Source organism: Rhizobium sp. BK251 (assembly GCF_004345245.1).
GTDB lineage: Bacteria > Pseudomonadota > Alphaproteobacteria > Rhizobiales > Rhizobiaceae > Rhizobium.
In genome coordinates this window covers 1-115,343 of the sequence record NZ_SLUQ01000016.1, presented here as the reverse complement: position 1 = coordinate 115,343, position 115,343 = coordinate 1, and the positions used below count along the sequence as shown (strand labels likewise).

106 protein-coding genes and 3 pseudogenes (1 of these 109 running past the window's edge) are annotated in these 115,343 nt (G+C 59.2%); 49 read left to right on the top strand and 60 right to left on the bottom strand.

Annotation, left to right across the window (positions count from 1 at the left end):
• From EV286_RS30230 to EV286_RS30215, 4 genes are all read left to right on the top strand, one after another.
• Positions 1–133 carry the end of a hypothetical protein gene (locus EV286_RS30230; RefSeq protein WP_132960951.1) on the top strand. The gene continues 305 nt to the left of window position 1, outside the view, so the window shows 133 of its 438 coding nt (coding positions 306–438); the start codon falls outside the window, past its left edge; it ends in the stop codon at positions 131–133.
• Between the two features lie 334 nt (positions 134–467).
• Entirely contained in the window at positions 468–860 is a 393-nt protein-coding gene (locus EV286_RS30225) for a helix-turn-helix transcriptional regulator (RefSeq protein WP_132960950.1), read from the top strand.
• A 210-nt stretch (positions 861–1,070) separates the two neighbouring features.
• Positions 1,071–1,280: a cold-shock protein gene (locus EV286_RS30220; protein WP_132960949.1), complete on the top strand. Its 210-nt coding sequence runs from the start codon at positions 1,071–1,073 to the stop codon at positions 1,278–1,280.
• Between the two features lie 541 nt (positions 1,281–1,821).
• A complete protein-coding gene (locus tag EV286_RS30215) occupies positions 1,822–2,784 on the top strand; it encodes a DUF808 domain-containing protein (protein ID WP_132960948.1) in 963 nt (320 codons plus the stop codon).
• Between the two features lie 1,188 nt (positions 2,785–3,972).
• On the opposite strand, the gene EV286_RS30210 is transcribed toward EV286_RS30215, so the two are convergent.
• Positions 3,973–4,878 (bottom strand): LysR family transcriptional regulator, encoded by a 906-nt coding sequence (locus EV286_RS30210; RefSeq protein WP_132960947.1) that lies wholly within the window; start codon positions 4,876–4,878, stop codon positions 3,973–3,975.
• 183 nt (positions 4,879–5,061) lie between these two features.
• Here EV286_RS30210 and EV286_RS30205 point away from each other — a divergent pair, with 183 nt between their 5' ends.
• On the top strand, positions 5,062–5,796 hold the full coding sequence (locus tag EV286_RS30205) for an SDR family oxidoreductase (protein ID WP_132960946.1): 735 nt from the start codon (positions 5,062–5,064) through the stop codon (positions 5,794–5,796).
• A 6-nt stretch (positions 5,797–5,802) separates the two neighbouring features.
• Here the strand turns inward: EV286_RS30205 and EV286_RS30200 are convergent, their stop codons facing one another.
• Positions 5,803–6,705: a LysR family transcriptional regulator gene (locus EV286_RS30200; RefSeq protein ID WP_132960945.1), complete on the bottom strand. Its 903-nt coding sequence runs from the start codon at positions 6,703–6,705 to the stop codon at positions 5,803–5,805.
• 135 nt (positions 6,706–6,840) lie between these two features.
• On the opposite strand from EV286_RS30200, the gene EV286_RS30195 reads away from it, so the two are divergent.
• Positions 6,841–7,893, top strand: a complete 1,053-nt coding sequence (locus EV286_RS30195) for an aldo/keto reductase (RefSeq protein WP_132960966.1) — start codon at positions 6,841–6,843, stop codon at positions 7,891–7,893.
• Positions 7,894–8,383: 490 nt separating this feature from the next.
• Entirely contained in the window at positions 8,384–8,521 is a 138-nt protein-coding gene (locus EV286_RS30190; RefSeq protein WP_207909946.1) for a hypothetical protein, read from the top strand.
• A 31-nt stretch (positions 8,522–8,552) separates the two neighbouring features.
• Here EV286_RS30190 and EV286_RS30185 read toward each other — a convergent pair whose 3' ends face one another.
• Together EV286_RS30185 and EV286_RS30180 are read right to left on the bottom strand one after the other, a co-directional pair.
• Positions 8,553–9,152: an NAD(P)-binding domain-containing protein gene (locus tag EV286_RS30185; RefSeq protein ID WP_132960944.1), complete on the bottom strand. Its 600-nt coding sequence runs from the start codon at positions 9,150–9,152 to the stop codon at positions 8,553–8,555.
• Between the two features lie 60 nt (positions 9,153–9,212).
• Positions 9,213–9,947, bottom strand: a complete 735-nt coding sequence (locus EV286_RS30180) for an SDR family oxidoreductase (protein WP_132960943.1) — start codon at positions 9,945–9,947, stop codon at positions 9,213–9,215.
• 230 nt (positions 9,948–10,177) lie between these two features.
• Here EV286_RS30180 and EV286_RS30175 point away from each other — a divergent pair, with 230 nt between their 5' ends.
• The gene (locus EV286_RS30175; RefSeq protein ID WP_132960942.1) at positions 10,178–11,068 is read left to right on the top strand and encodes a LysR family transcriptional regulator; all 891 of its coding nucleotides are present in this window, start codon (positions 10,178–10,180) and stop codon (positions 11,066–11,068) included.
• 159 nt (positions 11,069–11,227) lie between these two features.
• Here the strand turns inward: EV286_RS30175 and EV286_RS30170 are convergent, their stop codons facing one another.
• A complete protein-coding gene (locus tag EV286_RS30170; RefSeq protein ID WP_132960941.1) occupies positions 11,228–12,319 on the bottom strand; it encodes a LacI family DNA-binding transcriptional regulator in 1,092 nt (363 codons plus the stop codon).
• 191 nt (positions 12,320–12,510) lie between these two features.
• Between EV286_RS30170 and EV286_RS30165 the strand changes: the two genes are divergently transcribed.
• Positions 12,511–14,700: a Tat pathway signal protein gene (locus EV286_RS30165; protein ID WP_132960940.1), complete on the top strand. Its 2,190-nt coding sequence runs from the start codon at positions 12,511–12,513 to the stop codon at positions 14,698–14,700.
• Positions 14,701–14,808: 108 nt separating this feature from the next.
• On the opposite strand, the gene EV286_RS30160 is transcribed toward EV286_RS30165, so the two are convergent.
• From EV286_RS30160 to EV286_RS30120, 10 genes are all read right to left on the bottom strand, one after another.
• Positions 14,809–15,606 (bottom strand): IclR family transcriptional regulator, encoded by a 798-nt coding sequence (locus EV286_RS30160; RefSeq protein WP_245500881.1) that lies wholly within the window; start codon positions 15,604–15,606, stop codon positions 14,809–14,811.
• A 101-nt stretch (positions 15,607–15,707) separates the two neighbouring features.
• Positions 15,708–16,706: a dipeptide ABC transporter ATP-binding protein gene (locus EV286_RS30155; RefSeq protein WP_132960939.1), complete on the bottom strand. Its 999-nt coding sequence runs from the start codon at positions 16,704–16,706 to the stop codon at positions 15,708–15,710.
• A complete protein-coding gene (locus EV286_RS30150) occupies positions 16,703–17,710 on the bottom strand; it encodes an ABC transporter ATP-binding protein (RefSeq protein ID WP_132960938.1) in 1,008 nt (335 codons plus the stop codon). Before EV286_RS30150 ends, EV286_RS30155 begins: the two co-directional genes overlap by 4 nt.
• Positions 17,707–18,591 (bottom strand): ABC transporter permease, encoded by an 885-nt coding sequence (locus EV286_RS30145; protein WP_132960937.1) that lies wholly within the window; start codon positions 18,589–18,591, stop codon positions 17,707–17,709. Before EV286_RS30145 ends, EV286_RS30150 begins: the two co-directional genes overlap by 4 nt.
• On the bottom strand, positions 18,591–19,526 hold the full coding sequence (locus EV286_RS30140) for an ABC transporter permease (RefSeq protein WP_132960936.1): 936 nt from the start codon (positions 19,524–19,526) through the stop codon (positions 18,591–18,593). Before EV286_RS30140 ends, EV286_RS30145 begins: the two co-directional genes overlap by 1 nt.
• 111 nt (positions 19,527–19,637) lie before the next feature.
• A complete protein-coding gene (locus tag EV286_RS30135; RefSeq protein ID WP_132960935.1) occupies positions 19,638–22,205 on the bottom strand; it encodes a hypothetical protein in 2,568 nt (855 codons plus the stop codon).
• A 192-nt stretch (positions 22,206–22,397) separates the two neighbouring features.
• Entirely contained in the window at positions 22,398–24,014 is a 1,617-nt protein-coding gene (locus tag EV286_RS30130) for an ABC transporter substrate-binding protein (RefSeq protein ID WP_165932993.1), read from the bottom strand.
• A 106-nt stretch (positions 24,015–24,120) separates the two neighbouring features.
• Positions 24,121–24,264: a hypothetical protein gene (locus tag EV286_RS32180; protein ID WP_165932988.1), complete on the bottom strand. Its 144-nt coding sequence runs from the start codon at positions 24,262–24,264 to the stop codon at positions 24,121–24,123.
• Positions 24,261–25,859 (bottom strand): ABC transporter substrate-binding protein, encoded by a 1,599-nt coding sequence (locus tag EV286_RS30125; RefSeq protein ID WP_132960933.1) that lies wholly within the window; start codon positions 25,857–25,859, stop codon positions 24,261–24,263. Before EV286_RS30125 ends, EV286_RS32180 begins: the two co-directional genes overlap by 4 nt.
• A gap of 25 nt (positions 25,860–25,884) precedes the next feature.
• Positions 25,885–27,003: a mandelate racemase/muconate lactonizing enzyme family protein gene (locus EV286_RS30120; protein ID WP_132960932.1), complete on the bottom strand. Its 1,119-nt coding sequence runs from the start codon at positions 27,001–27,003 to the stop codon at positions 25,885–25,887.
• Between the two features lie 467 nt (positions 27,004–27,470).
• Here EV286_RS30120 and EV286_RS30115 point away from each other — a divergent pair, with 467 nt between their 5' ends.
• The gene (locus EV286_RS30115) at positions 27,471–28,520 is read left to right on the top strand and encodes a LacI family DNA-binding transcriptional regulator (RefSeq protein ID WP_132960931.1); all 1,050 of its coding nucleotides are present in this window, start codon (positions 27,471–27,473) and stop codon (positions 28,518–28,520) included.
• A 1,005-nt stretch (positions 28,521–29,525) separates the two neighbouring features.
• Here EV286_RS30115 and EV286_RS30110 read toward each other — a convergent pair.
• Together EV286_RS30110 and EV286_RS30105 are read right to left on the bottom strand one after the other, a co-directional pair.
• Positions 29,526–32,411, bottom strand: a complete 2,886-nt coding sequence (locus EV286_RS30110) for a DUF4157 domain-containing protein (protein WP_132960930.1) — start codon at positions 32,409–32,411, stop codon at positions 29,526–29,528.
• A 234-nt stretch (positions 32,412–32,645) separates the two neighbouring features.
• Positions 32,646–33,536 carry a LysR family transcriptional regulator gene (locus tag EV286_RS30105; protein ID WP_132960929.1) on the bottom strand — a complete coding sequence of 297 codons (891 nt, stop codon included), beginning with the start codon at positions 33,534–33,536 and terminating at the stop codon, positions 32,646–32,648.
• Positions 33,537–33,663: 127 nt separating this feature from the next.
• On the opposite strand from EV286_RS30105, the gene EV286_RS30100 reads away from it, so the two are divergent.
• The 4 genes from EV286_RS30100 to dinB all read left to right on the top strand — a co-directional run bounded on the left by EV286_RS30100 (position 33,664) and on the right by dinB (position 37,542).
• On the top strand, positions 33,664–33,927 hold the full coding sequence (locus EV286_RS30100) for a helix-turn-helix transcriptional regulator (RefSeq protein ID WP_132960928.1): 264 nt from the start codon (positions 33,664–33,666) through the stop codon (positions 33,925–33,927).
• A gap of 674 nt (positions 33,928–34,601) precedes the next feature.
• A complete protein-coding gene (locus EV286_RS30095; RefSeq protein WP_132526599.1) occupies positions 34,602–35,429 on the top strand; it encodes a type IV toxin-antitoxin system AbiEi family antitoxin in 828 nt (275 codons plus the stop codon).
• A complete protein-coding gene (locus tag EV286_RS30090; RefSeq protein WP_132960927.1) occupies positions 35,426–36,286 on the top strand; it encodes a nucleotidyl transferase AbiEii/AbiGii toxin family protein in 861 nt (286 codons plus the stop codon). Before EV286_RS30095 ends, EV286_RS30090 begins: the two co-directional genes overlap by 4 nt.
• A 149-nt stretch (positions 36,287–36,435) precedes the next feature.
• Positions 36,436–37,542, top strand: coding sequence for a DNA polymerase IV (dinB, locus tag EV286_RS30085; protein ID WP_165932992.1), 1,107 nt, complete (start codon positions 36,436–36,438; stop codon positions 37,540–37,542).
• Positions 37,543–37,822: 280 nt separating this feature from the next.
• Here dinB and EV286_RS30080 read toward each other — a convergent pair whose 3' ends face one another.
• Both EV286_RS30080 and EV286_RS30075 read right to left on the bottom strand, forming a co-directional pair.
• On the bottom strand, positions 37,823–39,802 hold the full coding sequence (locus EV286_RS30080; RefSeq protein WP_132960926.1) for a DEAD/DEAH box helicase: 1,980 nt from the start codon (positions 39,800–39,802) through the stop codon (positions 37,823–37,825).
• A 455-nt stretch (positions 39,803–40,257) separates the two neighbouring features.
• Positions 40,258–41,410, bottom strand: a pseudogene (locus tag EV286_RS30075) (RHE_PE00001 family protein).
• 458 nt (positions 41,411–41,868) lie between these two features.
• Here EV286_RS30075 and EV286_RS30070 point away from each other — a divergent pair.
• Positions 41,869–44,226 (top strand): hypothetical protein, encoded by a 2,358-nt coding sequence (locus EV286_RS30070; protein ID WP_132960925.1) that lies wholly within the window; start codon positions 41,869–41,871, stop codon positions 44,224–44,226.
• A gap of 130 nt (positions 44,227–44,356) precedes the next feature.
• Here the strand turns inward: EV286_RS30070 and EV286_RS30065 are convergent, their stop codons facing one another.
• Positions 44,357–44,794, bottom strand: coding sequence for a VOC family protein (locus EV286_RS30065; RefSeq protein ID WP_132960924.1), 438 nt, complete (start codon positions 44,792–44,794; stop codon positions 44,357–44,359).
• 757 nt (positions 44,795–45,551) lie between these two features.
• Here EV286_RS30065 and EV286_RS32175 point away from each other — a divergent pair.
• A complete protein-coding gene (locus EV286_RS32175) occupies positions 45,552–45,719 on the top strand; it encodes a hypothetical protein (RefSeq protein ID WP_165932987.1) in 168 nt (55 codons plus the stop codon).
• Between the two features lie 142 nt (positions 45,720–45,861).
• Here the strand turns inward: EV286_RS32175 and EV286_RS32635 are convergent, their stop codons facing one another.
• The 5 genes from EV286_RS32635 to EV286_RS30035 form a co-directional block, all read right to left on the bottom strand.
• Positions 45,862–46,095, bottom strand: a complete 234-nt coding sequence (locus EV286_RS32635) for a hypothetical protein (protein ID WP_132960922.1) — start codon at positions 46,093–46,095, stop codon at positions 45,862–45,864.
• Between the two features lie 51 nt (positions 46,096–46,146).
• Positions 46,147–46,446 (bottom strand): DUF982 domain-containing protein, encoded by a 300-nt coding sequence (locus EV286_RS30050; protein ID WP_132960921.1) that lies wholly within the window; start codon positions 46,444–46,446, stop codon positions 46,147–46,149.
• 77 nt (positions 46,447–46,523) lie between these two features.
• The gene (locus EV286_RS30045) at positions 46,524–46,997 is read right to left on the bottom strand and encodes an Hsp20 family protein (protein WP_132960920.1); all 474 of its coding nucleotides are present in this window, start codon (positions 46,995–46,997) and stop codon (positions 46,524–46,526) included.
• A 166-nt stretch (positions 46,998–47,163) separates the two neighbouring features.
• Positions 47,164–47,454 (bottom strand): hypothetical protein, encoded by a 291-nt coding sequence (locus tag EV286_RS30040; RefSeq protein ID WP_132960919.1) that lies wholly within the window; start codon positions 47,452–47,454, stop codon positions 47,164–47,166.
• 93 nt (positions 47,455–47,547) lie between these two features.
• Positions 47,548–47,820 (bottom strand): usg protein, encoded by a 273-nt coding sequence (locus EV286_RS30035; protein ID WP_132960918.1) that lies wholly within the window; start codon positions 47,818–47,820, stop codon positions 47,548–47,550.
• 278 nt (positions 47,821–48,098) lie between these two features.
• Between EV286_RS30035 and groES the strand changes: the two genes are divergently transcribed.
• Genes groES through EV286_RS30020 form a run of 3 tightly spaced genes read left to right on the top strand, consistent with a single transcriptional unit; the run spans position 48,099 to position 50,349 of the window.
• A complete protein-coding gene (gene groES, locus EV286_RS30030; RefSeq protein WP_132960917.1) occupies positions 48,099–48,413 on the top strand; it encodes a co-chaperone GroES in 315 nt (104 codons plus the stop codon).
• A gap of 51 nt (positions 48,414–48,464) precedes the next feature.
• On the top strand, positions 48,465–50,093 hold the full coding sequence (gene groL, locus EV286_RS30025) for a chaperonin GroEL (RefSeq protein WP_132960916.1): 1,629 nt from the start codon (positions 48,465–48,467) through the stop codon (positions 50,091–50,093).
• 58 nt (positions 50,094–50,151) lie between these two features.
• Positions 50,152–50,349 (top strand): hypothetical protein, encoded by a 198-nt coding sequence (locus tag EV286_RS30020; RefSeq protein ID WP_132960915.1) that lies wholly within the window; start codon positions 50,152–50,154, stop codon positions 50,347–50,349.
• Positions 50,350–50,727: 378 nt separating this feature from the next.
• Here EV286_RS30020 and EV286_RS30015 read toward each other — a convergent pair whose 3' ends face one another.
• From EV286_RS30015 to EV286_RS30005, 3 genes are all read right to left on the bottom strand, one after another.
• Positions 50,728–51,258, bottom strand: a complete 531-nt coding sequence (locus tag EV286_RS30015; RefSeq protein ID WP_132960914.1) for a VOC family protein — start codon at positions 51,256–51,258, stop codon at positions 50,728–50,730.
• Between the two features lie 66 nt (positions 51,259–51,324).
• The gene (locus tag EV286_RS30010) at positions 51,325–52,173 is read right to left on the bottom strand and encodes an alpha/beta hydrolase (RefSeq protein ID WP_132960913.1); all 849 of its coding nucleotides are present in this window, start codon (positions 52,171–52,173) and stop codon (positions 51,325–51,327) included.
• Positions 52,174–52,222: 49 nt separating this feature from the next.
• Complete coding sequence (locus tag EV286_RS30005) at positions 52,223–53,047, bottom strand: oxidoreductase (protein ID WP_132960912.1); 825 nt, start codon at positions 53,045–53,047, stop codon at positions 52,223–52,225.
• 178 nt (positions 53,048–53,225) lie between these two features.
• On the opposite strand from EV286_RS30005, the gene EV286_RS30000 reads away from it, so the two are divergent.
• From EV286_RS30000 to EV286_RS29970, 6 genes are all read left to right on the top strand, one after another.
• Positions 53,226–54,086: a LysR family transcriptional regulator gene (locus EV286_RS30000; protein ID WP_132960911.1), complete on the top strand. Its 861-nt coding sequence runs from the start codon at positions 53,226–53,228 to the stop codon at positions 54,084–54,086.
• A 546-nt stretch (positions 54,087–54,632) separates the two neighbouring features.
• Positions 54,633–54,821 carry a type II toxin-antitoxin system HicA family toxin gene (locus tag EV286_RS29995; RefSeq protein WP_132960910.1) on the top strand — a complete coding sequence of 63 codons (189 nt, stop codon included), beginning with the start codon at positions 54,633–54,635 and terminating at the stop codon, positions 54,819–54,821.
• Positions 54,822–54,826: 5 nt separating this feature from the next.
• Positions 54,827–55,267 carry a type II toxin-antitoxin system HicB family antitoxin gene (locus EV286_RS29990; RefSeq protein WP_132960909.1) on the top strand — a complete coding sequence of 147 codons (441 nt, stop codon included), beginning with the start codon at positions 54,827–54,829 and terminating at the stop codon, positions 55,265–55,267.
• A gap of 408 nt (positions 55,268–55,675) precedes the next feature.
• On the top strand, positions 55,676–55,957 hold the full coding sequence (locus EV286_RS29980) for a DUF982 domain-containing protein (protein WP_132960907.1): 282 nt from the start codon (positions 55,676–55,678) through the stop codon (positions 55,955–55,957).
• A 291-nt stretch (positions 55,958–56,248) separates the two neighbouring features.
• Positions 56,249–56,695 (top strand): MarR family transcriptional regulator, encoded by a 447-nt coding sequence (locus EV286_RS29975; protein ID WP_132960906.1) that lies wholly within the window; start codon positions 56,249–56,251, stop codon positions 56,693–56,695.
• Between the two features lie 99 nt (positions 56,696–56,794).
• Positions 56,795–57,208 (top strand): hypothetical protein, encoded by a 414-nt coding sequence (locus EV286_RS29970; RefSeq protein WP_132960905.1) that lies wholly within the window; start codon positions 56,795–56,797, stop codon positions 57,206–57,208.
• A gap of 101 nt (positions 57,209–57,309) precedes the next feature.
• On the opposite strand, the gene EV286_RS29965 is transcribed toward EV286_RS29970, so the two are convergent.
• Positions 57,310–57,600: a hypothetical protein gene (locus tag EV286_RS29965; RefSeq protein ID WP_132960904.1), complete on the bottom strand. Its 291-nt coding sequence runs from the start codon at positions 57,598–57,600 to the stop codon at positions 57,310–57,312.
• Positions 57,601–58,127: 527 nt separating this feature from the next.
• On the opposite strand from EV286_RS29965, the gene EV286_RS29960 reads away from it, so the two are divergent.
• From EV286_RS29960 to EV286_RS29950, 3 genes are all read left to right on the top strand, one after another.
• The gene (locus EV286_RS29960) at positions 58,128–59,426 is read left to right on the top strand and encodes a chloride channel protein (RefSeq protein WP_132960903.1); all 1,299 of its coding nucleotides are present in this window, start codon (positions 58,128–58,130) and stop codon (positions 59,424–59,426) included.
• Between the two features lie 483 nt (positions 59,427–59,909).
• Positions 59,910–61,112, top strand: a complete 1,203-nt coding sequence (nhaA, locus tag EV286_RS29955) for a Na+/H+ antiporter NhaA (protein WP_132960902.1) — start codon at positions 59,910–59,912, stop codon at positions 61,110–61,112.
• 533 nt (positions 61,113–61,645) lie between these two features.
• Complete coding sequence (locus EV286_RS29950; protein WP_132960901.1) at positions 61,646–62,071, top strand: pyridoxamine 5'-phosphate oxidase family protein; 426 nt, start codon at positions 61,646–61,648, stop codon at positions 62,069–62,071.
• Positions 62,072–62,193: 122 nt separating this feature from the next.
• On the opposite strand, the pseudogene EV286_RS29945 reads toward EV286_RS29950, so the two are convergent.
• Positions 62,194–62,721 (bottom strand): annotated as a pseudogene (locus tag EV286_RS29945) (LysR substrate-binding domain-containing protein); the annotation flags it as partial.
• Positions 62,722–63,098: 377 nt separating this feature from the next.
• Between EV286_RS29945 and EV286_RS29940 the strand changes: the two are divergent.
• Both EV286_RS29940 and EV286_RS32630 read left to right on the top strand, forming a co-directional pair.
• Complete coding sequence (locus EV286_RS29940; RefSeq protein WP_132960900.1) at positions 63,099–63,302, top strand: type II toxin-antitoxin system prevent-host-death family antitoxin; 204 nt, start codon at positions 63,099–63,101, stop codon at positions 63,300–63,302.
• A pseudogene (locus EV286_RS32630) lies at positions 63,302–63,475 on the top strand (type II toxin-antitoxin system VapC family toxin); the annotation flags it as partial. The gene EV286_RS29940 and the pseudogene EV286_RS32630, both read left to right, overlap by 1 nt.
• A 173-nt stretch (positions 63,476–63,648) precedes the next feature.
• Here EV286_RS32630 and EV286_RS29935 read toward each other — a convergent pair.
• The gene (locus tag EV286_RS29935) at positions 63,649–65,307 is read right to left on the bottom strand and encodes a hypothetical protein (protein ID WP_132960899.1); all 1,659 of its coding nucleotides are present in this window, start codon (positions 65,305–65,307) and stop codon (positions 63,649–63,651) included.
• Between the two features lie 203 nt (positions 65,308–65,510).
• Positions 65,511–65,900, bottom strand: coding sequence for an MbcA/ParS/Xre antitoxin family protein (locus tag EV286_RS29930; RefSeq protein WP_132960898.1), 390 nt, complete (start codon positions 65,898–65,900; stop codon positions 65,511–65,513).
• A 210-nt stretch (positions 65,901–66,110) separates the two neighbouring features.
• Here EV286_RS29930 and EV286_RS29925 point away from each other — a divergent pair, with 210 nt between their 5' ends.
• Complete coding sequence (locus EV286_RS29925) at positions 66,111–66,320, top strand: hypothetical protein (protein WP_132960897.1); 210 nt, start codon at positions 66,111–66,113, stop codon at positions 66,318–66,320.
• Positions 66,321–66,393: 73 nt separating this feature from the next.
• Here the strand turns inward: EV286_RS29925 and repC are convergent, their stop codons facing one another.
• The 3 genes from repC to repA all read right to left on the bottom strand — a co-directional run bounded on the left by repC (position 66,394) and on the right by repA (position 70,026).
• Positions 66,394–67,608 (bottom strand): plasmid replication protein RepC, encoded by a 1,215-nt coding sequence (gene repC / locus EV286_RS29920; RefSeq protein WP_132960896.1) that lies wholly within the window; start codon positions 67,606–67,608, stop codon positions 66,394–66,396.
• A 160-nt stretch (positions 67,609–67,768) separates the two neighbouring features.
• Positions 67,769–68,746, bottom strand: a complete 978-nt coding sequence (gene repB, locus EV286_RS29915; RefSeq protein ID WP_132960895.1) for a plasmid partitioning protein RepB — start codon at positions 68,744–68,746, stop codon at positions 67,769–67,771.
• 71 nt (positions 68,747–68,817) lie between these two features.
• Positions 68,818–70,026: a plasmid partitioning protein RepA gene (repA, locus tag EV286_RS29910; protein WP_132960894.1), complete on the bottom strand. Its 1,209-nt coding sequence runs from the start codon at positions 70,024–70,026 to the stop codon at positions 68,818–68,820.
• A gap of 368 nt (positions 70,027–70,394) precedes the next feature.
• Here repA and traI point away from each other — a divergent pair, with 368 nt between their 5' ends.
• A complete protein-coding gene (gene traI, locus EV286_RS29905; protein ID WP_132960893.1) occupies positions 70,395–71,021 on the top strand; it encodes an acyl-homoserine-lactone synthase TraI in 627 nt (208 codons plus the stop codon).
• Between the two features lie 87 nt (positions 71,022–71,108).
• Here traI and EV286_RS29900 read toward each other — a convergent pair whose 3' ends face one another.
• Together EV286_RS29900 and EV286_RS29895 are read right to left on the bottom strand one after the other, a co-directional pair.
• The gene (locus tag EV286_RS29900) at positions 71,109–71,975 is read right to left on the bottom strand and encodes an autoinducer binding domain-containing protein (protein WP_245500879.1); all 867 of its coding nucleotides are present in this window, start codon (positions 71,973–71,975) and stop codon (positions 71,109–71,111) included.
• Between the two features lie 159 nt (positions 71,976–72,134).
• Complete coding sequence (locus EV286_RS29895) at positions 72,135–72,881, bottom strand: response regulator transcription factor (protein ID WP_165932986.1); 747 nt, start codon at positions 72,879–72,881, stop codon at positions 72,135–72,137.
• Between the two features lie 401 nt (positions 72,882–73,282).
• Between EV286_RS29895 and EV286_RS29890 the strand changes: the two genes are divergently transcribed.
• Positions 73,283–74,023 (top strand): response regulator transcription factor, encoded by a 741-nt coding sequence (locus tag EV286_RS29890; RefSeq protein WP_165932985.1) that lies wholly within the window; start codon positions 73,283–73,285, stop codon positions 74,021–74,023.
• Positions 74,020–75,471: an amidohydrolase family protein gene (locus EV286_RS29885; protein ID WP_132960890.1), complete on the top strand. Its 1,452-nt coding sequence runs from the start codon at positions 74,020–74,022 to the stop codon at positions 75,469–75,471. Before EV286_RS29890 ends, EV286_RS29885 begins: the two co-directional genes overlap by 4 nt.
• Here EV286_RS29885 and EV286_RS29880 read toward each other — a convergent pair.
• The 3 genes from EV286_RS29880 to EV286_RS29870 all read right to left on the bottom strand — a co-directional run bounded on the left by EV286_RS29880 (position 75,468) and on the right by EV286_RS29870 (position 78,573).
• The gene (locus tag EV286_RS29880; protein ID WP_281041147.1) at positions 75,468–76,820 is read right to left on the bottom strand and encodes an MmgE/PrpD family protein; all 1,353 of its coding nucleotides are present in this window, start codon (positions 76,818–76,820) and stop codon (positions 75,468–75,470) included. The two genes, EV286_RS29885 and EV286_RS29880, sit on opposite strands and share 4 nt — an antisense overlap.
• A complete protein-coding gene (locus tag EV286_RS29875; protein WP_348633595.1) occupies positions 76,817–77,932 on the bottom strand; it encodes an ornithine cyclodeaminase in 1,116 nt (371 codons plus the stop codon). Before EV286_RS29875 ends, EV286_RS29880 begins: the two co-directional genes overlap by 4 nt.
• A gap of 158 nt (positions 77,933–78,090) precedes the next feature.
• Positions 78,091–78,573 (bottom strand): helix-turn-helix domain-containing protein, encoded by a 483-nt coding sequence (locus EV286_RS29870; RefSeq protein ID WP_132960888.1) that lies wholly within the window; start codon positions 78,571–78,573, stop codon positions 78,091–78,093.
• 73 nt (positions 78,574–78,646) lie between these two features.
• Between EV286_RS29870 and EV286_RS29865 the strand changes: the two genes are divergently transcribed.
• Positions 78,647–78,886 (top strand): helix-turn-helix transcriptional regulator, encoded by a 240-nt coding sequence (locus EV286_RS29865; protein WP_132960887.1) that lies wholly within the window; start codon positions 78,647–78,649, stop codon positions 78,884–78,886.
• A 26-nt stretch (positions 78,887–78,912) separates the two neighbouring features.
• Here EV286_RS29865 and EV286_RS29860 read toward each other — a convergent pair whose 3' ends face one another.
• From EV286_RS29860 to EV286_RS29825, 8 genes are all read right to left on the bottom strand, one after another.
• Positions 78,913–79,770, bottom strand: a complete 858-nt coding sequence (locus tag EV286_RS29860) for a carbon-nitrogen hydrolase family protein (protein ID WP_132960886.1) — start codon at positions 79,768–79,770, stop codon at positions 78,913–78,915.
• Positions 79,770–80,420 carry an RraA family protein gene (locus EV286_RS29855; protein WP_132960885.1) on the bottom strand — a complete coding sequence of 217 codons (651 nt, stop codon included), beginning with the start codon at positions 80,418–80,420 and terminating at the stop codon, positions 79,770–79,772. The genes EV286_RS29860 and EV286_RS29855 overlap by 1 nt, the downstream gene beginning before the upstream one ends.
• Positions 80,421–80,463: 43 nt before the next feature.
• Entirely contained in the window at positions 80,464–81,330 is an 867-nt protein-coding gene (locus EV286_RS29850; protein WP_132960884.1) for a TauD/TfdA family dioxygenase, read from the bottom strand.
• Between the two features lie 118 nt (positions 81,331–81,448).
• The gene (locus EV286_RS29845; RefSeq protein ID WP_132960883.1) at positions 81,449–82,531 is read right to left on the bottom strand and encodes an ABC transporter ATP-binding protein; all 1,083 of its coding nucleotides are present in this window, start codon (positions 82,529–82,531) and stop codon (positions 81,449–81,451) included.
• Positions 82,528–83,331, bottom strand: a complete 804-nt coding sequence (locus tag EV286_RS29840; protein ID WP_132960882.1) for an ABC transporter permease — start codon at positions 83,329–83,331, stop codon at positions 82,528–82,530. Before EV286_RS29840 ends, EV286_RS29845 begins: the two co-directional genes overlap by 4 nt.
• Complete coding sequence (locus tag EV286_RS29835; protein ID WP_132960881.1) at positions 83,328–84,227, bottom strand: ABC transporter permease; 900 nt, start codon at positions 84,225–84,227, stop codon at positions 83,328–83,330. The genes EV286_RS29840 and EV286_RS29835 overlap by 4 nt, the downstream gene beginning before the upstream one ends.
• 7 nt (positions 84,228–84,234) lie before the next feature.
• Positions 84,235–85,278, bottom strand: coding sequence for an ABC transporter substrate-binding protein (locus EV286_RS29830; RefSeq protein ID WP_132960880.1), 1,044 nt, complete (start codon positions 85,276–85,278; stop codon positions 84,235–84,237).
• 165 nt (positions 85,279–85,443) lie between these two features.
• Complete coding sequence (locus tag EV286_RS29825) at positions 85,444–85,830, bottom strand: helix-turn-helix transcriptional regulator (protein ID WP_165932984.1); 387 nt, start codon at positions 85,828–85,830, stop codon at positions 85,444–85,446.
• A 423-nt stretch (positions 85,831–86,253) separates the two neighbouring features.
• Between EV286_RS29825 and EV286_RS29820 the strand changes: the two genes are divergently transcribed.
• The 3 genes from EV286_RS29820 (at position 86,254) to EV286_RS29810 (ending at position 89,645) form a co-directional block, all read left to right on the top strand.
• Positions 86,254–87,624 (top strand): hypothetical protein, encoded by a 1,371-nt coding sequence (locus EV286_RS29820; protein ID WP_132960878.1) that lies wholly within the window; start codon positions 86,254–86,256, stop codon positions 87,622–87,624.
• 62 nt (positions 87,625–87,686) lie between these two features.
• Positions 87,687–89,288, top strand: a complete 1,602-nt coding sequence (locus EV286_RS29815) for a hypothetical protein (RefSeq protein ID WP_132960877.1) — start codon at positions 87,687–87,689, stop codon at positions 89,286–89,288.
• Positions 89,289–89,456: 168 nt separating this feature from the next.
• Entirely contained in the window at positions 89,457–89,645 is a 189-nt protein-coding gene (locus tag EV286_RS29810; RefSeq protein ID WP_132960876.1) for a hypothetical protein, read from the top strand.
• 192 nt (positions 89,646–89,837) lie between these two features.
• Here EV286_RS29810 and EV286_RS29805 read toward each other — a convergent pair whose 3' ends face one another.
• Positions 89,838–90,242 carry a hypothetical protein gene (locus EV286_RS29805; protein WP_132960875.1) on the bottom strand — a complete coding sequence of 135 codons (405 nt, stop codon included), beginning with the start codon at positions 90,240–90,242 and terminating at the stop codon, positions 89,838–89,840.
• A gap of 656 nt (positions 90,243–90,898) precedes the next feature.
• On the opposite strand from EV286_RS29805, the gene EV286_RS29800 reads away from it, so the two are divergent.
• The 9 genes from EV286_RS29800 (at position 90,899) to EV286_RS29755 (ending at position 106,299) form a co-directional block, all read left to right on the top strand.
• A complete protein-coding gene (locus EV286_RS29800) occupies positions 90,899–92,131 on the top strand; it encodes a DUF763 domain-containing protein (RefSeq protein WP_132960874.1) in 1,233 nt (410 codons plus the stop codon).
• A gap of 294 nt (positions 92,132–92,425) precedes the next feature.
• Positions 92,426–98,728 carry a HAMP domain-containing protein gene (locus EV286_RS29795; RefSeq protein ID WP_245500878.1) on the top strand — a complete coding sequence of 2,101 codons (6,303 nt, stop codon included), beginning with the start codon at positions 92,426–92,428 and terminating at the stop codon, positions 98,726–98,728.
• Between the two features lie 9 nt (positions 98,729–98,737).
• Entirely contained in the window at positions 98,738–100,414 is a 1,677-nt protein-coding gene (locus EV286_RS29790) for a response regulator (RefSeq protein ID WP_132960873.1), read from the top strand.
• Positions 100,415–100,999: 585 nt separating this feature from the next.
• Positions 101,000–101,389 carry a hypothetical protein gene (locus tag EV286_RS29780; protein WP_132960871.1) on the top strand — a complete coding sequence of 130 codons (390 nt, stop codon included), beginning with the start codon at positions 101,000–101,002 and terminating at the stop codon, positions 101,387–101,389.
• 288 nt (positions 101,390–101,677) lie between these two features.
• Positions 101,678–102,274 (top strand): cysteine hydrolase, encoded by a 597-nt coding sequence (locus EV286_RS29775; RefSeq protein ID WP_132960870.1) that lies wholly within the window; start codon positions 101,678–101,680, stop codon positions 102,272–102,274.
• A gap of 603 nt (positions 102,275–102,877) precedes the next feature.
• Positions 102,878–103,003, top strand: a complete 126-nt coding sequence (locus EV286_RS32830; protein WP_281041146.1) for a hypothetical protein — start codon at positions 102,878–102,880, stop codon at positions 103,001–103,003.
• A gap of 310 nt (positions 103,004–103,313) precedes the next feature.
• The gene (gene istA, locus EV286_RS29765; protein WP_132960960.1) at positions 103,314–104,573 is read left to right on the top strand and encodes an IS21 family transposase; all 1,260 of its coding nucleotides are present in this window, start codon (positions 103,314–103,316) and stop codon (positions 104,571–104,573) included.
• Positions 104,570–105,451 carry an IS21-like element ISRel3 family helper ATPase IstB gene (istB, locus tag EV286_RS29760; protein ID WP_132960869.1) on the top strand — a complete coding sequence of 294 codons (882 nt, stop codon included), beginning with the start codon at positions 104,570–104,572 and terminating at the stop codon, positions 105,449–105,451. Before istA ends, istB begins: the two co-directional genes overlap by 4 nt.
• A gap of 494 nt (positions 105,452–105,945) precedes the next feature.
• The gene (locus EV286_RS29755; protein ID WP_207909945.1) at positions 105,946–106,299 is read left to right on the top strand and encodes a hypothetical protein; all 354 of its coding nucleotides are present in this window, start codon (positions 105,946–105,948) and stop codon (positions 106,297–106,299) included.
• A gap of 208 nt (positions 106,300–106,507) precedes the next feature.
• On the opposite strand, the gene EV286_RS29750 is transcribed toward EV286_RS29755, so the two are convergent.
• From EV286_RS29750 to EV286_RS29720, 7 genes are all read right to left on the bottom strand, one after another.
• Positions 106,508–106,960, bottom strand: coding sequence for a hypothetical protein (locus EV286_RS29750; RefSeq protein ID WP_132960868.1), 453 nt, complete (start codon positions 106,958–106,960; stop codon positions 106,508–106,510).
• A 185-nt stretch (positions 106,961–107,145) separates the two neighbouring features.
• Positions 107,146–107,592, bottom strand: coding sequence for a pyridoxamine 5'-phosphate oxidase family protein (locus EV286_RS29745; RefSeq protein ID WP_132960958.1), 447 nt, complete (start codon positions 107,590–107,592; stop codon positions 107,146–107,148).
• Between the two features lie 78 nt (positions 107,593–107,670).
• The gene (locus EV286_RS29740; RefSeq protein WP_132960867.1) at positions 107,671–107,952 is read right to left on the bottom strand and encodes a hypothetical protein; all 282 of its coding nucleotides are present in this window, start codon (positions 107,950–107,952) and stop codon (positions 107,671–107,673) included.
• A 113-nt stretch (positions 107,953–108,065) separates the two neighbouring features.
• Complete coding sequence (locus tag EV286_RS32625) at positions 108,066–108,251, bottom strand: hypothetical protein (protein WP_132960957.1); 186 nt, start codon at positions 108,249–108,251, stop codon at positions 108,066–108,068.
• Between the two features lie 168 nt (positions 108,252–108,419).
• A complete protein-coding gene (locus tag EV286_RS29730) occupies positions 108,420–109,415 on the bottom strand; it encodes a DUF3618 domain-containing protein (protein WP_132960866.1) in 996 nt (331 codons plus the stop codon).
• Positions 109,415–109,831 carry a phage holin family protein gene (locus tag EV286_RS29725; protein WP_132960956.1) on the bottom strand — a complete coding sequence of 139 codons (417 nt, stop codon included), beginning with the start codon at positions 109,829–109,831 and terminating at the stop codon, positions 109,415–109,417. Before EV286_RS29725 ends, EV286_RS29730 begins: the two co-directional genes overlap by 1 nt.
• Positions 109,824–110,378, bottom strand: a complete 555-nt coding sequence (locus EV286_RS29720) for a nutrient deprivation-induced protein (protein WP_132960865.1) — start codon at positions 110,376–110,378, stop codon at positions 109,824–109,826. The genes EV286_RS29725 and EV286_RS29720 overlap by 8 nt, the downstream gene beginning before the upstream one ends.
• A 343-nt stretch (positions 110,379–110,721) precedes the next feature.
• Between EV286_RS29720 and EV286_RS29715 the strand changes: the two genes are divergently transcribed.
• A complete protein-coding gene (locus tag EV286_RS29715; RefSeq protein ID WP_132960864.1) occupies positions 110,722–112,005 on the top strand; it encodes a cystathionine gamma-synthase family protein in 1,284 nt (427 codons plus the stop codon).
• 660 nt (positions 112,006–112,665) lie between these two features.
• On the opposite strand, the gene EV286_RS29710 is transcribed toward EV286_RS29715, so the two are convergent.
• The 4 genes from EV286_RS29710 to EV286_RS29695 all read right to left on the bottom strand — a co-directional run bounded on the left by EV286_RS29710 (position 112,666) and on the right by EV286_RS29695 (position 114,812).
• Positions 112,666–113,109, bottom strand: a complete 444-nt coding sequence (locus EV286_RS29710; RefSeq protein ID WP_132960863.1) for a YetF domain-containing protein — start codon at positions 113,107–113,109, stop codon at positions 112,666–112,668.
• Positions 113,110–113,116: 7 nt separating this feature from the next.
• The gene (locus EV286_RS29705; protein ID WP_132960862.1) at positions 113,117–113,641 is read right to left on the bottom strand and encodes a hypothetical protein; all 525 of its coding nucleotides are present in this window, start codon (positions 113,639–113,641) and stop codon (positions 113,117–113,119) included.
• A 214-nt stretch (positions 113,642–113,855) separates the two neighbouring features.
• A complete protein-coding gene (locus EV286_RS29700; RefSeq protein ID WP_132960861.1) occupies positions 113,856–114,068 on the bottom strand; it encodes a hypothetical protein in 213 nt (70 codons plus the stop codon).
• A gap of 555 nt (positions 114,069–114,623) precedes the next feature.
• A complete protein-coding gene (locus tag EV286_RS29695) occupies positions 114,624–114,812 on the bottom strand; it encodes a hypothetical protein (protein ID WP_132960860.1) in 189 nt (62 codons plus the stop codon).
• 124 nt (positions 114,813–114,936) lie between these two features.
• Between EV286_RS29695 and EV286_RS29690 the strand changes: the two genes are divergently transcribed.
• Positions 114,937–115,343, top strand: a 407-nt coding sequence (locus EV286_RS29690) for an SDR family NAD(P)-dependent oxidoreductase (protein WP_132960859.1), incomplete at its 3' end; no start/stop codon positions are given.

Sequence of the window (115,343 nt, the reverse complement as noted above, 5' to 3'; positions counted from 1 at the left end):
CGATCTTGATGATTTCGGGTATAGAGTGCTGTCAGGCAGCACCGAGTATCAATGCGTGGCGGTCGGGGAAAATACCTCCTTGTCCGTTATTCGCCGATACGGGCAAAGTCATTTGGTCTTCAAAGATATGTGAGGTGCGCTGCGGTGGACGAGGCTTTTGCCGCATAACAGCTATGCGCTGTTCCCGCATGTACAGAGAAATTCACATTGTTGCTCGAAAGGCCAGGTTCCCCACCTGGTCCCAACTACTCAACACTTCCACCTGTCTCCCCTCGCCTCGTCGAGGTCGGCGAGGACCGCGTGTTTCCAACCGCAATACGACGATCAGCTCCTGAGTTTCGCCCTAAAGTCCGTATCAACTGATCCTAGTGCGTTTGCACCACATTCTTCAATCATATAATCGAACGCCGTGAGGTTGTGGTCGAGCAACGTGCGTATTATTGCTGTATATCTATGGAGGAAGCACAATGCCAATAAGAACACCGGATACCATTGATGTCGCTGTTGGACAAAACGTTAGGCTGCTGCGCATTCAGCGTGGAGTAAGTCAAGAAAAACTCGGTGACGCACTTGGAGTAACCTTTCAGCAAATCCAAAAGTACGAAAAAGGAACGAACAGAATATCGTCAAGCAGGCTCTCTGCCGTCGCTAATTACTTCAACGTGGATGTCTCCACGCTTTTCTCGGGAACGTCCAGCGACAATATGACAGCTGCAATCGTTCCATTCAGCTCTGCGGCGGTGTCCGTCGCTCGCGCATTTGACGGTATCCAGTCTCCCAAGATACGGATTGCTGTCAGAAGTCTCATTCAAGCCTTGAGCGAAGTCGAAACCGAATCCCAAGCCATTTCGAATGAGTGACGACATTAACCGAGTAAGCCATCAGCGCCGTCGCCACATGCTTCAAGGGCAATTTGCAGCATGGCCAGTTGGAGGCGGTGTTGACGCTCCGTTTGGCATTCCCGCTTCTCGGAGACCGTCTCCTCTGCAAGTGAACTTGCGAGAACGAATTGCAAATCGCGAAGCATCTATTAAAAGTGCTGGCGGCTTGGTCTGTGAAGAGGGAATAAATTGCCAACAGGTACCGTGAAATTTTTTAATCAGGACAAGGGCTTCGGCTTCATCCAGCCCGACGACGGTTCGCAAGACACTTTCGTGCACATCTCAGCCCTTCAGCGGTCGGGCCTCGACGGTTTGCGCGAAGGCCAGAAGGTCAGTTACGATATCGTGCAAGACCGCCGATCCGGCAAAGCAGCGGCAGAAAACATCCAGGCTCTGTGACTATCAGGGCATCGGAAGTTCGGCGGGTGCCCAGTTTTCCTGTCACATTCATTCGATGCAATGATGTGTCTTGAATGGCATCATCCGAAGGCTGTCGCGCGTATGTCGACCGAGGCTTGCTGGATTGGACGAGGGAATCGGCAAAGAGCTGTCGTCGCTTGATGGCCATTCCCCACACATTCCTCGACTGTCTGCGAAAGACTAGCAGAATTGAGCGAGCGCAACTGCGGCGCCTGGCCTTCTGGCGTTTGAGCGAACATCCGACGTCAACGGACTCCTGGAACTTTCCCTCTTCGTCCCGCCGCACATAACGCTTATCGCCTTGGGTATCGGCGAGTTCACACTTCGTCCTGACAGCCTCCGTCGTTTGTTCGATCGGAGCCGCCCGAAAGCCAGAAGGTTACAGTTCGTTGCTCGCGTCCGAGCCTGAGCGGAGGCCTCACCGAACAGAACGGTTGCGACAAAGTCACTGTGTCACGCTATCCTAGTGGAAAATGCTCCGGGAGAATTCCCCTGCATCTGGACGAAACGGAAAACCTAAATGGCAACTGGACTTCTCGCGCTCCTAGACGACGTCGCCGCAATTGCGAAACTTGCGGCCACGTCTCTGGATGATGTCGCAGCCCAGACAGCGAAAGCCGGCGCGAAGGCCGCCGGTGTGGTGATCGACGATGCGGCTGTGACACCGAGATACGTGGTCGGCCTGTCACCAGCGCGGGAACTACCGATCATAGCCAAGATCGCGCTCGGCTCGTTGAAGAACAAGCTTCTCTTTCTTCTGCCGGCATGTATTTTTCTCGGCTATTTCGCACCATGGGCGATCACGCCTCTCCTGATGGTCGGAGGGGTCTACCTTTGTTATGAGGGTGCCGAGAAGTTGTACGAAGCCATCGCGCCTCACGAGGCCCACAGACACGAGGCCGCGGTGCTGGGAACACCCGACCCTGTCGCGTTGGAAAATCAGAAAGTTGCCGGCGCGATCAGAACGGACTTCATACTGTCAGCCGAAATCATGGCGTTGACCCTCGCCAACGTCGCCACTTCCAATATTTACACGCAGGCAGCAGTTCTGGCGTCAGTCGGCATCCTGATCACCTTGGCTGTCTACGGCGTCGTTGCCCTCATCGTGAAGGCGGACGATATAGGACTAGCGCTCGCCAGCTCATCCGTCGGCCCGGTGAGAGCGTTCGGGCGTGGCCTTGTTATCGGCGTCCCCGTGTTCCTCACTATCCTCGCAATGATCGGGACAGCCGCCATGCTCTGGGTGGGTGGTAGCATTCTCATCCACGGAATGGCCCAACTGGGCTTCCATGGCCCTGAGCATTTTATCGACGACATTGCGGTAGGCGTCAGTACCGTGTCCGCCTATCTCGCGGGGGTTCTTCACTGGACTACGACGTCCACGATTCAGGCTGTTCTGGCCATTCTGATTGGCGGCTTCACCATCATCTTGGTGCATACTTCGGCCCCATTGATCAGGTGGCTCCGACCGCAACATCCGTGACCTAAGTAACGAATCGCCGCTGGGCCAGCCGGCTTCGACGAGCGTTCCTCAACGCCTTGGCGCTGAGGCATTGTAAAGGCACTGTGCACTCTGCCCCGGCGCACAGGCCGGTGTGGCGCCACGCGAAGTTCATGCAGTGTGCTATTGAAGATTGAGACTTACACCGCTCCTTCGACGGATCCGGTCGGCCGCACCGTCTTCAGCATCGGGCCGCCTTGGACACGCGTCGCCAGCGAACTAGGCCGGGATCCATATACGTCCCACGTATATACCAACGCCCCTCAACAACAAAGAATGGCATCGGCGTTCAAGTCTTTTCGCTTACCGCAGCCGCCACACCCCGATCCGGTGCGTCAAGCTTGGCCATCCAAGCACGATTCTCGGCTGAGATCACCTTTTCGCAAGCGTTGACGAAAGCCACCCATGTCGAGGAATCTGCGGTCTTTTCCTTCCCCGCTACTCACTTTCGAGATCCTCGAGTCCTCGCGCCCTCGCGGCATACGTCGCAGCTTGGAATTGGTAGCGCTCCGCGGCGGAATGGGCGGCGAAAGCCGCGCCAAGTGTGGTGCAGACGGCGACCCAAGGACCGAAACCTCCAATCGGATGGGTCGCGGCCAACGCGCCGAATGCGGCCGCTAAGGCGCCTGCGACGATCTTGAGCCAGTGGAATCGCCGCCCCGCTACCAAATTCGCCTGTGCCTGCAGGTAGCCCTCATGGGCCAACCGGCATAAACCCGGTATCAGTCTGGCCCCTTATTTAAGCAAGGCGCATTTCGTTTAATTAAGCGACCGACTTAGATAAGCGCGCTTAATTGACGCGCGGACATTGAACTCCCGAGCACTGATCCAGAGTGATTTCCGCAGAGACATAAATGCAATCATCAGGCAGCATTCAAAGTGTCACGCCCGATACATCCGTTCTTGAAGCTCGCCTCATATTCCCGCTCCCCTCAGCATTGACGCCGAACAGGGGACCGTGCCCGCGGCGATGTCCGATTTTGGGCAGGCGCGCCGGCACCTGAGTGCCGAAACATGGGGGCGCAAAGCCGCTCATTCGAACAACCAAAACCGGCGCCATCTGGACCACCGTCGCACGGCTTCGAATTTCTTGATCTCCGACGAAGGTTCCGATTTTGACTTTGGTGGCCGAAGGAGAACTCAATTGGGTCCACGTGCGACTTGCGCAGCTTATCGCAGGCGCAGGTGCGGCTCGTCTTTGAGGAGGGCTGCGACGAAATCGACGAAGACCTTGATCGCCCCCGTCATGCGGCGGGTCGTGGAACTGACGGCCTGTATTGGATAGAGCCGCGGCGTATACTCCTGCAGGACCGACACCAGCCTGCCAGCCTCGATATCGTCGGCAAACATCCAGCTTGGCCCCTGGGCCAGACCCATCCCTGCCAGCACTGCCACATGGACGCTTTCGGGGTCGTTGGTGCGGAGCGGGCCGAAAGGTGGTACGACCACCGGACCTTCAGGGCCCTGGAATTTCCAGGTTTTGGAACTGCCCTGGAAGGTGAAGGGCAGGCAGCTATGGCTGGCCAGGTCATCGAGGTTAGCCGGTGTGCCATGCTCTTCAAGATAGGCAGGAGAAGCGACAACCGTGGTCTCCACACAGCCGATGTGGCGCGCGAGCAAGCCGGAATCAGGCAGCTCGCCAATGCGAATGGCAACGTCGACGCCGTCCTCGATCAGGCTCACATAGCGCTCCGAAACCTCCATATCGATCGTCAGATCAGGATAATTGGCGAACAGAGCCGGCAGACGCGGCGCTATCAGCCGATTGGAAAACACCGGCGAGCAGGTCACCCGCAGCCGACCCCTGACAGATATCTCCCCCGAGCGTATGCGCGCCTCCGCCGTTTCCAGATCGCTCAGCATGCCGACGGCAAAGTCGTAGAATTCCCTGCCCTTGTCGGTCACGCTCAGCCCGCGCGAACTGCGCCGGATCAGCAATGTGCCCAAATGGGCTTCCAATGCCGCGACTTCTTTGCTGACGGTTGACTGCGCCACACTCTCCGCCTTGCCGGCGCGTGAAAAGCTTTCGGTTTCCACGGTGCGCACGAACAGCCGCATCCTTTTGAGCTGATCCATTTTGCCGTCTCCACTCGCCGATATCAAACCCCAGAGAGCATGAATTGGAATAAAGAAGAAGACAGATATTCCACACTGGAATTCAAGCTATTCGTTCGGCCTGAATTGGAAATCGCCGCCCAGCCCGTAAGTAAGGGGCATTCCCGGCCACAACCGGGCATGCAACCAACGAAAGAGGCCAAATTGTCCAGGCTGAGTGGAAAAGTCGCCGTCATTACCGGGGGAACCTCCGGCATGGCATTGGAAACGGCAAAAATCTTCGTCGAGGAGGGAGCCTATGTCTTCGTTACCGGCCGGCGCCAGGACGTGGTCGATGCAGCCGTCGCCTATATTGGAGAAAACGTCACCGGCATTCAGGGCGATGTGTCCGACCCTGCCGACCTCGATCGCCTGTTTGCCACCGTCAGCGCCGAGAAGGGCCATATCGACGTACTGTTTGCCAGTGCCGGCGCCGGGCATATGGGCGAGCCCGTGGCAAGCGTATCGCCCGAACTGGTCGATCACACCCTCGACGTCAACGTTAAGGGCGTGCTGTTCACGGTGCAAAAGGCCCTGCCACTGTTTCGCGACGGTGGATCGATCATCCTCAACAGTTCCATCGCACATTTGAAGGGCATGCCGGGTGCCAGCGTCTACAGCGCCAGCAAGGCTGCCGTCCGGGCCTTCGCCCGCGGCTGGACGATGGAGCTTAGGGATCGCGCCATCCGCGTCAATGTCATCAGTCCCGGCCCGATCGATACCCCGTTCACCCAGCCTGCGCCGCAGGGTTGGAAAGATGCAATGACGGCCATGGTACCGCTCGGGCGCTTCGGGCGTCCGCGCGAAATCGCCACGGCCGCGCTGTTCCTGGCCTCCGAGGATTCCAGCTTCATCACCGGCATCGATCTGTGTGTCGATGGCGGGCTGACCCAGGTCTGATCGGCATCAATCGCCTCCGCCGCCCAGTTCCGCTATCACCTGCGCCAGTGCGCCAGCAAATCCGACAGTCGGGCGGCGCTCGGGAAAGTAGAGGCAGAAGCCCGGACTGGGCGGCATCCAGTCGCTCAGAACCGGAATAAGTCGCCCGGAGGCGACATAGTCGGCAATCTCGGCTTCGGCGACATAGGCAAGGCCCACGCCCGCCAGGGCCGCGCGGGCGATCAAGCCATGATTGTCGAGACTGAGCGACCAGGGCGCATCGACCTGCATGGTCTCCCCATCCTTCTCGAACTCCCATTCATAGGGTGCCCCACTTGGCCAGCGGATGCGGATGCAATCGTGCCCAACTAGCTCATTGGGATGAACCGGAGTCGGGCGGGTTTTGAAATAGTCCGGCGACCCAACCACTCGATAGCGCAGCCTCTGGCCCAGAGGAACGAGGGTCATGTTGGGCGGAACAGCGCTCGCTACGCGCACCCCGGCATCGAATCCCGCTTGCACAATATCCACCAAGCGCCCCTCGGTCACGATATCGACCTTCACGTTGGGATAGCGGCGGATGAATTCGACGATGAAGGGAACGAGAATCTGATGCCCGCCGGCGATTGAGCAGTTGATCCGCAATGTGCCTTTCGGACTGCGGCGACGACTGCGGGCGGCCTCGGTGGCGGCGTGGATATCGGACAGGGCCGGAGCGACGGCGCGCACGAGGTCGTGGCCGGCCGCAGTCAGGTCTACCCGCCGAGTGGTCCTGTCGAAAAGCCTGACCCCCAGTTCATCCTCGAGCCCTGCCACAGCGTTGCCGATGGCGGTGGGAGAAATGCCCAGGTCCTGAGCGGCAGCGCGAAAACTGCCGCGACGGGAGATCGCCAGTATGGCTTCGAGTTCGAGGAGCTTGGCTGATCGCATTATCGCATTTTCCGTTATTCTGAGATCTGTTTTATCGCAATTGTTACGACGATCAATTCCTCCTAGATGAAATGGCAAGAGCCAACGGCCGGGTTTGCCCTTCCTATGTGCAGCAGCTGCGAGGAAACAACTGAAATGACTTTCTCTTCCGATGATATTGGCGGATCGGCCCGCGTCCCGCTGGGCCATTCCGATCTGGTCGTCCGTCCGATCGGGCTGGGCTGCATGGGCATGTCGCAATTTTATGGTGAGGCCGATGACGTACAGTCGGCCGGAACCATCCGCGAGGCCCTGGATTTGGGCGTCGACTTCATCGACACCTCAGATATCTATGGCGCCGCCAATATGCTGGTGGGCGCCGAGAACCGCGGCTTCGGACACAATGAGCAGTTGATTGGCGGAGCCATCGCCGGGCGCCGCGACGAGGTGGTGCTGGCCACCAAATTCGCAGTCAGGCTCACCGATGACGGCAAGAGCGTGCGCATCGACGGGCACCCCGACTATGTCGTCTCCGCCTGCGAGGCGAGCCTGCGCCGTCTCGGCGTCGAGATCATCGACCTGTATTATGCTCATCGCCTGGATCCGAACGTGCCGGTCGAGGAAACGGTCGGGGCCATGGCCCGGCTTGTCGATCAGGGCAAAGTGCGCGCCATCGGCCTCAGCGAAGTCACCGCGGCCCAGCTCCGCCAGGCGCATGCGGTTCACCCCATAACGGCGCTACAGTCCGAATATTCGCTGTGGGAGCGTGGTGTCGAGGCGGAAATCCTGCCCGCCTGCCGTGAACTGGGCATCACCTTCGTGCCATTCAGCCCGCTCGGGCGATCCATGTTGACCGGCGCGGTCAGCGCTAAGACGCGCTTCGCCAAAGGAGATTTCCGGAACACCGATCCGCGCTTTTCGGCCGAAAACCTCACCGCGAACCTTGCCTCCGTCGAGGCGCTCACGGCACTGGCCGAGAGAAAGCACTGCCGTCCCAGCCAGCTCGCGCTCGCCTGGCTCCTGGCCCAGCCCTTCGACATCGTGCCGATCCCCGGCACCAAGCGCGTCGAATATGTGCGCGAGAACCTTGCCGCGACCAACGTCGCTCTTAGTCGCGACGAGATTGCCTATCTCAGTGCCATTTTCGCACCGGATCAGATCGCAGGAGACCGCTACGCTCCCAACGATCCCGGTCGTCGCAGAGATTGAGGCTGAAACTACCGGAGATCGAGGCCATGCTTCGGCGAATCACCAGTTGACCATGCAAAGTATGGAAGCTTGTTGCTGTGCCTATTGCTTGGCCGGGCATTAACGTCTTTCGGGAATTGGCTTAGCCAAACTAAAATGGCCGAGATGTGGGCGCAAAGCTGTTGTACCGGGAAACAACATAGGTCTTGAAAGGAATCGAGCCGGCAGCCTATAGCTGCACCGCTGCAGGTGGATAGCTCGCCGATAGGGCCTCTGCAGTCAACTCGTTACGCGAGCAATGTCCGGTGCTGCGGCGAATCCGTCGGGCGACAACCACTCTCGTCGCCCTAAACCGGTCATTCGTTCAATAAGGCAAATGTCCGCCGCTGGCACTTTCCGGAAGAGCCTATCGTCACCCTGCGGCCCTTGACGGTCACCAGAGGTGCGCTTGGATACTGCTCCGTGCTCAGGCCGAAGGCACGGCGCGCAGCGACATGAACGGCGCGACCTGGTGGCCCTGATAACCGCGCTCGGCTGGGCCGTCGACCAGCCCTCGTTCACGCCAAGGGCTGATCATATCGTCAATCTGATCACGAGCACCGTCCTGACGAGACCGCCTGGCAACGCCACCATGGGCGCAGGAACGTGAACCTGGGCCCATTGGACGCCCGATAAATTCTTCATTCGAGGCTGATCAGATCTTTGAAAATAAGGCGGCCCCAAGCTCTGCCGCGCGCCTGCACCAGAAGACCACCCTCCGAAAGGCCGCCGAGGTTGATCGGCGCGAACCCCAGGCTCTCGGCGAGCGCGCCGATCTCCGCTGCGGCACCGTCGTCGTCGCTCGCCAGGAACACGACCCTCCTGCCGCCGTGCACGGTCGGATCCTGGTCGAGAATGTCGGCGACGAGATGGTTGAAGCCCTTGACCAGTTTCGCGCCTGGAAATGACTGCTCGACGAACATGGAAGATGGCTTCCCGTCCAGTTCTTCAGGCGGCACGCCGTAGGCATTGGTTACGTCCACGATGGTCTTCCCCTTCCAGTCGGGCGCCGCTTTCGCGACCTCCCAGTGAGATTCGAAACGGACAGCGAGAAAGAGGACGTCCGCCTTTACCGCCTCCGCCAACGTCGTTGGGACGATCGTCAGCCCGATCGCGGCCGCGTCGGCAGCGAAACTTTCCGCTTCGCGGGTGGTCGCGACTGAAACTTCGATCCCGCTCCGGGCAAACGCCCTGGCGAGGGCGTGGCCGATCTTGCCGAAGCCGATAATTGCGTAGGTCATGAATCTATCCTTGTTTCCAGCGCCCTGCGATGTGGGCCGAGCGCCGTAGAGCGGAGCGCGTCAGAGCTGGGCAAGGCCGCCGTCTACGGCGACTTCGCTGGCTGTCATGAAACTGCTGTCGGAGGACGCGAGGAAGGCGGCGACCGCCCCGATCTCGGACGGATCGGCCATCCGCTGGAGCGGCGTCATCGAAGCGAAGGCCTTCTGACCTTCCTCGCCTAGCGCTTCCTTCGCGAGTTCGGTCGCCGTTGCTCCGGGCGACAGTACGTTCACCCGGATGCCGGTGCCCTTCAAGTCTTCCGCCCAGGTGCGCGCGAGGTTTCGTACGGCCGCCTTGCTCGCGCCGTAGGCACTGAATGCCGGAGCGCCGGTCGTGCCCGCACTCGATCCGGTCAAGATGATGGAGCCGCCCTCGCCCATCAGCGGCAGCGCCTTCTGAACTGTGAAGATCGTGCCCTTCACATTGGTGTCAAACGTCTCGTTGATGTGTTCTGCCGTGATCTTTCCGAGAGGGAGAGGACTTCCTGCGCCGGCGTTGGCAAAGACGACGTCGAGACTTCCACGCTCGGCTTTGACCGCAGCGTAGAGACGGTCAAGGTCAGCCTCGTCGGATACGGACCCTTTCACGGCGCGAGCGTTGGGTCCAAGCGCGGCCACGGCGGTATCGAGCGCCTCCTGCCGGCGGCCGAAGATGAAGACGAAAGCGCCTTCCTCGACGAAGCGCTTTGCCGCTCCCAGGCCGATGCCGGTAGCGCCGCCGGTGATAACTGCTGTCTTCCCATTCAGTCTGGTCATGTTCCGTCCTTCGTTGAAGCTGCTCGGGTGAAGCCCGAGAACCTCAACATATGTTCGCCCGGCTGGGCCTTTGAGTGCGCACGAGCGCAAAGCGGTGGTGCGAAAATCATCCGCCCGGCCCATCATGGCCAGTGGCTTTCACTATCACTTGGACTGCGGCCATCCAATTGCGCTAGCCTGAGAACCGCCAACAATTTGGGGCGCCGCCAAGTGCGGTGCGGGATTGCACCATGATAGACTGGGACGACGTTCGCTATTTTCTCGCGGTCGCACGTGGCGGTTCGGTTCGAGCTGCGGCCGAACGTGTGGGAGTGAACCACTCGACCGTACTGCGACGCGTAGCCCAGCTCGAAGAACGACTGGGCGCGCAGATGTTCGAAAAGCTGCCTTCGGGCTATCGCCTTACGGCCGCCGGCGAGGAAGTTCTCGAACTGGCGGAGCAGATGGAATCGTCTTCGCACCAGTTGGAGACCCGCGTCTTCGGGAGGGACCAGGGCGTGAGCGGACTTCTGCGGGTGACGCTGGCCCCAACCCTCGCCACACACCTGCTCATGCCGGACTTCGCCGACTTCACACGGCTCCATCCGGATATCGAGATGGACATCCTGCCGTCCGGCGAGCTTGCAAATCTCACCAACCGGGAGGCGGACGTCGCGGTCCGCGTCGTCTACGACCGGAAGACCCTGCCACTCAATCTTCATGGCCTGAAGGGGCCGGACGTGTTTGGCGGCATCTACGTGTCGCGTGATCGACTGGCCTCGTGGCGTGCGGGCGCGGCCGAATCCCTCCGATGGATAGTAATAAGCGGCCATGGAATTCCGGACTGGGCCGGCGAGGGAGATATCCGTACCGCGGGAGCTCCGTTCAGAACAACGGATGCCGGAACTCAGGTCGTTGCCGCGCGGCAAGGAATAGGGATCACGACGCTTCCATGCTTCGTCGGAGACGCCGACCCGCTCCTGGAGAGGGTGCCGGGCACCGAGCTGCACATGTATGGAACGCTCTGGCTTCTCACGCAGGGGGAAACCCGCAAGACGAAGCGGGTTCGGCTGTTGACTGAATACCTATCGCGCAGGCTCTCGGATTACGCGCCGCTTCTCGCAGGACTAGCGGCTTCCTGACCCCGATGCGATCGATGCACGGCGCCACGTCGGGGAATCGCACATGCCTAGCCTAGGGCCGGCGCCTCAGAGGGCTTCGTCAAGGCGGAACATCCGAAACCAGAAAGTCATAAGTGTGCGCGATCCAATTCCCTGGCCGAGATCATACTTGAAACGGTGTCAGGCGGAGTAGCTTGCACCTCCCCTGCCCGTCCGATCCGTACTCTCACGTTTCACGATCTTGAAGCCGAGATCGATGATCTTCTCGCCGTCATTGTCGCCATTCAGCCGGCGGCGGAGCGTGGTGACCGCCTCGTAACCACATTCCCAGCGCGGCGTGTGCACGCTGGTGATGGCAGGATAGGCGGCCTCCATGACCTCGAAATCATTGAAGCCGGCGATCCCCATGTCCTGAGGCACACGTCGGCCGCAATGCATGCATTCGAAGAGCGAACCGAGCGCCATGACATCATTATTGCAGAAAACCGCATCGATCTCGGGCTCAGCCTCCATCATCTCCGCCAGCAGGTGGCGTGCTGCGAGCGGCGTGACGAAGCGGCGCGCCTCGGCGCTTGCGCTCCCGCGAGGCTGATGCGCCGTGTCGATCGGCGTAATGAGCCGAGGGTTGAAGAGGCCTGCTTCCTTGAGCACGTCGCGAAGACCGGAAAGGCGCGACAGCGACCGGCCGTTCATCCAACCGGCGACAAAGCCGATATTGCGATAGCCGGATTCGAGAAGATGCTCGGTGATCGCGCGACCGGCCCGATAGTGGGAGAAGCCGATGATCGTGTCGATCGGTTCGTCGCTCAGATCCATGATCTGGATGACAGGGCAACCGGCCTCCTTCAGCATGCGGCGCGAGGCTTCGTTCTGATCGGTACCGGAGACAATCATGCCGGCCGGCTTCTGCCGCAGCATCTGGGCGATCAGCCGCTCCTCCTCCTCAGGATAGTAGCGCGTATTGCCAATTTGCACATGAAGCTCGGTGCCTTCGACGCCGTCGTAGATGCCGCGCAAGACGTCGGAGAAGATGTTCTGCGTCAGCGAGGGAACGAGCACGCCAATTACGTCAGTTCGGATCGAGGCAAGCGCGCGGGCGCTGAGATTGGGGATATAGTTCAGCTGGCGCACGGCGCGATCAATGCTCTCCCGCAGGGATGCCGATACCAGCGACGGATCGCGCAGCGCACGCGAGACCGTGATCGCGCCAACGCCAGCCAGGCGTGCAACGTCGGCGATCGTGGGACGTCCATCGGTCCGGCGGCTGCGCAAAATATCTCTCCCCGTGACCTTGAAGTCGACGGCCAAATCGCTCCATCCCAAGAAAGACTAGCAGAGTCAACCGGGAGGCAGAAGCAACCCGCGCGCTTTCCGCATCGCGGAATTCTCGCCGAAGAACCGAGACGCGGGCTGGAAATTCTTTAACTTGCCGGCACATCAATCGAGGAGAGAGTACTTACCGCATGGGATCGGAACCTTGGTACCGCACGGCCAGACGTTGGGGCCAGACCAACCTGGTGGAGATCGACCCGGCGCGCTACGATGGCGACTGGTGGCGAGAGCACTGGCGCCGAACGCGTATAAACGGTGTGATCGTCAATGCCGGCGGCATCGTCAGCTATTATCCGACGAAGTTTCCGCTGCATCACCGCGCCGAGACACTCGGCGATCGCGACCTCTATGGCGAGGTCGTGGCGGCAGCCCGCGAAGAAGGCTTGAAACTCATCGCCCGCATGGATTCCAATCGCGTGGCCGACGATTTCTACCGCGCCCATCCCGACTGGATTTGCCTCGACATCGAGGGCAAGCCATATCGCCAGGCCGACAAATACATCACCTGCATCAATTCACCCTATTACAGCGAATATCTTCCGTCGATCATGGAGGAGATCATCGAGCGTAGCCGGCCGGACGGCTTTGCCGACAACAGCTGGGCAGGGATTCCACGCAAGAACATCTGCTACTGCCGGCATTGCTCGGAGCAGTTCTTCGCTTGGTCCGGTGTCGATCTGCCGCGCCGCCACGACTGGGATGACGAGAACTATCGGCTCTGGATCGGCTGGAACTTCCAGCGGCGTACCGAGCTCTGGGAGCTTAACAACCGCGTGACCACAAAGGCCGGTGGCGAGAACTGCCACTGGATGGGCATGATCAGCGGTGATGTGCTGAACAATTGCAACCGTTTCATCGACCTGAAGGCCATCCTCAGCCGCAGCCCGCTCGTCATGCTCGACCATCAGCGCCGCAACGGGATCGACGGTTTCGAGGACAATACGGAAGCCGGCAAGCGCCTGCACGAGGTCGGCGGCTGGGATAAGCTCATCCCTGAGAGCACGCCGCAATACCAGCTTGGTTCGCCTGCCTTCCGGCTTGCCAGCATGCCGGTCGCCGAGGTCCGGCTGTGGTCTTCCGCGGCTTTCGCAGGAGGAATCCAGCCATGGTGGCACCACATCGGCTCCTCGCATGAAGACCGCCGGCAATACAGGACCGCCGAACCGATCTTCACCTGGCATGAGGCGAACGAGGATATTCTCTTCAATCGCCGCCCGGAATCCGATGTCGGGGTCGTCTGGTCGCAGACCAACCACGATTTTCACGGACGCGACCGCGCCAATGACCGGACAATGAACCCCTATCGCGGTATGCTCAGGTCGCTCGACCGGGCCGGCATCACCCATCTTCCGGTGCATGCAGACGATATCGCCGGGGCGGCTGGCCGCTTCCACGTGCTGATCCTGCCGAACCTCGCCGCCATGTCGGATGAACAGGTTGAAGGCGTTAGAGTTTTTGCCGCGCAGGGCGGCTCAGTGATCGCGTCCTCGGAAACCAGCCTCTACAGTCAGTATGGCGATAAGCGCCCCGACTTTGCTCTGGCCGATCTCTTCGGCCTGCATCACAAGGGTGCCAGCCATGGTGGGCAGGACGCTGCCAATACCGATATCGAGACCAGTGCTCGCCACACCTATCTGCGGCTCTTGCCGGAGCTTCGCGCCGGCGTGCACGGGCCGAAGGATGCTACGGCACCGAAAGCCGCAGGCGAGCGGCATCCTGTTCTCGCCGGTTTCGAGGATACCGACACCCTCCCCTTCGGCGGCTTCCTCCCGGTTGTCGGGACCGAAAGCGACGTGACGGTGCTCGCAACCTTCATTCCGGATTTTCCGATCTATCCGCCGGAGACATCCTGGATGCGGAAGCCGCATACGCACCTCCCGGCGATCACCGTCCGCGAAGGTGCGATCGGAAGCCGTTTCGTCTGGTTTGTCGCCGATCTCGATCGATGCTTCGCACGCGACGAGCAGTTCGAGCATGGCCGGTTGATCGCCAATGCCGTCAACTGGATCCTGGCTGAAGGTGCGCTCCTGACACTGGAGGGCGGTCACGGGTTCATTACGGCTGCAGCCTACCGGCAGGGTAACCGACAGATTGTTCATCTCAACAACCGTGTCCTCACCTCGCGTATTCCCGGCCGGCAAGCGGAACTTCTGCCCATCGGCCCGGTAACGCTGCGGCTGCGGCGAAAGGGGGCTTCGGGCGCCGTGCCCGACGTCTCCCTGCGGGTCAGCAGTTCTCAGCCGAATATCAAGGTCGAAGGCGAGGAAATAATTATCGAGATCGGCCAGATATTCGATCATGAAGTCATCGTCGTCGACTGATCGGCCGACGCGAGAAGACCGGCCCGCGTCGTTACCGATGGGCTGCGGGCCGCCCAACATTAGAAATGGCAGTTACACAAGTATGGCGGCTACACAAGTATGGCGGCGTCATTCGGCCGCAATATGACGAGGCAGCATGCCACTGAAAGCGAACGTCAGGCGGCCGGCAGTCTCGGCGACGAGCGGCCCGAGCGCAGCAATGCGATCCTCGGTGATCCGTGCGGCAAGCCCTGAGACGGAAATCGCACACAGCGCCTCTCCCTGATGATCATAGACAGCGGCGCTGACGCAACGAAGCCCCGCCTGGCATTCTTCGTTGTCCACCGCGTAACCGTTTTGACGGATCGTCTGAAGCTCGGCATCGAGGCCGACGCGTCGCGTGAGCGTATTCGCCGTCAGGCGTCGCAATCCGTGGCGCACGAGCATCGCCGAAACATCTTCGTCCGAATAGGTTGCGAGAATGGCTTTGCCCATGGCGGAAGCCGCCATGGGCGCACTCCCCCCGACATGGGTGACTGCACGGGCAATCTCGCGGCTTTCGATCTGGCTCACCACGAGCATCTCCCCCTGATCGGCGATGCCAAGATTGGCGGTCTCGCGGCTCTGATCCCGCAGACGGCGCAGGAAGGGCAAGGCCGTGGCGGCGATGTTGCGCTGGCGCGCGAAAACGGAGCCAACAGCGAAGGCCTGCCGGCCGATATGCCAGAGGCGGCAAGCAGGATCGAACTGGATGAACTGGCGTTGCTCAAGTGTCGTCAGCAAGCGGTGAACCGTCGATCGCGCCAGTCCGGTGCGGCTGGCGAGATCGCTGAGGCGGTTGCCATCCTCATCTTCGCCCAACACTTCGAGCAGCATCATTGCGCGATCAACTGACTGCACGCGGCCATGAAAATCCTTCTCTTCCACGCGTTTCTCCTGTCTCAGGCCGAGCTCCGCAGAAACACGCCGGCAACACCGGCGCGATGCGGCAGATTTATCATTCAGCCACCTCGATCGATCGCGGTTGCTCAAGCCAGTACTGAAATCGGCTTAGGCTTGGCGAAATGGCAAGAGGCGAACTGGGAGGCCGCGACCGCGCGAAGCGGCGGACGCTCGGCCTTGCAGATGTCCTGCGCAATCGGACAGCGGGTGTGGAAACTGCAGCCTGTCGGAATGCGTGACGGGCTCGGCACATCTCCCTGCAGCACGATGCGGCTTGCCTTGCGCTCCGGGTCGGGCTCCGGGGCTGCTGAAAGCAACGCCTGTGTATAGGGATGCTGAGGAGCGTTGTAGACGGAGCGCTTCGGACCGATCTCGACGATGCGGCCGAGATACATGACCGCGACACGGTCGGCGATATGCCGCACCACGGCAAGATCATGGGCGATGAAGAGGAAGGAAAAGCCCTTCTTCTTCTGCAGATCCTGCATCAGGTTGATGATCTGCGCCTGCACGGAAACGTCGAGTGCGGAGACGGGCTCATCGGCGACGATAAAGCTCGGTTCAAGCGAGATTGCCCGGGCAATGCCTACGCGCTGGCGCTGGCCGCCGGAGAATTGGCGGGGATAGCGGTCCATGGCGCTCGGCGACAGACCGACCTGATTCAGGAGATCGGCGACGCGCTCCCGCTTCTCCCGCTTGGAGCGCGTAAGACCGAAAGCATCGAGCGGCTCGCCGATGATATCCGCGATGCTGCGGCGCGGGCTGAGCGAGCCGTAGGGGTCCTGAAAGATCATCTGCAGCTTCTGCCGCATCGCCCGCATCTTTTCATGCGAGAGCGTGGTCAGGTCGATTCCGTCGAAAACGATACGTCCGGCGCTCGGCTCGATCAGCCGCAGCAGCAGGCGGCCGAGGGTGGATTTGCCGCAGCCGGATTCGCCGACGAGCGCCAGCGTCTCGCCCTTCATCACTTCCAGGCTGATATCGTCAACCGCCCTCACCTCGTCCTTGGGTTGCCCGAACGAAAGGCCTGCGCCACTCGCGAAAACCTTCTGGACATTGTCGGCGCGCAGAATGGGTGTCATCACGTATTCTCCCTGATCGCTTGCGAAGGCGCTGCGGCTTCGCCGGTCACCCAGCAGGCGGCCTTGTGCGATGAGCCGAAGGTAAACATCGGCGGCATCTCGCTGGAACACTTGTCGACACGAAGCGGGCAGCGGGCATGAAAGGGACAGCCCGCTTTCACTGAACCCGCAGCCGGCACGGAGCCAGGGATCTGATAGAGTTGGCTACCCTCCTCATCACTGAGGCGCGGGATCGATTGCAACAGGCCACGGGTATAGGGATGGCTGGGATTGGCGAAGATCGAACGGACATCGCCGTCTTCGACGACATGGCCGGCATACATCACGATCACCCGGTCACAGACTTCGGCGATGACGCCGAGGTCATGCGAGATGAGGAGAACCGCCGTATTCAACGTGCGGCGGATCTTCTGCATCAGGTCGAGTACCTGTGCCTGGATCGTCACGTCGAGCGCGGTGGTCGGCTCATCGGCAATCAGCAGCTTCGGATTACAGGCGACCGCCATGGCGATCATCACGCGCTGGCGCATGCCACCTGAAAACTGGTGTGGATAGGCACCGAGGCGGCCTTCTGCATTGGGAATGCCGACAAGCTTCAGGAGTTCGATTACTCGGGCCCGGCGTTGTTCCCGACTCATATTCCCGTGCAGTTTGATCGCTTCGCCGATCTGGTCGCCGATCGTCATCACCGGATTGAGCGAGCTCATCGGCTCCTGGAATATCATGGCGATGTCCCGGCCGCGGATTTGCGGCATGCTGCGCGCCGGCAGTGTCAGGAGATCGGTGCCATTGAACTCGACGCTGCCGGAAGAAATCCTGCAGATTTCGGGAAGCAGGCGCATGACGGCGAGCGAAGTGACCGACTTGCCCGAGCCGGATTCGCCGACGATGCCGACCGAGCCGCCAGCCTCGACCTCGAGGCTGACGCCGTTGACGACACGTATGGGATTGGCAGGCGACCCGAAATCGACCGTGAGATTCTGGATTTTCAGCAAGGGTGCGTTCATTGCGCGGTCTCCGGATCCAGAACGTCGCGCACCGCATCGCCCAGGAGATTGAAGGCGAGCACAACGAAGGTAATGGCGATACCCGCGCCAATGACCGGCCATGACGAGCCGAACAGATTGTTGAGGCCATCGCGAATGATGTTGCCCCAGCTGGGGTTCGGGGGCTGCGTACCGATGCCGAGGAAGCTCAGCGAGGCTTCAAGGCGGATGGCCGAGGCGACCCAGAGCGTCGTCAGCACGACGATCGGCGCGGCGATGTTCGGAATGATGTGACGGAAGATGATGACCGGCGTGCGCACGCCGACAGCGATCGCTGCTTCGACATAGGGCTCCTGCTTGACGGCGAGCGTCGATGCACGCGCCACGCGGGCAAAACCCGGAATGAAGGCGACGGTGATAACAGCGATTATGTTCCAGAAGCCGCCGCCGAGCACGGCCGCGATGATGATCGCGAGCAGCAGTTCCGGAAAGGCAAGTAGAAGGTCGATGACACGCGAGATGACGCGGTCCGCAATGCCACCGAAATAGCCTGCGACGACGCCAAGGACTGTGCCGAAGATCGCCGCCAGGATCGGCGAGGTGATGCCGAAGATCATCGAATTTCGCGAACCGTAGATCATGCGGGAAAGTACGTCGCGGCCGAATTGATCGGTGCCGAGCCAATGCTGCATGGACGGCGTCTTGTTGATCGCGAGGATGCTCTGGGCCAGCGGATCATAGGGCGCGAGCCAGGGCGCGAAGATCGCCACGAAGATGAAGCAGACGACGATGACGAGAGCAAAGCTTGTGGAGATACGACCGTAGAGAATCCACTTGATGGCGTCCGCCAAGCGGTGGTCATCGGCAACGACAGGGGGAGTCGGTTCAAATGTCGTAGTCATCACTTCACCCGAATTCGCGGATCAACAACGATGTAGAGGAGGTCCATCAGCAGGTTGACCAACACCACGAGCATGGAGAAGACCACCACGCCGCCCTGGATGACGGCATAGTCGCGCTCGGCGATTGCACTGATCAACAGCTTGCCGATGCCCGGGCGGTTGAAGACCAGTTCGATGGCCACCGAGCCAGAAAGCGTGGCGAGCATGCTGAGCCCCATGCCCGTCGTCAGCGGCAGTAGCGCATTGCGCAAACCGTGACGATAGATTACCCGGGTCTCGCCTGCGCCCTTGGCGCGGGCGGTACGCACATAATCCCGACTGAGCACTTCCAGCAGGGAAGTTCGGGTCAGGCGGCCCATGAAGGCGGCTTTGACAAAGGCAAGCGTCAGAGCCGGCAGGAAGACATGGTGCATCCGGTCGACGAAGCCGGTGCCGCCGCCATTGATCGGAAACCAGCCGAGATTGAGCGAGAAAGTGATCAGCAGCAGCGCTCCGAGATAGAAATCCGGAATCGCATAGCCAACCAGCGAGAAGGCGCGCATGGCCGAGTCAGGCGCCTTGTTGCGGTTCGTCGCGGCGTAGACGCCGAAAGGAATACCGACGATGAGACCCATCACCATGGCGACGATGGTAAGCTCGATCGTATACGGCAGATTGTAGGCGATCAGGCCGAGGACAGTCTGGCCCGTCATCAGCGACTTACCGAAATCGAGCGTGCAGACACCGATGACGAAGTTGATGTATTGCTGCCAAAGGGGCACGTTGAGCCCCATCTTTTCGCGGAAAAGAGCAAGCTGATCGGCCGTCGCCATGTCTCCGAGTGCCGCTATCGCTGGATCGCCCGGCAGGATGCGCATTGCAATGAAGACCAGCGTCAGCACCAGCAATATCGTCGGGATGGCGTCGGCCAGCCTGAGCAACAGGTATCGGGCCATTCAGAGCTCTCCTCCGTTTACGCCGCGACCGGCGGCGTCATTTCGTTTTCTCCATGTCGCCGCCTCGGGCGGCAGACAGGAGTTGCGTGAGCGGCCTTCAGGCCGCAATCCTCAGCTTTGCAGCGCTGTGTAGTAAGGCTCGTTGGCAAGCTTGCCATCGAGACCAGGTGTCAGCACGGCTTGTCCGTTCCTCTTCGAGCTGACGAAATATTGCAGATGGAATTCGGACCGGGTGTAGTCGCCAGGGATGGAGGCCACGTAGCCGTCACCGTTTCGCACCATCTTTACCGACTTCCAGCGCTCGGCCTGATTGACGTGACGATAATGCAGAACCGGTTCGTCCTCTATTTGCCCGCTGATCCTAACGTCGAAATCGGCGCCGGCAGTGAAGGATGCTGCTGCCTCGATGTCTAGGCTACCGGCGACGACAGCCCGGCGCGCCTTGAGCGCATCGATCGCCCCTTGCGCGGTCCCGTCCGCCTTGACCGATTCGTACTTGCCGCCGCCGCGCAGCGATTCCAGATCGAGAAGCTCGGCCTGGATTTGCGGCAGGCGCGTGTGCCACGAGCCGCGCAACCAGGACTGAGGGCCATAGGTGAGATCGTCGTGGTAGAGATCGCGCGAGATGTCGGCGACCCGTTCCCAGGCCATCACGGCGCGGCGTGCATGATCGAGAAGCGGTTCGACGAGCGAGGAGACCTTGGTGGCGATGAAGAGCTCGGCCCAGCAGGCGGCGCGGAATTTCTCGGCAAAGAAGCGGGCGAGGCCGCCGCAAATCTCGACATCGACCATGATGCGCTGCACCGCCGGGGATACAAGGCTGGCGGTCTTCTTGGCATCCAGCACCGCCTGATTGCAGCCTTCGGCAAGCTCTTCCAGCCAGTCGGCAATATCGAGCGGCGTATAGCGATGGGAAGTCTTGCCGGCCAACAGTAGTTCCGCATATTCGCGCGCCGTCACGAAGAGCGCGGAATCGAAGGTCGGCGCGTTACCGAAACGAACAGGCGCGTCCATGTCGAAACCATAGGCGCGCTGCCCCGTTCCCTCGATCAGCGGCAAATTGGTATAGACTTCCGGCCAGTAGTGGTTGTTGGAGACCGAGGGGCCGTGGGTGAGGCTGACGAGCGGCAACACCTTGCCGGCGAAGGACAGACCCTTTTCGCAATATTCGGCCGCATCGCCGCATTCACGTGCAAGGTAGCGCATCCAGCTGTCGCGCGGGGCTTCCGGATGGTAAAGCAGGCGGCCCCAGACGCGGTACTGGTAGTCGTATTTCTGCCAGTCGTAACGCGTCGCCATACCCTGTTTCTGATAGTTGAAGCGTCCGCCGGGAATGCCGGTCCCCATGCGGCCCTTGAAACTCTGCGGCTCGCACCACTCTACGCCGTCAGAACCGGCGAACATCGAGCTGCGACCATAGCCCGCGGCAAGATCGGGATCGCCCCAGAGCAGGACGCGCTGCGTTCCCGCCCATATGCGATAAATGACCTTGTAGTCCTTGTCTTTCGTCAGAAGGTCTCCGTAGCTGTAGCGCAGGAACTTGCGGGAGCCTTCGCTCAGCTTCTCGCGTTCACTGCGAGCCACTTCCGGCGGATATTCGCGATCGCGGATAGCCGACTGGTGGTAGGGAAGACCCATGTGCTCGGCGAGGTATTTGGGCGAAGCGGCAAAAGGCATCCCGGTTTCGCGGGCAATCTGCAGCATCTTGTGATCGAGACCCTTGCCGTGCATATCGATCTCGATCGGCCGCCCGGCGGCGGCAACCCCCGCGAAGGCCTCTTCCCAGAAACCATATTCGCCTTCGGCAATGCCGCCCTCCACGTGGACGCGGAAAGTCAGACCGGTGATCTCTGGGACTTCCGTCAGCAGCTGCGTCAGCGCGGCACGGCAATAGGGCGCCAGATTGGCATCCGTGACGCCAGCGACGGTGTAGTTTGCCCGGGGCACATCGTCAAAATCATAGCGCTGCGTCCAGAGCGCGAGCTGGAATTCCAGTCCGCGCTTGGCCGCCTCGCGGGCGATGAACTTCAGCATCTCCAGGTTGGTGTCGCGCTCTTCTTCGGAAAGCTCGACAATCTCGACGTCGAAGCCGGGCACCTTCATGAGGAATGGATAGGGGAAGTAGAAGTAGACGTCGGTGATCCAAGGATTGTGGTAGGGGTAGTTGTAACCCATCCCGAGCGTCAGCGAGAAGCGGTTGAAACGGTTCGAAGCAAGCATGGTGAGATAGTCGCGCCATTGCTGCTTGTCGTAGAACCAGACCTTGTCCTCCTCTTCGCTGCAAAAGAGGCGTGCCATGCTGCGGATGCGTGCCGAGGGCTTTTCGACCAGCGGGAAGGTCCCCTCGAAAATATCCTCGCCTGTAGAATAGCGGGCGCGGTCGGCAAGCTCCATAAGAGCGAAGACGAGGCCCCGGTCGTCGCGACCCCAGGCGACAATATGTGCGCCCTCGCGATACAGCGCGAAAGACTCCTCCTTCCCTGGCAGTTCGACCGGAGAATTCAGCGACGGTTTGCCGTTTCCCGTAACGACTTCGACCACAGTACCACCGCCGGCCGCGCTGCCTTCGGCGGAGGGAATGCCGCGGCGTTTCAGCACCGTCCCCAATTCCGAGGCGGCCCAGCCGACAGAATCTGATGCTTCTGCCGGGAGGGCGATGGTGACCGATGCATATGTCATTGCCTGCAAATCCTTTGCGATTGGACCTGATAGGAGGCCAATGCCCCCGTTCAATTCGAGCCAGCTTCGCCCTCAGGCGGAGCCACACCCCCGCGCCAAGCGGGAGTTGCACGACCGCCCTCCCCTGGCAGAACAGCCAGGGGGATGTTTCAGAGCGGCAGATGAATGCGCGGACAGCGATCCGCAGGCGTCTTAGACGAACTTCGCCTTGGTAAGGCGCCAATGGGCATAACCCGACTTCAGCTGGTAACCGAGATCGACCGAAGGCGAACGAACAACCAGATAGCCGTTGTCCGATATCGGCAGCAGTGGCATGTCGCTGAGGAACTTCACCTCGATCTCCTGCACCAGCTTGATGCGCTTTTCGAGATCGGCCTCGTCCATCGCCTTGGCGAGAAGATCGTCAATGCCGGGGATGGCGACACCGTAGTGACTGAAGTTAGGACCACCCGATCCATCTGACTTGACCTCGGCGTTAGCCGTCAGCTGCTCTATGATCGCCTGCGTCGGAACCGGCGGATAAGCCGCCGAACGCTGGTACATGGTATTGGTGCCCTTGCCCTGATCGGCATGGAAGGCCGTATGGTCCTTGATGTTCAGCTTCAGGTCGATACCGCCGGCACGAAGCTGCTGCTGGATGATCAGCATTACCGAGGAATAGTCCTCGCGCTGCGAGGTGTCCGTTGTGAAGCTGAAGCCGTTCGGGAAGCCCGCTTCACTGAGAAGCTGCTTGGCCTTTTCCGGATTGTAGTCGTAGCGCACCTCTTCGGGGATGGTGTCCTTGGTAAAGCCGCCGAGATAGGAGGGCGGATTGATGCCATAGGTGCGCGCGCTAACCGGCGACATGGCTGCGGCGATTTCGTCGCGGTTGATGAGATAGGCGACGGCGCGGCGGACGCGGATATCGTCGAAGGGCTTCACGTTTAGGTTCATCGAGATGGTGAAGAAGCTTCCGGGCGATGCGACGTCAAAGAGAAGCGCAGAATTGCGCTCCTGCATGGACGGAACCCAACCCGGCGAGCGTACGCCTTCGATCATGTGGACGTCGCCCGAAAGCAGTGCGAGTGTGCGCGCCGTTGTATCGGCAATATACATGACCTGCATGTTCGGGATGTTCGGGGCACCGCCAAAGTAGTCCCGATTGGCCTTGAGCTTGATACCCTGCGACGGGTCGCTCTCGACGCTTTCGAGCTGGTAGGGCCCGGTGCCAATCGGGTCCTTCTCGATCGCTTCCTTGCCCTTCTCCTTGTAAGCCTTGGCCGAAATGACGCTGGCCGAATAGTGGCTGAGCGGCCCGATCGGGAAGAGCGGATCCGGCTGCGACAACGCGAAGGTGACCTTGTACGGTCCCTCCGTCTTCACGTCGGCGATGTTGTCGAAAAGCACGCGGTTGGCGCTGATCTCCTGGGTATCGCGCAGCCGGTCGAACGTGAACTTCACGTCCTCGGCGGTCATCTCGCCATAGCCCTTGTGGAATTGAACACCCTTGCGGAGCTGGAACGTCCAGACCTTGGCGTCCGGAGACATGGTCCAGCTTTCGGCAAGACTAGGCTGAACCTCGCTGATGTTTTCAGGAAAATGGCCGAGCGGGAGCTCCACCAGCAGATCGTGAATATGAATGATCGCCCATTCGTCGGCGCCCTGGATGGATTTAGCCGGGTCTATAGTCCTGACGCCACGGGCGGCAAAGGCGAGCTTCAGTGTGTCTTGGCTCTGCGCGAAGGCCTTGGGACCCAGCGTCGTCAAGAGACCTGCGCCGACGACCGCGGCAGCGGAATTTCCAATGAATCTACGTCTGCTAATCGCCATGCTTCGATCCTCCCTTATCGAGCTGCCTTTCATTCTTCGGCGTGGCTTCCGAGATCCGGAATGGCTGAAGAATATCCGAATATGGTAGCGCTACCATCCATCACGGTCAAGTTTTGACCATGGGGTTATTCTTGTGAAACTGGAACTTCACTTTTTCAAAAATCGTCGTGGCATTGCGCCAGTCTGCAAGGCGGATAAAGCAAACCACCGGCCCCTTGCGGTACTGCCACAACGATTTCATCGTGATCACGCCGTTTTCACCGCACGGTGGAAGCGCCAGCGCGCATAGCCGCTTTGCACCTTGTAGCCGAGGTCGAGACGAGCGTTGCGTGCGACTGTGAAGGACAGGCTAGCCAGGCCGATCAGCGGCAGATCGCGCAGGACCTGCAGTTCGATCTTCTTGCAATTGTCCACATAGGTGTTGAAGTCCGTCGCCTGCAGCGCCTTGTCCAGGATGTCGTCGATGCCCGGGATTGCAACGCCGTAATGGCTGTAGTTGAGGCCACCGGAACTATCAGATTTCACTTCAGACTTCACCGAAAGCTGCTGGACATAGAGCTGCGTCGGGATCGGTGGATAGCTCGACGAGTGCAGGGCGAGCGTGTTCTTGTCCATCTTGTTGTCTGCATGGTAGGCGGTGTGGTCGCCGATCTTCAGATTCATGCGCATGCCGACAGCACGCAGCTGCTCCTGCACGATCAGCATGATCGAGGAATAGTCTTCGCGCTGACTACAGTTACTGTCGAAATCGAAACCGTCCGGGAAGCCGGCCTCCACCAGGAGCGCCTTGGCCTTCTCCGGGTCCGGCTTGTATTGCAATTCGGGCGGCAGCTCCTCGGTCTTGAATCCGGCCGGGAAGAATTCTGGCTGCAGACCAGCGGTGAAACCGCCCATCGGCTTCAGCGCATCGGCAATCGTATGCCGGTCGATTGCATACATCAGCGCTTGGCGGACCTTGAGGTTGTCGAAAGGCTTGCGGTTCAGGTTGACATGCAGCGTGTTGAAGGAACCCGGCGACGTCATGTCGAAAAGTAGAGTCGGATCCCGCTGCAGCATGGAGTCCACCCATCCCGGTGCGCGCACGGCCTCGATCATATCGACGTCGCCGGACAGAAGCGCAAGCGTGCGCGCCGTCGTGTCCGCCACATAGACGCATTCGACATTTGGCGTCTTTGCCTTTTCTCCCCAATAGGCCTCATGGCGCTTCATCGCGGTCCCCCACTGGGGATCGAAACGCGTCAGTTCATAAGGTCCGGTACCGACGGCATCGGTCTGGAACTTCTCAGCGCCGATTGCGTCGACGGCCTTCTTGGAGACGATCGAGGTGTTGTTGGAAAAGATCGTCGTACCAAGCAGGTTCACATCAGGTGTCTTCAGCGTGACCGTCACACTGTGAGGGCCGTTGGCGACTACGTCGGCGATATTGCTGAGGATGGCCACATTGGTGCCGCCGGCAATCGCTCGCTTGTATGAGAAGACGACGTCATCCGCCGTCATCTCGCCGTAACCCTTGTGAAACTGCACGCCCTCGCGCAGCTTGAAGGTCCAGGTCTTGGCATCCGCCGACATCGTCCACTCGGTCGCAAGCGTCGGCAGGTACTGGTCGGGAGCCGTCGCGAAAGTGCCGTCGGCTGGGCGAACGAGCTGCTCGTACATCTGTTCCGTTGCCCAGTTGTCGCCGCCCTGCGTCGTCAGGTTCGGGTCGCTGGAGCGCGGGCCGCCGGCAGCGATGCCGATGCGGATGACATTAGGGTCGCTTGCAGCGCGCGCGCCTTTAATGGCGATCATCGTCAGCGCGGTGGAAGCCACCGCAATTTCAAGAAACTGGCGTCTCTTCAGGTTCATGTTCTTTTCCTCCCGGGGTCAGTCGTCAGACGCGCCGCCTGTCAAGTTCGGCATCGATTACGGAAAGGCCGAGACCGGGGCCGGACGGCACCACGAACTTGCCGTTCGACGGCCTCGGCGGATTTGCGAAGGCGACATGCATGCGCGTCGATGGGTCGGCAAATTCAGCCGGCTTCGTCATATGCATGATAGTGGCGAGAACATGCAGGTTGGCGGCATGGCCGATGGTCGGCTGTGTCTGGTGCGGCACCAGCTCGACACCATGCGCGTGGCAGATCGCAGCGCATTGCATGAGGCCGGTAATGCCGCCCATCTTGATGATGTCGGGCTGCACCATGCGCACACCGGCATTGATCATGTCGACAATAGCTTGGACGGTATAGGACTGTTCCGCGGCCGAAACGGTGATATCCAGCCGTTGTGCCACTTCGCCCATGGCCCGGACATCATAGTGCTGCACCGGTTCCTCGAACCAGATGTAGCCCAGCTCTTCCAGCGCCCGTCCGACTCGGATCGCGCCGCCGACCGAATATTGGTTGTTGGCGTCGAAAGCGAGCGGGAAATCATCGCCGACAAGTTTGCGCACCGCGCGAGCTTTGGCAATGTCGCCGGGAATGTCATGATCCTGACGGGTGCGGTCTCCATCCCATCGGATCTTGATGGCTGCCGGCGTCTCGGCTTTCAGCCGCGCCTCGACAACTCCCACGGTCTCCTCGACGGTACGGCCGAAATTGTTACCGATCGAAGCATAGAAAGGAACTTCGGAACGCCACGCACCACCAAGAAGCTTGTAGATCGGCAGGTTGAAATACTTGCCCTTGATGTCCCAGAGGGCAATGTCGAGCGCGGCGAGCGCGCCGGTTACAGCACCTTCCGGACCGAGCTTGACATATTTGTGCAGAAGCCGGTCGTAGACGATCGCATGGTCGAGCACATCAGCGCCGATCAGCGATGGGGCAAAGTCTCTGATGACACCCAGGGAGTGCTCCCCTCCCATCATCGGAGAAGCCTCGCCATGGCCGACAATACCGTCCTCGGTCACAACTCGAATGAACGCCGTGCGTCGTCCCGGCGCATCATTGGCTTCCCAGCTGACTTGGAAGGCTTCAATTGATTTGATGATTGTCGGCTTGGGCACAGTCACTCCTTGTCTTCCTGCGTGCAGCCGAACATCTAACGCCCGCTGCCGGCGGCCTGGGACCGCGCCTCCTTGTCAAGGACATGCGAAAGGGTGCGGAGCCACGTCTCCGCGCAACATGATCCTTCGCGATATCCTCCCGGCAGCCGTGGTCAAATACGCCCATCAGGGCCGCCGAAAGGGACCTTACGCGTTTTGCATCCGTATGCAACAGGAAAAACTTAGACATGCCAAGCCGCATGAAATTGCTACCCTGAAACTGGAGATCATACCGTCCAGCATCCATTTCAAAGACTATCTAATTGAATTTTCCATTCTTTTCCAAAAGGAAACTTAGCCTCTTCTCCGCAACATATCATTCGATAACGGATTGAAAAAATTGAATGCGCATGCAAAATCAACAGGGAGACGCAATCCGTTGAAATACCACAGCTGAAAACTTACCGTCTCGGAAGGAAAGCGGTTACGACACGATGACACTGCGCAAGGCTGGTTCGCCGGACGAAGGCACGAAACGCAAGCCGATCACGGCGCGCGAGCTTGCTCGCATGATTGGCGTCAGCCAATCCGCAGTCTCGCGCGCGTTTACGCCAGGAGCCAGCATCGCGCCGGATCTGCGGGAAAAAATCCGCCAGCACGCCGCAGAAATGGATTATCACCCGAATGCGATCGCCAGCATGCTTTCGAAGAGCCGAACGAATATTATCGGCATCGTCGTCTCAGATATGCAGAACCCCTTTTATCCGGCGCTCATCGAAAAACTCTCGCGGGCGCTGCAGCAGATCGGACTGCAGAGCCTTCTCTTCAATATTGCCAAGGGCTCCAACCTCGAAGAGCAGCTTTCGGCGCTGCGCCGATACAATGTCGATGCTGTCATTGTCATCTCGGCGACGATCCTCTCCGGCCAGACCCTCCTTTGGGCGACGGAGGGCCGGGCGGCAATCCTCATCAACCGCATCATCGAAGATGTCGATCTGAGCTGCGTGGCCTGTGACAATGCGCAAGGCGCACGGGCCGTTGCCGACCATTTCCATGCGCTCGGACGGCGTCACGTCGCCTATGTCGCCGGCCTCAGCCACACCAGCACGAACCGTGAGCGCCGGAACGCCTTCATCACCCGCGTCGCCGAACTCGGCATGTTTCTCTCGACGCAGATCGAAGGCAGCGAATATAGCTACCATGCTGGACGGCGGGCAGCGATGAAAGTCTTAGAGAACGCGCCGAAGACCGATGCGATCTTCTTCGCTAATGACATCCTTGCTATCGGCGGCATCGACGCGCTCAAGGATCAGGTCGGCTGTCGTGTTCCTGAAGATATCGCCGTTGCAGGCTTCGACGATATCGCCATTGCCGGTTGGCCCCATTATGATCTCACCACTTTCCGCCAGCCGGTTGATGAGATGGTACGAGTGGTTGTTCAGATGGTCGAGGAAGGCTCTTGCGCACCGGGCAAGCCACCGATCGTCAAGCGGCTATCCGGCGAGCTGGTCGTGCGCGGTTCGACCACCTTGATGGGAACTTGATATTGTCACAGTATCTCACTGCCGCAATCATATTGGCGTCCCTTCCTCCGGGTTCCTGTCTGTCCCGCTAGGCGCCGGATGGCGGTGCGGTAGCTGCCAGCCAGGTAGCAATTGCCCGCCCCCCTAGAGATCGAAGCGCTCCATTCTCCCTTGATGATATCGTTGCCAGCACGGCCTGACGTGGAGATTCGGAATCACTCCGCATGACATCGTCGCCGTCAGTACATTCCCCAGGTGATCATGCCGGTGCCGAACTTCACGGAAATCTCCAAGGCAGAAGGCGCGGCACTCTCCGAGAAAATCGAAAATTCAGAGCAGAAACGGCCGGATTTCGACGCGACCTTACGAACCGCGCTCATTACGATCCAAAATCGGGCTTTCGAACCGCCGAGACTACGTCACCGCTCAGAGTCTTAGCAGACATATCGACTAACGATTTGGAAGTGGTGCACCCCACACCGACCTCGCTCGATCAACACAGCCGATTGCGTGGTTACCCTGCTCGACTACCTCGTGACCTATGACATTGAAGTTTGGTCCCTCGGACGGACGCCAAATACCCCACAATGCTTCTGCGTACTAACGCATGCAGACCTCTTCCAATTCGAGCCAGCAAGGCGTGTCGGCTTTGGTGGCGGGTCGAAGAACAATCTTCATGGCGATCCTCTTGCGGATAATTGGCAAAAGCTCACGCTCGTGAACCGAGGCCAGATGTGCGGTGGCGGCGGGATTTCGCCAGGGCTGCTGTCGCCCGTTGCGCGCAACCGCTGTCAACTGGGGTTCAGCCTATCTCGTGAGCCAGTTCTTCCTCTCGCTCGTCAATGCCATCGGTAGCTCTTTGACGTTCTGGCTGTTCGCCTTGTTCTGTGCGATCGCCTGGCTTTGGATCTAACGCACTGGCCCGGAAACGAAGCGGCAATCACTCGAAGACATTCAGCGGATGGTCGCCGCAAGAATGATCTGTCCCACGAGTTCAGGGTTCTGCATACTCGCCGACCAGGCGCTTTACTTCTTTGCATAAAAGGTAAAGAGCGTCTCTCCATTCATACCGACCTCGATGATGATGTGATATCCCCGTGGAGAGACCCCCTCGATTTTCACAATGCCTCTCGCATTTGGTGGGGGAAGCGGCTCCGTCTTGTGCTTCTTCACCATCACCTCGTAGACTTCGTCCATGACCTGTTGTTCGGTCAAATGGTCCGGAAACATGGTCGACTCTTTGTACGTTTTGACCTTTCCCGCAGCGTCTGTGAACTCCACTATTTCGCCGTTCGCGCCGCGGATCTCAACCTTTATCTTGTAAGCCTTTTCGACACCTGGTGCCGCGCGTTTCTTGATGACCCCCACTTCAGTCGCATTGGTATTCGGCTCGCGCGCCGTCGAGTGATACCCGCCCTTGAAGTCCCCTTCAAAGACGTGCTTCTTGGCAGCGTAATTGGCGAAGACGTCTTGTGCGGTATGGCCTTCGATCGGCTTGATGGGTGCACTCGTCACCCTCGGCCTCACAGGATCGTTGGCGTAGCGTGGGCGGGCGCCCTTGCCACGGTCGAGCCCGGGCCGGCGCCGGGTTTTGCCTGCTGCCGCCGCAATGTCCTCTTCGCTGGTCGGGGGCGTCTGCGAATAGCCGGTTCGTGATTGCGAGCCGCGCGGTGCTGTGTTCGCCTGCGAGTCGGCCGACACTGGTTTCGCGGCTTTCGCGGCTTCCGCGGCCTCCGCCTTCTTGACGGCATCGAGCCACGCGTCTGTCTGCTGCTGGGCCTTGGCGATCGTGTCCCGCTCGGCCGACGTGAGGCCTGCGGCAACTTCCTGTCGCCATTGTTTGAAGGGAACACTCACCGTCGCATGAACCAGCTTGAGACCATCCACGCCAAGGCGCCCCCAGTTGTAGTACTCAACCATCCCCTCGGCCACATCCCAGGCCTCCAGGAATCGTCGTCCAAACGCCGTCTTGGCAATCACGTCGCGATTGGCATTGATGAACAGCGTTCCGGCATTGATCGCGAAGGCGATGGTGTCGGCCCATCCCAAGATGCCGCCCGCGCCTATACCGCCCAATCCGACGGTGGCACCCATCACCGACACCGTCTTGATTTTGCCAAGGGTGTCTTCTTTCTGTTGATTGAAGAAGTCGATCAGCTTGATGGCCGGGACCGTGACTAGTGACCCGCCTTGGTCGAACAACTTCACGATCACTGGCTCATCGGCCTCGAGAATGATGCCGCTATAGATGGATTCACCGTACCGGTCATACAGGCTGGCTCGTTCTCGCGCGAATTCCTTTCCCCCTAAACCAGTGCGGGAGTCGTAGTACACCTTGACCTTGGCATTTGCGAGCAGCTCGGCGCGAATGGTGGCCGTGGAACCCCATGACGTTTCCAGAGGAAAAATCGCAGGCTCACGCACGGCCTTGGCAATATCAGCGGCAGCGGGCGCGCGGACGGTCTTGGCCTTGGCGGCGAGAATACGATCGGCTTGAAGCCTTTCAAATTCCGTCACGTCCCCCGTGATCAAGGCGTCATACAGCACATCTAGCATGACCCGCCCCTCATCGGTGGCGGCGTAGGCCTCGAGCCTGTCCGGGTGCTGGAGGGTGAGAAAGCGGGCGGCGATGTCGTCCTCGATGGAACTGTTCTCCCGGACTCCCGCAATGACGTCGCTGTACCGCTTACTTGCGGCCAGGTGATTCAGCTCATCGGCGCGCTTCCGTGCAGTCAGGACGATCGGAGTGGGTGCCGCATCCGGATCGCTTAGCTGTGCAACCTTATAGACTTCCGCCGGACTGAATTTCCATTTGGCATAGACAATCCTATCCGCCTGCACCATTTCATGAGATGTGACGCGTCCCGTCATCATGGCACTATAGAGGACGTCCAACATCTCGCGGCCTTCTGGCGTGGATGCAAAGTGTTCGAGTTGCGCCCCCGATAGCGATTCAACGAAGTCGGCACTTACGTTGTCATCGAGGTCCTGCTTTTGGGAAAAACGGATGATCTCGATCACGTGCTTGTACGGTGAGGGATGCGAGGCAACGTACTCTGTCAAGTCACGGACTCTGTCAGCCGTCAGGTCGTTGTCCGCGTCGCGTTGTATCGCGACCGGGGAGGACGCAGACGCCGATTGCTGCAAGACGTGCGTCAGCTCATGAGCAATCAGCCGTCGTCCATCCTGAGTCCCCGGTGCGTACCGACCGGCACCGAATACAACGTTGTGCGCCGCTGTGTACGCCTGGGCGTGTACGTCCCGGGCCGATTGCTCGGCTACCGCCCCAGCATGCACCCGCACTTGTGAAAAGTCGTGGTTGAAGCGCTGCTCCATGTCCTGCCGCACTGCTGGCTCCAGCGGGCGCCCGGCACCAGCAATGACTTGGTCCACGCTAGCAGGAGCCGCCATCATCTCGCGGCTCACTGATGTCGAGAGGCGTTGGATCGATAGCGGTGGGGCGCTCACGGCCTGCTGCGCCGGTCGTGCCATCACGTGATTGGCGATCCGGTCCGCCTCGAGCTCAAGCGGATCCTCGCACCGCTCGATCATGAGCTTCGTCTGTATGAACGGGTATGGCGTTTCAGGTCCGCTTGGTCGGTTGGGCGCAAACAACGGGATCTTGCCGAAATCCGACGACGCGCGTCGTGCGCCCTCTGGACTGGCTTCCCGCTTTGGATCAGCTGTCTGCGGCTGACCATCAGCAGCCGTGCCCCCGGAAAGGTTCTGTCGCTCCTTCGCCAGCAACCCGAGTACGGCCTGGTTGCCGATAGTCCTTTGGAGGGCGAGGATCTGCTCGGCTGAACCTAACCCAGGCCGCACAGGCCTCTGCTGCGGCGGTTTAGAAGCACGTGCCGCGGGAGATTGCGAAGCCGCCTTCGCCTTTGGTGCCCTGATCGGTGGAGCAAACATGGCTGCATCTCCTCGTCAGCAACATTCGGCAGATAGATTGCTAATCCAGCGTATGTCTTTGCGCATGATAGCCTCCGGCGTGTTGATTGCCACTGAGAACTGATGGAGTGGATTTCTGCACTTACGCGTAGTCGTAGATTGCGATTAGGTCGGAGACGATCGGCAGGGCAGGATGTGGCAGGGAGAGCGGTGTTGAACGATTGGACGGCGGACGCAGACGGCGGACGCCTCCCCTCACCTTCCCGGCCGTGCGAGCGATCGGGCGATGTCGATGATGTCGTCGCGGGCTGCCGTCGGGTCTTCCTTGTTCCAGGCAACCCCCAGCCCGATCTTCAGATCGATACCCCTGACCTTCTTCAGCTCGAAATTGCGCTCGGGGAGATTGGCCGTCCATTCCGGCGCAAAGCCGATGCCAAGCCCGGCCGAGACCAGCGACACCAGCGAGAAGGTGTCGTCGCAGCTATAGGCGATGTTGCCGCTCAGATCATGCTCGTCGAACAGCGAAGTGAAGTAGCGCTCGGTATAGGACAGGTTCGCCCGTGAAAACGCGATGATCTTCTGGTCCTTCAGGTCCTCGACCGAGATCTCCTCCCTCTTCGACAGCGGATTACTCCTGGCAACAGCCAAGAGATAGTGCTCCTGGGCGATCGAGAAGAAGCGCAAGGTGCCGATGTTCTCGACCGGGCGGATGAAGCCGAGATTGATGCGGCCGGTCTCCAGCTGGCGGATGATGTCGTCGCTGGTGCCGCTGGTGATGTGCAGGCGGATATCGGGATACTTGCGGGCGATCCTCGCAAGGAAGGCCGGCAGCACGCTCCTGGTTGCCGGATGCACCGTGCCGATCTTGATCTGGCGGACACTCTTGCCGGCCGCCGAGCGGGTCACCTCGGCCGACAGATCGATCTCGCTCAGGATCCTGACGCAGCGGTCATAGAACACCGCCCCTGCCCTGGTCAGTTCCACCCGTCTAGTCGAGCGGTTGAACAGCTGCACGCCCAAGTGCCGCTCGAGCGCCTGCACCTGGTTGGAGAGCGCCGGCTGGGCGATGTTGACCCGCATGGCGGCACGACCGAAGTGCAGTTCCTCGGCGACTGCGACGAAGTAGGAAAGCTGGCGCAGTTCCATGGTGGCCGCCTATCAGTGGGACTAGTTACATCTCGGGACACAGCGCGTGCCACGATCCCGGGCAAACGGTGTAATATGTCGGATATATCCGATGGTTTAATGCAATGCAAGATGGTGGCCATGGCTTATGGACACTCGCGCACGCATAGCTTGGAACCTGAGACAACTGAGATCGTCACAGCATATCACTCAGGAAAACCTGGCAGTGGATGCTGACGTCGACAGGACAGTCGTCAGCGACATCGAACGTGGACGACACAACGCATCGATCGATCTTTTGGACCGATTGGCGGCCGCTCTGTCCGTTGATGTTTCAGCATTCTTCAAGGAGCCTTCGGCTGAGGAAGGCAGGCCAGCGCCAATGAAGCCAGGCCGCAAACCTCGTCAATAGACAAGGCACGCCGGCCTGGTTGGGATATCCCTATCGTTAAATGAGAATGGATCCGCCGACCCCCGCAATCGCACAATCGATGCTCTTGAAAGGAGTCGAACCGCCGACCCCGTCATTCAAGCAGCATATATTTGTGCTAATTTTTGTAAGCTCGGGGATAGGTTACGCTCCAGATCTCCGATCTGTAGCCAAGAGCGGACGGACTTACCGCCACCGTTGGCATACCTTTTGAATGACTACCTCGAACCCATACTGCCGTCGCGATTGGTTCGAGCTTATCTCTAAAATGGACGGGATGGTCACCGTCGCCCGGATTTGGATTCTAAGAGCCGGTGATAGCCCATCGATCGTCAGGCCTGGAACCCGACGAGTACAATGACTGACGAAATGAATCAGCTCACAAGTATTTTCTCGGCCGCCGCCGCGGCGAGGATGCGCCAAAGCCGCAATCACGGCGACCGGGGACGGGTTAGGCCGCACCTGGAACTTACCAGGGTTAGGTGAAGCATCTGAATGGTGAGTAAATGGCGGCGGTCATCTGCCCTAGCGGCTGGCATCGGTGGCGACCGCGCTAACGATTCATATTGAATTTTCCGCGATAAGGGCGGATTTTCGAGAATGATTCAATAATGGAATCATATTGAGTTTTCCGCGCAAAAAGCGGATAAGGAGATATGATGCAAGTCGGTCGGCCAACACTGTCTTCCTACGCTTCTGGTCTACTTGCTACGGGCCGGGGAGTTTTCTCTGTGGATGAAGCCCAGCAGGAGATCGGCATCAGCCGTGGCGCATTCCTTGACGCTGCCGAGCGTTTGCAGCGACGCGGCCAGCTTATCCGGCCCCGTCGCGGCTTTTATGTGGTTGTGCCCCCTCAGCACGCCGTCATGGGAGCGCCACCGCCGGAGTGGTATATAGACGCCCTGATGCGCCACGAAAAACGACCCTACTATGTGGGATTGCTGACGGCCGCCGCCGCCCATGGCGCCTCCCACCAAGCCACCATGGTATTTCAGGTCGTCACGAACAAACTCCTGTCCGATATTGAGGCCGGGCGAACGCGGATCGTGTTTTCATACCGCAAGGATATGGGAGCGGTGTCGGCGGGAATCGAAGGCCGCAAAACGCCTTCGGGATATATGAAGCTATCCTCGCCGGAACTGACGGCGCTCGACCTGGTACGCTATCCGCATTCCGGGGCTGGATTGGACAATATTGCTACGGTGCTTTCCGAACTTGCCGAGCGGTTGCAACCGAAAAAGCTTGCTTCCCTGTCGCGTGCTTTCGAGAAAGCGGTCGCACAACGCCTCGGGCATCTACTTGTGAGGCTGGGGCACTCGCAGATAGCGGAAGCAATGTTTGCAGCGCTATCTCCACGTGGGCCGTTGCAATGGGTGGAACTCGACCCCAAGCAGGCCGGAGATCCAGATTTGTCGCCGCCGCCATCCGAACGCGATGAACACTGGCGTGTAATCGTTCGCCGGCCGCCAGAGATCGACGAATGATACCGCAGGATTACATCACCGCCTGGAATCGTGTGGTGCCGTGGGCAAGTCAACGGCAAGTCGAGCAGGATCTCATCATCAGCCGCGCGATTGTTGCCATCTTCTCCGATCCTTTCCTGCGCGACGAACTGCGCTTCCGCGGCGGCACTGCGCTCAACAAGCTGCACTTCCCCAAGCCGCTACGCTATTCGGAAGACATCGACCTTGTGAGGACGACTGCCGGTCCTATCCGCCCGTTACTAGAGCATTTGCAGGACGTTCTCGATCCGTGGCTGGGCAGGCCGCGTTTCGATCAAAGCCCGGTTGCGCCCAAACTCAAATACGCTGTCGAAGCCGAAGACAAGGCTTCTCCCAGTCCGATAAAACTCAAGATCGAAATCAACACGCGCGAGCGTGAAGCTTACGATCGGCCCATTGAGATTCCGTTTGGCGTCGAAAATCCGTGGTTCACCGGAACGGCTGCAATCTCGACCTTCTCTCGGGAAGAAATGTTGGCGACCAAGCTACGTGCTTTGCTTCAACGCAATAAAGGCCGCGACCTGTTTGACCTTGACTACGCGCTCAGAGTATTCGAGGGGCTGAACTCGGCTAGGATCGTCGAGTGTTTTCTGCTCTACCTTGAGAAAGGAGAGGTAGCGATTTCCAGAGCCGAAGCGCAGCAGCGCATGTTCCAGAAGCTCGTCAATCCGGGCTTCTTCACTGACATGGGCCCGCTGCTTCCGACAGATCTCGCCAAGGCTCTGACCGAAGAAACGCTTAAGGCCGCCTTTGCAAAGGTGATGAAGGAACTCATCGACCGGATGCCTGGCGAAGAATGGGCGAAGGCCGGGGAAATGCGGAAACGGTTCGGGCTATGAAACGACATCTGGCAAGAGCCTACCCTTCTGTTGGCGGACCAGTGTCGCGAGTTAGGGATACTAAACGAACGGTTTGTGACCGGTAGAAATGGTGATATGTTCACCGTCCGTTCTGAAAACCAACCTGTCGCTTGCCTGCCGGAAAGAACATGACAAATACTTTTCCCGCAGCAGAGACCATCCGCAAAATCATCCATGTGGACATGGATGCCTTCTATGCCTCGGTCGAGCAGCGGGATAATCCGGAGCTGCGCGGCAAACCGCTGGCCGTCGGCGGTGCTGCCGCCCGGGGCGTGGTGGCGGCCGCCAGCTATGAGGCCCGCAAGTTCGGGGTTCATTCCGCCATGCCGTCGGTCACGGCTGCGCGCAAATGCCCGGATCTGATTTTCGTAAAGCCGCGCTTCGAAGTCTACCGGGCTGTCTCGCAGCAGATCCGGGAGATCTTTGCCGAATACACGCCATTGATCGAACCCTTATCGCTGGACGAAGCTTATCTCGACGTGACGGAAAACCTGAAGGGCATGCGTTTCGCCACGGAGATCGCGCTGGAAATTCGCGCGAAGATCAAGGCGGTGACTGGTCTCAACGCATCGGCCGGGATTTCCTACAACAAGTTTTTGGCCAAGATGGCGTCCGACCTTAACAAGCCCAACGGTCAGGCCGTGATTACGCCGAAGAACGGTCCGGCCTTTGTGGAGGAACTTGCGGTCAAGAAATTCCATGGTGTCGGTCCAGCGACCGCCGAGAAGATGCACCGGCTAGGGATTGAGACCGGGGCGGACCTGAAGGCGCAGTCGCTGGCTTTCCTGACGCAGCATTTCGGAAAGTCCGGACCCCACTTTTATGGCATTGCTCGCGGTGTCGATAACCGCCAGGTTCGCCCGGACCGCGTCCGAAAATCGGTTGGTGCTGAGGATACGTTCCACGAGGATATCACCGATCTTGATCTCGCGACGAGCGAGCTGAGGCCTCTGGCGGACAAGGTCTGGAGTTATTGCGAAGCCAAGGCGTTTAGCGGCAAGACCGTCACCGTCAAAATCAAATACTCCGACTTCACGCAGGCGACGCGCAGCAGGACCACCACCCTGCCCTTTGCCAATGGTAATGAGATTTTCGAGGTAGCAACCGGGCTCCTTGCGACGGTTTATCCATTCAAGCGGCCGGTGCGCCTTTTGGGCGTAACGCTATCGTCGCTCACCCAGGATCGTCACGGAGATAACGATCAGGATCAGTCGCAGCTGGATTTCGGGATGTAAGCGGAAACGAAAAAGCCTGCCGCGGGAGGAGGTGCGGCAGGCTTTCGAAAAAATTGAACAACGGCTGGGAGGAGGAGTGCCGCTGTTCCGTCAGGCAACCCTTGGGAGGAGGAGTGGGTTACCTGAGTGACGAAGCTTTGCGGGAGGAGGTGCATCGCTTCGTTGCGATTGCTTACCAGCGCACACATCGGGTCACCATCAACTATTGGAACCCGCCGGCAGCGGCTATGGAAGCGGCGGAATTGTTCGTCGAAGCGATTTTCGGTGAAAAGGCTTGGCGTCAATTTGAAAAGGACTCCCTTTCATCGCTATGGCGCGCGGCGACGGCAAACGCCACCGGGGGCGATCCGAACGACGACGCAAGGGTCTTGCGAACACGATGCGATTGGATAAACATGACCACTTCTCTGCCGGCACGGGCTTGCTCCGCATCTCGCAGCGCAAACGCACGGTCCCAGATTTCACCCAGATCATGCGCGAGAAGGCCTGGCTCCCGAATCTCAATGTCCCAGATGAAACGTCCAGGTTCCTGTGAGCATGAGATAACGTCGAGCGAGCGCGCACGCTGCAGGAGATTGAGAATGCTCATGTTCCAGCGACGATTGCGATCATTGGAAATCGTTAACCCGAGCCGCATTGCATCGAGGTCGATCGAAATCCTGCGTTTGTCTGCAACCCAACGATTATTGGAACTCGACCGGATCATCGCTTCCCACCGCGGGGCAGCAACATCGCTTGTGATCCACGAACTGGTCGCAGTGGATCGAGCGTGGGTTACATCGTCCCTTACATTGTCTTTGTTCGCGTCAGTAAATAAACAAACGGCAAGGCCTTGCCGCCCGTCACGGGCCGCACGACCGATCTCCTGATAGTAACGGGCCGGACTATCCGGAAGGCAAGCATGCACGACCGATCGAACATTTGACTTGTCGACGCCCATTCCGAAAGCCGATGTTGCAACGACCACATCGATTTTGTCTGCCGCCCAGTCCAGGACGATTTGGTTTCGCTCCAGATTAGAGGTTACTTCACCGCTGAAGAGCGCGATGCGCTGATAACCGCGGTCCTTCAGGCGACCGAAAAGTTCGGCTGCACTTAAGCGAAGATCGCGAGTTCCCCTTTCTTCCTCCCCCTCATCACCGGCGAGTGTCGTGTAGACGATGAGCGGGCGCGGGGCCCTGTCCAGGACAAAGTCGAGAGCCTGCAAGCGAGCCTGCGCGTCGTCATAGCCCTCAATGACGATATCGAACTCCGAACGAGGTGAGGCCCCATCTACCTCTGCCCATCCTCGCGCCGACGAATAGGAAGTTCGAAGAACGTCGCGTGCTGAAGGCGGCAAAGTCGCAGACAGGAGGACGCATCGCAGATCCTCGTTTCGCGACCTCAACTCTTCAACGAGACCCGGAAGGCGCTGGAAATCGGGGCGGAATGTTCGCCCCCAGCTCTCTATGATATGAGCTTCATCGATAAATATGGCTGAGAGATGTGCTTGAAGCGACCCGAGCTTTTCTTCGGGGTCGGTCGCAGCCTCGACCAAATGATCTCGAATGGATCCGAGTGCGATCTCCGGCGAAATAAGCAGAACCGGCACCTCGCCGCGCCGGAATGCATCAACCAGATCGGCTCGGGCAGCCGCATCCATCCCACCGACAAGAGCGCGGCTTCCTGTCAGACCTGGTATCAGCGAAAGCGTCCGCTCATGGTCCATCGCCAGCGAAACAGTCGGCGTGATAACGACAACGCAAGACCCCGGGTGTTCTTCCCTCATCCAGGCGGCGTATAATTGGAAGAGCAGGCTCTTTCCGGAGCCTGTCGGCAAGCATACCATCAAGGATGCGCCTTTGGGCATCGTGACGAGGGAGTGAACCGCAGCCTTCTGCCCTTCGGATCGATAATCGGAATACTGCGTGTGCCTGAGCAAGAGTGCGTCCGGCGGCAGGTGTTCTTGATACCGGCGAAGCGAGACGTCGAGGTCTTGGGCGGCCCAAAATCCCTTCGGCGCCCGACTGTCCCGCTCGTCGAGCAGGCGAACAGATGTATCGGTCACCGCAAGACCGAACCGGCTCAATGAGTTGAGAATTTCGTCCGTGATCTGCAACGGCAATTCCGCTCGCTCCATCCGACCGCCTTTGAAGCGAACGATCGAGCGAACAAGCGCTAGCCTGTCTGCCGTCGTGACAGCCTCGGCGAGACAATCGATCAAGCGCGCTGTTTGCGAAGTCAGCCATTCGCGGCCGTCTAGAGCACCCTCCAGTAACATGCTTCAGACACCACCTCGGGCTTTAACCTCGGTACGGAAAGTTAAAAGGTCGGAAGAGATTCGAGACCCCTTCGGATCATTCTCCTGGGTGGAAAGTAGACCGCATGAATACACGCTCTCCCTACGCGCCATCTGGATCATGTTATCTCCCCCTGCAAATCATCTACAACCACTGTTGTCACAACCTTGGATTTTCTCAAGCGAAACGCTGGCCAACTCGCCACAATAAACGAAACTGAATTCGTTATCGTGACAATGGTCTGCAGGGGGACCTCGCCAGAAAGGCTTCCGATAGCCGTTCTGAGGAACAGCTGGCCGTAGATTGCCTCACGGCTGAATAGGTCAGAGCTTTCAGTCACCTCCGGCTAGATCGAAACCTCGGATCTCTTCCCAGATCATCTGCAACACGATCGGTATCTTTGGCACAGCACTTTCCTCGGGCGTAGTACGTCAATTCAAATAATCCCCCACGCCCGAAACCTACCCCTCCCCGTCGTCTCGCGCAGGCCGAGTTCCAAAACGATCCGCCGCGCCGCCTGCGGCGTAGCCTCGAGCGTTTTCGCCACCATTCCGGCTGACACAAGCGGCTTGGCCATGACCAGCTCGACGAGCTCCGGCAGTTTCGACGACGTTCGTCTCCCCTCCAATTTGCGTTCCATCATCTGCCGAGCCAGCGCCAGCCGGTCATGTTCTCTCATGCCGATCTCGGCGGCCGCCAAAAGCCCATGAGCGATGGCGAGCAGCCGCGTCTCCCGGTCGCGATGACGGCGGCGATCGACGGGTATGGTCTTGAGGCCTAGATTGATTGCGGCGAGATGGGCGCCTGACGTGATGCCGGCCTGGCGCAGGATCGACGCGACCAGCAGCCGGCCGAGCCAGGGCTCATGCTGCAGCACGGAAAGCTCATTCCAGGCGTCGAGGGCAATGATCACCTGCAGCACCGCCGGCAGATGTTCGGCCTGGCGCAACACGCCGCGCCATTCGTCGAGCCGCGCATCCTCATCCCAGTCGAGATCATAAATCATCGGATCCTTTTCCGGACGGCCAGCTGTCGCACGGCTGCCGCCGGCGCGGCCGGGCCGTGTGGCGTCCTCGATCGCTGCCGACGATCGGGCCAGCGTTGCATCGATGACCGCGAGGTCGACGCCAGGAAGTTGTTCGACGTCATCGGCATCCTCCCCCTCCCCTTCCACATCGATGGCGGCAGCGCTCCGCAAAGTGCCGGCGACGTCCGCCGCCTCAGTGCCGGTCAACGTGATCTCAGAGGTCTGCCGCAGCGCCCGGATGCCGTCCGCCGACAGTGCCCAGTCCGGCGACTGGACAGCAATGCGCCGACGGGTGCGGAGAACGTCGCGGGCGATGGTGAGTTCATGGGTCGGGGTGCGGATATCTCGCGTGGCGTCGTGGAGGACGAGGTCTTCGAGGTGGACGAGTTCGCCGTCGATCCGGAGTGAGGCGCAGGCGTCGGCGAATTGCATGCGCTCGAGGAAGCCGGCTCAGACCGGGGAACGAGCGATACGCTCGTCGAGAGGGGTCCAGGGCGACGGCCGCGTCAAAAGCGGGGCCCATCAAGTTGGGAATGGGCAATTTCGCGAGATCGTAAGCCATTGATATTGTGATAAACGATTTCCTAAGCGAAAGCTATATCAATAATTGTGTTCACCATATCGTATAATGGATAATTTATGTTATAATCATCGATAAGTATCGTTTATCGATGGTATACGTTCAATTTGTACTCCGCTTACTCTTGCCAACCCAACGTGTTGGTCAACTTCATCTTGCATCAGAATGTGCAATGGCACAAATCATTGCAGGATCGATCATGTTGATCTTGCGCCTTTCGCTGCGTTGAACACTCTAGCACCGTTGCAGACCGCACCACAGTGACGGCAGCCCCTGTCGAGACATCACCTGGATCGCGGACGTTTGAGCGCGTCATCATACGACCGTTACGGCCATCCTCTATCTGTTCGGCACTCCAGGAGACCCGATACATCCTTTGTTAAAGGACAGCCCCTATTCCCGCTCGCCCTCGGCATTGGGGCCGAGAAGGGAATGCGAGCATGCCAAGACAAGATATTTCATCACGCCATTTTCAACGAAAAATCTCGGAGTTCTGCGCTATGCGCATCGCGCCGACCGTTCCGACGCGGACCCTGGAGAACATCAGCTCCTATCTGACCAGCCTGGTCATCTATCGCAAATCACCGCCTTTGCTGAACGGCCGCATCGACTGGACGACGATCGCGGACGCCTGCGGCATCGAAGACGAACTGACCGCGGAACTGAAACGCCAACTGCGCCACGGAGTCGATGCGATCATCCGATGGCTCGAACTGCCGCCCGCGCTGGAAGACGCTCGACCGTCAAGGCCGAAGACGCGATCACCTAGGCCTGATAACCGCGCGCCGGCACCAATCACATCCTTCGCCGGCGCGGCCGAACGGATGGCAAGCGACGGTGCGCCTGTTCAACCTGCGTCGGCGCGGCGCGGTCCGCAGCCAAGGCCGATCGAGGAGTTTCCGCAGCCGCTGTTCGAGGCGACGGTCGATCCCGCGGGCTTCCAGGACGCGCTCATCTATCATATGCGCCGGTTCGGCGACAGCTACTGGCAACTCTATCGCGCCATTGTGCGCCTCGATGAGAGCTTCGACGACAAGACCCTGCTGTCGTGGATCCAGGGTGAACGTGCACCACGATCGATCGCCAGCTTCGAGATCCTCTCCCGTATCGAGCGGCGCTACCGACTGGCTGAGGGCTACTTCAAGGCGAAGCTTCCGCATCAGTCCCGATCTCTCTATGGCCATGATCTCGGTGACATCAATCCCGCCGAACGGCGCAGACTGGCCTGGCACCTGCCGGACGACTTTGGCAGCCTGCCGTTCTCGAAGCGCGCGGAAATCCTCGACTGGGTACGGCGGGTCATCATCTCGGGTTCGACCGACTATCGCCGCTACCAGGCGGCCGCCAGCAAGCAGCGCTATGCCATCCGCTTTCCCGGCGTCACCTATGGCGGCGGGTCTCTGTCGCCGCGATCTTCCATTGCGGCCGCTGGCGCCGGTCGCAGTGAAGAAGAAGCGTTCGAGGATCCGGACCTTCTCTCCGGCGTGGTCGACGCGCCGCCGCGCCTGGCGATGGAGATGGCCGACCTGATCCGCTTCAAGACCTCGACGCTGACGGCGATTGGCTTCCAGCGCAACGGTGTGTGGGGCGAGGAGACCGCCTCGCAGAAGATCGAGCATCTCGGACTGATGTTCGGGGCGCTCGCCGCCTCACCTGCCGGCATCGTCAAGGGCCGCGGTGTGCCGCTCAGCCAGTTGAGCTTCGGCCTGCTGATCTTCCCCGGCGTCTGGGACTGGTATCTGCAATGGCGCGAACAGCGGCGTGGCTTCTACACCAAGTGGGAAGAGGACATGCTGATGGTGGCGCAGGCTCTCACCCGGGCAGAAGTTGGCTGGATCCGCCAGCATCCGGAGCTTCTGAAGACTGTCCGGCCGATCGAAGGCCTGATCGCGCCCGAGGAGATCGCATTCGCTGCGCGCGACTGGCACGGCGCCTGCGATGCGTTTCATCGGCATGCCGCCAATCGCTCCAGGGAGGTTCAAAGGGTGATGCGCGTGCATCGCGATCCATTCGAGCCGATCATGGTGATCCTCGAAGCCGACAGTCCGCTGGCGGAATATCGCAAGATCACCGACGAGATCCTGAAGCGCATGCCGGACGAACACCGCTATCCGCGACCGGCGGCCGAAGCCGTCCGCTCGTTCCTGTTGCTCCGGCTCGGACTGCATCTCGGGCTGCGGCAGAAGAACCTTCGCCAGCTGCGGGTCTGCCCGCGCGGGCATTTTCCGACGTCGGAGCGCCGGCTGGAGGACATGAAGTGTGGCGAACTGCGCTGGAGCGATCGTGAGCGCGGCTGGGAGGTGCTGATCCCGTCGGTCGCCTTCAAGAATTCCGGCTCGTCCTTCTTCGGGCAGAAACCGTTCCGGCTGGTCCTGCCGGACCTGCTCGATCTCTACAGATACCTCGAGGCCTATATCGACCGGCATCGTGGTGTGTTGCTCGGCAGCACCAAGGATCCCGGCACGCTGTTCGTCAAGACCGTGAAGACGACGAGCCACGACGCCGCCTACGACTCGACAAAGTTCTACGAGGCCTGGCGGACGGTGATCCAGCGCTATGGCATCTATAACCCCTATACCGGTCGCGGCGCCATCAAGGGGCTGCTGCCACACGGGCCACACAATGTCCGGGATATTCTGGCGACCCATATCCTCAAGCAGACCGGCTCCTACGAGCAGGCGAGCTATGCGATCCAGGACACCCCTGACGTCGTGCAGCAGCATTACGGCCGTTTCCTGCCGCAGGACAAGGCGGCGCTGGCGGCAAAGATCCTCAACCAGGTCTGGGAGGCGGCGTAGTCACGGGCGTGGAGTGCCATCTGCACTCCACGCCAACACTCCCTGTCAAACCATCGCTGGCTGCGGGGCAGAACATCGCACCTGGCGACATTGGCGACATTTTGCCGTCGCCATCGGTCTTCGCCTGCGCTCAGCCGAGTTCTTGCGCGAGCCCGATGAGAAGCCCCTCCGGCCCACGGATGTAGCAGAGCCTGTAGGCGTCCTGATAGCGCACGACCTCGCCGACGAGCTCTGCACCGCGCCGACCGAGCCGTTCAAGAGTCTCGTCGATGTCGTCGACGGCAAACATCACCCGCAGGTAGCCGAGGGCGTTGACCGGGGCGTTGCGGTGATCGGCGACGACGGCCGGCCTCAGGAAGCGGCAGAGCTCGAGGCGGCTGTGGCCATCCGGTGTGCGCATCATGGCGATCTCGACATGCTGATCACCCAGTCCGGTGACGCGTCCAGCCCATTCGCCTTCGATCGTTGCCCGTCCTTCGAGTTCGAGGCCGAGCGTGCGAAAGAAATCGATCGTCGCGTCGAGGTCTTCGACGACGATGCCGACATTGTCCATACGTTTGAGCGCCATGTTTCCCGTCTCCTGGCTGTCGTGTTGCGACGCGCTGTCGCCCGTCACACAGGAGACGTTTGAGGCGCCCGGACACCGACAAGCGCGCGGGCCTAATCTCCTGCCGTCCATATCGGACGCGTGCATTATAGGAGAACGGCTCCTCGACGATGAAGCCGAGCGCGATGTTCAGATAGCGCGCCTTCTGCTTATGCGACGCGTGGCGAGACCCTTCTCCCGAGGACACGAACCGTGGCGCTATCGAAGAGATCATGACCCATGCATGCCGATCTATGGCGTCTTCGCAGTTGCAGTTAATTTGAGAATTCGGCTGCTTAGATTCTCAGTCTTAAATGCTAGACCCGGGCGAAACGGCCACATTCTCACTTTTAACTGGCAAGCGACATACCGACTCGCAAAGGGAAATGGCCTAGCTGCGTAGCGGAGCTTACCAATCAGCCTGCTGTCATATTCGTAACCGGCAGCATCGAAGAGGTCCGTAAGACGAGGCCGGATGCGCTCGGAGTGTCAAAGCCCTTTTCACCTGATCATCTGAAGGCGATCATTCGTCGGACCTTGAGAATGGAAGAATAGGTTAAGCGTCTCGACACGCTCCGTCACGTCGGGCCGGAAACCCCAGCTGACTCGGCTTGTCCTGGATGTCGAATTCGTTCTGAGCTGATGGGCGCTGTCGTGGGGGCCGGATTGACGCCAGGTGAGGCATAACTGAAGGCCATTTTTCCCCAGACGACGGCCGACATAACCGTGACGGACCCCGATGGCAGCATTGTCATCGTCAATCAACGCCGCCAAGTATCGGGTCCTTTCTATCAATGGCGGCCAGGTATTCCTTCGATGGTCCGTTTCCATCAACAATGACCCGGATAAGCCCATGCTGAAACTGCGATGGGAGAAGCGTGGCGGCCTGCCGGTCACGGTCCATTGAGGCAGGGCTTTAAGCCTCGCCTTAAAGGCGGTGACGACGTCAGAACTCGGAGGGCGCGTTGCTATCGACTATGCCCGTACCGGGCTTGTCTGTGATTTCAAGTCGGCTTTGTCCTCCTCACCGATTAGTAGCAAGTATTGATTCACCAACAAGAGCGGTGATCAAGGTAACTTAACGCCGCTTGCACCTCGTCGATCGAAACCGGCCCGGGCGTTCCCGGCAGATGTCGAAGGGAGGGGTGCGAATCCACCGCGTAAAGGTCGGATGCCCAAGCCGCCAGGATCGCGCGGCGATCATCGACCGAAAGGGATGGTGCGCGGACGACATCGATCGGTCGGCAAAGCAGTAGGCTGCCGACCAGGACCGCTGGCCCCATGGCCGCGCTTGGTCGGCAGCCCGTTGCAGTTCGCTGTGTATGGTTGCCTCCTCACCGGATATGCCGAACCCTATCCCGTCTCAGGCGAGACGCGGCAATGGCACTCGTTTCCGGCGCCAGCAAATCGTGCTTCTCGGCGAATGCCGCGAACAGGCCGCGGGCCGTCTCGGCTTCGATCTCGCCGCGCAGTGCCGCGCCGCAGGCATTGAAGGCGACTGCATGCGCGTTATCTCGCAATCTGACAGGCCATTCGCAAAGATGACGATACGCTTCCGTTGCGCTTCGCACTTCGGCCGGAAAGCCCAGGCCGACGAGGATAGTGACAGGGTCTCTAAACATGTCGGGTTTCATCGCTCTCTCCTTTCCAACCCGGAATGTTGACGGGCGCCACCGCAATGGCGCCCCTGACGCACTGGATGAACTTAACATCAAGCCGCCTTCTCCGCTTCGATCTGAGCCGGAGCGACCGATGTTAAGGCAGGCGTGCTCTGGATCGAAATCTTCCTCGGTTTCAGAGCCTCCGGGATCTCGCGGAGTAGATCGATTGACAGAAGGCCATTTCTGAGATCCGCGCCGTTGACCCGCACATGGTCGGCCAGCTCGAAACGGTGCTCGAACGGGCGCCCTGCGATGCCGCGATGCAGGTAGCCCTCATTGGCGGCCTCCTGCTTCTTGCCGGTGACAGTCAGCAGGTTGGACTGGAATGTGATGTCGAGATCATCCTGGGCAAAGCCTGCGACCGCTATCGAAATGCGGTAGCTGTCGTCACCGGTCTTGACGATGTCATAGGGCGGCCAATCGCTGATCGAGCGGGCGCGCTGGGCGTTTTCGAGAAGATTAAAGACCCGGTCGAAGCCGACGCTCGAGCGGAACAGCGGTGCATAGTCGTAAGATGTTGCCATAGCCATATCCTCCTTGAAGCAACATGGATACGAGAGTGCCAAAAGCGGGCGCTCCCGGCGAAGCCAGCCCTATCTCAGCGGCTGGCGACAAACGATTTTGGTTTGTCGATTTTCTGATTCAAGATCTAATGCGAAAAATATTTGCCGACGCCATATTTCCCTATCGTCAATGGACTGACCGACTGAGAACACGATGCGGGTACGCCGCCTTGAACTGCGAGATCATTGCGCAGGCTTGCTGCAATACCCGTTCGGTTGTTTCGGGATTGTCGCGCGCAAGTTCGTCGGCGTTTATGCGGATCGCTTGCGCCATATTGGCCGACATCACAGCAAAACGGCCCTCACCGTAGACAAGCGCATCTTGCGAGGCCGTCTCGAGCCAGCGCGCGAAATCGACAATGATCTCCTCCCTCTCCGGGATGCTGGCATCTTTTATGACTTTAATGTTTTCTTCCATGTGGTCTCACTCCATACAGACGTGGAAAGCGACCGGGCTGATCAAGCCCCGATCGCCGGGTGAGCTAGGAAGTGGGAAAGTCAGAATCAAGCCTCACTGCAGCTTGAACTCGCCTTCGACGCGGCGCCATTCATTTGGTCCGATCAGGCGCTGATGCGTGTAGCGGACGGAATGCAGCGGCCCGTCGAGATTGGCCTGCCAGTAATCCAGGAACTTCTGCATCTCAGGGAAATCGGGAGCCAGATCGTAATCTTGCCAGACGTAGGTTTGGAGCACGGATTCAAAATCAGGAATGCGGTAGAGGATGTGCGCAGTTGTCAGGCCGTAGCCATTGAGCTGACGCTCAAGATCCGATGAAAATCGCATGCTTCATCTCCGTTTCATGGACACTGCCAAAGGTGGCGCAAAATTTTGCCGCCATCAACGGGTTTCTGAACGAAGTAACTCAGATTATTGTTCCTTTCCAGCATGTTAGCAGCCACAAACGTCGAGTGCTAATTTTTTCGTTCTGACCTCTTGAAATCGAAAAATCTCGAAAATAAATTCTGCCCGCGAACGCTCGAGTGAGGTTCGCACCCGTCCGGATTGGTCACCCGGTCCGGTAGGGGATTTTGCGTCATCTTTTTTGTCCAATGGAGGAAAACATGTCGTTCCGACCGCTTCATGATCGCATTCTCGTCCGCCGGGTCGAATCCGAAGAAAAGACCAAGGGTGGGATCATCATCCCTGACACTGCCAAGGAAAAGCCGCAGGAAGGCGAAGTTGTCGCCGTCGGTCCTGGTGCACGCAACGAGGCCGGCCAGATCCAGGCGCTCGACGTCAAGGCTGGCGACCGCATTCTGTTCGGCAAATGGTCCGGCACCGAAATCAAGATCAACGGCGAAGACCTGCTGATCATGAAGGAAAGCGACGTCTTGGGCATTATCGAAGCTCAGGCCGAGCAGAAGCGGGCTGCGTAATCACACATTACACTCATCAGTCAAAAAGCTGCCTATTGAAGGAGTGAACAAATGGCTGCGAAAGAAGTCAAATTCAACACCGATGCACGCGAACGCATGCTGCGTGGGGTCGATGTCCTTGCCAACGCCGTGAAGGTCACGCTCGGCCCAAAAGGCCGCAACGTTGTCATCGACAAGTCCTACGGCGCGCCGCGCATTACCAAGGACGGTGTTTCGGTCGCCAAGGAAATCGAACTGGAAGACAAGTTCGAGAACATGGGGGCACAGATGCTGCGCGAAGTGGCATCGAAGACCAACGATCTTGCCGGCGACGGCACAACCACCGCAACTGTTCTCGCACAGGCAATCGTCAAGGAAGGCGCCAAGGCCGTTGCATCGGGCATGAACCCGATGGACCTCAAGCGCGGCATCGATATTGCCGTCGACGCCGTCGTCAAAGAATTGAAGACCAACGCGCGCAAGATTACCAGCAATTCCGAAATCGCCCAAGTCGGCACCATCTCGGCCAACGGCGACGAGGAGATCGGCAAGTATCTAGCAGAAGCGATGGAAAAGGTCGGCAACGAAGGTGTGATCACCGTCGAGGAAGCCAAGACCGCCGAGACCGAGCTCGAAGTCGTTGAAGGCATGCAGTTCGACCGCGGCTATCTCTCGCCCTACTTCGTGACCAACCAGGACAAGATGCGGGTCGAGTTCGAAGACCCGTATATCCTCATCCACGAGAAGAAGCTGTCGAACCTTCAGTCCTTGCTGCCCGTCCTCGAAGCCGTCGTGCAGTCCTCCAAGCCGCTGCTGATTATCGCGGAAGATGTCGAAGGCGAGGCGCTCGCAACGCTGGTCGTCAACAAGCTGCGCGGCGGACTGAAGATCGCTGCTGTCAAGGCGCCGGGCTTCGGCGATCGCCGCAAGGCGATGCTGGAAGACATCGCCGTCCTGACCGGCGGTACTGTCATCTCCGAAGACGTCGGCATCAAGCTGGAGAACGTCACGCTCAACATGCTCGGCCGTGCCAAGAAGGTGGCGATCGAGAAGGAAAATACCACGATCGTCGATGGCGTCGGTTCCAAGGCCGAGATCGACGGCCGCGTTGCTCAGATCCGGGCGCAGATCGAGGAAACCACCTCCGATTATGACCGCGAGAAGCTGCAGGAGCGTCTTGCCAAGCTCGCTGGCGGTGTTGCGGTGATCCGCGTCGGTGGCTCTACGGAAATCGAGGTCAAGGAGAAGAAGGACCGCGTCGATGACGCGCTTCATGCGACCAGAGCAGCTGTAGAGGAAGGCATTCTGCCGGGCGGTGGTGTCGCGCTGCTGCGCGCCGTCAAGGCACTCGACAATCTTTTGACGGCGAACCAGGACCAGAAGGTCGGCATCGAGATCGTCCGCCGCGCCATCGAAGCGCCGGTGCGCCAGATCGCCGAGAACGCCGGCGCCGAAGGCTCCGTCATCGTCGGCAAGCTCCGCGAGAAAACCGACTTCTCCTTCGGGTGGAACGCCCAGACTGGCGAGTATGGCGATCTTTACGCACAAGGCGTCATCGATCCGGCCAAGGTCGTGCGCACGGCACTCCAGGATGCGGCATCGGTCGCCGGCCTGCTGGTCACGACGGAAGCCATGATTGCTGAGAAGCCGAAGAAAGACGCTGCTCCCGCCCTGCCGGCCGGCGCGGGAATGGACTTCTAAGTAGTAATCGGTAAGGCCCGCCCCTTCCGCCGGGACGGGTTTTACCGGAACGATGACAATGACAGCACCCATTTCGAGAGATGACGCACGTCTGTGCGCCAGCGTCATCAAGGAAGTCGCGCGTTCAAAGGGCATCGCCAACGACCCGTCCGCGGTCGCGCGTCTGACCGTAGCGATCGCTAGGCTTTTCAATAAAGGCCTGCGCGATCGCGGCCAGTTGGTGGCAGCAGCTTCTAATTTAGACGAGATAAAATAACCAACAGGCAGCCTAGCCCTGTCTGCCTTACTAGTGAAGGACAGAGGATCCGTTTGAATGCCAGGCTCCTCTGTCTGCATACCCACACCAGGTTCGGCAGGGCGGCGTTTCGAAGAAATGGGAACTGCAAAATCCGCTGTCCCAATACCAAATTAATGAGAGGTTGCTAAGGCTGATAGCAACCAGCCTCATCCTTAGATTGCCTAGGCTCCCATGTCTCCACTCTCTCTGAGACGCCGAGTTTCGGCGCCAGACATTTCAGCGATCTCCCAATCGTTGCCAGGCGATATCTACGATCAGACACGACTGCAGCCAAAGGCTGGATGGCAGCATCAACACCGCCGCGCCGAACAGATAATTAGTGCCGCTCTCACCCGCTCAGTCGTCGTCCTGCCACCGGCGCAGATCCGTCTGGTCGTGATAGCCCATACGGTCAGGCGTGGTGATAAACTCGATCGTCGTGCCCCATGGCATGCGGCAGTAGCAGACCTTGTTTCCAGGACCTTTTTCGGTTGCGTAGGGAATAGCGCGCGGCGCGGTAAGAGACGTGCCTCCAGCCTTTTCAAAGCGCTCTACCGACGCCTCGATATCGTCGGTGTAAACACCGAAGTGCGTGATGCCGAAGTCGCTCGCTCGAACCGGCTGGGCTTGCTCGGGGCCATGCATTTCGAAGAGCTCGATATCTGGTCCGCTTCCGATCTTCACCATCGCCTGCGCACGCACGACCGTTCCAGGGAAAGCGCCAGTGGCCTGTTCAAACTCAGGTCCCTGCCGCGGCGGATCCTGCCGCCCGAAGGATTGGTAAATCACCTGGCCGCCGAAAGCTTCCACCAGAAACGACTTTGCAGCATCAATGTCGGGCACAGTGATGCCGATATGATTGACCCCGCGAATGACGGATGCCGTCATGGCAATTTTCCTTTCTTGTTGAATCGACGAAGGCGATCGGACGCAACTCGCCCGGATCGCAGAGTTTCAATTGGCCTTGAGGAAATCGATCAGAGTGGCTGCGACTTCATTCGGCCGCTCGTCGGCAACATAGTGGCTGCACCGCGCAATCGAGCCGCCCGTTACATTGCTGGCGAACTCCTTGAGCATCGGAACCATTTGCGGACCGAAGCGCTGCTCTCCGCCGAGACCGAGCACCGGTATCTCGAGCGGTCGCTTCTTGTACTCGAGCGCGGCCGCATGGTCAGCGGCAAGGGTGCGATACCATTCCATGCCGCCACGCGTGCGGCCAGGAAGGGCCATCGCTTTCGCGTAGATCTCGATGTCCGCCGGATTGAAGGTGCTGTGATCGTAGAACCGCTCTGCCATGAAGGCCGAAACATAGTCATATTCACGACCATGGATCAGGCGTTCCGGCAGATCCCGGTTCATATGGAAGCTAAAGTGCCAGATCCTTGCAGTGGTCGCCTCCCATTGCGTCCAGCCGGGAAGCGGAACATCAAGGACGGCCAGGTGCGTAACAGCCTGCCGATAAACGGCAGCTTGGGGTAAAGCCACCATCCCGCCGATGTCATGGCCGCATACAGCATAGCGTTCATGCCCAAGGGCAACCATGACCTCGTGCGCGTCGCGCGCCATCGTGACCTTGTCATAGCCGTCAAGCGGGCAGTCGGAAAAGCCCGCGCCGCGCAGATCAATGGCCACCACGCTGAAATGCTCGGCTAGCAGTGGCATTGCATGGTGCCATTCCCACCATGTTTCCGGCCAGCCGTGAAGCAGAAGGAACGGCGGTCCGGAGCCTCCCGTGACGGCGTTGATCTTGATGCCATTCACCGGCACCAGCTGTTGGGTAAACCCCTTCAAGGTTGCGATCATGATGAGTTTCCAATCGATGTGACATTCAAACAGAGTTAGCGACCAGCGCTCAGGGCTGGTCGAAATCGGTGGCGATGGTGATGTCGCGCCAGGCGTCGATATCGCTGCGGAACGAAGCCAGCTTTCGCTCGGCGATCGAATGCGCTATCGGGCCGAGCGGCAGATGAAGCGGGGCGTCATCGGCATCGACTGCCTGCAGGATCACCGCAACCGCCTTGTCGGGATCGCCCGCCTGATTGCCGTCGTTGGTTTCGCGATAGTGCTTGCGCGAGCTCGCAGAGTATTCCGGCATTTCGTTGGCTGCTATCCTGATCGAGCGTCCAAGGAAATCGGTGCGAAACGGCCCAGGTTCGACGATCAGCACGCGAATGCCGAACGGCTTCAGCTCGCCGGCGAGCGCTTCGGAAATCCCTTCCACGGCAAACTTGGCGGCGTGGTAATACCCTCCGCCGCCGCGGCCCTCGATGCCCGCACCGGACGACATGTTGACGATCGTTCCGCCCGAACGTCGCAGGACGGGTAGCGCGGCTCTGGTGGTTTCGATCAGACCGAAGAGGTTCACCTCGAACATCGGTCGATATTCCTCGGGCGCGCCTTCCTCGATTGCGCCGAACAGTGCGTAGCCGGCATTGTTCACGAGCACGTCAATGCCGCCAAAGGTCTCGAGCGCCTTTGCGACCGCTGCCTTGGCCGTCGCCGCATCGGTCACGTCGAGTGGCAAGGTGATCATGCGGCCGCCGAAAGGCTGAGCCATCTCTTCGATCGTCTTTACATTGCGGGCCGTGGCGATGACCCGATCGCCTCGCTGTGCCGCGCCGAGCGCGAGCCGCTGTCCGAAGCCGCTTGAGCAGCCTGTGATGAGCCAAGTTTTCATTAGTTTTTCTCCGAGTTGCTTTCGGTCGACGCCGAGGGTCGCGTTTCCTTCGCCCTCACGAATGCGGCGATCCACAGAGGGGCGCGCCTTCAGACGATGGCAGGAATCTAGGTGCTCAGATTTGTTCTTTAAGTGACATAAGTGTATTCTCGGCGTTCGGTTTTGTGTGGGTGTGGCGATGGAATGGAGTGACATCCGGATCTTTCTTGCTGTGGCGCGATCCGGCACGCTCGGCGGCGCCGCGCGTTCTCTGCAGACCAGCCATCCGACCGTCGGCAGGCGCCTGCGCGCACTTGAGCAGGCGATTGGTCACACGCTCTTCCAGCGAACGGCCGACGGTCTTGTCCTGACCGAAGAGGGCCATGGGATCATCGCGCTGGCGGAGCAGATGGAAGAGGGCGCGCTCGCCATGGAGCGCCGGCTTGCGGGGCAGGAGCAAAAACTCAAAGGCAGTCTGCGCATATCATCAGCGGACTGGTTCGGAGCCTATGTATTGCCTCCCATTCTGGCGGATTTCTCGAACGCCTACCCCAATGTCGACGTCGAGATCCTGACCGGCACGCGCCTGTTCAACCTCGCCCAGCGCGAGGCCGACGTCGCTTTTCGTATCGTTCCATTCAACACTGCCGATGTCGTTCAGCGGCGGCTCTTCAGGCTCGAATACGGCGTCTACATCGCCGAGGAGTCGCCTGATCCGAAATATGGCGACGGGACTGGTTTCCGGCTGATCACCCACGATACGTCGACCGGGCAGTTCCCCGATATCGCTTGGCTCATTGAGAGTTTCCCCAACGCGAGACCGGTCCTGCGATCGAACAACCGCAACGTCCAGGGGCGCATGTGCCGGCAGGGCGTCGGAATCGCCGTCCTGCCCCGCGTGGTCGGTGATCAGATCGTGGGCATCCGCAGACTGAAACTGCCGACCCCCCCGCCGGCGCGCGACATCTGGATGGGATATCACCGGGACCTACGACGTCTTCAGCGTCTTCGTGCGTTTATCTCGACCCTATCGGACCATCTCGTGAACGCGACCGCATGATGAATGGCCCGGAGATGATTCAAGGTTGCCCGAGTAACTCCTAAATTGCTGCAGTCGTTTCGGTACCGGCAGCTCGTCTTAGTCTTCCCGAAGCGCGTTTGTCCTTCATTCGAGGGATCGCGAAATCCGGAATACCCCTAACTTGAGCCGCAACTAGCGTGTCCCGGATAAATAAAGCTTAGGGGGATGGCGGGGGCGCAAAGCCCAGGTACGGCAAGGCACAAAGCGCTCATGCACTTCTAAAAACGCGGGGCCGCCGGTCTAGGGTGGAGAGGCCTGGTCGTCGCCGGCGTCCGACGGGGCCCTCCAGATCGTGACGGCTATCCAGCAGGAACCGGCGCTGCCACTGATTGATCTTTGGTCGCGTGCAGCGATGGTTCCCATCAATACAGAGTATACGGCTTTCTAAGCTCGTAACGGGAACCTGTTTCGATTGTGAAGTGTCCGTCGCACATAGATGGCGAGAACCACCTTCACTCAAAGCGGATCCGAAGTCATACTACGTTGCGCTTGCCACTGTACACATTCGTGTGTATGATTATGGAGATGAAGAGCGGTGATATCATTGCGGAATTGCAAAAGGATGGCTGGTCCGAGGTCGCTACCAAGGGCAAACATGTCCAGTTTAGGCATCCCGAGAAACCTAGGCGCGTCACTGTTCCACACCCGAAAAGGGACATCCCGATCGGAACCCTGAAGAGTATCGAGAAACAAGCCGGACTTAAGCTGAGGTGACAAACATGCGCAATTATATCGGATTGATCCATAAGGACGCCGACAGTGATTACGGTGTGTCCTTTCCCGATTTTCCTGGCCTGGTCACTGCTGGAACTGACCTCGATGATGCACGAGCAATGGCCGAAGAAGCCTTAGCCCTACACATCGAAGGTCTGGCCGAAGACGGCGAAGCAGTACCCGAACCCTCCACATTGGAGGCGGTGATGGCAGACGCGGAGAACCAAGACGGCGTTGCAATTCTAGTTGGCGTCAAGACGGAAGCCAAAAGAGCGGTTCGCGTAAATATCACTCTGCCAGAAGACGTCCTAAAAGCAATCGATGCGTTCGCCGAATCCCAAGGGTTGACCCGATCAGGCTTCTTGGTTCGAGCTGCCAAGCATGAGATCGGCCACACAAACGACGACTACAATGATAATTACGCAGAGGCGCGGCTAGGGGCTTAAGAGGAACTTTGTCTCCCTCCCCCTTTTTTAATGACGCTGACTGTCTCGCGATGGCGGCGGCACAAGTTCGGTCGCCCGGGAGGAGATCCACATGGAAAAGCGCTGGCGTTCGCCGGTCGTGCTCAGATGCACGGAATCCGCGAAATTATCACGATAACGAATCCTCGCGAGGCCCTCGTTCTGCTGGCCTGCAAATGGCCCGCCCCCCACGATGAAAGCTTCTTTGCGGCAATGCAGGCGTGTTCCGAGGCACTCGGGCGTCCTGAAACTGCAGAAAGAGCGCGCACGGCCTTGCTCACCGCAGCCAGCGACGCCGGCTTCCCCAGCGAGGAGGATAGCGCCATCCGCCGTCCCGGCAAGCAGTTCAAGCCGGCGGACCACCATTCGTACAGGCCGGAGGTGTAAGACATGGGAACGCTCGTTCTAGGCAAGCCGTGGAATACCCCGGTTGCAATCGAGATTCAGAGCGGTCGCATGCGCTCGGTTTCGAATACAGGGGAGGCCGCTGGCGAGCTCCCTATCACTGGCCGGCTTCCGGGAAAAACGCGCGCCGCCGAGGGTCTGCTGAACAGATGGCCAGTCCATGAGGGCCAGGCCTATGAGGCCGCTGGCGATATCCTGCTCGGCGCAATGAATGGTCGGTATACGCAGGAGTCTGCCCGTAGCGCACTCATTGTGGCAGCCGAATAAGCCGGCATCGGCTCATTGAGCAAGCCTGAACTCACTATGATCAACCTCCAATGCATAAGATGACGGAACAAATGTCAGAAGAACCCGGCGCCTTCAGCGGAGGAACCATACCGGCTGCAAGAAGCCCTTTTTGTTGCCACCAATTGGCCATAAGGTTCGCGAACGAGCATTCGGCCGTTGGCGCGTTGACGGACCCCAGCCCCGCGTCCGCCGCTGCCCGCTCGCGAACCTTCTCCCGTGTGGACATGCTCACGGTATATCATGGCATGATACAAGAAAAGGATTTTCTGTATGCCAATCGACGATGGGCAATTGGTCCGCTCCGCACTGGCGCAGGGCGTCTACGAGGGACTGGCCGGCTTTCGGCTTGCCATGCGACGGTTCCTGGCTTTCAGCGAGAAGGTACTTGCCGATGCTGAAGTGACATCCCAGCAGTACCAGGCGATGCTGGTAATCAAGACGGCGAAGGGCGGTCGAGTGATGATCCGCGAGCTCGCTGAACAGATGCTTATTCAGCATCACGGCGCAGTTCAACTCGCTGATCGGCTCTCAGCTGCGGGTCTCGCAGAACGCATTCCATCAGAAGACGACAGGCGAAGCGTGCTGATCGGACTAACGGCGACGGGCGAAGCTGTGCTCGAAGCATTGGCAAGGATCCACCTTCAGGCGATCAACGCAAACGAACCGCTTCTGGCCGATTCCCTGTCCATGCTACGCCATCTTGCCGCACTTGCCTGAGCATTCCCTAATCAACTGGATGTGATCGCAATTCGGTTGAGCCTCGGCGTCAAATCTATATCATGGCGTGATATAGAACTGAGGCCGAGGCGAACTGCTATGCAGGATAACGATGGCACGTGGGCATCCTATCGCCCGTCGAAGACCATGTGGGCCTGGTCGCTTGTCGGTGCTTGCGCCTTCACGATGGTGGTGGGCTTCACCTGGGGCGGATGGGTGCTCGGCGGACGGGCACAGGTGATGACGGACAATGCCGTGCGCCAGGCACGGGCCGAACTTGTGGCAGACGTCTGCGTCCACAATTTCGTCAATGCGGTCGATGCCGAGCACAATCTCGAGGCGCTGAAGGCCAAGTCGACCTGGGAACGTGACGATTTCATCAGGGATGGTGGATGGACGACGGTGGCCGGCATCGACGAGAGTGTCGCCAGCGCCGCCGACGCCTGCGCCAGGAAGCTGATGGAAATGAAAGCCCTGCCGCAAGTGGAAGCGGCGCCGGTCACCGGAAGCTAGATCATCGTCTGGCCGTATTGCGTTCGCCAGTCGATCAGGCCCGCCCGAAATGATTTCGGGCGGGCCATTTCAATCATGCCTGTCTTCGGATGCCAAAATCCCTAGGCGCCTCGTGGCTCCTCAAGTGCAAGGCAAACCTCGCGTGCCATCAAATGTGCCGCATCCAATACCACTTCTGACAGTGGCTCCCTGTTGCTCGCAGCCTTGCAAATTTTCAACAATCCGTTCAGTTCGCCCGATGTTTCAAGAAGGCCATCAAGAGCAACCTCGACGACAACCGGCAGAGCATCCCTTTCTGAGCCAAGAGTTCCATTTGCGTTCAAAAGACCTTGTTCGCGTAGTACGACGTTAATCCGGCTTCCCCAGTTAGCCAACTCAGCGCGCTTGTTCATATCGTTCCCCATTTTCGCACTCACATCACATGATCATACTTGTCGGCGTATCTTCTGCCCTTGTTCACCTTGCGTCAGGATCGGCACCCAAGGCAGGCTGAAAGAATATCATTACATGACATAAAATGAAGAGCTAATGTTCGCAGGAGACCCGTCGACCACCGTGCATGCATCAAATGGCTTTCGAATTGCCAAGCTGGTGTAAGACGATACGCACTAAAGCGCGGGCATGATGTTTGAAAGAAAGTCTGTAAAAGGCCCGGCAGTCGGCCGGCGTTCGGAGAAACGAGCTACGCGGGGACTCGAAATTCTACTTGCAAACGACCGCCCCACAGGTTGCACTGAGCAGCAATCCGTCCTTTGAGCGTGCTTTAACCCACGTCCTGGATGCGTTTCGGGTATGGGCCTTCCTCCGGGCTCTTTTTCTCCACGCTTTTCAATCCCAGAAAGAAGGGCGGCCTCGGGAGTGACCTTGCGCGCCCGTAGGCGTAGAAGACATTCTTACCGTTCTTAGCGCCGAGTCCCCGATGCCTGTCACCTATCGCAAGTCGAAGCTTCTCCGTCGTTCTCGTGTCTTATGGGGATCGTTTTCGCTCTGGCGACCACGGATTATTTTCTGGTTCGGTGCAATCGCAATCGGCGTGGTGAGCGTTGCGTTCGCCAAAATGGCAGACTTTGCCCAAAAGGCGTTCACTACGCTCACCTCATCCGGCGAACTCATGTTCCTCCTTCCGCTGCTCATGGCTCCCTTCGGTTTCATGCTATCTGCCTACCTTGCGGCGAGGTTCTTTCCAAACTCGCAGGGAAGCGGGATTCCGCAGGCAATTGCAGCACGGCATCTTCACGACGACGAGGATCGGGCGCGGCTATTGTCGCTCAGGATAGCGTTCGGCAAGATCGCCTTGACTCTACTGGGCTTGTTCTGCGGGGCTTCGATTGGTCGTGAAGGGCCAACCGTTCAGGTCGGCGGATCGATCATGCTCGCCGTTGCCCGCTTCGGCGGGATCGCGCAGACGCGGGGATTGATCCTCGCGGGTTCGGCGGCGGGTATCGCCGCCGCCTTCAACACGCCGCTTGCGGGAATTGTCTTCGCGATCGAGGAGATGAGCCGGACCTACGAAGCGCGTGCGAACGGCATCGTTCTGACCGCCGTAATTCTTTCCGGTCTTGCTGCCCTCGCACTCGCGGGCAGTTATAACTACTTCGGAGAGGCGTCAGCGGCACCTCTTCAGATCGGAGACTGGGGCCTTGTGCTCGTCTGCGGCGTCGGCGGGGGCGCGCTCGGGGCTTGCTTTAGTGGATTTGCCTTGCACTATGGACGGCATATCAGGCGCTGGGTACATCCGCAGCCGCTTGTGCGGGCGGTGGCAGTAGCGGGGCTTTGCGGCTTGGCTGTCGCTGTCATTGGCATCGCATCGAACGGCGCTACGTTCGGAACCGGCTACGAGCAAGCCAGAGGCGCGGTCGAAGGACAAGCGCTGCCTGTGCTGTTTTTTGCCGAAAAACTGGCGGCGTGCTTCCTGTCGATGCTGTCGGGCATCCCAGGCGGCATCTTCGCGCCTTCATTGGCCGTGGGTGCCGGATTTGGAAGTTCAGTGGGAACTTTGCTTGGGACGAGCATTGCCCTTGCTTCGATCCTGGGAATGGCAGGCTATTTTTCTGGCGTCGTTCAAGCACCGATGACCGCGTTCGTCATTATCCTGGAGATGACTGGTGATCATCAGGCAGTTATCCCGATTATGGCGGTGTCCATGATTGGATACGTGACGTCACGAATTCTGTCGCATGAGGGACGGTCCGCCCGCAAAGAGCAGACGGTCACCTGATTGCTTTTCAGTGGAGGTTCCCCGCTCACGCTTCTTATGCCCGTCGTTCATAAATCTCTCCGCAGAATGCTGATTACGTGACACGCAGCGGACGGTATCGAGGATTGTAGCCGTTGCAGGTTAAGACGCACCATGCGCTATCCTTCAAAGAGGGACTTCCTGCTCGCGGCTTTTGCCATGTGCTGCATTTTGGGTGTCGCGCAGCTCGTTTTTTCACTTGCCATTTACTTGGGCTGGCATCCATGACGTTCCAGGGGTCTCCAAGGTTTTGTGGTCGGCTTTTTCGTTGCCGCCGTGTTGATGCGGCTCGCTCTGTTGTCGCCCCATTTCCTGCACTGAAAGTCAGTGCACCTCGAAGTTCGTGGCTGGAAGTCCGATAAAACAGGTCCTAGTATGGCCGACACGGCGTGTGCTGCGTGCGCTGCGGGTTCCCCCGAAATCGACGGAGACTTCAATCAACCTTCCCACAGGGAGCGCGAACCCATGTCTTCAACGGTTATCAAGGGCCGCATTCAATCGACACTTCGTCACTTTCTTGATGCCGAGGCTTCAGGCGGCATCGTCCTCATGGCTGTCGCCGTGCTCGCCATCGTCACGGCGAACTCCGCACTCGCAGAGAGTTACTTCCACGTCCTACACGTCGACCTTGGCCCCCTTAGCCTACAGCACTGGATCAACGATGCACTGATGGCGGTGTTCTTCCTGCTGGTAGGATTGGAGATCAAACGTGAGATGCTGGATGGCCAACTGTCGAGCTGGAGCCGCCGTATTCTTCCAGGCGCTGCGGCCGCAGGCGGCATGTTGCTTCCGGCGCTTTTTTACGTCTTCTTCAACCGTGACGATCCATCCTCACTACGTGGCTGGGCGATCCCGACGGCGACGGATATCGCTTTTGCGCTTGGCGTGATCTCCTTATTCGGGTCGCGCGTTCCGGCATCGCTCAAAATATTCCTCGCGGCGCTCGCCATCATCGACGATCTCGGTGCCGTGATCGTCATTGCATTATTCTATACCACCGATCTGAGCTTGATGGCGTTGATCGGCGCGGCAGTCGTCCTCTGCACCCTGTTCGCCCTCAATCGCATGGGGGTGAAGGCTGTCTGGCCATATCTAGTTCTGGGTGCCGTTCTTTGGCTCTCGATCTTTGCGTCCGGTATCCACGCGACGTTGTCGGGTGTTATGCTTGCCTTGTCGATCCCGCTGAAGATAACACCCGGCACCCCCGAAGCGTCGCATGCCGAGTCACCTCTGCACAAGCTCGAGCATGCCCTTCACAAACCCGTTGCCTTCATCATCGTGCCGATTTTCGGTTTCGCCAACGCGGGCGTTTCTTTTACCAATGTGACGATGGAGGTCTTGGCCGAACCCCTGACGATAGGCGTCGCGGCAGGTCTAGTGCTTGGTAAACTGATTGGCGTGCTCGGTGTCGTCGCCATACTCGTGAAACTTGGCCTTGCCGATCTTCCCGCCAAGGCGAGTTGGGGACAGATGGCAGGGACGGCCCTCCTTTGCGGAATCGGGTTCACGATGAGCCTATTCATCGGCCTGCTCGCGTTCGACGACCCGGCGATCCAGGATCACGTGAAGATCGGCATCCTGTTGGGATCGGTTACGTCAGGCATGCTCGGGGCGACCTTTCTTTTGATGTTCGGTCGTCGGACTAGTTCCGCAACTCGCTTACGGTGAGAGCTTGTCGGAGAAATTGCCGGCCATGGCGCGGAGCGGTTAACGCCACCTCCAGCACCTTAGATGTCCGCCTTGGGGTGATGATTGATGATGCCGAGGTAGCCCGAAGCCTGACTATTGATCGTCTCGATAATCGAAAACGCGCCGTTGCTTGCCGGAGGGGAAAATCGAACATGAAGCACAAGTCCGATCGCGGGACAACAATACCTGGCGGATGCATCCGTGTGCCGAAATTGAATAGTCATAGGCGCTGCGCGGTGTTGAGATCAGCAGCCCGCCAATGGTGATGTAGATCACACCGATCATCACAGCGCCACGGCGTCGGCCTGCCAGATGAGCCCTTGGACGAAAGCCCGCCGCGACGAATACGACCATCGCCGCAAGTGCTATCGCCACGAAGTTTGTTAGAAAGTTCAGAAGGGCGCCAAGCGCCGGGCCTATCAGTCTGCTCTAAGTAAGGAATTCCGCTGAGGCCGGCGGACTGTCTTATGAGACTGTACAAAAATCGAGAATACACACTGAGGGATAAGACAATGGACGAAGATCATACGAAACGCATGATCCTTGAATTCCTGAGGAAACACATCTTGGCGGTCATTGCGACATGCCACCGCAACGGAACGCCGGAGGCGGCTACGATCGACTTCTCGGTGCGCGACAATCTTGAGATCGTGTTCAGCGCTTTCAAAGAGACAAGGAAGTTCAACAATCTCGCGGAGCGTCCCGGCGTCGCGTTCGTTGTCGGATGGGACGACAACATCACGGTTCAATACGAGGGTGAGGCAACAAGGGTTCCTGCCGCGGATATCGAACAATACCAGGAAGCTTATCTCAACGCCGTTCCGACCGCCAGGGAGTTCATCGAGAGAGGGGCCGTGATGTTCAAAGCAACGCCGCGGTGGATTCGATATTCCGATTTCAACAAGGAGCCTCCCGAGCTGATCGAGATTCAATTCTGACAGACGCAACGCCTTCGGGTCGCCGTCCGAGGGCGTCGGCTAAATCGTGACACCCGCCTTGAGGGCAAGATTACCTAGAGGATCGCGGAGGCCCAACAAATGTGGGCGCTCCCAACTCCCTACTATGGAACTTCAGCATAACGGATGATGCTCTGATTTTGTACGTTGGCGACTAATTCATCAGAACGAGACAAAAATCGGCGGAGCAAAGGTGAGGAATTTGAATCGTTGTATCCTAAGGTGAGATCAATTGTCGGCGGCACACCCTCAAGTGCTCAAGCAACTACATTTGGCGTCAGCATATTTTGCGCATAAAGCGGAATAAGCGTTATTCCACCTGTAGATACGACGAGCGACATTGCCGATGGCAGGCCGTCACCTTCGTACTCTGGCTTGAGGGTGATCCCAACTTTCGACGCGTAATCTTGGATCGCGGATTGCAATACGGGAGAAATTCTAGCCGAACTGACGTAAGTTTCGCGGGCAAGGTCCTGCGGCCGGATCTTTTTGCGCGACGTCAAGCGATGGTCCGCCGGCAGTACGGCGATCAGTGGCTCCTTGGCCAAAAACTTGAAGGACACACCAACACTCTGCGTCTCGGGGCGAAGAAAAGCGACGTCCAGCTTGCCTCGCATCAGCGCCAGAGCAAGCCATGTTGGATCGATGCGCACGAGTTCGGCAAGCGATATCAGTGCTATACCGGCGGCAAAGGCGGCGTCGGTCTCGCGAAGGTCCCCACTCGTCGAGGAGGACGGCCGCCTGTCCCTGTCGTGGGACAAAACCCAACTGCGCGGTTTGGCGGATCGATGCGGCCGCAAACCGCACCGCCCGTCGCCAGCGTACCATGTCCGATAATATTGGCTTATCGGACCTCTTCACTTTGCCTCTTATTCTGACAGGAAAAGGTGGAGAAACCGTCAAAGAGTACGCCTTAATTGCCCCCTTCCGACGTCAGCGCGTTGCTGTTGATATAGGCGACAGTCGCTTCTACACAGCTAGGCAGAACCGGCTAGTGTGGAGAAGATCGATGGAATGGCAATTGCAGGACGCCAAGAACCAGCTCTCGAAGGTGGTGCAGAAGGCGCGACACGAAGTACGACAGATCGTCACGCGGCGCGTCGGCCGGCCTTCGCTGGTCGATGATCTGCTTTTCGGCCCTGGCTGGGATGATGTGCTCGCTAAGGACGTCAAGGCGCGCAATAAAACGCCGAACCGAGACGTCGCCTTCTGATGTACATGGTAGACACCAACGTCGTTCGGGAGGCCGGTGCGGCACGCTGCGCTCAGTTGATCCGCTTAGCATCCACTTTGATGCGAATGACCCTCGGCGAGATCATGCGCGGCATCGCCCTCAAACAGAAATCGGACCCGAAGGCTGCGTCTCACCTCAAGGGGTGGCTGCGCTACTCTACAGCTACCGGATGGCTTCGGAGATCTTACGTCCAGGCGTGACTGTGGGCGAGATGGCGGCTCGCTATGGGCTGAAGCCGAACCGCCTGTCATCGGGGCGAGCAATAACTCGTCAAGGCGTGCACAGCGCAGCCTCGCCTACGATCCTATTTTCTCTGAAGACACCCCTACGATTGCTCGTTGATGGTCCTTCCGTCGACGTCGAAGAACAGCTGGTAGTGCCCTTCCTCCCGGCCATTGATTTCGATCATCACATTGTAGTCCTGCCCTTGGAATGAGCCTTGGCGCGGAGGGTCTGATCCGGCCAGCTCGGTCCTTGCGTACAGGAGCTGCGCACCCTGCCCAATGTAGTCATCGCCTAGATCAAGGATTTGGACAATTCCCGCGGCCAAGAGTGCCCCCAATGGACCTGCGAACGCCCCCACAACACTCGCAGCGGCCGTTGGCCCGATCCCCGGACCATCGGCCGCATCAGCACCTGCAGCTCCCGCGAGGGATTGAACCGCTCTTGCGAGTTCGACCATTTTCTCCTGCAGTTTTCGTGCGGTCTCGCTAGGGTCTCCTTGGTCGTTCTCATAGGCGATAACCCTGATCGAGAGCGGATTTGGCGTGAGATTGTCGATCTTGAATATTTGGCCGACGCCTATTTCGCTTCCAGTTTCTATGTTTTCGAAGGGACCAATCTTTTGAACAATTGGATTGCCGGTAGCGTTGTCGATTGCGAGAATGAAATATGGCTCGTCGGTCGGCGTAAGCTGGTCGTGGTCAGATTCCCTAATGCAGCGAAATCCCAGGAAACTCACGACGACCTTGAAGGTGACGATGGCCTGGGTCACTACTCCAATAGGTCCGTCCCGCAACGTCGCCTCGATCCTCCCACCACGATAATATCGGGTCGCCAAACCACCGAATGGACTCATCTTGACTGGGCTCGTGGGATATCCGAGACGACCGGAAGGCCCACCATGCCTCAAGTATTCCTGTTGAATGCTGTCGCGCGCTGTCTCGAGCGAAAGCGTCGGTCGTGGAGCGGGTGGAGGTGCCGGCCTAACGTGCAGCGTGACAGTGCGTTCATGCCATCCATCTGCGGGAAATGCGCCACGCTGGAGGATCCTGAGTGTATGACCCTCCGGTGCACAATCTCTCGGGATTCTGAAGGCTGCAATCGCCTTCTTCGAATCGCCAGGCTCAAGCTTGAGCCGCACAGCCGCTGGCTCCATGGTGATGCGGTCCGCCTCTGCGTCACCGATGAGCTCATATGTGACTTCCGCACCCGGCCCCGAGCGGTGGCTTGCGGAAATCGTCACCGAAACCACCCCACCCTGCTCCTCGCCAAGTTCACCGGGAGCAACGCTGAAGTCTACCAGGCTTCCACTTTGGAAGACGAGCGGGACGGCGATCGGTCGCTCGAATACACCCGAGGTAATCATTAAAACGCCGGTACCCCGCCTGAACCTCGGGTCAGTCACTTCGATCGACACATCGACCTTGACGGCCTCCGAACGTCCCACGTCGATAGGGCCACCACCCTGCACGGTGCGGACAACTTCCTCTTCCCAGACGGTCACGGCCTCAGTCTCGGTTTCGTTTTCAAGCCCTTCGGGCACTTCTCCGGGAATGACGTCGATATAGATTTCTTTTTCGACGAAGCGGACCGTAGTCATGGATGCGACTCGGAGCTTTAGGCCCTCGTTGCTGGTGAGTGACGTTTCGGCCGTCAGTCGCGCCTGATCGGTGAAGCCACTCAATTGCACGGTAGTTTTTCGCTCGCCTGGTCCGTACAGGATCTCGTCGACGCCCTTTGGTGAAATCGATGGTTGAATCACTGGTCACGCCTCCTTCAACATCAAGATGAAATTTCTGCGAGAAGTGGAAGCACGCTACGTCAAGACGCTTGTATCACATCCGCGATTTGCAATCGAGCGTCATCCACGCCCGATGCGCTGAACTCTGGTCCCCGCTTCGTCATTGGATGTCGGTTTGAAGAATCATCTAGGATCATGCACCCGGTAGCAGGTGCCCGTGAACCTCAGGCAAAACCACCAAGGGCCATGTGATCGAGATAATCGCGAACGGCTGAAGCCCTGCCTTCCTTCACCAGGGCTTCGGCCGTACGTCCACCAAAAGCCGGAATTGGCTGGGCCCGGTACCAGGCCATGGCCTGCTCCTTGCCCCCTGCCCATTCCACGACGCGACCGATCACTTCCAGCATCTCGCGCAGTCGACCCTGTGTCTTGGCGGTATCGCTGCTCTTGACCCGATAGAGGGTCCCCGCTGCAATGCCGGCGGTTTCGGCAAGCTGGGTTTTCGACATGCCGAACTCGCCGGCGATTTGAGCGATGGCTATGCTGCCGCTCCTGTCCATAAACGACAGAACCAAGAGGTCGTCTTGCGTTGAAACCTTCATGGCCTCGGCCATCACATCACCCGTCATATCGAGCGACTTGATTGCCGTGCAGCATACACAGCATTTGAAGAGCTATCTGCAATCGTTCCGGCGGTCGGCGAAGGACCAGTCGCCTTACGCAGTCAGGGTGGCAGTACCGCGCCATCAGCCATCCTCGACTGCAGGGGTGAAAATATGGCATGCACCCTGGCAGCACAGTCACGACGACACAAGGACGAACCCGTGGAAACAATGACCATCGAAAATCGAAGCGACTTCGCACAATGGGCGATCGAACGCGCAAGCGCGATTGTCGCCGACCAGGGTGCAAACCTCGCGCTTGCGTCTCGTGAGGGCGAAGATGCGACGATAGCCACCGCTGCGAACGGGCTTGGGCAGGCCGTCGTCGATGCCCTGCTCGAAGTCTTCGATGCCTTGGTTCCTACCGAATGAACCGCAGCCCCTCGCAAGGGCCTCAGCCGTACCGACGCCGCACCGTCATGGTTAATGAAACCTTTCCTTGATCTCATGACGCAGACCGATCGACTCCCGAATTGGCTCGTACAAGCGCCATCAGCATCGGCCCAAGCGAGAACTCGCCGCGGGCAGCTTTTCGCGTCAAGTCGCGTAGATAACCGCCGGGAGAATTGATATGCCCTGCCCTCTCGAGGATACACGCGGCCGCCGTGGCGGCGTTCTCCGGCCCCATGACGTCGCAGGCCTCCTGATAGGCCGACGGACTGATGCCGAGCATGGAACGCACCACGACGGCCGCCGACATGAGCTCGCGCCAGCTCGAAATCGACCCGCCGGGTCCGTAGTCCCAGATCTGCGGGCAGGCCCTCAGCACCATGCTCAACGGGAATGCCTTGGCAGGCTCCTGCAGGCCAGCGGCCTTCTGCCTCGGCGGTTCGTCCTGGGTCGTCTCGAAACCAGGTTCAAGTTCATGGATGGATTCGGTATTTGAATTCTGTATGTGACGTCCAGAATGGACATCATTGGTGTCACTTTTTTCCGCTTTCAGCTGCATTTCCAAGAGATTGACGATCTCGTTGCGCAGCAGTTCCATCTCATCGACGACAGAGGCTAGGTCCTCGATCGTCGGCGAACGTGGTATGCGGCCGAGGAGGGTCAGGAAATGGTCCTCAATGGCAGGCCAGTCGCCTCCAGCACCTTCCTCGATTGCAGCCGAGATCAACTTGCGAACGTCACGACGGCAGATCGTCAGCGCCTCCTTCATGATGCGGAACCGCTTGCGCTCGGCGGCAACCAGCTGAGCCAGGTGGGCAAGCTCCTCGGCCCGGGCAAGCAACGGTGCGAGCGAAAACCCGAATGCCTGTTCCAGCTCACCGGATTGATCCCGGCGCGCATATCTCTTGCCGTTCGGGCTGTCGCGGCGCACGATCAGCCCAGCCTCGACCAAGGCCGCCAGGTGCCTGCGCAGCGTGGTGCCGGCAATGCCATGGGCACGGACGGCGAGCTGCTCGTTCGAGGGGAAGACGACCAGGCCCTTTTCATCCGACAACTCGTTGGACGGATAGAACGTCAACAGCGCATCAAGAACGGCAAGCGCACGATCCTGGACGCCGAGCAGTTCCCTCGCCTCGCAGGCATCTCGAAACACCTTCCACTTTTCGACCGACTTGCCGGCCTTGATTTCGGCTGTATCCAACTGGCCTTTCATCAAGGCAAGCGTCATCGGCCGCCGCCCAAAGGGCGTCGTGACCACATGCGTCTGCATTTTTCCTTCACCTTTGTTCAGGCAAAAGAACTACGCTCACCAAAACGGTGCCAAATGCTCTTGACGGGGATTCGTGGAAATGCGATTCTCATTCTTGCTTAGGGAATACGAGAAGGGCTTCCACGACTTGGTCGTTTGGGGGCCTTTTTCTTTTGCGCGTTTAGTCTCCTTTGTTTCCCTCCTGCTCGAGGAATTGCTCGTAGAGCGCATCCAGCTTGCTGGAAAGGAATTCACCGAACCGGCCGGCATTCTTCGCCTTCATCGACATCGAAAACGCCTTGCCGGTGTTCTTGATCTCGGCCAGAACAGCCTTGTCACTTGGCTGCCACTTGGCCTTCTGCGCCGCTCCGCCCGTCTTCCTGACCGCAGCGGCCTTCCTGTTGAGCGCCGTATGGAGCGCCGCGAACCGCTCGTCCGATGAAAGCGCGGCGAAGCCTGTGCCCGCTAGCACCTCGCCTATCCGTGACGTATTCGACGCCTTGCCCGCCAGGAGGGAGAGCTCGACCCACCGCTCACGTCCAACGCCGGGTGCCGCACCAATCGTCTCGATGACAGCCGCGGGAATGCGCTCGGCCACCGAGAGCATCTTCGAGATAGAGGCCGCATTGGCAGCCAAGGCGGTCGAGATGACCTCACGGTCATAGCCGAGATCACCGAGCCGTTTTGCAAAGAGGGCGCGCTCGATGAATGTAAGGTTCGCGCGCGCCGAATTTTCCTGGCCCTGGGCGATCACGTGAGCCCGGTCATCAATCGACTTGACGACCGCCCTCACCTTCCGCCCCAGCTCGCGTGCTGCCCGAACCCGCCTGTGTCCGAAGACGACCTGGTAGTGTCCGTCGATCTTGCCATGCGGGCGCACCAGTATCGGCGAGTCCTGGCCGCGAGCACGAATGGCCTCGACGAGTTCGCGGAACGCCTCGTCATCGTCGCTCAGCCTGTCCTTGACGAAGGAGACCTCGACCTGATCCGGGTCCAGTTCGACGACGGCTTGGCCTTCCAGAAACTTCTCCGCCTGCTTGGCCAGATCATCGAGCGAGCGAACGAGAGACTTTCCCGCCCCGCGCATCGGATAGGAAGAGACAGCGCCGGTATCGTCCGGAAGATCTGCAAGACCCTCGAGTAGATTTTTCCGTGCCATCCTACCTGCTCCCAATATGCGCTAGCGGGTTGTTTTTTCGTCCAAAAACTCGATTTTTGTCAGCTGACAAATTACCGCCCCCATGCCTGGTGGATCAGGCCGGCAATTTCGGCATTGACGGCATCCATCGATTCCAGCGCTCGGTCATACGTTCCCCGGTTCATCGAGGATCTTTCCACCTCGTACAGGGTCTGCTTGGTAATGCCCGCATCCGAGATCGCGGTGGATTTCACCATCTGGTGCTTCAGCATGAACTCGTGGAACATGGTCGACATGAAACCCACCATCTGCGCCTGGGGAACGTCGGTCGGCTCATAGCGCGTGATGAGATAGCGATACCAGGAGAGGTTCACCTCAGCGCCTGCTGACCGGATCGGCTTCAGGATGCCGCCAAGCATCAGGAGGAACTGGCCCATCGACATGACGTCCAGCATCTGGGGGTGGATGGTGATGAGCACGCTGGTCGCGGCAGTCAGCGCAGTCAGCGTCAGATAGCCGAGCTGCGGCGGGCAGTCGATGACCACGACGTCATAGCGGTCATCGACCTCGGCGAGCGATCGGGAAATTCGGGTGAAGAACGTCTTGCCCTCGTTCGACGACTTGTCCGCCATCGCAAGCGGCGTGTCATACTCGTACTCCTGCAGGTCGAGATTGGCAGGCACGACGTCGAGGCCGGGAAAGTTCGTCTGCTGAATGATCTCCGACAGGGGTTTGCGCTCGCCGTCATAGCGGATCGCGTCGTAGATGGACGAGATCTGGTCGAGCTCCGGCTGGAAGCCGTGCAGGGATGAAAGCGAGGCCTGCGGATCGAGGTCGATTGCCAGCACGCGGTGTCCGGTCAGCGCCAGGTGTTGTGCAAGGTGGCCCGCCGTCGTCGTCTTTCCCGAGCCGCCCTTGAAATTGACGACGGCGACGACCTGAAGCTTTTCTCCAACCCGCCGGTGCGGAACATACATGCGACTGTCGGAGCGTCCATGGGCATCCAGATACTGTCGCAGTTCGAGCATCTGCTCGGCGCTGTAGGAACGCCGGCCCGACGAGGATGTCTGCGGGGAGGGACCCTTGCCTTCCAGGTGCAGCTTCTTGAGTGTGCTCTGCGAAACGCCAACATAGTTGGCGACTTCAGAGAGCGAAAAACTGCGCAGGGTCTTCTTGGCGTTCGGCGGGAATCGCTGCACGCTCAGCAGATGCAGCTTCTTCGATATCAGATCGCCCTGCTCGAGGATCTGATCTTCAAAGTGTGCAGGCGCCTTTCGCGAAGGCATCGAATTAGCGTTCATTGTCGCCAAGCTTCCAGATAACGATTTTCGGGCAAATTTCCCCAATTAACCGTCATTATGTCCGATTCTCCTGTGCCAGCAAGGAGTTTAGGGTTAACGGCTGGCTAACGTTATCGACCGGCGGAGCCCGAAGTCACGGGGGTCTGCGATTTTTCACAGCTTTTTCAGTGATTTATTTCTGTGGACGAGGGAGATCCTGTCTCCCGGACCTGACACTTCTGCTAGCTGCCGGACCCGGCTCGGCCCGACTAAGTCTGCCTGATCCGCCTGCAGGAAAGGGAGAATCAGTGCTGACACTTTTGCGAGTGGACCAGGCTAGTCGAAAGCGCCAATCCTTCCTGCGTTCCAGCACGCGGAGATTTTGCGCCATGAGACTGCAGGCAATCAGAAAGCCCACGACCACTTCCGAGAGGCGGCTCATCGATCAGATGCATGAGCTGCGAGCGCGTATATTTCGCGACCGCCTGGGTTGGAGCGTCCAATGCATCGGGGACAGGGAATATGATGCGTTCGATGAGCTCGATCCCACCTACATCCTGGCCATCTCGTCGCAGGATAGTGTCGTGGGGTGCGCGAGGCTGCTGCCAGCGACCGGAAGGACCATGCTCGAGGATGTTTTTCCCCAGCTTCTCCGAGATGGCGGGCTCAGCGCCCACGAAGCGATGATCGAAAGCTCGCGTTTCTGTGCCGACACCGGCAACGCGCAGGGGAGGGAAGGCGGCACCGTCAACGACATCACGCTCTGGATGTTTGCAGGGATCGTCGACTGGTGCCGGGCGAGAGGCTACACGGAGATTGCCACCGCCACCGACGTCCGCCTCGAGCGGATCCTCAGAAGAATAGGGTGGCCGATGAGGCGCATCGGCGATGCGATAATGATCAACGAGACGCGCAGCGTCGCCGGCGTCCTTCCGGCCGATGAGGCGAGCTTCGCACGCCTGAGGCCAAATGCCTATCGCTCGGACTTCGCTTGCCTGCAGATGCACGCGGCCTGAGGATTCAACGGTGCCATCCCCTCGGTAGCGGTCCGGACGCGCCGGACCAGACTATGAGGCAGGTGGCACCGGAACCCGCCACGCCGGCTAGATGAGGGTCAGCTTTGTCGCTACTGCCGTTGCCTGGGGAAGAGAGACAACATTCAGTTTCCTCTTTGCCGAGCTCAGATGAAACCTGACCGTGCCATATTTCAGGCCTCCGACAGTGACGATCTCGTGCATCGTCTTGCCCTCTGCAATCCAGCGCAGACAGACACGTTCCTGCCCGGTCAGGACAACAGTCTCGATTCCGGAAGACGCAATTGGCTGCTGGCTGAACCTTGCGTGGATCATCGCGGCGGCAGAGGCGGCGGTCACCGCGTCGGCCTCGTGGCCAACGGGCACACCGGAACTCTGCGAGGCCAGCGTCAGAATGGCGAGCTGGCCAAAACCGGTGCAGATCGGGATCGAGAGACCCGAGCGGATCCCGAATTCGGATGCTTCCGCGTAAAACCGTTCGACCTCCTTGGATGCGCGCTTGCGCTCCTGCTCGGCCGACCATTCAAAGAGCCGCATATGCCTGCGTGCCATGGCCACCACCGGATCGATCGACATGTAAGAGCGCTTCAGGTAGCGCGCCTGCCATTCCCTTGGATAGTTTGAAACCGCCATCGTTCGTCCGGCCTGCAGGTTCAGATAGGCAAAGCGGTCGAAGCCGCTGGTCTTGGCCAGGCTGGCAAGAGCGCCTCGCAGAGAACTCTCTCCGCTTACTGCGGCGCTGATATCGATAAGTCTGTCAAATAACTCAGTTTCGCGCATAAAATTCCAGCTCCCGTTGAAATCAGCGAACCGGGCTTCGCGGGAAAGATCCAGGTGAGAGGTCTTCCCGGCCTGACCGGTCAGCAGGAAAATGATCTGGGCAACCCGTTCCCCGAAAAATCGAGAATTTCGTCGATGCAAGGAAAGGCCGGGCATCGTCAGAATGCGACAATCAGAAATACATTTATCGAGACCGCATGGCTCAACCTATGCACGCGGCACACACGGTTTAGATGTTTTTTTACATCGTCGCAACTTTGTCAACAAATCTTCACAATTGGCGCTTGCAGGCCAACATGACGTCCTGCAGATGCGTCAGACGGTCCCCACAATGGCGCTGAACATGTAACCACCGAGACGTACGGTTTTGATCATCGAGGGACGGCGCGGATTGCGCTCTATCTTGCGGCGGAGGCGACTGACATGGACATCGATGCTGCGCTCGAGAGGGCCGGCCCTGCCGACGTGAGTGGCCGCGAGAAGGTCCCTGCGTGTAATGACCTGACCGGGCTTGCGGCAGAACATCAACAGCAGGTCGAACTCGGCCGATGTCAGCGCAACAAGCGCGCCCAACGGATCGAAAAGCAGCCGGCTGGCCGGCTCGATGCGCCATCCCGCAAAAGTGAGGGCCGGCGGTCGCTCCAACAGTTGATGTGCCAGGGCCTGTCGACGAAGCAGGCTGCGTATCCTGGCGAGAACCTCCAGGCCACAGAGCTCTTCAAAGACACAGTCATCCGCACCCGCTTCGAGCGCATGAAATCTTCCCGCCCGCTCGTGCTCGGGTATGAGAAGGATCAGCAGCAGGCCGAAGCGAGCGCGGATCTGCCCGCAGAGCGCAAGCATCTCGGCAAAATTCGTGAGATCCAGGACTACAAGATCGAAGGAATGCTCCCGCAAGGCACTCCACATGCTGCTCACGGTGTCGACGACGTGAACAGTCATTCCACTGCAACGCATGGCGTCGATGAGCCTGTCTGGGACGATCTCGATGCGTCCGACGAACAGAATGTCCCCGCGTACGCGCGCCAGCTCCTTCACCACTGGATATTCGCACGCGAGCAAGTCGACCTCCTTCGGCTGCAACCCGATCATGCACGCAAGGGACCGAAGGGCTGCACAGCGCCACGGTAGGGGCCACGCGAAGGAGAGCAACTCGCAATAGTGCCAGTAGGAGAGTGGACTGCTGATAGCGATCCGACGAGATCCGAAGGCACGGGACCGGGTACACGCAATGCCAGATTGACGATTTTGCGGACGCCGGTTCTTTGCAAACAGTACATCAAGCTACTGTTATATCATCATCTTTTGCTTCGAATGCGGATCGACACATTTCTTAACATGGTGTTTCGCCATTCCATTTGATGCATTCTTCGCCACGTGCGATTGTATCTGGAGCCGATCGGAAACGTGGCGCCAAGCCGTCCAGGATCTGTGCGAACAATCAGCAACGTCAGGCTGAGGTCATGAAGCCTCTGATCGTCATTCGTTCGAGCGATGCGGATTTCTGTCTGCTGGTTCGACACATCCTCGAGGGGGATGGCTTCAAAACGGCGCTGGCGGCAAGCGACGAACAGGCGCTGATGCTGGTGGGGAGCAGGGACACCGATGCGATCATACTGGACTGCCAAAGCTCGGTAAGCAGTGCGATCTCGCTGTGCGAGTCCCTTAAGCTCAGTCCGGGCGTCGCCGACCTGAAGATTATCGCGCTGGTGCGTCCGGACGTTGCGGATCGCTATACGGAGCTTCTTGCGGCCGGGGTGGATGAGGGTTTTGTTCGTCCGCTGGAACCGCGCAAGTTTCTGCAGGTGCTGAGGCAGCTCGTCCGCAGCCGCCTGACAGTCAATGGAAGCCGTCCTCCCTTTCAGGCAAGCCTGGTCCATGGGGATATCTGCCTGGATCCTTCCAGGCGTCGCGTGTGGCGATGCGGTCACGAAATTGCACTCGGGCCGATCGAATTCCGCCTGCTGTGCAGACTGCTGGAGGAGCCGGGCCGGGCTCTTTCCCGCGACGAACTGATCGCCAGTGCCTGGCAAAGAAAAGTGTTTGTCGATCACCGGACGGTCAATGTCCATATCGGCCGGCTGCGAAAGGCACTGAAGGCAGCAGCGCCGCGTGACCCGATCCGAACGATCCGGGAGATCGGCTATGGGCTTGCCGCTTCGAACGAAGACGCAGGGGTTAGCGGGGGAGGGGATTGCCGATGATGACCAGATCGGGCGCGGCTCGGGGCCATGACATCCTCATCAGGGGCGGCAGCGTCATTATCGGCGACGGCCGATCCTTCCTTGAACGCGCCAGCGTGCGCATCCGCGGCGGCGAAGTGGTCTCGGTCGAAAGCGACGGCGGGATGCCCGGCGACGATGTTGTCGTGATTGAGGCACAAGGCTGCACGACGCTTCCCGGCATCATCAATGCTCACGCGCACGGATGTGCGGGTGGACCGTCGATGCCGAGCGGATCGAAGCCCTTTGCCCCGACCGAAATCGAGTATTTTCGCAACAGGCATCTCCTTGCTGGGACAACCACCCTGCTGAACGTCTGCGGTCTCTCGCTAGCCGATGAAATCAATGCCGGTGTGGCGGCTTCCCATCCCCTCGATATTCATGTCGCGACCGCGCACACGCTGAGTAGCCTCGCAGCGGCAATGGCCATAGACGGCAAAGGCCTCAAGGCACGACACAGGCGCGCGACCATCGACAGCCAGGTGGCGGCCGGGGCAAAGGCGCTGGGCGAGGCCGGCGGCGGGCAGACACTTGGCGGTGGGGCGCAGGACTACAGGTTCATTCCCGCCGCAATCGAGGCGATGACCGGCATTCGTATCCATCCGCGTGCGGCACGATCGCTGAAAGAGGCAGTCCTTGGCCGATATCTGGACGGCAGCGACGGAACCGACGATGATCGGCTCCAGGCCTTGATTGCCGAGAGTGGATTGCCCGCGGGCTTTGGCGCGGGCGCCATGCGGCGTCTCATTGAAAGCACCGTTCTGCCACCTGTCGCGCTCGCCCGTCAGGGCTTCCGGGAAATTGCCGAGCATTCGGCGAGGCTTGGCTTGCCGGCGCTCTTTCACAGCGCAACGCCGACGGCTGCAACGCTGATCAGCCTGGCGGAGGCATTTCCAAAGGCGAGGATTGTCGCGGGCCATTCGAACCACCCCATGTTCACGCCTGAGGAATCCGTCCGGTTTGCCCACAAGCTGAAGCAAAGAGGCGCAACGATCGAAGTCTCCACGCTCGACTGTATCGAGACAAGGTTTCGCAACGGCCCCGACAACCTCGATGCACTCGTGGGCGAAGGCCTAGTCGACACTCTCGCAACCGATTTTGCCGGAGGCGACTGGGACCCGATCCTGTCGGCAATCCATCGCATCATCCGTAAGGGCCAGCTTTCGTCTGCGGCCGCCGTCGCGCTCGCGACCGGCAATGTGGCAAAGGCGTTTCCACAGCTCGCCGGCGATCGCGGCATGATAGCCAGAGGCAAGCGCGCAGACATTGTTGTCTGCGATGAGCATAACCTGTCCCGCGTACGCCACGTCATCATCAAGGGTCGGATCGTGGTCTTCAACGGTGCGATTCTGCCGCCAACCGATCAGGCCTTTCCGGGGCATTTCCCCCTACAGGCGCCTGTGGACCGTTCAAGCAGGCCCGAAGGCTAGCGGCGCGAGCGAAGTTCTTTGAGCAGGCCAGACGCCTCGCCTTGCCCGGTAGCAAGGACCGCATCGATGATTGCGGACTGTTTTTCAAACGAAATCCGCCCGCCCGTCGCCATGCGGAATTTGTCGACCAGCATCTGCCACGACATCGGCCTTGCCGGGTCCCCGAGCGGCGAGGACCCGTCGCGCACGAACCGGCCCTTGGAGGACGAAACAATGACCCTTGCCCCTGTCTGTCCAGGGAACGCCCGGTCGAGGTCCAGATCGATGCGTATCGCGACACGCGACGCAAGATCAGCGAGATCCGTGCGGGCGAGCACTGACCCGGTGACGGGGCAGAGGGCGCTTCGTCCGTCTGCCGCGGCAACCGCCAGACAGTAGGGGAGGCTATACTGGACGTCCACGATGTTGGCTGGGTCAAGGCGATTGGCCAGGCGCGTCGCCCATTCGAACGTCTCTACCTCTATCGACCTGAGGTCTTCATGCACCAGCTTCTCGCGCTCCATTATTTCAAGAAGCGCATCCAGTGCCGCATGAATGTAGCGACAGCAGCCATAGGGTTTGAAATAGGTGTCGACTATTTCCCAATGGTCTCCAAGCCGATTGACGATGCGCGAGCCGTCGTAGTGCGAGGCATGGTCAAGGATGTCCATCGGTCCCTTCTGGCCGGCCATTGCGAGGTGAAGTGCACTGAGACCGAGCAAAGAGCTCCATGCAATGCCTTCCTTGACGTCGTTGCCGGTCAGAGCCGAATAGCCCGAGCTGCCATTTGCTTCCTGGTTCGGGGCGAGCACGCCAGCAATTGAGAAGGCTCTCGATATTTCGTCGGGAGTGCGCCGGAGCAGCCGGCCAGCTGCAGCTACCGCAGCATAGGGAGCCCATCTGCCCGACTGACGGCTTTTTATCCTGTCCGGATTCTGCGCTGCTGCAATGCGAACGCCGACGTCGTATCCCACCACGATCGACGCGATTAGATCGTCGGCGCGCGTTTCCGGCGTTGCCAGCGTCAAGACCGTCGGTATGACGCAAGAGCCGGGATGGCCTCTGGCAGCCCTGTTTCCATCATCAAGGTCAAGCGCACAGGCAGCTGCAGAATTGCAGAAAAGGGCGGCCGCGGCAGAGAGCGAGCGGCTGGTCAGCCAGACCGGTGACTGTCCCGATCCGAAGAGCCCTGGTGCAGCCCGCCGGGTGGCAAGAGCAGACGGCGTATCGACGCCCGCTATTGTCGCAGCAAGGAGATCGAGGATCGCGCGGCCCGAGATTTCCTTCACGTCCGGGGGAAATCCCATGGCATCAGCCGCGGCGACGTGGTCAGAAAGGATGCGGACCAGATGTATCGACTTGGCGCTCACACGTCCGAGCTGGCGGCGCCAGCCTCTCGCATTGGCCCCTCGCGCAGTCCATCGCAGACACGCCGGTATTTCTCGTAGGTGGCCGCAGCCACGTAGAGGTCGAGTGCAGGCAGACCGACACATGTGATCGAAACCGGACCGTCGGAACGGGCCGGCCAGGGCATCTGGCTCGACAGCTGTTGTATACCGATCAGCGACCCGATTTCTTCAAGCTGCAGGCCCTTGCGGGAAAAATGCAGCGCCAGGCTCTGCGAATTCCTTCGTGAGACGGTAGCGAGGTCGTCGCAGCCAACGATGCCCGTTCGCAGCGCGCGCTGCAGATAGGCTTCAGGAACTTCGTCGCCTCCAAGGTGAAGTGTGACCGCTTCCGCGCCGAGTTCGCTATCGTCAAAAACCGGGTGGCGGGAGTTGGAGGCCGTTATGACGAACTGGCACCTGCTCAGGGCCGTGTTGTCGTCGACTGCACGCAACGCGAAACCGAGGCGGTTTTCAAGTTCGCCGACAAGTGCTTTCGCATTGGCGTAAGAGCGGCTGCGAACGAAAACCTCCTCTATCCGATGTGTGTGCCCACAGGCGAGATTGTCGATGACGCTTCGCGCCACCGGTCCGGCGCCGAAGACGAATATGGAAAGAGGCTCCAGTCCCGCAAGGAACTGCTCAATTACGAGCGTGGCGTAGGATCCCGTCCTTGCCGACGACATCGACGTTCCATCCAGGACGACCAGTGGCCGGAGCGTGAACTTGTCAAGCAACAGCACGGTCGAGGTCGAGCGGGGCAGCCCCAGTCGCCGATTGAATGCATTCGCTCCGACGATCTTGACGCCACCGTAGCGCCCATTGACGCTATAGAGACATGAGAGCTTCCAGCCGAGACGTTCGTCTGCGAACTCTTCACGTGAGGTGGCAACCTCGGGTCTCGCCCAGAATTCAGCCTCGGCAAGCGAAAGTACAGCCTTCGCTCCATGGGCCGTGCCCGCTCTGATGTCGCGCCAGGCAACGTCGACCGCTGCCTGCACTTCCGATGGCGTGAGCTCTGCGTCCAACTCTCGCAGACGCCGTGCTGAAATGAAGTCGACATCCTCATTCGTCCGCATCGCCAGATCGAGTGCCACCGCAACCTCCTGCTTCGTATCTCCAACATCCTCCCTGATGGTACAGCGGGAACGTCGCGGCCGGAGGCGAAGCTTTTGCAAAGGTTTTGCCTCGATACGGCAAAAATCGAACAACGATCTTGCAATCGTGCCGACGGCAATCGAGACCAATCTGAACGCTATGTTTGCGAATTGTCTTCCGGCTGCCTTGCGAAGGCGACCACGAGAGCGACCAGCTTTTGACGAACTGCCGGGCTCTCGATCCGACCGAACGCACGGTTGAGCGCCTTGCCTTCCGCGGTCAGGATGAAGTCGAGCAGTTCGCGCTCTTCCGGGTTCGATGACGTGCCATCGGCTGCCGTCTGCCCAAGATGGCTGTCAAACAGGTGGTGGATTGGAACGTTCAACGCCTCGGCAATCCTGCGTAGTCGGCTCGCGCCGATCCGATTTGCGCCGCGCTCGTATTTCTGCACTTGCTGGAAGCTAACTCCGAGCGCCTTTGCAAGCTTGTCCTGGCTCATGCCCCGCGACATTCGATGAAGGCGAATTCTCGCGCCAACGGCAATATCGACCGGGTCCGGCTTTCGTTCCACCTTCGATGCGCCTTCATCAGCCGCGCCCGAAATGCTGTCGACCCCGGTTGTGTTTCTGGTTCTGCCCATCGTCGGAATTCTCCCAGCGCCGTTACATATTATAGTTGATAAACTTAACCGCCGCAGACTGAATCAGTTGCGCATGGACATGCGCAAATTGGTCGGCCGGAATCTTGCGCGCCTGCGTCGGGAAAAAGGACTGACGCAGGAACAGGTCGAAATGCTGTCCGGTCTCAGTCAGCAATATCTAAGCGGACTCGAAAGGGGCCAGCGCAACCCGACCATTGTCACCCTGTATCTGCTTGCGCAGGCACTTGGCGTCAGCCACGTCGACCTGGTGCTCCCGGAGGATCCCCAGCACGGTCGCGACGACGCCCGATAGACGGGACCGGGCAGGAACGCCGTTCGTTATTCGCCGCCTGCGGCGACGTCGATCGGAACGTTGACCAGATGAAGCCGGTGATCAGCCATCGGTATCCATCCTCTCACCTCGTCAAGGCGTGACAGCTCCAGCGAGGCGGAAATCACGGTCGGCTCCTCGCCTGCACGGCCGATAATCCTGCCCCAGGGGTCGCATACCAACGAGTTTCCATAGGTCCGGCGCTTCTGGCCTTCCGGATCGGTGTAGCTACCGCATTGACCGCAGGCGACGAAGAAGGCCTGGAACTCGATTGCCCTGGCGCGGCACAGAACCTCCCAATGCTCCCTCCCGGTCGGCTCGGTAAACGCTGCAGGCAAGATGAACAGGCCAACGTTTTGATTGGCAAGCAGGTCAAAGAGGCGGCTGAAGCGAAGATCGTAGCAGATCGCGCATCCAATTCTGACACCCATGAACTCATAGATGAAAAGGCGGCTGCCGGGAGCGACGGTTTCCGACTCCCCGTAGTGCCGACCATCAGGCGTGGTCACGTCAAAGAGATGCATCTTCCTGTATCTGCCGACTTCCTTCCCTTCGGCGTTGAAGACGACAGTCGTATTGAAGATGCGGGAACTCGACGGGATCTTTTCGAGAAGGCTTCCCGCATGCACCCACACGCCGTTTCGCGCTGCGAACTCCTTGATCATCCGATATGCCTCACCGCCGGGGGCATTATCGGCGGCGACACGTTTCTCTGTCGGTGTGCCACCTGTCCAGTCGAAATGCTCAGGAAGAACTATGAGATCGGGCTTGTCTGAACCGACGGCCTGCTGCATGAGCCGCTCTGCCTGCAGGAGATTGTAATCGCGGTCAGGCAGCGAGTTCATTTGGACGAGCGATATCTTCATCAGGCGGCCTCGGGGCGGAAGGTGAAAATCGATTGGCCGGATTCCAGATGCGGCCGCAGTTCCAGTGATCGTTGCTGCCGGGCGATTGCTAGTTCGGCCAGGACGCGCATGTGGTCGGCATCTGCGATGAACACACCGTCATTGTCGGCGAGCACCGCATAACCGGGCAGGACGGCTGCGCCGCCGCAGGCGACGGGTACGTTGATTGAACCGCCAACCGCGATGTCCCTGTTTGTCGTCTTTGCGGAGACGCCCCGGCACCACACCGGAAGACCGATCGTCGCGATCTCCTCGAGATCGGTGCAGGGGCCGTCGATAACGATCCCGACGGCTCCTCTCGCTTTTGCGGCAGAGACCACGCCACCTCCCACGCAGGCGATATCGTCGCGATCCACCCGCGAAATCACAAGGATGTCTCCGGGTAGAAGCATGTCGACCGCCCTGTAGATAACGGTGCCGTCGCGGCCGGGTGCCGCGACGGTCAAGGCTGCGCCGATCGCCCGGGCAACGAAGACCGGACGAATATTCTCGCCTGCAAAGCCGAGATGCTCGAAATGGCCGATCGTTGCCGTATCCACATCGCGCAGCAACTGGACGAGATCCGCGGGGAGGGGAGGGCGACGATCCATCACCCGGTAGGTAATTGTCATGGACAAGCCTTTCTTTTGGGGCGCCCCGGCCTTGACCGGGTTTTCAGACCGGGCGCTCGCCCGAGGTCGTCGTGCGGTGCATGATGCGGATCGTGTTCGGATCGAAGGAATCCCGGCGGTGCATGGTGCAGCGGTTGTCCCACATCATGATGTCGCCTTCGTCCCACTTCTGGATAAAGATCTGGTCAGACTTCGTCGTGTGGTCCCAAAGCTCGGCGAGCAGGGCGTTGCTCTCGCCGAGCGGCATCCCCACGATCCATGCACCCTCCTGCGTTCCGCCGAGATAAAGCGCCTTGCGGCCCGTTTCGCCATGCCGTCGTGCCAGCGGGTGGACGATCCCGCTCCATTCCCGGAAGTCGTCACTTGCGGGCGTCGTCTTGCCAAGGCGAAGCTTCCCAGTCTTGTCGTAGACGTTCTGGAAGAAGATCTGGCGGCCCTCGACAGCCTTTCTGAGGGCCTCGGGCAATGTGTCATAGGCGAGGTAGGTCGACAGGAAGTAGGTGTCGCCACCCACAAGAGGGACCTTGATTGCCCTGAGAATGGCGCCCGCCGGCGGGCGTTCATAGAACCAGGTGTCGGTATGCCAGGTCGCCTCGCTGTTGCCCAGCGCACCGCTCGGCTTTCCGTCCTTCATCGCATTGCTGATGACGAGAATTTCGGGGTGCGTCGGATGCCCGCCTTCCTGCAGTTGCTTCGGATGGATGACAAAGTCCCCGAAATGACGGGAAAAACGAACCTGCTGCTCATCCGTGATCCGTGTCCTCTTGAACCGGATGACGCCGTATTGAAGCCAGTATTCGCGCAGCTTGGCGATGTCGCGGGCGTCGTGATTGTCGAAATCGAAGCCCTCGATGTCGGCGCAGACGTTGGTGTCATGCTGGATTGCGCGAAGTCTATGCTTTATCAGCATTTTTCATACTCCTCATTGCGACCTCCCTTTGAGATCAGCTTCATCCTAGGGCGGCGGGAAGGGCGATCTCCAATATCAATCCGAGCTGATTGATACGCGGCGGGAATAAATCAGGGGGCTATTCGGAAAGCATTTTCACGTCGCCGGCTTCGACGCCCAGAACGACGCCATCGCCGATATCTGCCGTACCGTCACTAGTGGAGCGCAAGAGAACCTTGAGCGCTATGCCGCCTGGTGTCGCCACGTGAAGCTCCTGGTGTGCGCCAAGATTCACCCTTCGCCTTATGGTTCCCTCGATACGGTTGAGGCCGTCGATCGGATCCTCGGAGCGCCCCAGCAACCGGATGGCCTCGGGTCTGATGCTGCAGAAGCGCACCCCGCGTCGCTCATCGGCTTCCTGGGCCTTCAGGACAAGCGGACTGTCAGCGACAGTGAGGATCGAGTGGGAGCCTACCCTGCCCGCAACGGCAACAGGCAGGATGTTCGACTTGCCGATGAACTCGGCAACGAAGCTGGTAGAGGGTTGCGCGTAAAGCGATGCCGGATCGCCCTGCTGGGCGATCTCGCCTTTCCACATTACGACGATCCGATCGGACATGGCCATGGCCTCCTCCTGGTCGTGCGTGACGTAGACGAAGGTCATGCCAAGTTCTTCCTGCACCTCCTTGAGTTCGCTGCGCATTGCCTCCCGCAATTTGAGATCGAGGTTGGACAGTGGCTCGTCCAGCAGCAGAACGGAAGGTCGAGGCGCAATTGCCCGCGCAAGCGCGACGCGTTGTTGCTGCCCACCGGAAAGCTCCCGTGGATAGCGCGCCTGGAAGCCAAGCAGATGGACGCTTCGCAGAGCGCTGGCAATCCCAGCGTCGATGTCCGAACGGGACGCACCTCGCATCTTGAGGCCGAAGCCGACATTCTGGGCGACCGTCATATGCGGGAAGAGCGCATAGTTCTGGAAAACGAGCCCAATGTTGCGCCTTTCCGGAGGGACGTTGCGCTGGCTGCTGCCTCGAATGCGTATGTCGCCATGCGTCGGTGCGTTAAATCCGGCGATCATGTTCAGCGTCGTCGTCTTGCCGCAGCCCGACGGACCGAGGAGGCTGACAAACTCGCCTCTCGGGATCTGCAGGTTGATGTCGTGTACGACAGGATTTCCGCCATAGGACTTGCTGACCGATACCAGTTCGATGTCGAGGGGGCTCATTTGCTTCCACCATGGATCTGCACAGAGAAACCGCCGACCTTTTCAAAGATGAGGATGACGGCGAGGATGAAGAGTAGGGAGGCAACGTTGACGGCTGCCATGACCGGATCGAGGCTGTATTCCAGATAATTGATCACCGTGATCGGAAGCGTCGTCTGGCCGGGCCTGACAAGAAAGACCGAGAGCGGGATGTTGTTGAAGGATATGATAAAGGCGAAGGTCATGCCGGAGAGTATTCCCGGCTTGACGAGCGGCAGGAGCACGTACTGGAGCCGCTGGCGCTTGCTGGCGCCGAGAATGCGGGCGGCGCGGTCCAGGTTGGCATCGAAATTTGCCATCGATGTCACGATCATCCTGACGACGAAGGGAAGCGTCAGGACGACGTGGGCGGCGATAAGCGCGGGGGTTCCCAGCAAGCCGTGGAAGCCCAGGGAGGACATCAGCAGGACAATCGCCACACCCTTGACAATCTGCGGGACTGAGAGCGGCGACAGCAGAAACGACATGATGATATCGCTCCCCGCAACCTTCTCGTAGGCGACGGCATAGGATGCAGCCAATCCGACAATCCCACTGATCGTCGCCACGATAATGGCGATCTCCGCGCTGAGCATGAACGGGTAGAGCCAGCGCGTGTCCAGAAGGTCCGCATACCATTGCGCGGTCCATTGCCAGGGCAGGAACGTCACCGCACTCGTCGGACTGAGCGAAGCGGCCAGAACCACGCCAAGCGGCAGGGTGATGAATGCAAGCACCAGGGCGAGGGCGACCCAGAACAGACATGAAAGCAGCCGGTTCATGCTGCACCTCCGCTTTCGCCATTTCGACGGCGCCCATAGAACGCCTCGAAGCGGACGCCGAAGAACGAGACAGCAAGCATCAGCACGAGGAGCACGTTGGCCATCACCGCCGCAAACGGCCAGTTGATGTAGAAAAGAACCTGCTCCGAGATCATTGTCGCAAGGACCTTGAAACCTGCCCCGCCCAGCAGAACAGGCGTGGCATAGGCGCTTGCCGCCATCGTGAAGGCAATAAGCAGCGAACTCACTACTCCGGGCAGGGACAACGGCAGCACCACGTGGCGAAGGACTGACAAGCGTGACGCGCCGAGCATCTGGGCGGCTCGCTCGAGGTTCTCGTCGATACCCTGGATGCTGGTCGTGAGCGAGAGTATCCCGAAGGGAAGAACGACGTGCGTAAGGCCGACGACGACGGCGAAAAGATTTTTCGATAGCGGCAGCGGAGACGAGATGACGCCAAGTGAAAGCAGCACATCGTTGATGAAGCCGCGATCCTCGAGAATGATCAGCCAGCCGTAGGTTCTCAAGACGACGCCTGCGAGCTCGGGGGCAAGGGCAAGGGCAAAAACCAAGGCCCTCCACCGGGTCCGGCAGCGCGCCAAGAAGTAGGCGACGGGATAGGCAAGGACGGTGACAGACACGGCCACCAGTACGGACATCAGCGCTGTACGTCCGAGCCCTGCAAGGGAGATCCCGTCGGACAGGAAGCGTTCATAGCTCGCAAGGCTCAACGCAGATGTCCTGGGGTCGGATAGGCTCACGCCAATCATCATGCCCATCGGAAGTGCAAAGAACATGATAAGCGTGATGGATGCCGGCAAAAGGGCGAAGTAGCCGCCGGATGCTGCCGCCGGGCGCGTGCGGGCGGGCGGAGAGGTAATGCTGATCGTGCTCATCTCTACCTCAGTTCGCCGCTGTCACGACTTCGCGTTCCCAGCGCTCTCCCCATTCGGAGAGCTTTTCGGCCACGACCGAAAGATCCGGCAAAAGCAAACCCTTCAGGTCGGCCTCCCTTGTGATCTGGCGCGAGCGCATTTCATCGGGAACCTCGATGTCGCTCCTGGCGCTACCCACCTTGTATCCTTCGACCCATGCCTCCTGGCTGGCCTTCTCGAGAAAGAAGTCGATGAACTTCATTGCGGCCGCCTTGTTTTCGGCGCCGACCGGAACATTGAGAGTGGCGATAAGAGGAATGGTTCCTTCCGCCGGGCGGACGTAGTCGACGGGCAAGCCGCTATCGACGAGCAGTTGGGCACGCCCGTTCCAGAACGGCATCGCCCATACCTCACCTTGCTTGATGTAGGTCTCAAGGATCGCCGAGGATTGCTCGAAGCCGATCGACTGTCGGGCCACCCCGGCCATTGCAGCAAAACCCGGGTCGAGATTGGAGACGAGATCGCCGCCATTGATCACCGACATGACCTGCAGAAGATAGACGGACATGATGTTCTGGAAGGTCGGCAGCACGATGCGGCCCTTGAGTTCCGGCGACAGTAGGGCGTTCCACGAGCTCGGCGGCGTATCGAGGACGTCCGTGCGATAGAGGAGCGACATGTATTGAACTTCATGCACGGCACCGCATGGTCCGGCCACATGGGCAAGCGCGGGCGACAGCCTTGAAAGATTGGGTACGGCGTTGGCGTGGAGCGGCTCGAGAAGACCGTCTCGGCAGCCCTCGAGCGATTGCGAGGCGGTCATGACGACGACGTCGAAACCGGGATGGCCGGAGGTTGCCTTGATCTTGGCGTAGTCCTGGGAGGCAGATCCGACCGCATCATAGACGACGTCGATCTTGTACTTATCCTCGAACGGCCGGATGATGCGTTCTTCTATGATTTCTTCATAGGGGCCGCCGTAGCTGTTGAGGATGAGTGTCTCGGCGTTGGCGTGCGGGGCGGCGGCCGCCAGGAGCACGGCCAAGCCGTACGGCTTTCCATTGATGTCCATGTTCGTTCCCGTTGTTTTGTTGCGGGACGAATGGTGGGGACAAAGCAAAGCGGGGTCTAATACGCTCGGACCGGGATTGATGCCCACCCGCTATCAATGGGAGGGTTTGCCTCGGGTCGGGAGTGCGGATACCGACGTGGCGGCCTGCATCCGGCACCAGTCAGGCTACGCGTCAGGCGGGGTGTCGCCATCCTCCTGGCTCAATTGCCTCACCAGGCTCCTGATGGCATGGCGCACCCTGACCGACTGGATCTTGTCGTATGCCTGTGCAACGGCGACCGCCTCCGGGCTGAAGAGGACGATCGTGCCGGACTCTTCGGCGTTGCGCGTCCCTGAAAAAAGTGCGGCAACGTCAATGTTGAAGTAGTCGGCGATCGCGGAGAGCCGGCCTGAGGAGATCCTGTTCTTCCCTTTTTCGTATTTCTGGACCTGCTGGAACGTTACTCCCAGTGCTTCTCCAAGCTCCCCCTGACTTATACCGCGCTGGACGCGCAGGATTTTGACGTTGTGGCCAACAGCGATGTCGACAATATTCAGGTTCTTCACGGGCATTGCTTCCTCCACTCTAGAGAAACAATAAGCCACGCCTTGGCGTTTCTGCAACCGCATGTCGCCAGAGCTCACTTTGCGGCTGGGCCTACCTTTTGCGTGGGACCTGCCCGTCCATCGGAACGTCGTCCGGTGGGTCAATGTCCTTTGTCTCGGTCAACCGGTGACGGGCAGCTATTTCCCTGACGACCGCCAGTGCCTGGGGGGGCGACCTTCCCTCAGCGAACTGAGATCGAATTCGCGCACCGATCATTCTTTGAATTTCAATGGACCAGGCCAACTAAACCTCCATCGTGTTTTGTTGCTTTCTCCAAATGAATATTCGACCCCTAAGCGCTACCGGCCAACCCCAGCGAGTATATGATTGCAACTTTTGGAATTTCAATCTATGGTTATGCGTCATTTGGCGAAAGGGGGCGCGCCACAATGAAAGCTCGTATTTTATTCTTCATTTTCTTTCTGGTTGTTGGCGGCGGACAGGCGTTTGCGGAATGTCCCGCGCCGGGAAGCAGCGATTTCCATACGGTCGCGACAGCCTTGTTCAATTGTTCGAGCGCCCGCCCGCTCAAGGGTGCCGAAACGGAACGGAAGTTTCAGATCCACTACGACTTCCCGCAGGCATTGCCGGAGACAAGCACGCTTCCCTGGCTGTCAGTCGATCCTATGGCAGATCCGGCCGGATATCTTCACGCTATTCTCGGTTACGCGACCAAGGTGAACGCCAGGGACGATGTCGACTGGCGGATCGAGGACAACAAGATGGAATCCTGGTGCAGCGCCCCCTGGTTTCACATGTCGCGCGAGCCATTGCATGGCATGACGAACGAGCGCTGGTCGCGGCCAAAGGAGCTGCACGAGCTGCAAGGCGCCTGGACGCGCAACTGGGCGGTCGGGATCTACAATGACGTTGCCTGCTATGGCTTCGGACAGATCTGGAAGGACCCGGCATTCCCGAAGACAAAAGGATTCAGCTTTGCCGACGGTGCGCTTGCCGTGAAGATGCTCTTCACCAACGCGACGCCGTCACAGGTGCCGTATCTCACAGGCTCCAAGGAATGGACGGTTGCAGCTCTTGACGATGGCGGCACGATCACGATGCGCCTGCTGCAGCTCGACGTGTCGATGAAGGACAAACGCTCCCCAAACGGGTGGTTCTTCGGCACCTTCATGTATGACGCCACCCAGCCCGGCGATACAGTCTGGGACAGGCTGGTGCCGGTCGGCCTAATATGGGGCAGCGACAACGACCTGACGGCAAAGGCCTATCTCGAGACCGGGGCTGTCGCAAAGCAGAGCTGGGTCAATCCCGCCGTTGCGTCGCGCTTCTTCGCTCTGCCGCGTCACAATCTCGGCCTGTTCGGCCGGGCCAATGGACCCGTCGACAATCCCAAGGCCGATTGCATCAGTTGTCACCTGCGTGCGCTCGACTGGGGCAGGGCGGTCCTGAAGGACTCGCCAGAAGAGAAGGAGGCGCTGACGCTGTTGCCGGACGTCCCGAACGATCCCTTCGACGACGCTGCGGTAAAGGCTTACTTCCGGGATATTGGAAGCCAATCACCGGTGCCAAATACCCAGTCGCTGGACTATTCATTGCAGGTTTCCGAAGGGGTTGGCGCCTTCCGGACCTGGGTCGCAACGGCATTCCCCGACCAGGCAGCATCGACGACAGATGTGACACCCTATCCGTTCACGCCGGCTCCCCCTGTCGCCGAAGCAGCACCGATGGCGCTGCCGGTCGACTCCGACAAGTTCAAGGCCGGGACGATCGACATGAACAACGACCTTTTCGTAAGGTAATATAGGAGAAGACACGCGCAAGATGTGCTAGCTTGTCCTCCATCGCACGGATGGGGGCAAACATGATCGTGCTGAACGCCTATGGCCGGTTCCGTCTGATCGACGAGAACGGCGACGATCTCACTCCGAAAAGCATGAGGGCGCGCGGCCTGATTGCCTTGCTCGCCATGACCACGGATCACTGCAGGTCGCGGGAGTGGCTTCAGGACATGCTGTGGAGCGATTGTGCTCCAAAGCGAGGAGCACAGAGCCTTCGACAGCTACTCCGGGCAATTCGGCTCTCTCTGGGCAACCATGCCGAAGTCCTGCGGGCGGATCGGCTCACCGTATCGCTGGACCCCCACCATTTCAGGCTCGCATTCGAAACGGGAAAGTCGCAGGACGCCGACGCTGACCGGGAGCTGTTCAGCGGCCTCGCAATTCCCGACCGCGAGTTTGAGGACTGGATCAGGAATCAACGAACGCGTCACGCGACGGGGTGCGCTTGGAACGATGATTCGGTGGGATCCGCAGGGCGGGCGAGAGGTAACCCCGCGATCTTTTTCCGCCACGTTGGTGCGAGCAGTGGCGAGGGGGAGGGGATTGTACGAAGCGTGCTTTCGCTCGCGACGGCATCACTACTGGATTTTTCTGATTTCCAGATCTTCCAGGAGGCGGAGCAGCAGACCTTTATGAGGCCGGAGGCACCACGGTACGGCATCGTCGTGGAACTGGCCTTCAACACCGGGTTTGCCGCGCAGCAGCTATTCGTCACGATGCGCGATGTCTCAAACGGCAGAGTACTTTGGAGTCGCAATTTTTCCATCGTGGTCACGAGCGACTTGGGCGACATTGAACAGATCCACACTGTATCCGCTGAGATTGTTGAGGCCATTCTGTCGACATTCAAGACGCGGGAGGAGGATCTCAGAATTCCGGAGTGTGCGGCAGTGCTCGCCAACCGCGCGCGCGGGCTTATCTTTCGCTACGACAAGCGAAGCCTTGCGGAAGCCGACAGGTTACTTCTTCTGGCATACGGCTACGACCCGAAGCCGCAGTACCTCGCCTGGCGTGCCTTCCTGCGGAACATGGCAAATTTCCAGCACCGCTCGCACTCGTTCCTTGGGGACCCGATCGACTTCGAGACCTTGGCGCGCGAGGCAATCCGCCAGGCGCCATCGAGTGCAATTGCGCTCGGGGTGGGGGCGCATCTCGAATATCTCTGCGGCGGATCCCAGCGCAGCTCTTTGCATCTTGCCCGGCGGGCGATCGGCTTCGACCCGCTCAATGCCATCAACCACGCGATCCTCTCCAATACCGAACTGGTGACCGGCAACCTGGCGGATAGCCGCAGGTCGTCGCTGCAGGCTTTGTCGCTCGCCGGCGGCAGTGACTATCGTTCATTCATGGAGTTCTTCTGCTGCATGTCGGCAGCGGCCATGGCCGATTACGACGCTGCAATCGATCATGCCGAGGCCGCAATTGTCCTGTGCCCGGCGTTTCGGGCGCCCCTGCGCTATCTCGTGGCGCTCTACAAATACACCGGCCGATCCGATCACCTGCAGAGGGCCATCCTGCGGATGCGCAGCGCCGAGCCTGGGTTTCAGGTTTCACACTTCCTCGATAGCACCTATCCGGTCACGACATTGCGGCGCATGCGCCTCATCGAGGCGATCGCCGGATAGCCCTTGGCGTCGCCATCGATGCCCTGCGCTTTTTTCCGAGACCGCCCACGAAACATGTCCGATTCACGCGAGAATCACGCGGGATTCACGTTGGAATCACGCTCGATTCACGCACACCTGCTACTAATGAAGTAACCACTGATCTTCGAGTGCTGAGGGGCGCAAGAGATGGAAAGCGAAGAACTCATAAGGGCACACCTGGCAGCCGCGCGCGAACTGGCCGTCACAGACGGGCTGAAACTGCTGACCTACCTGATCGAGATGGCAATTCTCGAGAATGCGTGCGAACCGGATCAGGAGTATATCGTGCTCAAGGCTCCGCCGCCCTTGGTCATGGACTTCCTGCACGGGAACTGATGTCCGGTCAAATCGCGAGCGATAAGGTGGCCATTCCGAAGGGACGGCCGGGGGCTATGCTCGCGATTCATCGGGCAGATTCGGACAGTTCAGTTCCGGGCGGTGCAGGCGGCCTTGGTGGAAGTGGGGAATGCTTCCACCAAGGCCCATTTATCTGCGCATATCGAATGCGCCGGCCGAGTCCTTTGCCCGTCACTGAGCGGTCTCCGGACCTCCCGCCTCTCGAAAGTCTCGTATCTGCTCAAGGGCATCCGCCAGAGACTTCTCGGCATGAGGTGGAAGTGACAGGTTCAATCTGGCCCCACCGACCAACGACATCACGATCCCGATAGTGTTGTCATCCGTGACGCCAAAAGTCACATCCTTCACATTCATGGCCATGAGAGTTTCGGGCTTGGCAGTCTCGTTCCTCTTCTTGGCCGCAAACTGCGCGGCGCCTTGAAACGTGCCAAGGAATTGAGATTCGAGGTGGCGCGATATGTGCATGATGAACCGCTTGCCATTGCTGTCGGTTAGGTCGAGGCAGAAATTCGCGCCGCTTCCCGACTCACCGAAGCCGTTGATTGATTTGACGTGGATATCGGGAATGTCCGTCATCTGATGTCCTTCTGCGACTGGCTTGAATGTTGGAAGGGAAACGCGCCTGTGACAGATCAAAGATCTCTGCGACCTTGAGAAGAATTCCAGCGATCGCAATCAAGACGAAGCCATAGAGCACGCACGCAAGCAGGCGATGACCCATCGTTGCCCTTCCTTCTTTTTCGGTTCTTGGATGCAAGACGGGAGAATGTCCACCTCACCATTAATGGCGAGACCAATCTTCGCCGCACGAGCCGCTCCATCGATAGCCACATCGTTGAACTTGCCGAGACGTTACTGGTAGGTCTGCTTCAGCAATTCAAGGGCTTCGGGCAAAGAGAAGCCCCGGCATACGGCTGGGGGGCGGGCCGGGGCTTTGGCCGACTTTGGGCAGGTCGGCAGTGAGTTGCTTTAACAATATGCTCTCATAAGCTGCATTTCGCTACCGTAGATTCTGAGGGCGTCCCGCAATAAATCCTGCTCTACCCGTCGCGCAATGCGCGATTGTGATGTGGTGGCTCATTTCGGCAGGGACGCCTTGGGCCTGGATGCCACTTGCGATAGCGGCCTTGCGACGGGAGCAATCGTCACGTCGGCTAGCCCACTATCTTGGGTCGCGGGTCGCTACGGCCTAAGCCGTTGCGCCCTTGAGCTCGGTGGCCTAATAACGAGTCATGTCGAGACGTGCTGGAAGTGCAGACTTGCCGCTTCATAGCGGACGCGTGCCCCAGTGGCTCAGTGAACGCATGACGAAACTCGGCGTTCTGATTGCCGAAGCAATCATACATCACTACGGGCGGGACGAATTTCTGCGAAGGCTGTCCCATCCCTTCTGGTTCCAGTCTTTCGGCTCTGTCATGGGGATGGACTGGCATTCATCAGGCATCACCACGAGCGTGCTGGCAGCGATGAAGCGCGGTCTTCGGCCACGATCTGGTGAACTAGGCCTTCATGTCTGCGGCGGCCGAGGTTCCCAATCCCGCCAGACACCCCAGGAACTTGCCGAAGTTGGCAACAAGGTTGGCATCGACGGGTCAGCCCTCGCAAATGTCAGCCGATTGGTCGCCAAGGTCGATGGCGCCGCGGTGCAGGATGGTTTCGAACTCTACCTCCACGGTTTCATTGTCTCCGATGACGGTCATTGGGTCGTCGTCCAGCAGGGAATGAATGATGCCATCCGCCAGGCCCGGCGATATCATTGGTTGTCCGAGGGCCTGGCGAGCTTTGTCGATTCTCCCCACAGCGCAATCGAGGGCCGCAACCAGGGCAACATCATCAATCTTGCGGATCGCCGGGCGACCCAGTCTCGTCTGAGCCAACTCAGCCTGTTGGCGGATCTGGGGCCGGACCGCATCGTTCATGAGACAGTCGCTCTTTCGAGACAGTTTCAGCCGAAGGAAGAATCCCAGCCCCTGCTCCCGCATCTGGTGATGCCCGAACACCACGACGTTCGAGCGCAGGACATCAATATCAGGCGGCTTCATTCCAATCTCGCGGCTGCGGCGGATCGGGGACCGGCAGATTACGAAGATCTTCTGCTGGTACCCGGCGTCGGTGCGCGCACGATCAAGGCGCTTGCGATGGTCGCCGAAATCGTGCACGGCGCCCCGTGCCGCTTCTCCGACCCTGCAAGATTTTCTCTGGCGCATGGCGGTAAGGACCGACATCCGTTTCCGGTGCCGCTCAAAGTCTATGACGAGACTATCAAGGTGATGAAGTCGGCAATATCGAAGGGCAAGCTGGGCTACGCCGATGAGCTGGCAGCTCTTCAACGACTGGATACTCAGGCTCGCCGGCTGGAAAGATACGCGACAGGGCCTGATCTCAAGGAGATTGTTGCGGACGAGCTTCGAGATTCGCTTGCCCTGGACGGGCGCAGCGTATTCGATTGGGACGCGAAATACTGACGAGCTCGAACGAGACGGGTGACTGTCGCACGATGGCATCCATATTTCCCCGGTCGGCCACGCAGGATGGACGGGATCTGCGCCGCGGCCAGGCCTGCTCGATTAAGACGTGTCGCTATTGACGGCCTTGGTCGTCTCATCGTGAACTGCGTCTCACGGAGTGACTCTGCCCGCAACGCACTCGATAGCGCTTTGAAAACTCGTTCCTTCATCATCACAATCAAACCGACGCCGCGCGGTGGCAATTCGCTAAGCTGGCCCTAGTTTATCAGCGATCAGATGGAGGGGCCTTTTGTGAGTAGAAGTACCAGTGAACTCCCGCGTGATGTTGCCAATCCCGATGCCCCTGGCGGGGAAAGCAGCAAGGCAATTGGGAGCGTCGATGCAAGCGCCCTCCTCGAAGTCCTCGCAGCAGCCAGACGCGGGGAATTTTCCGCAAGAATGCGCTCTGATTTGACCGGGGTGTCCGGCAAGGTTGCGGATGCACTCAATGACATTATCGCCGCCAATCAGCGCATGGCGCAGCAGCTGGAACGCGTCGGACAGGTCGTGGGTCGCGAGGGCCGGACGAGCACACGCGTCCGACTTGGTCTTTCGGAGGGCTCCTGGTCAGAGATGGAGACGTCGATCAATCATCTTATCGACGATCTCTTGTGGCCGACGACCGCGGTAACGCGTACGATCACCGCAGTCGCCAAGGGCGACCTGCTACAGACGGTCCCACTTGATGTGGATGGACGACCCTTGAGGGGGGAGTTCCTGCGCTCGGCCGACATCGTCAACACCATGATCAAGCAGCTGAGCGTGTTCACCTCGGAGGTAACGCGTGTTGCGCGTGAGGTTGGAACGGACGGGAAGCTGGGCGGGCAGGCGCAGGTGTCGGAAGTGACCGGTGTCTGGAAGGACCTGACGGAAAGCGTCAACTCCATGGCCTCCAACCTGACCGCACAGGTGCGCAACATTGCGGAAGTCACGATCGCTGTGGCGAACGGCGACCTCTCGAAGAAAATCACGGTCGACGTGCGCGGCGAAATCCTCCAGCTGAAGGAAGCCATCAACACGATGGTCGACCAGCTGCGTTCTTTCGCATCGGAGGTCACACGCGTTGCCCGCGAGGTTGGCACCGAAGGCAAGCTCGGCGGACAAGCGCTGGTGCCTGGTGTTGCCGGCACCTGGAAGGATCTGACGGATTCTGTCAACGCCATGTGCGGCAATCTGACCGCACAGGTTCGCAACATCGCGCAGGTCACAACCGCGGTTGCGCGCGGCGACCTTTCCCGAAAGATCACGGTCGACGTCTCGGGCGAAATTCTCGAGTTGAAGGAGACCATCAACACAATGGTCGATCAGCTCAACGGCTTTGCCGGCGAGGTCACGCGTGTCGCTCGCGAGGTGGGCACGGAGGGCCGGCTTGGCGGACAGGCGCAGGTACCGGGGGTGGCCGGCACCTGGAAGGACCTGACTGACAACGTCAATTCGATGGCGTCCAACTTGACCGCACAGGTACGCAATATCGCGGATGTTTCAACAGCAATCGCCAACGGAGACCTGTCGAAGAAGATTACGGTCACGGTCTCCGGCGAGATCCTCGAGCTGAAGGAGACCATCAACACGATGGTCGACCAGCTCAACGCCTTTGCCTCGGAAGTCACACGCGTCGCGCGCGAAGTCGGGACGGAAGGACGGCTCGGCGGGCAGGCGAATGTGCTCGGCGTGGCCGGCACCTGGAAGGATCTCACCGAAAACGTCAACTCGATGGCAGGAAACCTGACCGCCCAGGTGCGCAATATCGCGGAAGTTTCAACCGCCATCGCCAACGGCGACCTGTCAAAAAAGATTACCGTCGATGTGAAGGGCGAAATCCTCGAGCTGAAGGAGACGATCAATACGACGGTCGACCAGCTCAATGCATTCGCCTCGGAAGTCACGCGTGTCGCGCGCGAGGTGGGTACTGAGGGTCAGCTCGGCGGACAGGCGAACGTTCGCGGCGTCGCGGGCACATGGAAAGACCTCACCGATTCTGTAAATTCCATGGCGTCCAACCTGACAGCCCAGGTGCGCAATATCGCCGAGGTGGCCACCGCCGTTGCGCAGGGCGACCTCTCAAAGAAGATCACCGTGAGCGTCTCTGGCGAAATCCTCGGCCTGAAGGAAACCATCAACACTATGGTGGATCAGCTCAACGGTTTTGCGGGCGAGGTGACCCGCGTGGCCCGCGAGGTCGGGACCGAAGGACGGCTCGGCGGACAGGCCAATGTGCTCGGGGTCGCTGGCACCTGGAAGGATTTGACTGACAGCGTCAACTTCATGGCCGGGAACCTGACCGCCCAGGTGCGCAACATTGCGGAAGTCTCGACCGCGATCGCCAATGGAGACCTCTCGAAGAAGATTACTGTTTCGGTCTCGGGCGAGATTCTCGAACTCAAGGAGACCCTCAACACGATGGTGGACCAGCTCAACCGGTTCGCGTCGGAAGTGACGCGCGTCGCTCGCGAAGTTGGTACGGAAGGCAAACTTGGCGGACAGGCCCAGGTTCCGGGCGTTGCGGGCACCTGGAAGGACCTGACCGAGAATGTCAACTCCATGGCATCGAACCTGACGGGACAGGTGCGCAACATTGCCGAGGTGACAACAGCCGTGGCTCGCGGCGACCTGTCGCGCAAGATCACCGTCGACGTGAAGGGTGAAATCCTGGAACTCAAGAACACCATCAATACGATGGTGGACCAGCTCAACGCCTTCGCAGGCGAGGTGACCCGCGTGGCCCGCGAGGTGGGGACGGAAGGCAAGCTCGGCGGTCAGGCCGAAGTCCCCGGCGTTGCCGGCACCTGGAAGGATCTCACCGACAGCGTGAACTCGATGGCTGGCAATCTGACGGCGCAGGTGCGCAACATCGCCGAGGTGGCAACCGCGATCGCCAACGGCGATCTGTCGCGCAAGATCACTGTCGACGTGCGTGGCGAAATCCTCCTGCTCAAGGACACGCTCAACACCATGGTCGACCAGCTGCGCTCCTTCGCGGGCGAGGTGACGCGCGTGGCGCGTGAGGTCGGCACCGACGGCCGGCTGGGCGGTCAGGCCGTCGTGCCCGGCGTCGCCGGGACGTGGAAGGATCTGACCGACAACGTCAACCTGCTTGCCGCAAACCTGACGACGCAGGTGCGCAACATCGCCGAGGTCACGACCGCCGTGGCCCGTGGCGACCTGTCGCGCAAGATCACCGTCGACGTGAAGGGCGAAATCCTCGAACTCAAGAACACCATCAATACGATGGTGGACCAGCTCAACGCCTTTGCCGGAGAGGTGACCCGCGTCGCGCGCGAGGTTGGGACGGAAGGCAAGCTCGGCGGCCAGGCGCAGGTGCCGGGCGTGGCCGGGACATGGAAGGACCTGACCGACACAGTCAACGTGATGGCCGCGAACCTCACCGAACAGGTGCGCGGCATCGTCAAAGTGGTGACCGCCGTGGCAAACGGCGATCTCAAGCAGAACCTGACCGTTGCCTCCAAGGGTGAAGTGGCAGCCCTTGCCGAAACGATCAACAACATGACGAATACGCTGGCGACCTTTGCTGACCAGGTGACGACCGTCGCCCGCGAAGTGGGCGTGGAAGGCCGCCTCGGCGGGCAGGCCAACGTCCCTGGCACGGCAGGGACATGGAAGGATCTGACCGGAAACGTCAACCTCCTGGCGGCGAACCTCACGACGCAGGTGAGGGCGATTGCGGAGGTCGCGACGGCGGTGACCAAGGGAGACCTGACACGCTCGATCCAGGTCGAGGCGCGCGGCGAAGTCGCCGAGCTCAAGGACAATATCAACACCATGATCGACAACCTGCGTCTGACGACGGAGCGTAACACGGAGCAGGACTGGCTCAAGACGAACCTCGCGCGCTTCACCAATATGCTGCAGGGACAGCGCGATCTCACGCTCGTCGGAAAGATGCTGCTCTCCGAACTTGCGCCGCTCGTTAACGCGCATCAAGGCGTGATCTATCAGGTGGATGCGGATGAGCCGCAGCCGACTTTGTCCCTCCTTTCCGTGTACGCGCAGGGCTTAGAGACAGCGCATCCGGCGAAGCTCGCCTTCGGCCAGGGACTTGCGGGCCAATGCGCAAGCGACGCGAAGCGCATCCTCATCACGGATCTTCCCGACAACGTCGTGCCCATAACATCAGGCATTTTCTCTACGCTTCCAAGAAGTGCCATCGTGCTTCCTGTCCACTTCGAGGGGCAGGTCAAGGCGGTCATCGAACTTGCGTCTACGGGCGAATTCACCGGGCTGCAGATAGCGTTCCTTGACCAGCTGACCACCTCGATCGGTATCGTCCTCAACTCCATTGAAGCGACCATGCAGACCGAGGGCCTGCTCAAGCAGTCGCAACAGCTTGCCACCGAACTCCAGACCCAGCAGCGCGAGCTTCAGCAAACGAACGACCAGCTCGAGCAGAAAGCCCAGCAGCTCGCAGAACGAAACGTCGAAGTCGAGGCCAAGAACCAGGAGATCGAGCAGGCCCGGCGCGCCCTGGAGGAAAAGGCGACGGAACTTGCGCTGACGTCCAAATACAAGTCCGAGTTCCTCGCCAACATGTCCCACGAACTGCGCACGCCCCTGAATTCGATACTCATCCTCGGTCAGCAGCTCGGAGATAATCCCGAAGGCAATCTCAGCCTGAAGCAAGTCGAGTTTGCAAAGACGATTCACGGGGCCGGAACGGATCTTCTCAATCTCATCAGCGACATCCTCGACCTGTCGAAGATCGAATCCGGAACCGTGTCTGTGGACGCGGAAGAGATCTTCATCGCCAATCTCCTTGAGGTCATGGCACGGCCGTTCAGGCACGAGGCGGAAAATCGCAGCCTCGCCTTTTCAGTGGAGGTCGGTCAGGATGTCACGCGGAGCATCATCACCGACTCGAAGCGCCTTCAACAGATTCTCAAAAACCTTCTTTCGAATGCCTTCAAGTTCACCGCTCAAGGCGGAGTGACATTGCGGGTCACCTCGGTAACGGGCGGGTGGTCTCCAGATCATCCTTCCCTGAAGCACGCGCCTTCGGTCATCGCCTTCGAGGTGGCCGATACCGGCATTGGCATACCGCCAGAAAAGCAGCGTATCATCTTCGAGGCGTTCCAGCAGGCGGACGCCTCCACGAGCCGGAAGTATGGCGGCACCGGGCTTGGGCTCGCGATCAGCCGCGAACTGGCGAACCTGCTTGGTGGGGAAATCCAGCTTCGCAGCAACCCTGGCGTCGGCAGCACCTTCGTCCTGTACCTGCCTCTTACCTATGTCGGGGCAGGCGCTGTCGCGCCGATCGCCGTGCCCACGCCGGGTAATGTCGTAAGGCTCGCCGAGGCGGTTCCGAGCCGGCGCACCGACATGACGCCGGATCAAGTCGAAGACGACCGGGACGCCATCACATCGGGAGACTCAGTGCTTCTTGTCGTGGAGGACGACCCCCACTATGCGCGCGTCGTGGTCGACCTGGCGCGCGACAACGGTTTCAAGGTCCTGGTCGCCACGCGTGGAAGTGAGGCGTTGAACCTGGCGCAAGAATACAAGCCAACGGCGATCTCGCTCGACATCTATCTCCCGGACATGCTCGGTTGGACGGTTCTGAGCCAGCTGAAACAGAATCCCGAAATCAGGCACATCCCCGTCCAAATCATCAGCCTTGACGAGGACTGCCAGCATGGCCTGACGCGGGGAGCCTTTGCCTTCATGAGCAAGCCGACGACGCCTGAGGGACTTGGACGCGCCCTTTCAAGGTTGAAAGCCTATGCTGAGCCTCGCCGCAAGCGCCTCCTCCTCGTCGAGGACGACGAGCGAGAACGGTTGAGCGTAACAACACTTCTCGGACATGATGACATCGACATCAGCAGCGCGAATTCTGGTGCCGAGGCACTCGCCATCCTCAAGCGCGATCCAGTCGACTGCATCGTTCTCGACCTTTCCCTTCCCGACATGTCCGGCTTCGACGTCCTGGAACGCATGCGCGACGACAGTGACATCAGCGAAGTGCCCGTCGTCGTTTTCACCGGTCGCGAGCTTTCCGCCGAAGAAGATGCCCAACTCCACAGCATGGCGCGCAGTGTCGTCGTGAAGGGTGTTGAATCGCCGGAGCGCTTGCTGGACGAAACGGCTCTCTTCCTTCATCGCCTGGTCGCGGACATGCCTCCCGCCAAGCAGACCATGCTTCGGCAGTTGCACAGTTCCGACGAGGACCTCGTGGGCGTAGCCGTACTGCTCGTCGATGACGACGCACGCAATATCTTCGCCCTCAGCAGCGTACTGGAGCGGCGCGGCATGAAGGTCTTGACCGCAACGACAGGAAGCGAAGCGATCGCCATCATCAAGAGCGAACCCGCGATTGCGATTGTCTTGATGGACATCATGATGCCCGGTATGGACGGCTATGAAACCATGCAGGTCATCCGCTCCGAGCCGGAGTTCCGCCGCCTGCCCATTGTTGCCCTGACGGCAAAGGCTATGAAGGGTGACCGCGAGAGATGCCTGGAGGCGGGCGCATCCGATTACCTGGCAAAGCCCGTTAACACAGAACAGCTCCTCTCGGCGCTGCGAATGTGGCTACACCGCTGAGGTCTAATCGTGAAACCTGTCAACATCCTGCTGGTGGACGACCAACCCGCAAAGCTCCTCAGTTACGAGGTCATCCTGCAGGAGCTGGGAGAAAACCTCATCAAGGCGCAGTCGGCTCGCGACGCATTCGAGCATCTGCTGCGCACCGAAGTCGCAGTGATCCTCGTTGATGTGTGCATGCCCGAGCAGGACGGCTTCGAGCTCGTAACAATGATCCGTGAGCACCCACGCTATCAAAACACTGCAATCATCTTCGTTTCGGCGGTGATGCTGGCGGAGCCGGATCGATTGCGTGGTTACGCTGCGGGTGCCGTCGACTATGTTTCTGTGCCGATCGTGCCCGAGGTGTTGAGGGCCAAGGTTCGAGTGTTTGTAGATCTCTATCGAAAGACCAGGGAGCTGGAACGTCTGAATGCCGATCTTGAGGCGAGGGTTCACCAAAGGACCGCGGAACTCGAATCGTCGTCTGCCCAATTGCGCCAGCTAAACGAAGAGCTCGAGCACCGGATCGAACAGAGAACCAGAGAGCGAGAGGAAGCGCTGGCCCAGCTTTTCGAGGCTCAGAAACTCGACACGATTGGTCACCTGACCGGCGGCGTGGCGCACGATTTTAACAATCTCCTGATGGCTATACTAGGAAGCTTGAACCTGTTGAAGAAGCGTCTGCCCGCTGAAGATCGGATTGAGCGCTTGATCGGCAATGCGATACAGGCAGCCGAACGCGGCAACGCCCTCACGCAACGCCTGCTTGCCTTTGCACGCCGGCAGGAACTCACGCCGCAGGCGACGGATTTTCTTTCCCTGTTTCACAACGTACAAGACCTGCTCAGCAAAGCCGTCGGTCCGAGAATAGAAATCCGAAACGAGATCGCCGAGGGGCTTCCCCCGCTGCTCATCGACAGCAATCAATTGGAACTTGCGCTGCTCAATCTCTTTGTCAATGCGCGCGACGCCATGGAGGCCGGTGGAGTAGTTACGATCAATGCAGACCTGACCTCGGAAGGGCGACCTGCGTCGCTCAATGAAGCAAATTTCATCCGCATTTCGGTCAGCGACACGGGTGAGGGAATGGACGAGGAAACAGTTTTGCGCGCCGCAGAACCGTTTTTTACCACGAAGGGCGTTGGGAAGGGGACCGGTCTCGGCCTCTCCATGATCCAAGGACTAGCCGCCCAATCGGGAGGCTCGATCGCCATATCGAGCAGGAAAGGCTTTGGCACGACAGTCTCGCTATGGCTGCCGGTGGCGGACGGCCCCGGGGGGGTGGAATCGACTGCGGAGCGAGTGCCGATGACGCCTTCGCTGACCGCCTCAACCTCGCTCGCAGTGCTGGTCGTGGATGACGACGCATTGGTTCGCATCGGAACGCTTGCAATGCTGGAGGATCTGGGACATCTACCCCTGGAGGCATCTTCCGCTTCGCAAGCGCTCGAGTTTCTATCTCAAGGCAGGCCGTGCGATCTCGTGATTACTGACCACGCCATGCCGGGAATGACGGGGGCGGAGCTTGCCCGCGAGATATTTTCATCCTTCCCCGGGTTGCCGGTAATTCTGGCCTCCGGCTACGCCGAACTTCCCGATGATCATGGCCTACATCAAATGTTGCGAATGATGAAGCCGTTCACACAAGAGCAACTTCAGGCAACGGTCGAGCGCGCGCTTGCGGAAAAAGCTGCGGCGGCGTGATAAGCCCGACCGCCTAATCTACCCCAAAGCAGACTCGCTCGAGGGGGGTGGCAAACTCCCCCGGGCGATGTCCTGCTGGGCGGCCACGTGCCGCCAGAAGCATGTTCAGCTCTTTGCGGGATCTGCTGAATCTCGCCAACAACCGCTCTGCCTCTTCGAGGCTGATTCCGTAGCTCTCATTGAGCGTGAAAGCAGAATACGTGTACTGAGGGCCGGTGATCATAGTGGTTCCTTTCGATAGGAAAACACGCTCTCGCCTCCATCCGTTCCCTCAACGATAGCGACGTATTGTAACGTCCTGTGAAGCAATGAATTGTCGAAATGGGCTTAAAAGCGGCAGAACATCCAAGGATGGCGAGGGCGCGCGGTGTGGCGTCATTTGCCATGCTGGCGCAGTCGCCCACACCGATGGCGTAGCGCCCAGGTGCCTGCCCATAACATCGGATCTCGCCCGCTGCTGACCATGCCCTTGTTCAAGCCTCGGATAGGCTTCCTCTTGCGATTGTCGCGAACTGGGGAACATCAGTTCGATTGAGCAGTTCGAACAAAGCAATGAAGCGCGACAATCGCAAAAGGAGGACTATCATGTTTATCAGGCTGCTTGCTGTATCGACCCTGGCATTGGCGATGGCCACGAGCGCATTTGCTCAGTCATCTCAGGGGTCTCAGACCGAAGGTGGACCGGGCAATGATGCCGCCAAGCCGGCGAGCCCCGGGGGTCCGGATCTTTGGAGCGGTCAGGTCGGCCAGATTTTCTTCAGTGACAGCAGCGGCAAGCTGCGCTCTCAAGAGGAGATCCGGACCGGTTGGGCCAACTTGACCGCCGATCAACAGGCGCAACTACGGGCTGACTGCAAAAACCTCGCCTCGTCCGCCGGCGCCTCACAAAACAATGCTGACGTCACCGGCAGCGTTGAAACCACAGCCTCGCCGGCAGCGAAGATGGAAGCGTGCAAGATGGTTGACGGAATGTGATCCCGAGCCGTTGCCGACTTCCAGGTAGGATCGGTGCTGGTGCACTCCAGCACCGTTTCTCGTCCTTGGAAATGGGGCAACAGATTTTCTCGGCTGGGGTCTTTCTCCGACCCCATGCTCTTTAAGACAGTTCCACGCGCGCACCCTGGATGGAAAGGCAAACGTGTACATGCCTGGCGGAGAACCAGGGCGGCTGTCGGCTGGTGGAGGGGACCTTCTGGACTGACTGACGGAACTACCACAGTGCTCGCCAACAGTTCGCAGTCAAATTGTGCCGGGAGTGAGGACATGCGTGGCAATTGGATCCACCTTTGCATCGACATGCAGAGAATCTTTGCTGAACAGACCCCGTGGCACGTCGCGTGGATGGCCAAGGTGTCGCCCGCCGTAGTCGAAGTCGCACGCCGTCATCCGCAGCGGACGATCTTTACCCGGTTCGTGCCGCCCGCGACTGCGGACCAGATGTCAGGCTCGTGGATAGACTACTATGTCAAGTGGGAAGAGATGACGCTTGAGCATCTTAACCGAAATCTCGTGGATCTCGTCCCCGAGTTGCGATGCTTCGCTCCACCAGCCAGAATATTCGACAAGATGACCTATTCACCGTGGGTCAGTGGAGGGCTGCATCGCATCCTTCAGGAAGAGCGTGTGGACACGATCGCGGTTAGCGGAGGCGAGACTGACGTTTGCGTTCTCGCTGCGGTCCTCGGTGCCGTTGACCTCGGCTACTATGTAAGGATATTGAAGGACGCAGTTTGCAGTGGCGCAGATCTTACCCACGACGCTTCGCTTGATCTGCTTGGCGAGCGTTTCTCAGTTCAGGTCAAGATCGTCGACACGGAGTCGTTCCTGGAAACTGCCCGGCACGACGAAAGCGGGCAGTAACCGGCCGAAGAGGCCTGCTTCCTCTTCATCGCAAAGGTCGTCGTTTGGGGATCGCTTCTTTTGAGGCTACAGATGCTATAGTCTCGTGAGAGATCCCCTGGGGGTCGATGCTTTTATTCCTGGAGGCGTTCAATGCCGGATGCGACGTTGCAGCATGAAGGTTTTCCAGGCCGAGCACCCCTGTTGATCGCAGACATAAGGCACTTTCTTCAGGCAATTAGCGAGGTCTGAATTCTCCATTTCGTGAATTCGATGATCCGCCTCGGGATTCCTGCTGACCTACGATCTGCCATTCAACGACAACAGCCCTCCGCTCATACACGACCTGTGTAGGTACCTCACATCGAGGAAGAAGAAGTCACGCCCTGTCTTGGTGTTTCCTGTGTTTGCGCGACCGTCGCAGACGGGCCGACGAGTTCGTCGGGGATGTATCTGCGACGGCCCGTGATTGAACAACGTACGCTACCGGACGAAAACCTTGTCTGGTGGACGGTGCCGACTAGCTCCTCATGAATGCAGCATCACAAACACGAAAGACAGAGCCGCGTTTCGTTGACCGGCGCGCAAAGACAGGCACGATTCGAGGCGACGCATCGAATCGCCATGTCCGAGATCGAACGCGAGAGGGAGGAGCGACTGAAGAAGACCGAGAGACTTCGGGCTGCTCGCGACGCAGCGTTGAAAGCCGCCGAGGCGAGTGGCTTCCATGACGTCAAGCCGGCGACCTGACGCTCCCCTGAGAGACTTCAGTTGAAGCAAGAGAGGACGCCGCGCGTAGATACCGAACAGATCAGGCGTCGTGCGCAGGAGATCTGGAAAGCCGAAGGAAAACCGGAAGGTGAACACGAGCGTCACTTGGGCGCGGGCCGATCGGGAGCTGAGCGAAGATCGCGCCTGTCAGTACCGGAGCAATACTCCCCAATAGTGCCGTTTGAATCTTCCCCAGGTGCTGCGGCCGCCGGTCTTCCGGGGCGCGCCCCGGAAGACCGGCGGCGCGTCATCGCCGATAGTCCTTCCGATGGTCGGAAGGGGAATGTTGGTGATCAAGCTGAGGGAGACGATCATGATCCTGGATCTGCATCAGCAGGGGCTGACGGTGTCGGCTATTTCCAGAGAAACTGGCATCGATCGCAAGACGGTGCGCAAATACATTGAACGGGGCCTCGAGGCTCCGGCTTATGGACCAAGAAAGCCTCGGGCGACGGTCATTGATCCGTTCGCTTCATACCTGCGGGAGCGGGTCAAAGCCTACCCCGGTCTGACCGGCAGTAGATTATTTCGAGAGCTGCGTGAGCGAGGTTATGCGGGCGGCTATACGGCCGTGACGGATTTTCTTCGCGACGTTCGGCCCGCGGCAAACCAAGGGTTCGAAGTTCGTTTCGAGACGCCGCCTGGCGAGCAGGCCCAGGTCGATTTCGCTCAGTTTCATGTCGTCTTCACCGACGAGCCGATGACGCCAAGGATCGTCTGGCTGTTCTCGATGGTGCTAGGTCACAGCCGTCTCATCTGGGCTCGCTTCGTGATGCATCAGAACTTGCCGACGGTCCTGCGATGCCACATCGCGGCCTTCGAGGCGATTGGCGGCGCTCCGCGGGAAGTGCTTTATGATCGAATGAAGACGGCCGTTATCGGCGAAGGTCAGACAGAAGGTATCGTTTATAATCGCGCACTCATCGACCTGGCCCGCCACTACGGTTTCCACCCGAAGGCGTGCAAACCTTATCGTGCCAAAACGAAGGGCAAGGTCGAGCGGCCGTTCCGTTATATCCGCGAAGACTTCTTCTTGGCACGCTCATTTCAGAACCTCGATGATCTCAATGCTCAGCTCCGACACTGGCTCGATACCGTCGCCAATCCAAGGAAGCACGCCACCATCCTGCGTGTCGTCAATGAAGCCTTTGCAGAGGAGCGCCAGCACCTGCGACCGCTACCTCTGGCACCATTCAAATCCGTTCTGAAGCTGGAGCGCCGGGTATCTAGGGAGGGCATGGTCAGCGTCGGCGGCAATACCTACAGCGTTCCGGATGCGACCCACAGTCGAATGGTGGAAGTCCATTCTCTCGCCGATGAGATCCGCATATTCGAGAACGGCACGCTGATCGCAGCCCATCCCGTCCTGGAGGGCCGCAAGCAGCGCCGGGTTCATCCTGACCATCGACGAGCATTCGCCCCGCAACGCCGGTCCAGGACGCGCGACGACGCCATCGTCATCAAACCCGCTGGCGACATTGTGCTACAGCGGTCGCTAGCCTTCTACGACGCCGTCGGCAAAGTCCTGGCACAGGAGAACCGCCCATGAGCGCGGCACTCGATGCCATCCCCTCCATGATCGATCGTATTCGACATGATCTCGTCGGCCTGAAGATGCCGCGCGCACTGGAAGCACTCGACCATGTCGTTCGACGTCTCGAACATGGTGAGCTCTCGGCGCTTGAAGCCATCGATATCCTCCTGTCCGAAGAATTGACCCTGCGCGAGAACAGCCGCATCAAGACCGCCCTGAGGATGGGCAGGCTTGCAACCATCAAAACGCTCGCGGGATTCGACTTCACCTTCCAGCCTTCGCTCGACCGCGATCGCATACTCACCTTAGCGCAACTCGGCTTCGTCGACCGTCACGAAGCCGTTCATTTTCTTGGTCCGCCTGGAACCGGCAAGAGCCATCTCGCCACAGCGCTCGGCGTCGAAGCCGTGAAGGCCGGCAAGAGCGTGTACTTCACGACGCTCGCCGATCTGATCGGTTCACTTGCGCGGTCCGAGCGGGAAGGCAGATTGCAGGAGCGCATTCGCTTCTTCTGCAGGCCGAGTCTGCTAATCGTCGACGAGATTGGCTATCTGCCGGTCGTTCAGGGCGGCGGCAATCTGTTCTTCCAGCTCGTCAACGCACGATACGAGCGTGGTGCGATGGTCCTGACATCAAACCGCGGCTTTGCAGAATGGGGCGATGTGTTCGGAGATCCCGTCGTCGCCACCGCGCTGCTCGACAGATTGCTTCACCATGCGGTCGTCGTGCAGATCGAAGGATCCAGCTATCGATTGCGACAGCATGCTGAGCTGATGCCGGAGCACGTTCGCTCCAAAGCCCTCATTGCGCCGCCGGCATTTGCTCCACCTCAAAAGCCTCGCGGTCGGCCGCCCAAAAATACCCAATTCTCCCTGGCAACCCCGTCGGCATAATTGGGGAATTTTACTTCGGCACTTCTGAGGAAAATTCACGCGGCATTGACAGCGCCACGTGCCATCCCTGAAGGCACTACCAAAAAAAGGCGACCCACCCAATAAATTCAACCCCGGCGCACTCTCATTCAAGCATAAGTGATCCGAGCGTTTGCGCGTCGACGCAACTCAGGAACCGCCGGATGTCAGTCGCCATTTCGAGGCTAACCCTTGAACGAGCACAGGAGGAACCGCCGGGATCTTGACGCTGGATTCCTCGCGACATTCGACCGAAAGGGCCTGGCTTTCGTGCTCATTCAGCACTTCTTGCGCGTGGTTGCGCCGATGGAGGCGTGGCGCAGGTTGGCCATCTCGGCCCGCCAACCCGTTTCCTTAACCGGAAGCGCTGACGCGACATGTCGCGAAACATGTGTTCCTAGTAGCTTTTGGAGCGAGGGAACATTTGGAGAGCGCGGGGGTTAGGGGCCCAAAACTTTAGAAGGAGACGCATCGTCATGGATTCAAATGGCCGCGCGCCCGAGCCGGTGACGGAGACCGCAACAGAAGCCAGGCAAGGCCGGCGAGGCATGCCAGTGCTTATCGTGCTGGTAAGTGCCCTCGTCCTGACAGCGATCGCCTGGGGCGTATCAGAGTTCTGGGGCGAGAGTATCGACAATGATCCGCAGACCTCGTCGACAAAACCCGACCCAATCAACGCCCAGCCGCAAGGTTCAGGTACCTTCGATAACAATCCAGCGGGCGGGGGAAGCAGGCCTCCGGAAGCTACGGATCGCGATCCCACGCCTGAAGGCAATGGTGGCGGGCCAACGATGATCACGACGCCGAGCGGGACGGAGAAGGTTCGCTGACTGGTGTCAGAGTGGATCTGCAATGCTTACGGACACATGAGGCAAGGCTTTCACGGAATTGCCAGGCAGGTGGCATGATCGTTCACACACCCGTGATGAGGCCCAGTTTTACTTCTACGGAAGCACCAGACTCCGCGCAGCTTGTCTTCTTCGCTATGACGATCTCTCGAGCAATCGCAAAGACGAGACCGGCGCATAGGCGCTTTGCTCAGTCAGGCTGAACAGGTCTGATCGTGTCGACTGAGATTTCGCCCCGCAACACGCCGCGAGTGACGTCCGTGCGACCCCTATCAATCTCAATAACGGTGTACAGCTTGTCGTCTCGAAACGCACTGGCGTTCAAGGTCGTCACATCTTCGGCGGGCGCAGCATCAACTTCCATGAAGTCAAGCTCGCGACTGGCTGCCACGATCCGAGCATCTCCGCTCGTACGGGCTGCCACGATGACGACGCCATGGCCCGGCGAGTTCGCCCAACGCGGATCATCGTTCGAAGCGATAGGCTCTAGGCGATATATTCCCAAGGGCTCGCCGTCAGCGCTGGATGCACCCAGTGCGATGGCGTCTCTCATCTGTGCCTGACTTTCGACCGATCGCCCGAAGGTATTTGGGTTAGTGGCGTTGTTGCTTTCATCACTGCCTGATTTCGAAACGTTAGACATTCTTCCCTCCATGTCCAAACTCTTCGAACGCCGCTCCGCCGCACTTGTTCCCGAGCCCTTCCACGAGCCCCTCGGCCTGCAGTCAGAATGAGGGACCCTGAGAGTCTGCGAATGGATGCGGGCGCTGTTGGTTCACGCGTCAAAGCCGTCGCTGCTTAGGCTTTCAAAGCGGCGTTCGACTCGATCTATCGCGATCGGGGTAGGGTTATCTCGCCACTTTCCTCACCGTCCCAGTAACGGACAGTTGTGGCAACCACCTTGATCAAAGCGAGGCGGGGTGTGTCGATGCCTTCGGGAAACCAGCGCTCCAGACCGGCGGCCCAGTGCCTTTCGAAGGCAGTCTTGTCGCGAACTATGGACGCGACGCCTGTCATCGCAATAAAAATGCCGGGCTTGCCAAGAAGGCTCGCCGGAGCCGTAAACGTTAGAGAGACAGTCTCGGAACGTTCAATTTCCGCAATCTTGCGGCTGTCGTCGTACGAGAAGAACCAGGTGTCTCCATCATATTCAACGTCCCCGTTGTTGCTCATCGGTCGGCTAGCGATCCGACCGGATCCCGCGTTCGTCGAAAGCATGCAGAAGTCTAGCTTCTTCAGATGCGAGGACAAGTCCTGTAGTGTCATGGGCTCCATCATTTCCTCCAGACTTGAATTAAGACGCGCAAAAACTCCGCTGTAGTTCCAGCATACACCGCCAGGCGGTCGGCTGATTCACCGAGCCGACTTGGACAAGCCGTCTTGTTCAAACTCAGCGAAGTTCGCTTTCCGCCACAACCCCATATGCCTTGCAAGACCAGGATCGGCGGCAAGATGCTCCTCAAAGCAGAGGTCCTCTATCTCGCCCTTACTATAGGCCCTGATCAGAGATAGCTGCTGATCGGACAGCGGCCTTTCGCCGTGATATTCGCCGTTAAGTTGATCTAGCGCGACCAGATCAAGCTCGGCTAGCAACCGGGCGGCGGCACTTCTGAAATCTGTTTTGGGCGCGAACATCGGCTTGCCTTTCGAGAACCAGCTTGGCGTATTGATGCGAGGTCTGTGGTGGTCAAGCTGCTCAACGGGTGCGCCCGCTCGCGGGATGCTTGATTGCACTACGGACGAGGCCGCTAACGTTGCTTCTGTCCTGCACTCCTACCGTCACTCGCTTTGGAACGCTCTTCGAACCTAGCGTCTCCCTTGGCGAGTTCGGCTCCTTTCCGGGATTCCACTTTGCGCTCTTCCTTCATTGTCTCCTTGCGAAGTGCATTCGCGGACTGTGCGCCCGCTTTCGATGTCAGATCCGATTTCACGATTGTTCTCCTTTGGACAACAGTTCCCCACAAAACTTAAGTGGCATCCAAAGGTTCCCGTCGCGCCATGGTCGGAAGAACAACTGCTTTTGGACAATTCGCCGATGGCGCGGGACGACAAGCCGCGCGCGTCGTCAGCATTCTTCCGGGCATGTGTCGGCAAGCTACGGTTCAAACACGTTCCGTGCGTGCCTTCAGGCTGTCAACCTCTTCGGTGATGCGATCCTTCGCGGCATCGTGAACGTCGGTAGCAACAGAGACGGCCTTGTCGTATGCGTCAGATACGATGTCCTTCCCCTTATCAACTGCATCGGAGGCGTGCGAAGCGATATTGGCTTTGACAGCGTCTGCCACGTCTCCCAGGGCTTCATCTTCCTGCTCGGTATGAGGTAGTGCAGCCCCTATCGCAGCGCCCGCCGCGAATGCCAAAGCCCCGCCGACCAAAGGTTGGTCTCTGAAGTGCTTCAGGATAGCGTCGTTGAGACGAGTTGACTGATTCACAAGTTTGGATCCCGTCGTCGACGCGGAGCTGGATACCGTGCTGGTAGCATTGCTTGCCTTCTGGCCTATGTTGCTTGCCGTGTCCTTAAATTGCTGCCACGTCTCTGACGCCCAGCCCGTCGATGCGTCAAGCAAAGCCCCAGCCTCGTCGGCGATCTCAGTGATCTGTTTGCCCGCAGAATCGACGAAACCACGATATGCCTTGCCCGTCATGTCCACAAAGTTGCCCGCCCGATTGCCGACATCATCCGTCAAGGCCTTAAATTGCTGGCCAGCCTCGTCACTGAAGCGAGTGTAGCGCGTTCCGTCAATCTCCTCCGGAGGACCAATGCGGCGTACTGTTCCGCGAGCTGGATAGAGCGGATCTTCGTGAAGTGATCGAGCATCTGATGTCGCGGCCAGGAACGTGTTTCCCTGCTTCGCCATCAACCAGGCCAAGCTAACTCCCATTAAGGCGACGGGAAGTGGATTGGCCTTCAGCGCCTTGCCAAGATTGCTTACAAATTCGCCGCCGCCACTACCTTTAGCATAGGCTAAAACCTCATCAACGAGTTGCCCCGGTGACATTCGCTCCTGAATTGCGTCGATACGATCTTCGATGCGCCGACGGTCTGCATCGATTTCTCGCTGAATATCGGCCGATGATTTTTCTATCGTATGGTCCATCACATTTTCTCCTTAACGACGTCGACGTCACGGCGAAGCGATGCTGTAGAGCGATCAAGCCTAAAATTGGCGCCGCGCAGAACCGCCAGTCCTCTTGAGATCAGCGCCCACGCTACGCCCCCAATGACCGCGCCGACGATCAACGCGGCCAGGGCGCTGGCGGTCGATTGCGGCAGGCCCTGATGAACCATGACGGTTGCGAGCCCACCGACGAGCGAGGTTAGCAAAACACCTACCGAACCAATTGCGAGGACAAGGCCAATCACTAAAATTTCAATGCCGCTGAGAGCTTTCGCCACTTTCTCCGACGCCTCGGTCTTGGCGAGGTCGATCTCTTTGCGAAAGAGGCCGGACACGTCCGAGACAAGTCCGCCGAGGAGCTCTGATAAAGGCGCGTTGTCGGTCGACTTAACCATCTTCTCTTTCTCCTCCATCAAAATTGCCTGGCTGCGCGTTTGTAGAACCGGAAGCGGTCCGTTTAGCGGAGGCTGTGAGGAACCGGCTTGCCGCCAGTCCTGCCAAGGCGGCCACGCCGAGAAAGGCCAGGGGTTGCTTTCGGCCAAAATTCTCCGCCATCGCAGCTATTTCACGCAGATCGCGACCCTCCATGTCTTTTGCAATTGATTGAACGCTTGCACCGATCTGCGTGGCATAACGGCCGACCGCCGCGTGGTCACCCGTTTCGAGCTCCGAACCGACCTTCTTTAGCGCCATAGCAATCCCACCGACCTGGTGTGCGGCGAAGCCCGTTTGCTCTGCGATGCTAGCCTCCACTTTCTGCATTGCGGTGTGGGCAGTGTCCCTTGCAGCATCTGTCACCATGCTCAGATCGTTGCCCACCTTGTCCCTTAAGTCGTGGAGACTTTCGGTTGTGCTTTTGCTTCCAGCATTATCCTTGTTGTTTGGCGACCCCTCGGGTGACGCGGTCGCGCTGGCGGGCGCTTGGATGATTTCGTCGGGCATGGGATTCCTCCAAAAGTAACCGAGCTGTGGCCGCTCGCTATAGGGCTCAACCGAGCGAGGCCCCATTTGTTCCCACAGTGGCCTCTTTGCCTGGACCTGCCATCTCTCTCGATTCCGTACCGCGGCCGAAACCCAGCGTACCCGGTCTCCGAAGGAAGGCCCGGCCTTGGCAAGAGGCGCGGGGGACGGCGTTGTGATTGAAGCCTTACACACGAGAAATCGGAAAATCCGTGCTTCCCTGCGTTGATGACGATGGAAAAGATCGACCGCGCTCCAGATAACACGATGCGCCCGCATGTTTGATGCGCCATGAAGTCGGCAACGCTGATTGAGGAGACCGAAAATGACCGCACCGCATCCCCCGACAACGCATATCGGCAATCATCCATTGCACCCCGAAACGCAGATGCTGAACTATGGCTACGATCCGGAACTCTCGGAAGGTGCAGTCAAGCCGCCGGTCTTCCTTACCTCCACCTTCGTCTTCAAGACTGCTGAAGACGGACGCGATTTCTTCGACTATGTGTCGGGGCGGAAGGAACCACCGGAAGGCAAGGGCGCGGGTCTGGTCTATTCGCGGTTCAATCATCCGAACAGCGAGATCGTCGAAGATCGGCTGGCCGTTTACGAGCAAGCCGAAAGCGGTGCGGTCTTTTCGTCGGGGATGTCGGCCATCGCGACCGTCCTTCTGACTTTCGTCCGGCCGGGCGACGCCATCCTCCACTCCCAACCGCTCTATGGCGGCACGGAAACGCTGCTTGCCAAGACGTTCCTCAATCTCGGCGTTTCCGCCGTCGGTTTTGCGGATGGTGTGAGCGCAGGATCCTTGGAGGCCGCGGCCGAGAACGCTATGGCCAAGGGCCGCGTCTCCGTCATCCTCATCGAGACACCGGCGAACCCGACCAACAGCCTCGTCGATATCGCGATGATCAGGCGGATCGCCGATGCGATCGGTCAAAAGCAGGGTCACAGGCCCGTTGTCGCGTGCGACAATACACTTCTCGGTCCGGTCTACCAGCGACCGATCGAACATGGAGCAGACATCTCGCTTTACTCGCTGACGAAATATGTCGGCGGCCATTCGGACCTCATCGCGGGTGCGGCACTTGGGAGCCGGGTCCTCATCAAGCAGGTGAAGGCGCTTCGCGGCGCGATCGGCACGCAGCTCGATCCGCATTCGTGCTGGATGCTCGGACGATCGTTGGAAACACTCCAGATTCGCATGGAGCGGGCAAACAGCAATGCCAAGGCGGTGGCGGACTTCCTTCGACAGCATCCCAAGGTCGAGAAGATCCACTACTTGCCCTATAGCGATCCGGCGAGCGCAGTCGGCAGAACATTCGCTGCCCAATGCAGCGGCGCAGGTTCGACGTTTTCCTTCGATATCAAGGGAGGTCAGCAAGCCTCCTTCAGGTTCCTGAACACGTTGAAGATATTCAAGCTCGCAGTCAGTCTCGGGGGCACGGAATCGCTCGCATCGCACCCGGCGACGATGACGCATTCCGGCGTGCCCGCAGAGGTTCGCCAGCGCATCGGCGTTCTTGAGACGACGATCAGGCTGTCCATCGGCATCGAACATCCGGACGATCTCGTTGCCGATCTCACCCTCGCACTCGATGCAGCTTGATTGCAGCGTGACGCCTAGTGGTCTACCGCCGTCTCGCCAACGCTAGACGCCCATCGCCTCGTAGCCGAGCAGACCGAACTGGTTCAGGAATTGTTCCATGCTGGTAATCCAAGCTTGGAACCAACCGGGAGCGTTCCGGCTCCGCATCCGAAAACTTCTCATGGGTTAAGTTCGTCGCCGTTGCGGCAGGAGGCTCAGATGCCATCGAGTATGACTGAACCTCTGGAGGTTTTTGCCTCGCGACTTCCGGCAATGATGGACGATGAGCTATTTGTAGCGATGAGCGCTCCGCAAAGCTGAGCAAGCCTAGGTTCTTTCCCGGACCGCTTTGATCGAGATCGAGATCGAGATCGAGATCGACAACTACTCGCACCCCACCGCAACTGGAAAAGGACAAGTCCCCGCCATAAGATACTCGCCCTCCAGCACGTACCATAGCGACAAGCAAATGATGTGCGGCTCAACGGGAACAATCGATCCCACATGAGTCAGCAGTGGGCAGGGGAGAAGAGATGGAACAAATTCGTCAAGATCTTCGACCATGCAAGCTCGCCTAAAGCGAAGGACGGGAATCAGAGCCGAAGTGAATAAATATGCGGGGAAGAGTGAACTTCAACGAGCGGCTCATCGCGGCACTCATGGCAAGGGACGGAAAGTGCGTCACGGTCGCTTTATGATGCTGATGCCTCCGCTGACTTCCAGGATGGCGAACTTAATATCCCTAACGCTCTCGAGACCTTCCTGGGCACGGGCGGCTTCCATGACATCCTCCTTCTGAAGCCGACAGCCTCTAAGCGCGGACTCGTCGTAAGCGCCATCAGCGACGAGAATTGTCGGTACACCGTCCACGATTCGGGCCGTCGTCGGTGACCATCCCTTGAGGTAGGAGATCGCAATGTCAGTGGTGAAAAGCGTCAGGATGAGGAGCAGGGCGTTCGTGATGGAAAAGTCTTCCCCAAGCATCGCCTGTTGTGTTGTCTCCGAGATTACCAGGACGATCACGAGATCGAAGGGCGTCATTTGCGCCAAAGTGCGACGACCCGATAACCGGATGATGAGCAGGAGCGCAATGTAAATTGCAAGACCTCTTATGACGGCGTCCATTGCTGCCTCACGGGAAAATAAAGACCGAAGTTTCCACCACATCTTTTCCGAGGCCAATGGTGAAGCGTCGGAGCCAAGGCTTCTGTGCCTTGACGCGGAAGATTGCGACGCTCCTACCGCTGGGATCTGGTGGGAAAGCATAGAGAATGCGCCCGCCTTCGAACGTTGCGGTGAATTGCGGGGGATCTACGCTCTCGATCGAGAAGGCGTCGAGGAAGCGTTGATCTATGACCAGGTTAGGGGCTTCATCCGACGGGTCGAAGGTTACCCTCAGATCATCGGGCGCATTCCACCGTGCGATGGCAGGAAGCTCGATAGAACCGTGATCAAAGGTAAGCCGATGCCATGAAAACGGACCTCCGCGTCCGGTGAAACCCAGAAGACAGGTGATCAGCACGAGACCGAAAATAATCCATGCGGCGCGCTGTACCAACCATACTCTTCGCTGAAAACGATCATGCTCACCCACTCCCTCGGGTAAGCGTTCAGGCTTCCTGGGAGCCTTGTTATCTGCCGCCCGCGCTTCAGCCAACCCTGTTCCTCTCCTGGCTTGAAATGCTCTTCGTTAATTAGTGCGGCTCGTAATTTAGTGAAGCCCACTGGTCGTTGACCAAAGGAGCGATTGATCGTCCGGCGGTTGGCCGTCTACGATCGCGACCAAGCGGCAACCAACCGACGGGCAATAACCAGAGCAGCCGAGTTTCTGACATTGCCATGGACTGCTATGATCGGGTGCGGCATGAAGCCTAGACATCACTGATCGACGCTAGATGCACCTCGACCTCGCGTCGACGGTTCGCATCCAATGGTTCAATGTTTTCTCTCCAAAATGCCGCGGCTTCCGGTGTATCTTTTTCCCACTGCCTCGTCGTTACTATGTTGTCATCTATCTTTGCGAGCCTGCGTCCGCCAAGGCGCATATACTCTTCGGCAAGCTTCAATGATGGTGTCTTCTCCATGAAATCATCCTCCTTCGCTATGATAGAAAAGAGAAAGCGAAGTGATTGTTCCCCTTCATGCCAATACGCGGACAGCCTACTCACCTTGAGAGATCTGGCCAATGCCGGCCAGATGACAGGCACGCACCCGCGGTTCACTTCCAGAATGCGTTCACTGCCCTGATGACAAACCTCGCCGTCGCCGCGCAACGAGCGCACATATGCAGTAGACTACCTCGAGTAGGAGAATGAATTCGCCTGCATATCCCCGGACCGCTGGTCCTTCATGAATGCACGTGATCATGCCATCTAGCGTGCTCTTAAGGGATGCCTCCCTCCTCACGATCGTCCGCCGTGGCCGCCGCAGCCGAGAAGTGGTCCTATTGTTTCACCAATGGCCCGGAGCAATTTGTAAAGTCGTCAATCATCTCCATTGGACTAGGGTTAAGAGCCACCCGCTTCAACCTGAGAGCAGTTGCCGCGACCAGCAATATGCCTTCCCGCGCCTTCAGCAAAGTATTGAGTCTTGGCAGTTCTCACCCCGCAAGGCGGGGCGATCACTGCCCGCACTTTGCCTTATCGGAATTTGGGCAGCCTTGGTGGCGCGTTTGCCTGAATCTCGTGCAGCGGCGCATGCTTGCCCAGCAGCTGTTGAAGTTTCCGTGCCTCTGCGGGGCCGATGCCGAACTTCCTGCAGTGTTCTGCTACGCTGCGTTCATTGGCGCCGGGGATACGAACTTGGCGATTGTCCTTCGAATGCGACATGGTGGGATCCTCCTGGCATCAGAACGCGCGGCGAAGCCCGACAGTTTCATCAGCTGCCAAAATTGAACGCACAAACCTTTTGGCATCTTCGACGTTGTACGTGCTCAATCGAAGGGAGATCGAAATGTCGTCGTCCACCATACAGAAGCAACGCGAAATTCAGAAGCAGGTCCACAAGGCCGACAAGAAGGAAAAATCAAAATCGACGGGAGCAATGCAAGCGGGTGCGCGCCCCTATCCGGAGCCGCCGTTTCCAAAAGTGCATCAGCAGAAGCCTGGCTCGGAAGCCGACCTTCCATTGGCACCGATGTACGATGCGCCTTTCTACAAGGGGTCGCAAAAGCTGAAGGACAAGGTCGCGCTAATCACTGGCGGTGATTCAGGCATCGGCCGCTCGGTCGCCATCCTGTTTGCTCGCGAAGGAGCGGACGTCGCCATCGTCCATCTCGATGAAGGTCAGGATGCCGAAGAGACCAAGGCAGCGGTCGAGAAGGAGGGTCATAGGTGCCTTGCCATCAGGGGCGACGTCAA

Coding starts and splice junctions, on each gene's coding strand:
- EV286_RS30225 (WP_132960950.1), top strand. CDS start 468: ATGCCAATAAGAACACCGGATACCATTGATGTCGCTGTTGGACAAAAC.
- EV286_RS30215 (WP_132960948.1), top strand. CDS start 1,822: ATGGCAACTGGACTTCTCGCGCTCCTAGACGACGTCGCCGCAATTGCG.
- EV286_RS30210 (WP_132960947.1), bottom strand. CDS start 4,878: ATGGATCAGCTCAAAAGGATGCGGCTGTTCGTGCGCACCGTGGAAACC.
- EV286_RS30200 (WP_132960945.1), bottom strand. CDS start 6,705: ATGCGATCAGCCAAGCTCCTCGAACTCGAAGCCATACTGGCGATCTCC.
- EV286_RS30195 (WP_132960966.1), top strand. CDS start 6,841: ATGACTTTCTCTTCCGATGATATTGGCGGATCGGCCCGCGTCCCGCTG.
- EV286_RS30185 (WP_132960944.1), bottom strand. CDS start 9,152: ATGACCTACGCAATTATCGGCTTCGGCAAGATCGGCCACGCCCTCGCC.
- EV286_RS30180 (WP_132960943.1), bottom strand. CDS start 9,947: ATGACCAGACTGAATGGGAAGACAGCAGTTATCACCGGCGGCGCTACC.
- EV286_RS30175 (WP_132960942.1), top strand. CDS start 10,178: ATGATAGACTGGGACGACGTTCGCTATTTTCTCGCGGTCGCACGTGGC.
- EV286_RS30165 (WP_132960940.1), top strand. CDS start 12,511: ATGGGATCGGAACCTTGGTACCGCACGGCCAGACGTTGGGGCCAGACC.
- EV286_RS30150 (WP_132960938.1), bottom strand. CDS start 17,710: ATGAACGCACCCTTGCTGAAAATCCAGAATCTCACGGTCGATTTCGGG.
- EV286_RS30145 (WP_132960937.1), bottom strand. CDS start 18,591: ATGACTACGACATTTGAACCGACTCCCCCTGTCGTTGCCGATGACCAC.
- EV286_RS30140 (WP_132960936.1), bottom strand. CDS start 19,526: ATGGCCCGATACCTGTTGCTCAGGCTGGCCGACGCCATCCCGACGATA.
- EV286_RS30135 (WP_132960935.1), bottom strand. CDS start 22,205: ATGACATATGCATCGGTCACCATCGCCCTCCCGGCAGAAGCATCAGAT.
- EV286_RS30130 (WP_165932993.1), bottom strand. CDS start 24,014: ATGGCGATTAGCAGACGTAGATTCATTGGAAATTCCGCTGCCGCGGTC.
- EV286_RS30125 (WP_132960933.1), bottom strand. CDS start 25,859: ATGAACCTGAAGAGACGCCAGTTTCTTGAAATTGCGGTGGCTTCCACC.
- EV286_RS30115 (WP_132960931.1), top strand. CDS start 27,471: ATGACACTGCGCAAGGCTGGTTCGCCGGACGAAGGCACGAAACGCAAG.
- EV286_RS30110 (WP_132960930.1), bottom strand. CDS start 32,411: ATGTTTGCTCCACCGATCAGGGCACCAAAGGCGAAGGCGGCTTCGCAA.
- EV286_RS30105 (WP_132960929.1), bottom strand. CDS start 33,536: ATGGAACTGCGCCAGCTTTCCTACTTCGTCGCAGTCGCCGAGGAACTG.
- EV286_RS30100 (WP_132960928.1), top strand. CDS start 33,664: ATGGACACTCGCGCACGCATAGCTTGGAACCTGAGACAACTGAGATCG.
- EV286_RS30095 (WP_132526599.1), top strand. CDS start 34,602: ATGATGCAAGTCGGTCGGCCAACACTGTCTTCCTACGCTTCTGGTCTA.
- EV286_RS30090 (WP_132960927.1), top strand. CDS start 35,426: ATGATACCGCAGGATTACATCACCGCCTGGAATCGTGTGGTGCCGTGG.
- dinB (WP_165932992.1), top strand. CDS start 36,436: ATGACAAATACTTTTCCCGCAGCAGAGACCATCCGCAAAATCATCCAT.
- EV286_RS30080 (WP_132960926.1), bottom strand. CDS start 39,802: ATGTTACTGGAGGGTGCTCTAGACGGCCGCGAATGGCTGACTTCGCAA.
- EV286_RS30070 (WP_132960925.1), top strand. CDS start 41,869: ATGCCAAGACAAGATATTTCATCACGCCATTTTCAACGAAAAATCTCG.
- EV286_RS30065 (WP_132960924.1), bottom strand. CDS start 44,794: ATGGCGCTCAAACGTATGGACAATGTCGGCATCGTCGTCGAAGACCTC.
- EV286_RS32175 (WP_165932987.1), top strand. CDS start 45,552: ATGGCAGCATTGTCATCGTCAATCAACGCCGCCAAGTATCGGGTCCTT.
- EV286_RS32635 (WP_132960922.1), bottom strand. CDS start 46,095: ATGGGGCCAGCGGTCCTGGTCGGCAGCCTACTGCTTTGCCGACCGATC.
- EV286_RS30050 (WP_132960921.1), bottom strand. CDS start 46,446: ATGAAACCCGACATGTTTAGAGACCCTGTCACTATCCTCGTCGGCCTG.
- EV286_RS30045 (WP_132960920.1), bottom strand. CDS start 46,997: ATGGCAACATCTTACGACTATGCACCGCTGTTCCGCTCGAGCGTCGGC.
- EV286_RS30040 (WP_132960919.1), bottom strand. CDS start 47,454: ATGGAAGAAAACATTAAAGTCATAAAAGATGCCAGCATCCCGGAGAGG.
- EV286_RS30035 (WP_132960918.1), bottom strand. CDS start 47,820: ATGCGATTTTCATCGGATCTTGAGCGTCAGCTCAATGGCTACGGCCTG.
- groES (WP_132960917.1), top strand. CDS start 48,099: ATGTCGTTCCGACCGCTTCATGATCGCATTCTCGTCCGCCGGGTCGAA.
- groL (WP_132960916.1), top strand. CDS start 48,465: ATGGCTGCGAAAGAAGTCAAATTCAACACCGATGCACGCGAACGCATG.
- EV286_RS30020 (WP_132960915.1), top strand. CDS start 50,152: ATGACAGCACCCATTTCGAGAGATGACGCACGTCTGTGCGCCAGCGTC.
- EV286_RS30015 (WP_132960914.1), bottom strand. CDS start 51,258: ATGACGGCATCCGTCATTCGCGGGGTCAATCATATCGGCATCACTGTG.
- EV286_RS30010 (WP_132960913.1), bottom strand. CDS start 52,173: ATGATCGCAACCTTGAAGGGGTTTACCCAACAGCTGGTGCCGGTGAAT.
- EV286_RS30005 (WP_132960912.1), bottom strand. CDS start 53,047: ATGAAAACTTGGCTCATCACAGGCTGCTCAAGCGGCTTCGGACAGCGG.
- EV286_RS30000 (WP_132960911.1), top strand. CDS start 53,226: ATGGAATGGAGTGACATCCGGATCTTTCTTGCTGTGGCGCGATCCGGC.
- EV286_RS29995 (WP_132960910.1), top strand. CDS start 54,633: ATGAAGAGCGGTGATATCATTGCGGAATTGCAAAAGGATGGCTGGTCC.
- EV286_RS29990 (WP_132960909.1), top strand. CDS start 54,827: ATGCGCAATTATATCGGATTGATCCATAAGGACGCCGACAGTGATTAC.
- EV286_RS29980 (WP_132960907.1), top strand. CDS start 55,676: ATGGGAACGCTCGTTCTAGGCAAGCCGTGGAATACCCCGGTTGCAATC.
- EV286_RS29975 (WP_132960906.1), top strand. CDS start 56,249: ATGCCAATCGACGATGGGCAATTGGTCCGCTCCGCACTGGCGCAGGGC.
- EV286_RS29970 (WP_132960905.1), top strand. CDS start 56,795: ATGCAGGATAACGATGGCACGTGGGCATCCTATCGCCCGTCGAAGACC.
- EV286_RS29965 (WP_132960904.1), bottom strand. CDS start 57,600: ATGAACAAGCGCGCTGAGTTGGCTAACTGGGGAAGCCGGATTAACGTC.
- EV286_RS29960 (WP_132960903.1), top strand. CDS start 58,128: ATGCCTGTCACCTATCGCAAGTCGAAGCTTCTCCGTCGTTCTCGTGTC.
- nhaA (WP_132960902.1), top strand. CDS start 59,910: ATGTCTTCAACGGTTATCAAGGGCCGCATTCAATCGACACTTCGTCAC.
- EV286_RS29950 (WP_132960901.1), top strand. CDS start 61,646: ATGGACGAAGATCATACGAAACGCATGATCCTTGAATTCCTGAGGAAA.
- EV286_RS29940 (WP_132960900.1), top strand. CDS start 63,099: ATGGAATGGCAATTGCAGGACGCCAAGAACCAGCTCTCGAAGGTGGTG.
- EV286_RS29930 (WP_132960898.1), bottom strand. CDS start 65,900: ATGGCCGAGGCCATGAAGGTTTCAACGCAAGACGACCTCTTGGTTCTG.
- repC (WP_132960896.1), bottom strand. CDS start 67,608: ATGCAGACGCATGTGGTCACGACGCCCTTTGGGCGGCGGCCGATGACG.
- repB (WP_132960895.1), bottom strand. CDS start 68,746: ATGGCACGGAAAAATCTACTCGAGGGTCTTGCAGATCTTCCGGACGAT.
- repA (WP_132960894.1), bottom strand. CDS start 70,026: ATGAACGCTAATTCGATGCCTTCGCGAAAGGCGCCTGCACACTTTGAA.
- traI (WP_132960893.1), top strand. CDS start 70,395: ATGAGACTGCAGGCAATCAGAAAGCCCACGACCACTTCCGAGAGGCGG.
- EV286_RS29900 (WP_245500879.1), bottom strand. CDS start 71,975: ATGCCCGGCCTTTCCTTGCATCGACGAAATTCTCGATTTTTCGGGGAA.
- EV286_RS29890 (WP_165932985.1), top strand. CDS start 73,283: ATGAAGCCTCTGATCGTCATTCGTTCGAGCGATGCGGATTTCTGTCTG.
- EV286_RS29885 (WP_132960890.1), top strand. CDS start 74,020: ATGATGACCAGATCGGGCGCGGCTCGGGGCCATGACATCCTCATCAGG.
- EV286_RS29870 (WP_132960888.1), bottom strand. CDS start 78,573: ATGGGCAGAACCAGAAACACAACCGGGGTCGACAGCATTTCGGGCGCG.
- EV286_RS29865 (WP_132960887.1), top strand. CDS start 78,647: ATGGACATGCGCAAATTGGTCGGCCGGAATCTTGCGCGCCTGCGTCGG.
- EV286_RS29860 (WP_132960886.1), bottom strand. CDS start 79,770: ATGAAGATATCGCTCGTCCAAATGAACTCGCTGCCTGACCGCGATTAC.
- EV286_RS29855 (WP_132960885.1), bottom strand. CDS start 80,420: ATGACAATTACCTACCGGGTGATGGATCGTCGCCCTCCCCTCCCCGCG.
- EV286_RS29850 (WP_132960884.1), bottom strand. CDS start 81,330: ATGCTGATAAAGCATAGACTTCGCGCAATCCAGCATGACACCAACGTC.
- EV286_RS29845 (WP_132960883.1), bottom strand. CDS start 82,531: ATGAGCCCCCTCGACATCGAACTGGTATCGGTCAGCAAGTCCTATGGC.
- EV286_RS29840 (WP_132960882.1), bottom strand. CDS start 83,331: ATGAACCGGCTGCTTTCATGTCTGTTCTGGGTCGCCCTCGCCCTGGTG.
- EV286_RS29835 (WP_132960881.1), bottom strand. CDS start 84,227: ATGAGCACGATCAGCATTACCTCTCCGCCCGCCCGCACGCGCCCGGCG.
- EV286_RS29830 (WP_132960880.1), bottom strand. CDS start 85,278: ATGGACATCAATGGAAAGCCGTACGGCTTGGCCGTGCTCCTGGCGGCC.
- EV286_RS29825 (WP_165932984.1), bottom strand. CDS start 85,830: ATGCCCGTGAAGAACCTGAATATTGTCGACATCGCTGTTGGCCACAAC.
- EV286_RS29820 (WP_132960878.1), top strand. CDS start 86,254: ATGAAAGCTCGTATTTTATTCTTCATTTTCTTTCTGGTTGTTGGCGGC.
- EV286_RS29815 (WP_132960877.1), top strand. CDS start 87,687: ATGATCGTGCTGAACGCCTATGGCCGGTTCCGTCTGATCGACGAGAAC.
- EV286_RS29810 (WP_132960876.1), top strand. CDS start 89,457: ATGGAAAGCGAAGAACTCATAAGGGCACACCTGGCAGCCGCGCGCGAA.
- EV286_RS29805 (WP_132960875.1), bottom strand. CDS start 90,242: ATGACGGACATTCCCGATATCCACGTCAAATCAATCAACGGCTTCGGT.
- EV286_RS29800 (WP_132960874.1), top strand. CDS start 90,899: ATGTCGAGACGTGCTGGAAGTGCAGACTTGCCGCTTCATAGCGGACGC.
- EV286_RS29780 (WP_132960871.1), top strand. CDS start 101,000: ATGTTTATCAGGCTGCTTGCTGTATCGACCCTGGCATTGGCGATGGCC.
- EV286_RS29775 (WP_132960870.1), top strand. CDS start 101,678: ATGCGTGGCAATTGGATCCACCTTTGCATCGACATGCAGAGAATCTTT.
- EV286_RS32830 (WP_281041146.1), top strand. CDS start 102,878: ATGTCCGAGATCGAACGCGAGAGGGAGGAGCGACTGAAGAAGACCGAG.
- istB (WP_132960869.1), top strand. CDS start 104,570: ATGAGCGCGGCACTCGATGCCATCCCCTCCATGATCGATCGTATTCGA.
- EV286_RS29755 (WP_207909945.1), top strand. CDS start 105,946: ATGGATTCAAATGGCCGCGCGCCCGAGCCGGTGACGGAGACCGCAACA.
- EV286_RS29750 (WP_132960868.1), bottom strand. CDS start 106,960: ATGTCTAACGTTTCGAAATCAGGCAGTGATGAAAGCAACAACGCCACT.
- EV286_RS29745 (WP_132960958.1), bottom strand. CDS start 107,592: ATGGAGCCCATGACACTACAGGACTTGTCCTCGCATCTGAAGAAGCTA.
- EV286_RS29740 (WP_132960867.1), bottom strand. CDS start 107,952: ATGTTCGCGCCCAAAACAGATTTCAGAAGTGCCGCCGCCCGGTTGCTA.
- EV286_RS29730 (WP_132960866.1), bottom strand. CDS start 109,415: ATGGACCATACGATAGAAAAATCATCGGCCGATATTCAGCGAGAAATC.
- EV286_RS29725 (WP_132960956.1), bottom strand. CDS start 109,831: ATGGTTAAGTCGACCGACAACGCGCCTTTATCAGAGCTCCTCGGCGGA.
- EV286_RS29720 (WP_132960865.1), bottom strand. CDS start 110,378: ATGCCCGACGAAATCATCCAAGCGCCCGCCAGCGCGACCGCGTCACCC.
- EV286_RS29715 (WP_132960864.1), top strand. CDS start 110,722: ATGACCGCACCGCATCCCCCGACAACGCATATCGGCAATCATCCATTG.
- EV286_RS29710 (WP_132960863.1), bottom strand. CDS start 113,109: ATGGACGCCGTCATAAGAGGTCTTGCAATTTACATTGCGCTCCTGCTC.
- EV286_RS29700 (WP_132960861.1), bottom strand. CDS start 114,068: ATGGAGAAGACACCATCATTGAAGCTTGCCGAAGAGTATATGCGCCTT.
- EV286_RS29695 (WP_132960860.1), bottom strand. CDS start 114,812: ATGTCGCATTCGAAGGACAATCGCCAAGTTCGTATCCCCGGCGCCAAT.